Annotated in this window: 101 protein-coding genes and 1 riboswitch (1 of these 102 only partly in view); of the genes, 44 read left to right on the forward strand and 57 right to left on the reverse strand. The window is 68.8% G+C overall.

Features of this window, described 5'->3' with window-relative positions; all coding sequences use genetic code 11:
* Window positions 1-1,011: the 5' portion of an ABC transporter substrate-binding protein gene (locus tag ABEU20_RS21400; RefSeq protein ID WP_420166393.1), read on the reverse strand. The gene continues 183 nt to the left of window position 1, outside the view; the window shows 1,011 of its 1,194 coding nt (coding positions 1-1,011); the start codon lies at window positions 1,009-1,011; its stop codon lies off the left edge, out of view.
* Window positions 1,012-1,148: 137 nt separating this feature from the next.
* Entirely contained in the window at window positions 1,149-1,907 is a 759-nt protein-coding gene (locus ABEU20_RS21405; protein ID WP_420166394.1) for a TetR/AcrR family transcriptional regulator, read from the reverse strand.
* A gap of 169 nt (window positions 1,908-2,076) precedes the next feature.
* Between ABEU20_RS21405 and ABEU20_RS21410 the strand changes: the two genes are divergently transcribed.
* The 4 genes from ABEU20_RS21410 to ABEU20_RS21425 all read left to right on the forward strand — a co-directional run bounded on the left by ABEU20_RS21410 (window position 2,077) and on the right by ABEU20_RS21425 (window position 6,030).
* Window positions 2,077-2,961 (forward strand): SDR family NAD(P)-dependent oxidoreductase, encoded by an 885-nt coding sequence (locus tag ABEU20_RS21410; RefSeq protein ID WP_420166395.1) that lies wholly within the window; start codon window positions 2,077-2,079, stop codon window positions 2,959-2,961.
* Complete coding sequence (locus tag ABEU20_RS21415; RefSeq protein ID WP_420166396.1) at window positions 2,958-3,527, forward strand: carboxymuconolactone decarboxylase family protein; 570 nt, start codon at window positions 2,958-2,960, stop codon at window positions 3,525-3,527. Before ABEU20_RS21410 ends, ABEU20_RS21415 begins: the two co-directional genes overlap by 4 nt.
* 26 nt (window positions 3,528-3,553) lie before the next feature.
* Entirely contained in the window at window positions 3,554-4,255 is a 702-nt protein-coding gene (locus ABEU20_RS21420) for a GTP pyrophosphokinase (RefSeq protein WP_420166397.1), read from the forward strand.
* A gap of 167 nt (window positions 4,256-4,422) precedes the next feature.
* Window positions 4,423-6,030, forward strand: coding sequence for an MFS transporter (locus tag ABEU20_RS21425; protein WP_420166398.1), 1,608 nt, complete (start codon window positions 4,423-4,425; stop codon window positions 6,028-6,030).
* A 91-nt stretch (window positions 6,031-6,121) separates the two neighbouring features.
* On the opposite strand, the gene ABEU20_RS21430 is transcribed toward ABEU20_RS21425, so the two are convergent.
* The gene (locus ABEU20_RS21430) at window positions 6,122-6,979 is read right to left on the reverse strand and encodes an SDR family oxidoreductase (protein ID WP_420166399.1); all 858 of its coding nucleotides are present in this window, start codon (window positions 6,977-6,979) and stop codon (window positions 6,122-6,124) included.
* A 118-nt stretch (window positions 6,980-7,097) separates the two neighbouring features.
* Here ABEU20_RS21430 and ABEU20_RS21435 point away from each other — a divergent pair, with 118 nt between their 5' ends.
* Entirely contained in the window at window positions 7,098-7,487 is a 390-nt protein-coding gene (locus tag ABEU20_RS21435; RefSeq protein ID WP_013417058.1) for a winged helix-turn-helix transcriptional regulator, read from the forward strand.
* Between the two features lie 24 nt (window positions 7,488-7,511).
* Window positions 7,512-8,396, forward strand: coding sequence for an alpha/beta hydrolase fold domain-containing protein (locus ABEU20_RS21440; RefSeq protein WP_420166400.1), 885 nt, complete (start codon window positions 7,512-7,514; stop codon window positions 8,394-8,396).
* Window positions 8,397-8,415: 19 nt separating this feature from the next.
* Here ABEU20_RS21440 and lpdA read toward each other — a convergent pair whose 3' ends face one another.
* The 5 genes from lpdA to ABEU20_RS21465 all read right to left on the reverse strand — a co-directional run bounded on the left by lpdA (window position 8,416) and on the right by ABEU20_RS21465 (window position 14,138).
* Complete coding sequence (gene lpdA / locus ABEU20_RS21445; protein ID WP_420166401.1) at window positions 8,416-9,819, reverse strand: dihydrolipoyl dehydrogenase; 1,404 nt, start codon at window positions 9,817-9,819, stop codon at window positions 8,416-8,418.
* Between the two features lie 143 nt (window positions 9,820-9,962).
* Window positions 9,963-10,115 carry a hypothetical protein gene (locus ABEU20_RS21450; RefSeq protein ID WP_005517973.1) on the reverse strand — a complete coding sequence of 51 codons (153 nt, stop codon included), beginning with the start codon at window positions 10,113-10,115 and terminating at the stop codon, window positions 9,963-9,965.
* Window positions 10,116-12,073: 1,958 nt separating this feature from the next.
* A complete protein-coding gene (locus ABEU20_RS21455; protein ID WP_005517967.1) occupies window positions 12,074-12,286 on the reverse strand; it encodes a hypothetical protein in 213 nt (70 codons plus the stop codon).
* A gap of 195 nt (window positions 12,287-12,481) precedes the next feature.
* The gene (locus ABEU20_RS21460) at window positions 12,482-12,613 is read right to left on the reverse strand and encodes a hypothetical protein (protein ID WP_260844743.1); all 132 of its coding nucleotides are present in this window, start codon (window positions 12,611-12,613) and stop codon (window positions 12,482-12,484) included.
* 781 nt (window positions 12,614-13,394) lie between these two features.
* Window positions 13,395-14,138 carry a hypothetical protein gene (locus ABEU20_RS21465; protein WP_420166402.1) on the reverse strand — a complete coding sequence of 248 codons (744 nt, stop codon included), beginning with the start codon at window positions 14,136-14,138 and terminating at the stop codon, window positions 13,395-13,397.
* Between the two features lie 762 nt (window positions 14,139-14,900).
* Here ABEU20_RS21465 and ABEU20_RS21470 point away from each other — a divergent pair.
* Genes ABEU20_RS21470 through ABEU20_RS21480 form a run of 3 tightly spaced genes read left to right on the forward strand, consistent with a single transcriptional unit; the run spans window position 14,901 to window position 18,917 of the window.
* The gene (locus ABEU20_RS21470; RefSeq protein WP_420166403.1) at window positions 14,901-15,911 is read left to right on the forward strand and encodes an Lrp/AsnC family transcriptional regulator; all 1,011 of its coding nucleotides are present in this window, start codon (window positions 14,901-14,903) and stop codon (window positions 15,909-15,911) included.
* On the forward strand, window positions 15,874-17,919 hold the full coding sequence (locus tag ABEU20_RS21475; protein WP_420166404.1) for a prolyl oligopeptidase family serine peptidase: 2,046 nt from the start codon (window positions 15,874-15,876) through the stop codon (window positions 17,917-17,919). The genes ABEU20_RS21470 and ABEU20_RS21475 overlap by 38 nt, the downstream gene beginning before the upstream one ends.
* Entirely contained in the window at window positions 17,916-18,917 is a 1,002-nt protein-coding gene (locus tag ABEU20_RS21480; protein WP_420166405.1) for an alpha/beta hydrolase, read from the forward strand. The genes ABEU20_RS21475 and ABEU20_RS21480 overlap by 4 nt, the downstream gene beginning before the upstream one ends.
* Before the next feature lie 68 nt (window positions 18,918-18,985).
* Here the strand turns inward: ABEU20_RS21480 and ABEU20_RS21485 are convergent, their stop codons facing one another.
* Both ABEU20_RS21485 and ABEU20_RS21490 read right to left on the reverse strand, forming a co-directional pair.
* Window positions 18,986-19,126, reverse strand: a complete 141-nt coding sequence (locus tag ABEU20_RS21485; protein WP_420166406.1) for a hypothetical protein — start codon at window positions 19,124-19,126, stop codon at window positions 18,986-18,988.
* A 125-nt stretch (window positions 19,127-19,251) separates the two neighbouring features.
* Window positions 19,252-20,085: an alpha/beta hydrolase family protein gene (locus ABEU20_RS21490; RefSeq protein WP_420166573.1), complete on the reverse strand. Its 834-nt coding sequence runs from the start codon at window positions 20,083-20,085 to the stop codon at window positions 19,252-19,254.
* Between the two features lie 97 nt (window positions 20,086-20,182).
* Between ABEU20_RS21490 and ABEU20_RS21495 the strand changes: the two genes are divergently transcribed.
* Window positions 20,183-20,383 carry a PspC domain-containing protein gene (locus ABEU20_RS21495; RefSeq protein ID WP_420166407.1) on the forward strand — a complete coding sequence of 67 codons (201 nt, stop codon included), beginning with the start codon at window positions 20,183-20,185 and terminating at the stop codon, window positions 20,381-20,383.
* 85 nt (window positions 20,384-20,468) lie between these two features.
* Here ABEU20_RS21495 and groL read toward each other — a convergent pair whose 3' ends face one another.
* The 3 genes from groL to ABEU20_RS21510 form a co-directional block, all read right to left on the reverse strand.
* Window positions 20,469-22,094, reverse strand: a complete 1,626-nt coding sequence (gene groL / locus ABEU20_RS21500) for a chaperonin GroEL (RefSeq protein WP_114718616.1) — start codon at window positions 22,092-22,094, stop codon at window positions 20,469-20,471.
* Between the two features lie 243 nt (window positions 22,095-22,337).
* On the reverse strand, window positions 22,338-22,862 hold the full coding sequence (locus ABEU20_RS21505; protein WP_420166408.1) for a DUF6764 family protein: 525 nt from the start codon (window positions 22,860-22,862) through the stop codon (window positions 22,338-22,340).
* Between the two features lie 110 nt (window positions 22,863-22,972).
* Complete coding sequence (locus ABEU20_RS21510) at window positions 22,973-23,752, reverse strand: HAD-IIA family hydrolase (RefSeq protein ID WP_420166409.1); 780 nt, start codon at window positions 23,750-23,752, stop codon at window positions 22,973-22,975.
* A 144-nt stretch (window positions 23,753-23,896) separates the two neighbouring features.
* On the opposite strand from ABEU20_RS21510, the gene ABEU20_RS21515 reads away from it, so the two are divergent.
* The 3 genes from ABEU20_RS21515 to pssA all read left to right on the forward strand — a co-directional run bounded on the left by ABEU20_RS21515 (window position 23,897) and on the right by pssA (window position 26,008).
* Window positions 23,897-24,364, forward strand: a complete 468-nt coding sequence (locus ABEU20_RS21515) for an SRPBCC family protein (protein ID WP_420166410.1) — start codon at window positions 23,897-23,899, stop codon at window positions 24,362-24,364.
* 94 nt (window positions 24,365-24,458) lie between these two features.
* Window positions 24,459-25,172 carry a phosphatidylserine decarboxylase gene (locus ABEU20_RS21520; protein ID WP_420166411.1) on the forward strand — a complete coding sequence of 238 codons (714 nt, stop codon included), beginning with the start codon at window positions 24,459-24,461 and terminating at the stop codon, window positions 25,170-25,172.
* A 47-nt stretch (window positions 25,173-25,219) separates the two neighbouring features.
* Window positions 25,220-26,008 carry a CDP-diacylglycerol--serine O-phosphatidyltransferase gene (pssA, locus tag ABEU20_RS21525; protein WP_420166412.1) on the forward strand — a complete coding sequence of 263 codons (789 nt, stop codon included), beginning with the start codon at window positions 25,220-25,222 and terminating at the stop codon, window positions 26,006-26,008.
* Window positions 26,009-26,126: 118 nt separating this feature from the next.
* Here the strand turns inward: pssA and ABEU20_RS21530 are convergent, their stop codons facing one another.
* The gene (locus tag ABEU20_RS21530) at window positions 26,127-27,014 is read right to left on the reverse strand and encodes an endonuclease domain-containing protein (protein ID WP_420166413.1); all 888 of its coding nucleotides are present in this window, start codon (window positions 27,012-27,014) and stop codon (window positions 26,127-26,129) included.
* 250 nt (window positions 27,015-27,264) lie between these two features.
* Between ABEU20_RS21530 and ABEU20_RS21535 the strand changes: the two genes are divergently transcribed.
* Window positions 27,265-29,442: an AAA family ATPase gene (locus tag ABEU20_RS21535; protein WP_420166414.1), complete on the forward strand. Its 2,178-nt coding sequence runs from the start codon at window positions 27,265-27,267 to the stop codon at window positions 29,440-29,442.
* A 12-nt stretch (window positions 29,443-29,454) separates the two neighbouring features.
* On the opposite strand, the gene ABEU20_RS21540 is transcribed toward ABEU20_RS21535, so the two are convergent.
* Together ABEU20_RS21540 and ABEU20_RS21545 are read right to left on the reverse strand one after the other, a co-directional pair.
* Window positions 29,455-30,207, reverse strand: coding sequence for an isocitrate lyase/PEP mutase family protein (locus ABEU20_RS21540; RefSeq protein ID WP_420166415.1), 753 nt, complete (start codon window positions 30,205-30,207; stop codon window positions 29,455-29,457).
* 100 nt (window positions 30,208-30,307) lie between these two features.
* Window positions 30,308-30,970: a TetR/AcrR family transcriptional regulator gene (locus ABEU20_RS21545; protein WP_420166416.1), complete on the reverse strand. Its 663-nt coding sequence runs from the start codon at window positions 30,968-30,970 to the stop codon at window positions 30,308-30,310.
* A gap of 168 nt (window positions 30,971-31,138) precedes the next feature.
* On the opposite strand from ABEU20_RS21545, the gene ABEU20_RS21550 reads away from it, so the two are divergent.
* Entirely contained in the window at window positions 31,139-32,641 is a 1,503-nt protein-coding gene (locus ABEU20_RS21550) for an MFS transporter (RefSeq protein WP_420166417.1), read from the forward strand.
* A gap of 84 nt (window positions 32,642-32,725) precedes the next feature.
* Entirely contained in the window at window positions 32,726-34,042 is a 1,317-nt protein-coding gene (locus tag ABEU20_RS21555; RefSeq protein ID WP_420166418.1) for a hypothetical protein, read from the forward strand.
* An 84-nt stretch (window positions 34,043-34,126) separates the two neighbouring features.
* Here ABEU20_RS21555 and ABEU20_RS21560 read toward each other — a convergent pair whose 3' ends face one another.
* Complete coding sequence (locus ABEU20_RS21560; protein WP_420166419.1) at window positions 34,127-34,549, reverse strand: NUDIX hydrolase; 423 nt, start codon at window positions 34,547-34,549, stop codon at window positions 34,127-34,129.
* Window positions 34,550-34,745: 196 nt separating this feature from the next.
* On the opposite strand from ABEU20_RS21560, the gene ABEU20_RS21565 reads away from it, so the two are divergent.
* From ABEU20_RS21565 to mnhG, 6 genes are read left to right on the forward strand one after another with little or no spacing between them, the layout of a single operon-like run.
* A complete protein-coding gene (locus ABEU20_RS21565; RefSeq protein ID WP_420166420.1) occupies window positions 34,746-37,583 on the forward strand; it encodes a Na+/H+ antiporter subunit A in 2,838 nt (945 codons plus the stop codon).
* A complete protein-coding gene (locus tag ABEU20_RS21570; protein WP_420166421.1) occupies window positions 37,580-38,149 on the forward strand; it encodes a Na(+)/H(+) antiporter subunit C in 570 nt (189 codons plus the stop codon). Before ABEU20_RS21565 ends, ABEU20_RS21570 begins: the two co-directional genes overlap by 4 nt.
* Window positions 38,146-39,747 (forward strand): Na+/H+ antiporter subunit D, encoded by a 1,602-nt coding sequence (locus ABEU20_RS21575; RefSeq protein ID WP_420166422.1) that lies wholly within the window; start codon window positions 38,146-38,148, stop codon window positions 39,745-39,747. The genes ABEU20_RS21570 and ABEU20_RS21575 overlap by 4 nt, the downstream gene beginning before the upstream one ends.
* On the forward strand, window positions 39,744-40,316 hold the full coding sequence (locus tag ABEU20_RS21580) for a Na+/H+ antiporter subunit E (RefSeq protein ID WP_420166423.1): 573 nt from the start codon (window positions 39,744-39,746) through the stop codon (window positions 40,314-40,316). The genes ABEU20_RS21575 and ABEU20_RS21580 overlap by 4 nt, the downstream gene beginning before the upstream one ends.
* Complete coding sequence (locus ABEU20_RS21585) at window positions 40,313-40,573, forward strand: monovalent cation/H+ antiporter complex subunit F (RefSeq protein ID WP_420166424.1); 261 nt, start codon at window positions 40,313-40,315, stop codon at window positions 40,571-40,573. The genes ABEU20_RS21580 and ABEU20_RS21585 overlap by 4 nt, the downstream gene beginning before the upstream one ends.
* On the forward strand, window positions 40,570-40,908 hold the full coding sequence (mnhG, locus tag ABEU20_RS21590) for a monovalent cation/H(+) antiporter subunit G (RefSeq protein ID WP_420166425.1): 339 nt from the start codon (window positions 40,570-40,572) through the stop codon (window positions 40,906-40,908). The genes ABEU20_RS21585 and mnhG overlap by 4 nt, the downstream gene beginning before the upstream one ends.
* A gap of 72 nt (window positions 40,909-40,980) precedes the next feature.
* Here the strand turns inward: mnhG and ABEU20_RS21595 are convergent, their stop codons facing one another.
* The 5 genes from ABEU20_RS21595 to ABEU20_RS21615 form a co-directional block, all read right to left on the reverse strand.
* A complete protein-coding gene (locus ABEU20_RS21595; RefSeq protein WP_420166426.1) occupies window positions 40,981-42,312 on the reverse strand; it encodes a phosphatase PAP2 family protein in 1,332 nt (443 codons plus the stop codon).
* A gap of 24 nt (window positions 42,313-42,336) precedes the next feature.
* Window positions 42,337-43,455 carry a glutamate--cysteine ligase gene (locus ABEU20_RS21600; RefSeq protein ID WP_420166427.1) on the reverse strand — a complete coding sequence of 373 codons (1,119 nt, stop codon included), beginning with the start codon at window positions 43,453-43,455 and terminating at the stop codon, window positions 42,337-42,339.
* Window positions 43,456-43,571: 116 nt separating this feature from the next.
* Window positions 43,572-44,282, reverse strand: coding sequence for a superoxide dismutase[Cu-Zn] (gene sodC, locus ABEU20_RS21605; protein ID WP_420166428.1), 711 nt, complete (start codon window positions 44,280-44,282; stop codon window positions 43,572-43,574).
* Between the two features lie 62 nt (window positions 44,283-44,344).
* On the reverse strand, window positions 44,345-44,920 hold the full coding sequence (locus ABEU20_RS21610) for a LytR C-terminal domain-containing protein (protein ID WP_420166429.1): 576 nt from the start codon (window positions 44,918-44,920) through the stop codon (window positions 44,345-44,347).
* A gap of 81 nt (window positions 44,921-45,001) precedes the next feature.
* Entirely contained in the window at window positions 45,002-45,328 is a 327-nt protein-coding gene (locus ABEU20_RS21615) for a DUF3263 domain-containing protein (RefSeq protein WP_005517908.1), read from the reverse strand.
* Window positions 45,329-45,565: 237 nt separating this feature from the next.
* Here ABEU20_RS21615 and ABEU20_RS21620 point away from each other — a divergent pair, with 237 nt between their 5' ends.
* Genes ABEU20_RS21620 through ABEU20_RS21630 form a run of 3 tightly spaced genes read left to right on the forward strand, consistent with a single transcriptional unit; the run spans window position 45,566 to window position 47,265 of the window.
* Window positions 45,566-46,183, forward strand: coding sequence for a peptide deformylase (locus ABEU20_RS21620; RefSeq protein WP_005517906.1), 618 nt, complete (start codon window positions 45,566-45,568; stop codon window positions 46,181-46,183).
* 11 nt (window positions 46,184-46,194) lie between these two features.
* Window positions 46,195-46,434 carry a putative acetyltransferase gene (locus ABEU20_RS21625; RefSeq protein ID WP_420166430.1) on the forward strand — a complete coding sequence of 80 codons (240 nt, stop codon included), beginning with the start codon at window positions 46,195-46,197 and terminating at the stop codon, window positions 46,432-46,434.
* A 30-nt stretch (window positions 46,435-46,464) separates the two neighbouring features.
* Window positions 46,465-47,265, forward strand: a complete 801-nt coding sequence (locus ABEU20_RS21630) for an exodeoxyribonuclease III (RefSeq protein ID WP_420166431.1) — start codon at window positions 46,465-46,467, stop codon at window positions 47,263-47,265.
* Here the strand turns inward: ABEU20_RS21630 and ABEU20_RS21635 are convergent, their stop codons facing one another.
* The 4 genes from ABEU20_RS21635 to ABEU20_RS21650 all read right to left on the reverse strand — a co-directional run bounded on the left by ABEU20_RS21635 (window position 47,266) and on the right by ABEU20_RS21650 (window position 49,941).
* On the reverse strand, window positions 47,266-47,610 hold the full coding sequence (locus ABEU20_RS21635) for a GNAT family N-acetyltransferase (protein ID WP_420166432.1): 345 nt from the start codon (window positions 47,608-47,610) through the stop codon (window positions 47,266-47,268).
* A 99-nt stretch (window positions 47,611-47,709) separates the two neighbouring features.
* Entirely contained in the window at window positions 47,710-48,069 is a 360-nt protein-coding gene (locus ABEU20_RS21640) for a GNAT family N-acetyltransferase (RefSeq protein ID WP_022597673.1), read from the reverse strand.
* Between the two features lie 390 nt (window positions 48,070-48,459).
* A complete protein-coding gene (locus ABEU20_RS21645; RefSeq protein WP_181319303.1) occupies window positions 48,460-49,062 on the reverse strand; it encodes a hypothetical protein in 603 nt (200 codons plus the stop codon).
* 84 nt (window positions 49,063-49,146) lie between these two features.
* Window positions 49,147-49,941 (reverse strand): hypothetical protein, encoded by a 795-nt coding sequence (locus ABEU20_RS21650; protein ID WP_237171114.1) that lies wholly within the window; start codon window positions 49,939-49,941, stop codon window positions 49,147-49,149.
* Window positions 49,942-50,791: 850 nt separating this feature from the next.
* On the opposite strand from ABEU20_RS21650, the gene ABEU20_RS21655 reads away from it, so the two are divergent.
* Both ABEU20_RS21655 and thiD read left to right on the forward strand, forming a co-directional pair.
* Entirely contained in the window at window positions 50,792-51,694 is a 903-nt protein-coding gene (locus ABEU20_RS21655) for a hypothetical protein (RefSeq protein ID WP_420166433.1), read from the forward strand.
* A 152-nt stretch (window positions 51,695-51,846) separates the two neighbouring features.
* Complete coding sequence (thiD, locus tag ABEU20_RS21660) at window positions 51,847-52,698, forward strand: bifunctional hydroxymethylpyrimidine kinase/phosphomethylpyrimidine kinase (RefSeq protein ID WP_420166434.1); 852 nt, start codon at window positions 51,847-51,849, stop codon at window positions 52,696-52,698.
* Here the strand turns inward: thiD and ABEU20_RS21665 are convergent, their stop codons facing one another.
* From ABEU20_RS21665 to thiO, 11 genes are all read right to left on the reverse strand, one after another.
* Entirely contained in the window at window positions 52,699-52,884 is a 186-nt protein-coding gene (locus tag ABEU20_RS21665) for a hypothetical protein (RefSeq protein WP_005517890.1), read from the reverse strand. It lies immediately after the preceding gene.
* Between the two features lie 74 nt (window positions 52,885-52,958).
* A complete protein-coding gene (locus tag ABEU20_RS21670) occupies window positions 52,959-53,825 on the reverse strand; it encodes an adenylate/guanylate cyclase domain-containing protein (RefSeq protein WP_420166435.1) in 867 nt (288 codons plus the stop codon).
* Between the two features lie 64 nt (window positions 53,826-53,889).
* The gene (locus tag ABEU20_RS21675; RefSeq protein WP_420166436.1) at window positions 53,890-55,347 is read right to left on the reverse strand and encodes a M28 family metallopeptidase; all 1,458 of its coding nucleotides are present in this window, start codon (window positions 55,345-55,347) and stop codon (window positions 53,890-53,892) included.
* A gap of 32 nt (window positions 55,348-55,379) precedes the next feature.
* A complete protein-coding gene (locus ABEU20_RS21680) occupies window positions 55,380-56,198 on the reverse strand; it encodes a dienelactone hydrolase family protein (protein WP_420166437.1) in 819 nt (272 codons plus the stop codon).
* Window positions 56,199-56,288: 90 nt separating this feature from the next.
* Window positions 56,289-57,281, reverse strand: coding sequence for a GlxA family transcriptional regulator (locus ABEU20_RS21685; RefSeq protein WP_420166438.1), 993 nt, complete (start codon window positions 57,279-57,281; stop codon window positions 56,289-56,291).
* Window positions 57,282-57,364: 83 nt separating this feature from the next.
* Entirely contained in the window at window positions 57,365-58,117 is a 753-nt protein-coding gene (locus ABEU20_RS21690; protein WP_420166439.1) for an ABC transporter permease, read from the reverse strand.
* The gene (locus ABEU20_RS21695) at window positions 58,114-59,073 is read right to left on the reverse strand and encodes an ABC transporter ATP-binding protein (protein ID WP_420166440.1); all 960 of its coding nucleotides are present in this window, start codon (window positions 59,071-59,073) and stop codon (window positions 58,114-58,116) included. Before ABEU20_RS21695 ends, ABEU20_RS21690 begins: the two co-directional genes overlap by 4 nt.
* 110 nt (window positions 59,074-59,183) lie before the next feature.
* A complete protein-coding gene (locus tag ABEU20_RS21700) occupies window positions 59,184-59,723 on the reverse strand; it encodes a pentapeptide repeat-containing protein (protein ID WP_420166441.1) in 540 nt (179 codons plus the stop codon).
* A 110-nt stretch (window positions 59,724-59,833) separates the two neighbouring features.
* A complete protein-coding gene (gene thiG, locus ABEU20_RS21705; RefSeq protein WP_420166442.1) occupies window positions 59,834-60,592 on the reverse strand; it encodes a thiazole synthase in 759 nt (252 codons plus the stop codon).
* Window positions 60,585-60,794, reverse strand: a complete 210-nt coding sequence (gene thiS, locus ABEU20_RS21710) for a sulfur carrier protein ThiS (RefSeq protein ID WP_127915423.1) — start codon at window positions 60,792-60,794, stop codon at window positions 60,585-60,587. Before thiS ends, thiG begins: the two co-directional genes overlap by 8 nt.
* Window positions 60,795-60,805: 11 nt before the next feature.
* Window positions 60,806-61,903: a glycine oxidase ThiO gene (thiO, locus tag ABEU20_RS21715; protein ID WP_420166443.1), complete on the reverse strand. Its 1,098-nt coding sequence runs from the start codon at window positions 61,901-61,903 to the stop codon at window positions 60,806-60,808.
* Window positions 61,872-61,983: riboswitch (TPP riboswitch) on the reverse strand. Its footprint overlaps the gene before it by 32 nt.
* Before the next feature lie 26 nt (window positions 61,984-62,009).
* Between thiO and thiE the strand changes: the two genes are divergently transcribed.
* A complete protein-coding gene (thiE, locus tag ABEU20_RS21720) occupies window positions 62,010-62,702 on the forward strand; it encodes a thiamine phosphate synthase (RefSeq protein WP_420166444.1) in 693 nt (230 codons plus the stop codon).
* Between the two features lie 6 nt (window positions 62,703-62,708).
* On the opposite strand, the gene ABEU20_RS21725 is transcribed toward thiE, so the two are convergent.
* Both ABEU20_RS21725 and ABEU20_RS21730 read right to left on the reverse strand, forming a co-directional pair.
* Window positions 62,709-63,143 carry a hypothetical protein gene (locus ABEU20_RS21725; RefSeq protein WP_420166445.1) on the reverse strand — a complete coding sequence of 145 codons (435 nt, stop codon included), beginning with the start codon at window positions 63,141-63,143 and terminating at the stop codon, window positions 62,709-62,711.
* Window positions 63,144-63,159: 16 nt separating this feature from the next.
* Window positions 63,160-64,422: a glycosyltransferase 87 family protein gene (locus tag ABEU20_RS21730; protein WP_420166446.1), complete on the reverse strand. Its 1,263-nt coding sequence runs from the start codon at window positions 64,420-64,422 to the stop codon at window positions 63,160-63,162.
* 272 nt (window positions 64,423-64,694) lie between these two features.
* Here ABEU20_RS21730 and ABEU20_RS21735 point away from each other — a divergent pair, with 272 nt between their 5' ends.
* The gene (locus ABEU20_RS21735; protein ID WP_420166447.1) at window positions 64,695-65,096 is read left to right on the forward strand and encodes a phage holin family protein; all 402 of its coding nucleotides are present in this window, start codon (window positions 64,695-64,697) and stop codon (window positions 65,094-65,096) included.
* Window positions 65,097-65,211: 115 nt separating this feature from the next.
* Here the strand turns inward: ABEU20_RS21735 and ABEU20_RS21740 are convergent, their stop codons facing one another.
* Window positions 65,212-65,724, reverse strand: coding sequence for a winged helix-turn-helix transcriptional regulator (locus ABEU20_RS21740; protein ID WP_420166448.1), 513 nt, complete (start codon window positions 65,722-65,724; stop codon window positions 65,212-65,214).
* A 57-nt stretch (window positions 65,725-65,781) separates the two neighbouring features.
* On the opposite strand from ABEU20_RS21740, the gene ABEU20_RS21745 reads away from it, so the two are divergent.
* Window positions 65,782-67,161, forward strand: coding sequence for an MFS transporter (locus tag ABEU20_RS21745; RefSeq protein WP_420166449.1), 1,380 nt, complete (start codon window positions 65,782-65,784; stop codon window positions 67,159-67,161).
* A 211-nt stretch (window positions 67,162-67,372) separates the two neighbouring features.
* On the forward strand, window positions 67,373-67,783 hold the full coding sequence (locus ABEU20_RS21750) for a pyridoxamine 5'-phosphate oxidase family protein (RefSeq protein ID WP_420166450.1): 411 nt from the start codon (window positions 67,373-67,375) through the stop codon (window positions 67,781-67,783).
* Between the two features lie 12 nt (window positions 67,784-67,795).
* Here ABEU20_RS21750 and ABEU20_RS21755 read toward each other — a convergent pair whose 3' ends face one another.
* Window positions 67,796-68,635 (reverse strand): NUDIX hydrolase, encoded by an 840-nt coding sequence (locus tag ABEU20_RS21755; RefSeq protein WP_420166451.1) that lies wholly within the window; start codon window positions 68,633-68,635, stop codon window positions 67,796-67,798.
* Between the two features lie 165 nt (window positions 68,636-68,800).
* On the opposite strand from ABEU20_RS21755, the gene ABEU20_RS21760 reads away from it, so the two are divergent.
* The 4 genes from ABEU20_RS21760 to ABEU20_RS21775 all read left to right on the forward strand — a co-directional run bounded on the left by ABEU20_RS21760 (window position 68,801) and on the right by ABEU20_RS21775 (window position 73,659).
* Window positions 68,801-70,159 carry a hypothetical protein gene (locus ABEU20_RS21760; protein WP_420166574.1) on the forward strand — a complete coding sequence of 453 codons (1,359 nt, stop codon included), beginning with the start codon at window positions 68,801-68,803 and terminating at the stop codon, window positions 70,157-70,159.
* Between the two features lie 5 nt (window positions 70,160-70,164).
* Window positions 70,165-71,136 carry a glutamate ABC transporter substrate-binding protein gene (locus tag ABEU20_RS21765; RefSeq protein WP_420166575.1) on the forward strand — a complete coding sequence of 324 codons (972 nt, stop codon included), beginning with the start codon at window positions 70,165-70,167 and terminating at the stop codon, window positions 71,134-71,136.
* Between the two features lie 22 nt (window positions 71,137-71,158).
* Window positions 71,159-73,408 (forward strand): serine/threonine-protein kinase, encoded by a 2,250-nt coding sequence (locus ABEU20_RS21770; RefSeq protein ID WP_420166452.1) that lies wholly within the window; start codon window positions 71,159-71,161, stop codon window positions 73,406-73,408.
* 122 nt (window positions 73,409-73,530) lie between these two features.
* Window positions 73,531-73,659 (forward strand): hypothetical protein, encoded by a 129-nt coding sequence (locus ABEU20_RS21775; protein ID WP_420166453.1) that lies wholly within the window; start codon window positions 73,531-73,533, stop codon window positions 73,657-73,659.
* On the opposite strand, the gene ctaD is transcribed toward ABEU20_RS21775, so the two are convergent.
* The 3 genes from ctaD to pta form a co-directional block, all read right to left on the reverse strand.
* Window positions 73,640-75,400 (reverse strand): aa3-type cytochrome oxidase subunit I, encoded by a 1,761-nt coding sequence (gene ctaD / locus ABEU20_RS21780; protein WP_420166454.1) that lies wholly within the window; start codon window positions 75,398-75,400, stop codon window positions 73,640-73,642. The two genes, ABEU20_RS21775 and ctaD, sit on opposite strands and share 20 nt — an antisense overlap.
* Window positions 75,401-75,526: 126 nt before the next feature.
* Window positions 75,527-76,720, reverse strand: coding sequence for an acetate kinase (locus tag ABEU20_RS21785; protein ID WP_420166455.1), 1,194 nt, complete (start codon window positions 76,718-76,720; stop codon window positions 75,527-75,529).
* Complete coding sequence (gene pta, locus ABEU20_RS21790) at window positions 76,717-78,798, reverse strand: phosphate acetyltransferase (protein ID WP_420166456.1); 2,082 nt, start codon at window positions 78,796-78,798, stop codon at window positions 76,717-76,719. Before pta ends, ABEU20_RS21785 begins: the two co-directional genes overlap by 4 nt.
* 38 nt (window positions 78,799-78,836) lie before the next feature.
* Between pta and ABEU20_RS21795 the strand changes: the two genes are divergently transcribed.
* Complete coding sequence (locus tag ABEU20_RS21795; protein WP_420166457.1) at window positions 78,837-79,346, forward strand: nitroreductase family deazaflavin-dependent oxidoreductase; 510 nt, start codon at window positions 78,837-78,839, stop codon at window positions 79,344-79,346.
* A 26-nt stretch (window positions 79,347-79,372) separates the two neighbouring features.
* Here the strand turns inward: ABEU20_RS21795 and ABEU20_RS21800 are convergent, their stop codons facing one another.
* The 4 genes from ABEU20_RS21800 to ABEU20_RS21815 form a co-directional block, all read right to left on the reverse strand.
* Complete coding sequence (locus ABEU20_RS21800; RefSeq protein ID WP_420166458.1) at window positions 79,373-79,975, reverse strand: suppressor of fused domain protein; 603 nt, start codon at window positions 79,973-79,975, stop codon at window positions 79,373-79,375.
* A gap of 38 nt (window positions 79,976-80,013) precedes the next feature.
* Window positions 80,014-81,027, reverse strand: coding sequence for a glucose-6-phosphate dehydrogenase (coenzyme-F420) (fgd, locus tag ABEU20_RS21805; protein ID WP_420166459.1), 1,014 nt, complete (start codon window positions 81,025-81,027; stop codon window positions 80,014-80,016).
* A gap of 75 nt (window positions 81,028-81,102) precedes the next feature.
* The gene (locus tag ABEU20_RS21810) at window positions 81,103-81,603 is read right to left on the reverse strand and encodes an RDD family protein (protein WP_420166460.1); all 501 of its coding nucleotides are present in this window, start codon (window positions 81,601-81,603) and stop codon (window positions 81,103-81,105) included.
* Entirely contained in the window at window positions 81,600-82,355 is a 756-nt protein-coding gene (locus tag ABEU20_RS21815; protein ID WP_420166461.1) for a hypothetical protein, read from the reverse strand. Before ABEU20_RS21815 ends, ABEU20_RS21810 begins: the two co-directional genes overlap by 4 nt.
* Before the next feature lie 152 nt (window positions 82,356-82,507).
* Here ABEU20_RS21815 and ABEU20_RS21820 point away from each other — a divergent pair, with 152 nt between their 5' ends.
* Together ABEU20_RS21820 and ABEU20_RS21825 are read left to right on the forward strand one after the other, a co-directional pair.
* Window positions 82,508-83,512: an alpha/beta hydrolase gene (locus tag ABEU20_RS21820; RefSeq protein ID WP_420166462.1), complete on the forward strand. Its 1,005-nt coding sequence runs from the start codon at window positions 82,508-82,510 to the stop codon at window positions 83,510-83,512.
* Between the two features lie 54 nt (window positions 83,513-83,566).
* The gene (locus ABEU20_RS21825; protein ID WP_420166576.1) at window positions 83,567-84,325 is read left to right on the forward strand and encodes an HAD-IIA family hydrolase; all 759 of its coding nucleotides are present in this window, start codon (window positions 83,567-83,569) and stop codon (window positions 84,323-84,325) included.
* A 10-nt stretch (window positions 84,326-84,335) separates the two neighbouring features.
* On the opposite strand, the gene ABEU20_RS21830 is transcribed toward ABEU20_RS21825, so the two are convergent.
* The 5 genes from ABEU20_RS21830 to ABEU20_RS21850 form a co-directional block, all read right to left on the reverse strand.
* Window positions 84,336-85,475 carry a serine hydrolase domain-containing protein gene (locus ABEU20_RS21830; RefSeq protein ID WP_420166463.1) on the reverse strand — a complete coding sequence of 380 codons (1,140 nt, stop codon included), beginning with the start codon at window positions 85,473-85,475 and terminating at the stop codon, window positions 84,336-84,338.
* 84 nt (window positions 85,476-85,559) lie between these two features.
* Window positions 85,560-86,912: a bifunctional adenosylcobinamide kinase/adenosylcobinamide-phosphate guanylyltransferase gene (locus ABEU20_RS21835; RefSeq protein ID WP_420166577.1), complete on the reverse strand. Its 1,353-nt coding sequence runs from the start codon at window positions 86,910-86,912 to the stop codon at window positions 85,560-85,562.
* A gap of 83 nt (window positions 86,913-86,995) precedes the next feature.
* Window positions 86,996-88,219, reverse strand: a complete 1,224-nt coding sequence (locus ABEU20_RS21840) for an O-succinylhomoserine sulfhydrylase (protein ID WP_420166464.1) — start codon at window positions 88,217-88,219, stop codon at window positions 86,996-86,998.
* The gene (locus tag ABEU20_RS21845; RefSeq protein ID WP_420166465.1) at window positions 88,216-88,662 is read right to left on the reverse strand and encodes a rhodanese-like domain-containing protein; all 447 of its coding nucleotides are present in this window, start codon (window positions 88,660-88,662) and stop codon (window positions 88,216-88,218) included. Before ABEU20_RS21845 ends, ABEU20_RS21840 begins: the two co-directional genes overlap by 4 nt.
* A gap of 78 nt (window positions 88,663-88,740) precedes the next feature.
* Window positions 88,741-89,163, reverse strand: coding sequence for an Rv0361 family membrane protein (locus ABEU20_RS21850; protein ID WP_420166466.1), 423 nt, complete (start codon window positions 89,161-89,163; stop codon window positions 88,741-88,743).
* A 310-nt stretch (window positions 89,164-89,473) separates the two neighbouring features.
* Here ABEU20_RS21850 and ABEU20_RS21855 point away from each other — a divergent pair, with 310 nt between their 5' ends.
* Window positions 89,474-90,838 (forward strand): FAD-dependent oxidoreductase, encoded by a 1,365-nt coding sequence (locus ABEU20_RS21855; RefSeq protein ID WP_420166467.1) that lies wholly within the window; start codon window positions 89,474-89,476, stop codon window positions 90,836-90,838.
* A gap of 86 nt (window positions 90,839-90,924) precedes the next feature.
* Window positions 90,925-91,668 (forward strand): amidohydrolase family protein, encoded by a 744-nt coding sequence (locus tag ABEU20_RS21860; RefSeq protein ID WP_420166468.1) that lies wholly within the window; start codon window positions 90,925-90,927, stop codon window positions 91,666-91,668.
* Window position 91,669: 1 nt separating this feature from the next.
* Here the strand turns inward: ABEU20_RS21860 and ABEU20_RS21865 are convergent, their stop codons facing one another.
* Both ABEU20_RS21865 and purT read right to left on the reverse strand, forming a co-directional pair.
* A complete protein-coding gene (locus tag ABEU20_RS21865; protein ID WP_420166469.1) occupies window positions 91,670-92,152 on the reverse strand; it encodes a DUF456 domain-containing protein in 483 nt (160 codons plus the stop codon).
* Window positions 92,153-92,162: 10 nt separating this feature from the next.
* Window positions 92,163-93,377 carry a formate-dependent phosphoribosylglycinamide formyltransferase gene (gene purT, locus ABEU20_RS21870; protein WP_420166470.1) on the reverse strand — a complete coding sequence of 405 codons (1,215 nt, stop codon included), beginning with the start codon at window positions 93,375-93,377 and terminating at the stop codon, window positions 92,163-92,165.
* Between the two features lie 41 nt (window positions 93,378-93,418).
* On the opposite strand from purT, the gene ABEU20_RS21875 reads away from it, so the two are divergent.
* On the forward strand, window positions 93,419-93,844 hold the full coding sequence (locus ABEU20_RS21875) for a hypothetical protein (protein WP_420166471.1): 426 nt from the start codon (window positions 93,419-93,421) through the stop codon (window positions 93,842-93,844).
* A gap of 3 nt (window positions 93,845-93,847) precedes the next feature.
* Here ABEU20_RS21875 and ABEU20_RS21880 read toward each other — a convergent pair whose 3' ends face one another.
* Both ABEU20_RS21880 and ABEU20_RS21885 read right to left on the reverse strand, forming a co-directional pair.
* Complete coding sequence (locus ABEU20_RS21880; protein ID WP_420166472.1) at window positions 93,848-94,564, reverse strand: alpha/beta fold hydrolase; 717 nt, start codon at window positions 94,562-94,564, stop codon at window positions 93,848-93,850.
* A gap of 3 nt (window positions 94,565-94,567) precedes the next feature.
* Window positions 94,568-94,948: a VOC family protein gene (locus tag ABEU20_RS21885; protein ID WP_420166473.1), complete on the reverse strand. Its 381-nt coding sequence runs from the start codon at window positions 94,946-94,948 to the stop codon at window positions 94,568-94,570.
* A gap of 127 nt (window positions 94,949-95,075) precedes the next feature.
* Between ABEU20_RS21885 and ABEU20_RS21890 the strand changes: the two genes are divergently transcribed.
* The 3 genes from ABEU20_RS21890 to ABEU20_RS21900 all read left to right on the forward strand — a co-directional run bounded on the left by ABEU20_RS21890 (window position 95,076) and on the right by ABEU20_RS21900 (window position 99,205).
* Entirely contained in the window at window positions 95,076-96,176 is a 1,101-nt protein-coding gene (locus tag ABEU20_RS21890; RefSeq protein ID WP_420166474.1) for a CaiB/BaiF CoA transferase family protein, read from the forward strand.
* A 403-nt stretch (window positions 96,177-96,579) separates the two neighbouring features.
* Window positions 96,580-97,989: an Ig-like domain-containing protein gene (locus ABEU20_RS21895; protein ID WP_420166475.1), complete on the forward strand. Its 1,410-nt coding sequence runs from the start codon at window positions 96,580-96,582 to the stop codon at window positions 97,987-97,989.
* A gap of 46 nt (window positions 97,990-98,035) precedes the next feature.
* Window positions 98,036-99,205 (forward strand): Ig-like domain-containing protein, encoded by a 1,170-nt coding sequence (locus ABEU20_RS21900; RefSeq protein ID WP_420166476.1) that lies wholly within the window; start codon window positions 98,036-98,038, stop codon window positions 99,203-99,205.
* The last annotated feature ends 74 nt before the right edge of the window (window positions 99,206-99,279 follow it).

The following is a 99,279-nucleotide window of genomic DNA, read 5'->3' on the forward strand; positions in this document are numbered from 1 at the left end:
AACCTTCGTGCGGTCGGTGTGGTCGCCGGCGATCTCGAACGCGCGCTCGAGCATCATCACGGCGTCGTAGGCCTGGGCGTCGTAGGCGGTGAGCTGGTAGTCGGCGCCCTTGACGGCGCGAATCTTCTCGGTCAGCTCGGCGGTGCGCGGATTGTTCGCGCTGAGGCTGCCCATGTAGACCATGCCGGTGAGCGCGCCGGGGTCGGCCAGCGCCCACGACTTGGGCTGGTTGCCGATCGAGGCGAGCGAGAAGCGCTGCGCGGCCGGGTAGATCTTCGCGAGCGTGTTGTGCGCGAGGATCTCGAAGTGGCCGCCGATGCTGGCGACGAGGATGGCATCCGGCTCGGTGCCGGTGACGCGCGACGCCTGCGCGGTGAGGTCGGCGGCGTCGACCGGTGCCTTCTCGACCGCCGTCACGGTCGCGCACTTCTCGAGCGCGGGCCGCAGGGTCTTGATGATGCCGTCGATCGACGCGCTCGCGTCGCCGAGGATGCCGAGCGTCTTGTAGCCCATCTTCTCGAACGCGCCGCAGTACACCTCGGCGTACTGCTTGAGGGAGTTCGGGATCATGAACGAGTAGCCGTTGTCCGGCTTGTTCGCGAACGCGTCGGACAGCACGACGGGCGCGATGGCGGGGATCTCGGACTGCTGGAGCACCGACTTCGCCTGGATCACCGACCCGGATCCGGTGGCGAGCAGGACCGCGCTCGCGCCGTGGTCGACCAGTTTGCGGATGATCGACGGCGTCTTGGTGGGACTGGACTCGTCGTTCTCGACGACCAGGCGCACCGGCTTGCCGTTGATTCCGCCGTCCGCGTTGACCAGATCGACCGCGAGGCGGACGGTGCTGCCGGCGATGGTGCTGTACGACGCACCGGGACCGGTCGAGTCCTCGTCGAGGCCGATCACGATCTCGTCGGGCGACATCTCACCGGCGGACCCGCACCCCGCCACACCGAGGGTTCCCACCGCAGCGGCCACCGCCGCAGCGACGACCCTTCCGATTCTCACAACCGACTCCCGTCTGACGCCGACCTTCAAGCGTTTGGTCGATCAAGCAAGTGCTTGATTGACTATGCGCGACAGGAGTATGCCCTGCGTCACATCGCGAAGTCAACGCGGTGAGAAATCAGTTCTGGGACGAGGTTTCAGTTCCCGCGCAGCAGACGCAGCTCGCGGATCGCTTCCTTGAGCTCACGGACGTCGCGGCGCAGGTCGTCGTACTCGGGATCCGTCGCCGCCGGGGCACTCACGGCGACCGCGACACGGCCCGTCACCTCGGACTGTCGCACGGGCCCGGGCGCCGCCTTGGCCGACGCCGATCCCGCCGGCCCGCCCGCCGCGAACCCGTCGAGGAACACCGCGATGAGGTCGTGCCTCAGACGCTCGGCATCCTGCGCCAGCGAGGCACGGTTGAACCGCACCGTCGACCAGACGGATTCGCGGAGCATGCGATGGAAGTGCTGCTGATCGATGTCGAGACGGAACTCGCCCGACTCGACACCGCGGGCGATGGCGTCGGCCCAGTAGTTGTGGGCGCGGCGCACCGCCACGGAGATCGGGCTGTCCTCCGGCTGCGACGACAGCGCGCTCTCGTTCTGATAGATCTCGGTCGCGAACGGGTGATCGGCGGCGGCCTCGAACGAGACGGCCACCATGTGGTCCAACCGCTCCCTGCCGGTTTCGCCGGGCACCTGGGCCGCCTCGTAGCGCTCGTTGAGGTCGTCGACGAAAGCGATGACGATCTCGAAGACGATCGCGTCCTTGGAACCGAAGTAGTGGTACAGGCTGCCGGAGAGGATGCCCACCTCGTCGGCGATGTCCCGCACGGTGGTGCCCGCGACGCCGCGCTCGCTGAACAGCTTCGCCGCGTGGAATAGAATTTCTTCTCGCCGGGTCGATCCCACCTGACGACTCCCCCTCAACGGTGCCGGACGCAGTGCCGCGCGGTCCCGATCGAACGCTTGCTTGACACCCGCCGATGTTACACGGCCCCGCCGACCTGCCCGGCATATCCGACCTGCGGTGCTAGCGTTTCCTTACCGTGCGGTAACCGAGGGGCGGGTGGGAGTCGCGATGGCACGAACGGGGCGGAGACAGGCACTCGAGGAGCGCCTGGAAGGCCGGCGTGTGCTCATCACCGGGGCGGCCCGCGGCATCGGCGCGTCCCTGGCCCGACGCCTGCATGCCCGCGGCGCCCACGTCGCCCTGCTCGGCCTCGAACCCGAACTACTCGAACAGGTCGCGACCATGTGCGGCGGCGCCCCGTGGCGGGTGTGCGACGTCCGCGACGGCGAGGCGGTGCAGCGGGCCGTCGACGGCCTCGCCGACGAACTCGGCGGACTGGACGTCGTGGTGGCCAACGCCGGTGTCGCGGCCCAACTTCCGCTGCTCGGCGGCGACCCCGACGTCATGTCGCGCACCGTCGAGGTGAACCTGCTCGGGACGTACCACACCGTGCGTGCGGCCGGACCGCTCGTCGCACATCCCGGCGGGTACGTGCTGCTGGTGGCGTCGGCCGCGGCAGGGGTGCAGCTGCCGCTCATGGGCGCGTACGCCGCCAGCAAGGCAGCGGTGGAGGCGCTCGGCAACACGCTGCGCCTCGAAACCCGGCACCTCGGACTGCGAGTGGGCGTCGCGTACCTCGCCGAGGTCGACACCGACATGACCGCGATCGGCTTCGGAACCGAGGCCGCCGCCCAGATCAAGGGGCTCGGACCGTTCACCCGGGTCGCCCCACGCTCGGTGGGGGTGGACGCGTTCGAGAAGGCCATCGCCGCGCGGGCCCGCCGCGTCTACGCGCCCCGCTGGGTGGCGCCGACGATGCGGCTGCGCATGCTCGTGCAGCGGACCGTCGAACTGCGCCCGCAGCCGCGGATGGCCGCGGCCCTCGACGCCGCCCGCGCCGAGCACGCCCACCTCACCACGCCACTGCCGGACCGACCCGGGGAGACCGAGTGACCGCGTACGACGAGAAGACCGGCAACCACACCACGCCACGCGTCCCGCCGGGCAGGTTCAAGCAGCTCGGGCCGGTGAACTGGGCCACGTGGCGGGTGCTGTCGCTCGGATCGCGCACCAAGGACGCGAAGCTGTTCAGCACGCTCGGCCGCACCGGCGGCCTGTTCCGCGGCTGGCTGCACTACTCGGGCGTCCTGATGCTGTTGCCGGGCACCAAGCTGTCCCGCTTCGAGATCGAGCTGGTGGTCCTGCGGGTGGCCCACCTGCGCGGATCCCGCTACGAGTGGCAGCATCACGTGCGGCTCGGCCGCCGCGCCGGCATCACCCCGCAGATCCTCGAGCGCATCCTCACCGGGCCCACCGACCCCGACTGGTCGCCGCGGTATCGGGCGATGCTGGCGGCCGCCGACCAGATGGTCGCCACCAAGAACGTCGACGACGCGACGTGGGCCACGCTCGCCGGCCACCTCGACGAGCGGCGGCTCGTCGAGTTCTGCCTTCTGGTGACGCAGTACGACGGTTTGGCCACCGCGATCGACACCCTGCGAATCCAGCCCGACTTCTGATTCGCGGGCGGTGGCACACTGGTGGCGTGGATCCTGAGCAACTCCGAACCGATTTCTCCCGATTCATGATGACGTACCGCTTCGCCATCACTCAGTTGTTGACGAAGGTGAACATCCTCAAGGACGAGTTCACGCACATCAATCTCTACAGCCCCATCGAGCACGTGACCTCGCGGCTGAAGACGCCCGAGAGCATCGTCCGCAAGGCGAACCGCATCGGCTGCCCGCTCACCCTCGACGACGTCCGCGAGCAGATCCTCGACATCGCCGGGGTGCGGATCACGTGCAGCTTCATCGCCGATACCTACCGCATCGCCGACATGATCACGAGTCAGCCCGACATCGAGGTCCGCGAGGTCGAGGACTACATCGCCGACCCCAAGCCGAACGGGTACAAGAGCCTCCATCTGATCGTCGAGGTGCCGGTGTACCTGAGCGACCGGGTGCAGCAGGTGCCCATCGAGCTCCAGATCCGCACCATCGCAATGGATTTCTGGGCCAGCCTCGAGCACAAGATCTACTACAAGTTCAACCGGGAGGTGCCGCCCGAGTTGCTGGCCGAGCTCACCGAGGCCGCGGAGACGGCGCACCGACTGGACGTGAAGATGGAACGCCTCAACGAGGAGTTCGCGAAGCTCAGGGCGCAGGCGGGCGTCGCCGACGAGGCCCCCGCGTTGGAACTGCCGCCACAGCTGCTCGACGCGTTGCGGGTGCGCCTCTCCGAGTGAGTCACCGGCCGTTGTTCACAGTTACGCGGCCGTTTCAAGTCCCCGGACCGACATGTGACCATCCCGACGATGCGGCGGTATTCGATTGCCGCCGTTCCCGGTTCACCGGTAGCGTCTCCCCGTTCGGCCGCGACAGTCGTCCGTGCCACCGATCCGGTAGGAACTGCATGTCCCAAGACGTCCAGGCGACCTCGCGTCCCGACGCCCCCGTACACGACAATCCCAATCACGACCGCCGCTGGCTGGTGCTGTGCATCGTCGCGCTGGCCCAGCTCACCGTCGTCCTCGACGGGACCATCGTGAGTATCGCGCTGCCCGACGCCCAGAAGGAACTGGGCATCAGCAACCTGGACCGGCAGTGGGTGGTGACCGCCTACGCGCTGGCGTTCGGTGCGCTGCTGCTGCTCGGCGGTCGCATCGCCGACTTCTGGGGCCGCAAGCGCTCGTTCATGGTCGGCATGGCCGGCTTCGCGGTGGCGTCGGCCGTCGGCGGCTTCGCGCAGACCGGGATGCAGCTGTTCGCCGCCCGGGCCGGGCAGGGCGTGTTCGCGGCGCTGCTCGCGCCGGCCGCGCTCGCGATCCTCACCACGACGTTCGTCGGCGAGAAGGAACGCGCCAAGGCGTTCGCGGTGTTCGGTGCGATCTCCGGCGGCGGCGCCGCGATCGGCCTGCTGCTCGGTGGCGTGCTGACGCAGTACGTCGACTGGCGCTGGTGCCTGCTGGTGAACATCCCCGTCGCGATCTTCGCGATCGCGGTGACGCTGCCGATCGTCAAGGAGACCAAGGCTCACGGCGACACCAGCTACGACCTGCCCGGCACCGTGCTGGTCGCGATCGGCCTCGGCTCGCTGGTGTACGGCTTCACCAAGGCCGAGCACGGCTGGCTCGAGACGCAGACGCTGCTGTTCATCGGCATCGGCCTGGTTGCGCTCGTCGCGTTCGTCCTCGTGGAGAAGAAGTCCGCGAACCCGCTTCTCCCGCTCAGCGTCCCGTGGCACCGTGACCGCGGCGCGGCGTTCATCGGCTCGGCGCTGGTCGGCGCGGCGCTGCTCGGCGGCACGCTGTACCTGACGTTCTACCTGCAGATCGTGATGGGCCTGAGCCCGGTGATGTCGGGTGTCGGCTCGCTGCCGATGGCGTTCTTCATCGTCATCGCGTCCACCATCGCGGCGCAGCTCACCACCCGCATCGGCCCCAAGCCGCTCATGGTCGTCGGACCGATCTTCGCGGCCGTCGGCCTGTTCCTGCTCACCCAGATCGAGGTGGACACCTCCTACTGGACGCACGTGTTCCCCGGCCTGGCGATCTTCGGTTTCGGCCTGGGTCTGCTGATGGTGCCGATGCAGAACCTGGCGCTGCTGGGCGTGCCCAACCACGACGCCGGTGCCGCCAGCGCCCTCGCGAACGCGACGCTTCAGGTCGGCGGCGCGCTGGGCACGGCGCTGTTCACCACCGTGTACGCGTCGGCCAAGAGCGCGTTCCAGGCCGACAACCCGGCGCCCACACCCCCGCCCGGCTTCCCCGCCGACGCGATCCCCACCGACCTCGCGAACGCCACGCCGCTCACGGCCGAGCAGATCGCGGCCATGCCCGCGCCCGCGCAGGACTTCGTCGGCAAGGTCATGGACTGGGTCTTCGGCACCGAGGTGTCCGGCTACGCGCACGCGTTCGGCTGGGCAGGTGCGCTCATCCTCGTCATCAGCCCGATCGTGATGATCCTGGTTCGTGCCAAGAAGGGCGACATGCCCGCCGAAGGCGCCGTCGGGATGCACTGATCTCTCTCCTCCCCCATTCCCCCTCGGGAAGCTGAAGGGTCCCTTCGCGCGCTGCCGGCGCATGAAGGGACCCTTCAGCTGTTTGCGGGGGTCAGAGCGCGGCGCGCAGGACGTTCTCGAGCGGGGTGGACGGCCGTCCGATGAGCCGCTGCAGGTCGCCGCTGGTGACGTCGAGGACACCGGTCGCGATACCGGCGTCGGCGTCGGCGAGGACCGCGGCGACGGGCGCGGGCAGGCCGACCGACTCGAGGATGCCCTGGTACTCCGCGACGGGCACGTTCCGGTACTCGACGGGCTTGCCGGTGACGGTCGAGATGGCCTGGGCCAGTTCGGGGTACGCCACGTGCTCGTCACCGCCGAGCTCGTACACCTTGCCGGCCTGGTTCTCGTCGGAGGTCAGCACGACGGCGGCGGCCTCGGCGTAGTCGGCGCGGGCCGCACCCGCGACCCGGCCGTCTCCGGCGCTGCCGACGAGGACGCCGCGCTCGGCGGTCCCGGCCAGGTCGTTGGTGTAGTTCTCCCAGTACCAGCCGTTGCGGAGCAGCGCGTGGTCGATGCCGGAGTCGGCGAGCAGCCGCTCGGTCACCTGATGTTCCCGCGCGAGCTGGAGGGTGTTGTTCGGCGCGTCCGTGATGGACGTGTACGCGACGAAGCCGACGCCCGCGACTTTCGCGGCGTCGATGATGTTGGTGTGCTGCGGCACCCGCGCCCCCACCTCGCTGCCGGAGACGAGCAGCAGCTTGTCAATGCCCGCCAGTGCGGTCTCGAGCGCGGCGCGGTCGGCGTAGTCGGCGGTGCGCACCTGGACGCCCTGGGCCGCGAGGTCGGCGGCCTTCTCCGGGTTGCGGACGACGGCGACGACGTCGGATGCGGGGACACCGCGCCGCAGCAGGGCGTCGACGGCGAGGCGGCCGAGGTGCCCGGTGGCACCGGTGACGGCGATGGTCATGAGAACTCCCAAGGTTGAACCTTCAATGCTTCGTTCGCCCTCCATGATGAACTTATTTTTCGTAAGTGCAACTGTTTGAGTCAGCACTGATTGTTTGACAGGTAGTAACCTGAAGTACGTGAGCAGCGACGACCAGCACTTCGACGACCCGACCCTCGAGGCCGACGTCTTCGCGCGCGACTGCCATTCCCGGGGCGCGCTGCTCAACGTCACCGGACGCTGGGGCACGCTCGCCCTGGCTGCACTCGCCGAGGGCCCGTACCGGTTCGGCGCGCTGCGCCGCCGGGTGGACGGGGTGAGCGAGCGGATGCTGGCGCAGACGTTGCAGCAACTCGAGCGCGACGGCCTGGTGCACCGCGAGGTCCGCGAGACGATCCCGCCGAACGTCGAGTACAGCCTCACCCCACTCGGCGAGGAGATTGCCGAGCGTCTCACCGGCCTGATCGATCTGCTCGAATCGCACATGCCGGACATCTATGCGGCCCAGAATCGGTACGACGCACGCTGACCGAGACGACGACGGGGGGTGGCCATGCCGAGCCTGACCAGCAGGGCCATGCCGTTGGCCATCGCGATGCTGGGACGACGCCGACCGAGCGCCGACGACATCCGCCGGGAGATCGCCGCGCTGCAGGTGAAGCCGAAGCCGTTCGCCCCGCCGCCATCGCTGGGACGCACCCTCGACGTCGCCGCGTCCACCTCGGCGGCGGGGTGGCCGGTGTTCACCGTGACCCCGCGCGGGGTGGCCCCGTCGTCGCGCGTGCTGTACCTGCACGGCGGCGCGTACATCCGGGAGATCACCCGACACCACTGGAAAATGGTGGGACAGTTGGCCTCCGCGGGCGCGTCGGTGACGGTGCCGATCTATCCGGTGGCGCCGCGCGGGACGGCGTCACACGTGGTGACGGCGTCGACCGACCTGGCGGAGCAGTTGGCGAAGCACGACGAGCCGCTGGTGATCGCGGGCGATTCGGCGGGCGGCGGACTCGCGCTGGCGGTGGCGCTCGCGCTGCGCGACCGCGGCGCCGCCTCCCCCGCCCACACCGCGCTGATCTCTCCGTGGCTGGACGCGACCGGGTCGCATCCGGAGATCCGCGAGATCGCCCCGCGCGATCCGTGGCTGCACCCGGACGGCCTCACGGTGGCCGCCGACGCCTACCGCGGCGAGCTGGATCGGGAGCATCCGTGGGTGAGCCCGCTGAACGGAGACCCCACCGGCCTCGGCCCGCTCACTCTCTTCACCGGCACCCGCGACATCCTCAACGTCGACGCCCGCCGCTTCCGGCCGCTGGCGTCCGACGCTGGGATCTCGCTCGACTTCCACGAGGCGCGGGAGATGATCCACGTCTACCCGCTGCTCCCGATCCCGGAAGGCAAGAAAGCCCGCACAATCCTGTGCGGGCTTCTCGCGGACTAGCTCTTCGGGCGGCGAACCGTCAGAAGTTGATCATGTGGCCGGCGAGGCCGTGGATGGCCTCCTGCAGCGCCTCGCTGAGCGTGGGGTGCGTGTGCACGTTGCGGGCCAGCTCGTTGACCGTGAGGTCCCACTTCTGGGCCAGGGTCAGCTCGGGCAGCAGCTCCGAAACGTCGGGGCCGATGAGGTGGCCGCCGAGCAGCTCGCCGTACTTCTTGTCGGCGATCAGCTTGACGAAGCCGTTGGGGTCGCCCAGGCCGTGGGCCTTGCCGTTCGCGGTGAACGGGAAGGTAGCGACCTTGATGTCGTAGCCCTCGGCCTTGGCCTGCGCCTCGGTGAGACCGAAGCTGGCGACCTGCGGCTGGCAGAACGTGGCGCGCGGCATCATCCGGTAGTCGCCCAGCTCCATCGTCTCGGCGCCGCCGATGGTCTCGGCCGCGACGACGCCCTGCGCCTCGGCGACGTGCGCGAGCTGCAGCTTGGCGGTGACGTCACCGATGGCGTAGATGCCGGTGACGTTGGTGCGCATGCGCTCGTCGATCGCGATGGCGCCGCGGTCGGTGAGCGCGACGCCGGCGTTCTCGAGGCCGTAGCCCTCGACGCGTGGTGCGAAGCCGACCGACTGCATGACCTTGTCGACGGTGACGGTCTCGATCTCCCCGGACTTGTTGTCCTTGATGGAGACCGTAACGTCGGAGCCGTTGTCGACGATCGACTGGACGGCCGCACCGGTCTTGATCTTGACGCCGAGCTTCTTGTAGTGCTTGGCGATCTCCTTGGAGATGTCCTCGTCCTCGTTGGGGAGGGCGCGGTCCAGGAACTCGACGATGGTGACGTCGACACCGTAGTTGGAGAGGACGTAGCCGAACTCCATGCCGATGGCGCCGGCGCCGACGATGACGATCGACTTCGGCAGGTCGCGGGTGAGGATCTGCTCCTCGTAGGTGACGACGTTCTCGCTCAGCGAGGTGCCCGGCAGCAGCTTGGTCACCGAACCGGTGGCGATGATGACGTTGTCGAAGGTCACCGTCTCGGTGGCGCCCGAACTGAGGGCGACCGAGATGGTCTTGGCATCGACGAACGTGCCACGACCGTCGAACTCGTCGATCTTGTTCTTCTTCATCAGGAAGTGCACGCCCTTGACGCGGCCGTCCGCCACCTTGCGGCTGCGGTCGAACGCGGCGCCGAAGTCGAAGGACACGTCTCCCGAGATGCCGAACACCTTGGCTTCCTTGTGGAAGAGGTGCGCCAGTTCGGCATTGCGGAGAAGAGCCTTGGAGGGGATGCAGCCCACGTTCAGGCAGACACCGCCCCAGTACTTCTCTTCGATGATGGCGGTCTTGAGGCCCAGCTGTGCCGCGCGGATAGCAGCGACGTACCCACCGGGACCGGCTCCGAGGACAACGACGTCATAGTGTGAGGTCACGAGGCCCTAGCGTAGCCCCGCTGCGATTCGATGTCCCGGGTTGGTGCTTACTCGCGAGTAAGGTCCACTCAGCGGTCGTGACTGCGCACACACACCTGCGACCCCAGCCGCCTGTGGCGACTGGGGTCGGAGGTGCGAATGCGTCAGCTGAACGAGATGGCGCTCCCGAGGTCCCCGACGGTGCTACCGCCGAAGACGCTTCCCCGGCTGAGGCTGAGGAAGATGTCGAGCAGACCCGACATGGAGCCCGTGACCGCCCCGGAGAACGAACCGAGGTCGATGGCGTCCAGATTCATAGCAATCGCCTTTCTTACTGCGCTGGGTGATTCGGATCAGGAGAGCTCGGTGACCGAACCGAAGTTCACGATGTTGCCGATGATGAGCTGGATGAGGCCCAGGAGGTCAGCGTTCATTGTTACTCCTACTTTCGTGGTGGTGGGTACTGTTCGTGATTGCTGCGTGATCTCTCCCGCAGCGGGTCGGGAGCTCGCCGGCCAGGGGACCCCGCTACCCCGGATTCGTCTACTCCCTGCTCATCCCGCCCGTTCGGCACCAACTGCGGCGTGACCGTGGTGTGCCATCCGCCTGCCTCCCTGTCGGGACGACGATCGGGTTTATTCGACCGTGATCGAAAGATAAACCAGTTCACATCGCCGTGTCCTCGTTTTCGTTACCCCAACTGGGCAGCTGTCCAGGATGCCGGGAAATTCACCCGTTCCCTCACCCTCGGGGCCGCCGGGGCGAGACGATCACGCCGTGGCCTCCGGCCGCACACCGCGGTTCTCGACCCGGCCGGCACCCCGCGCGCGACCTGCCGCGTCCAGCCTGTTTGCATCGCTTCGGGATCAGTGAAGCCGGTCAAAGTGGGGGGTTGTGCCCCGAGAACCGCGGCCCCACGGGCACCGCTGAAGGTGAAGCCCTCGACGGTCAGCGGGATGTTACTCACCATCGCGTGAATGACGCGGGACATGTCGCGTTCGTATCGGATCCGCCTGTAGATCCAGGACGACTTCGATCGGGCCCCAATAGACCAGCGAGCCGTCCTGTTGCTCGTCGTGCTCTCGCAGATACAGGGTCGAGCGCATCGGCCGTTGCAGCGAGGACGACATCGTCGACGGCCACGCATGGTGCGCCCGTCTTGATGCAGGCAATCTGCTTGGAGGACAGTGTGGTCGAGCGAATGGATGCCCGCCCGCTAGTCACGGCATTGAACGGGTCGCCGGGTACGATTTCCCGCCGCGAAGGCCACCACGGCAGCTCGCGCCGAAGCGTGGTGCCCGGGAACAGACATGATGTTCGTAGTTGGCGGGGCGTGCGCCAATCGGATTCCATGGAATCCCTACTCTGGGAGGCTGGGTCGCGACGCACCGAGGGGCCGGCGCCGTGGAGTGTCGGAGGACAATGACGGGGCCGGATCCATGACCGCGAGCCCGTCGACCGCGCCATGATAGACCTCGCCTCGAGCCCCACCGCTGCCACCGGTCGCTCGTGAATGTCGAAACCGGTAACCCCTGTGAAGACGTGCAGTTCCCACGACAGTCCGAACAGATCGATGTGGGGAGGCGAGCGCCTCTTCGAGAATCGAACCGATTCCGTTCCAGCCCGGTTGCGAGGACTCGCGAACACGGACGCGGTTACGTAGGTCGCCATCTTTCGCGGGCCGCCCATGCAGAGTTACGATTCCGGGTGGCGATCGTGCGTTCGCAGAGGCAAACGTACGATGGTTGCGCAGCCCGGCTCGCATCCGTTTGCAATTTTATGCGTCGGTGACTAGAGCGGCAGGTACAGAGCCCGCGTCGAACAGGTGTATGACGACGAGATGCTTGAGGCTTCCATCACACTCATTTTCGACGGACTACACGTCCCGAGAAGCTCCATCCGTTCGATCCATGACTCGAATCCCGCGTCACCGGCCACTGCATTTCGTCCACGCTCCCCTCCCCGCGAGCCCCGCAAAGAAACGCCGAGACCGCAGGCCCTCGAGGGCGCCTACGGTCTCGGCGTTTCAGCCTGCGCTCACTTGTTTTCGAGCGCCAGGCTTCCAAGCGCCGTAAGGCCGAACAGACCACCGGCCCAGTTGAGCATCTGATTGACGTACTTCTGCAACATCGCGGTTCCCCTTTAGACAGGCAGCGGAGCTGCGAGGGACAGAGCATTGAGGTAGGAAGCGATCACTCCCACCAGGTCGATCGAGCCGAAGCCGATCAGTTCGGAGCTGTAGGTCAACGACAGGTCCATTCCATTCTCCTTTGAATTACGCGCCGCTGACAGATCCGATGGCGTCCTGCAAGCTGCCGTCCACGACGGCCGAGCCTGCGGGCCAGAGCGCGATGACGTTGCCGACGAAGTCGAAGAACGAATCGGCGAGGGCCTGCACAGGCCCGTCGAAGGTCGGGCCGACGCTGAACAAATAGAGCGGGTTGAGGTCGACGCTCGTGAGGAGATCGACGAGGCTACCGGTATTCACAGTACTTCCTCTCCTTGAAGGTTAAGTTGTCAGAGCGGGGGGATTTCCCAGGTTCCATCCACCGAGTAGGCGAACGGCGCGAAAAGAAGACCCGCCACGAGCGGGCCGAGCCCCCCGAGAAGGGGCGACAGCGAACCGAGCGTCATTTCATACTCCTAACTGATGCGTCAATGACCGGATTTTGGCGCCGCGGGGTCAACTACCGCTGACGACATCGTCCAACGAGCCAAACAACCCGACGAACCCTGGTGTCACGGAACCTGTAAAAACGGCATCGACCAGGTTCTGAAGCAATGCAGTCGTCGCCTGCAGGAACGAAACGCTCATGCTTTAACTCCCCTCTCCTTGGTTGTTCACACGATTTCGAGGGTGCCCTCGAAATCGAATCTCCCACTCCAGCCACGACACCCACGTCGCTTAGCGTTGAAGTGCCGACAAAGCATAACTAGCCGAAACGTACATTGACCACTATTCGGAGAAACTTTCCTATCGCAGATCCTGGCAGTAGAACATACCTCAGGAGCAAAAACGGAAGCCCCCATTGGGCAACCGAAATCGGATCTGAATTGTCGACGGACCAGCCGGAAACATGGTGGTAGTTCCGGTCCGGCCGATTGTCCAAGCAAACAACGCGCGGGGCTCTCACTCCAACGCATCCGCCGCCAGTTCCCTACTCCCTGCTCGTTCCCACTCGGACTCCGGCACACCGTCGCCGATCGCCGGAACCGACCCCCATGTTGCGATGCAAATGCGACCGCACCAGTACGAGTTTCAACCCATCGAATCCTCACACTCAGGACACGAATCTATGTGGAGGTGGTCACACTTGGATAGCGTTTCGCAAAGATCGAACAAACTCACATGAAACACACCTCCACTGGAGAATCGTCCACGGGAACGTATGTCCGACGATGACGTCCAAGTGCGCTGCCCGCCGATCGGCTCGCCAAGGCCTCCCACACACGGCGGTCACCGGCCCAGGATTCCGACACTCACATTGGAGGGCGTCGCAAAATCGTTGAGCGAGACACGGACGGGGTGCGGGCGCGGATCTGCGCCGCACCCGCACCCCGTCATGCCCACCCGCTAGGGATCAGCCCGCGCCGGCTCAGGAGTGCAGGACTCCCGCACCGGCATTCAGAACCGGGAACGCCCCGGCCCCGGAGGTGGACGGGAACTGGACATCGGTCGGCAGGCAGCTCGTGGGTGCGGTGACCGTTCCGTAGATCGGCACACCGGTGACAGTGGAGTCGAAGGCGTAGAAGTTGCCCGCGTCGTCGCCGTACTTCCCCTCGTTCTGGGTTGCGGCAGTGCCGTTTCCTCCGTTGCCAGTGGAGAACTTGGGAGCAACCGTAGATCCCTGGATGACGGTCAAGGTCGGCGGCGTGAAGACTGCGCCCGCGGCAACATTGGGAATGGCGATCTCGATGATGGCGTTCCCCGTCGGCGTGCTCGTCTTCTTGGTTGCGGTCGCCGTACCCGTGTAGCCCGATCCGCCCGACAGAGAGTGCGAAACATACGTGCTGCCGTCGACCTGGACGCGAATCTTCATGTTGGAAAGACCAGTCACTGTGTAACCGAAGGCCGACGTGGGGACCGTTTGCGAGGCGATAGAGACTGCAAACGACTGGTTCGCACCTGACAGCTGATGGTTGACCGTCACGCCATACGACTGGGCCTGATCCTGCGAGATGTACGGGAAGGTGGTCTGGGTCCCATTGCAGGACATAGAGAAGTTGGTCGTGGTCGACCCAATCGTTGCCGAAGCTGCAGGAGCGACGCTCAGAGCGATTCCGGCGGATGCCGCCACGGCGCAGAGTGCGATAGGCAGCTTCCGGTTGATCTTGGACATGCGATCTCCTTCGTTCTGGGTTGGTGATCGATCCTTGATGTCGCCGACTTCCGGAGGGTCAAACTTCTGGTCGCCTTCGGCTGAGTCAGCGATTCCTCCACTCGAGGTTGGGTGTTCGGTCGATCATTGACTGGGTCACGGATTCGACCAAAACTGTTCTTCGAGAGACTGTTTCGTGATCTCCAGGTGGAGTGCGACAGACGCTAGACGCCTGGAGCCCACTAACCCAGCGATCGTTTCGAAAATGACAAGGATTCACGCCGTACGCGTCGCAGACGAGAGTTCGTCTACACCGAACCCGCAGGTATGACAGATCGTCCACCCCTCGTCGGCCGGATCGGATGGTCACGGAAACAGCGCACACCGCTAGACCCATCACGGATCGTCATCGGCGACAGCCAGGCGATCTCACACACGTCACGGCGTGGTTCTTCGCCCATACCGGCCGGAAGGATCGTTGGTCATCGACCCCGAGCACGCCTTGAGCCACTCGTCCGTCTCCGCTCACCGAGCCTGGAGCTGTCCGCGCGGGCTCGATCAGAAAAGACAAGCACCGCATGGAATCCGGTCGAGGAGGCATTCCCCGGGCCGCCACCTCCCAGTGACGCCCTTCTAGCTGGCCAAACGCAAACAGCCGGTCCGGTACGTATCTGGAACGTCGTCGTGTGAGTCGCTTTGTCGCGAATAATCGGACGTCCAACCAGATGACAAATCTGATCAAACACCCGAACACACGCAGCCAGTCGGCCTACCGTATGCGCCATGGGGAGAACATCGGGTGTCTCGTCGTCGCACGGAGAGCCACTGAACGCCGTGGATCGCTTCTTGATCGATGCCCTCGTGCAGAACGGCCGTGTCCCCTTCACCACCCTCGCAGCCCAGGTCGGCGTCTCGGGCACCACCGTGTGCCGGCGCCTCGCGGCGCTCGAACAGCGCGGCGTGATCCGCGGCTACACCGTGGTGGTCGATTCCGGGGCCCTCGGAGAGCCCACCACCGCCCTGTTCAGCATCAAACCGCGGGCGCAGGCACCCGCGGGGCGATCGATTGCCGACAGGCTGCGCCGGTTGCCGCAGATCACTGCGAGTTTCATCATGTCTGGCGATCGGCCGAACATTGCGGTCGGCCGGTTTACGAGTCCGGAGGCGGCGGAGTCCCTGGCCGCCCGACTCCGGGACGATCTGTGTGCCCGGGTGAACATCGACTTCGTCCTGAAGACCCGATTCGGCGACGCCGTCTGGTCACCCGATTCGTCGGCTGCCCCGGCGCTGCGGGACACCGATCGGACCCTGATCGACCTCCTCATGGTGGACGGGCGCGCGTCACTCGATTCTCTGGCCAAGAAGACGCACCTCTCCAAGTCCACGGTGCACAAACGCCTCCAAGTGCTCCAGGAACGCGGGGTAATCCGCGGCTACACCACGCTGGTCGATTCCGGAGCACTCGGGTTGCCCGTCACCGCCGTCTTCGCCATCAAGTCGAACGCCGCGACGGCCGTCGAACCGTCGAAGTTCGGCAAGCTGCACGGCTTCCCCGAGATAGGGACCTGCTACACACTGTCCGGCCGCAGATCGTCCGTGGCCGTCGGCACGTATCGGGACATCGCCGCCGCCCGCACCGCGGCCGACCGGCTCGGCGAGCAACTGCACACCGTCGTGAACGTCGACTTCGTGCTGGCCACCGACTTCGATCGGCACCAGTGGCCCCGACGCAGCGGCGGCGGGCAACAATGTCCCTATGACGAAGCACCCGGTCACCTCCAGCCCGTCCGATGATCCCCACCTCTGGCTCGAGGACGTCACCGGCGGCGACGCGCTCGCCTGGGTCCGCGAGCACAACGACAAGACCGTGGCCGACTTCGCCGGCACCACCGCGTTCGAGCAGCTCGAGTCGAAGGTTCGCGCCATCCTCGACACCGACGCGCGCATCCCGTACTCGCGCCGCCGCGGCGAGTACCTCTACAACTTCTGGCGCGACGCCGACCACGTGCGTGGGCTGTGGCGGCGGACCACGATGGACCAGTTCCGCCGCGACACCCCCGAGTGGGAGATCCTCGTCGACGTCGACGAGCTCGCCGACCGCGAGGGCGAGAACTGGGTGTGGTCGGGTGCGCAGGTGCTGCGGCCCGAACAGCACCTGGCGCTGATCAGCCTGTCCCGCGGCGGCGCCGATGCCGTCGTGGTGCGCGAATTCGATCTCGAGTCATTGACATTCAAGGACGCCGCCGACGGCTTCCGCATCGAGGAGGCCAAGACCGACATCGGCTGGATCGACTCCGAGAGCGTCTTCGTCGGAACCGATTTCGGCGACGGCACGCTCACCGACTCCGGCTACCCGCGTCTGGCGAAGCGGTGGCGCCGCGGCACACCGCTGGCCGACGCCGTCACGGTGTTCGAGGGTGAGCAGACCGACGTCGCGATCTCCGCGTGGCACGACAGCACCCCCGGGTTCGAGCGCAGCTTCGTCGAACGGGCCGTCGACTTCTACACGTCGCAGCGCTTCCAACTGCTCGACGACGGTTCACTGGTGCGCATCGACACCCCCGAGGACGCCCGCGTCTCCGCGTACCGGGAGTGGCTACTGGTGCGCCCGCGCTCGCCGTGGACCGTCGGCGACGCCACCTACCCGGCCGGGTCGCTGCTGGCCGCGAAGTACGACGACTTCCTCGCCGGCTCTCGCGAGCTCACCGTGCTGTTCGAGCCCGACGAGCACACGTCGCTCGAGCAGTACTCGTGGACCCGCAACCACCTGCTGATGGTGACGCTCTCCGACGTCCAGTCCCACGTCCACGTCCTCACCCCGGGCGAGAACGGCTGGGAGACAACACCGCTGGAGGGCCTCCCGGAGCTGACGTCGACGGAGATCATCGACACCGATCCGCGCGAGAGCGACGACTTCTTCCTCAACTCCAGCGGATACCTCACCCCCGCGACGCTGTTCTCCGGCACCGTCGGCGGACCGCTCGAGGCGCTCAAGTCGGCACCGGCGTTCTTCGATACCACCGGACTGGCCGTCGCCCAGCACTTCGCCGAGTCCGACGACGGCACCCGCATCCCCTACTTCGTGGTGCGGCGCGAGGGCGCGCCCGCGGGTCCGACGCTGCTGTACGGCTACGGCGGTTTCGAGAACTCGATGACGCCCGGCTACAGCGGCATCAACGGCACCGCGTGGCTGCAGCGCGGCGGCACCTACGTGGTGGCGAACATTCGCGGCGGCGGCGAGTACGGGCCGCAGTGGCACACGCAGGCGGTGCGCGAGGGTCGGCACAAGGTCTACGAGGACTTCGCCGCGGTGGCCCGCGATCTCGTCGACTGCGGCATCACCACGCCGCAGCAACTCGGCGCGCAGGGCGGCAGCAACGGTGGCCTGCTGATGGGCGTCATGCTCACCAAGTACCCGGAGCTGTTCGGCGCCATCGTGTGCCAGGTGCCGCTGCTCGACATGAAGCGCTACCACCTGCTGCTCGCGGGCGCGTCGTGGATGGCCGAGTACGGCGACCCCGACAACGCCGACGACTGGGCGTTCATCTCCGAATACTCGCCGTACCAGAACACCAGCGCCACAGCGGTATACCCGCCGATCCTCATCGCCACGTCCACCCGCGACGACCGCGTCCACCCCGGGCACGCCCGGAAGATGGCCGCGCGGCTCGAGGAGGAGGGCCACGACGTCCACTACTACGAGAACATCGAGGGCGGGCACGGCGGCGCTGCAGATAATGCGCAGGCCGCGTTCAAGTCGGCGCTCACCTACACGTTCCTGTGGGACAAGCTCGCCCGATGAGCTCCCGACGTCGCATCGGCGCGGTCGCGGTACTCGCCGCCGCCGTACTGCTCGGTCTCACGCCGACCGCCTGGGCGGGCGGCATCCCGAACTCGGCTGCCCTGCAACCGGCGTCGGGCGCGCACATCACCCGGGTCGAGAACATCACCGACCGCTGGGTGCGGGTGTTCGTGGACTCGCCCGCGATGCAGTCGGAGCAGGAGGTGCAGGTGCTGCTGCCGCGCGACACCTCCGTGCCGCGGCCGAGCCTGTACCTGCTCGACGGCCGGTCCGCCGAACCCGGCCTGAGCACGTGGACCACGCACGGCGGTGCGGTGCAGTTCTTCGAGGACAAGCCGGTGAACGTCGTCATGACCACCGGCGGGCGCGCCGGGTACTACACCGACTGGGACCGGCCCGACCCCGTCCTCGGCACCAACCAGTGGGAGACGTTCCTGACCCGGGAGCTGCCCCCGCTGATCGACGACCGGTTCGGCGGCAACGGCATCCGTTCGATCGCCGGGCTGTCGATGGGCGCGCAGTCCGCGATGATGCTGGCGATGCGCTCGCCCGGCCTGTATCGCGGTGTCGCCGCCTACAGCGGCTGCTACGAATCCGCCACCACCCTGGGCCAGGCGCAGATGGCGTCGACCGTGACCATCGAGCGCGGCGGCATCGAGAACATGTGGGGCCGGTTCGACGACCCGAAGTGGGCCGAGCACGACGTCCTCCTGGGAGCCGAGAAGCTGCGCGGCACCACGCTGTACGTCTCCACCGGCACCGGTGTGCCCGGACCGCACGAGACCCTCGACAACCCCGACCTGGTTGCGCACGTGGTGCGCGGCGGACCGGTGGAGGCCGGCAGTAACTTCTGCACCCGCCGGCTCGACGACCGCCTACGCGCACTCGGCATCCCGGCCACGATCGTCTACCACCCCGTGGGTGTGCACGCGTGGACGTACTGGCGCGACGAACTGGCCAGGTCGTGGCCGACACTCGGGGCCTCCCTGGACATCTGAACCCCGACAGAGGAAGGCAGCCCCGGCGCGATTGCGCCGGGGCTGCCTTTCGAAGCTCAGGGTGGAGACTAGCTCAGCGAGCTCAGCGAGCCGGTGTCCAGCGAGCCGGAGGCTGCGCCGCCGCCGGTGCTGCCCGAGCTGAGGCTGTTGAGCGCGGACACGAGGGACTTGACCGCATCGAGGATGGCGATGATCTCAGACGAACCCATGGGGACTCCTGCAATTGCTGTGTGGTGGTACGCCCCTGATCGAAGCGCTGCGGTCAATATAACGGTGCGGATACAGGAATGCACCGGATTGACGCATTAACACGGGATGAAAATCCAGGGTGATGTCAGCAGTGGTCACGGATCCATTCGGTGATGCGGTCCACGGTGGTATCGGGGGTGCTGATCCACCCGTTGTGCCCCAACGGTTCGGGCTGGTGCCACACGGTCACCTCGGAACCCGACAATTTGTCCAAAAGATTGGCGGACGCGCTGCGCGGCGCCAAGTCGTCGCCCTCGATCGAAATGGACAGCACCGGGAGTTTCAGGCGTCCGATCCGCTCCTCGTAATCGATGTCCGCGCCCGTCGGTTCGATGCGCCCACTGCGCGCGAACCGCGACCAGTCCGAGATCAACACCCTCGACTGCCGACCGAAGCCGCCCACGTCCAGCCGGTCCCCCGGCCAGAAGCCGGCGACGCTCGCGGTGATCGACATGGCTGCCGAGCCCAGCAGCACACCCGGAGAACGGGTTCCGGGAAATCCTCGGTAATAGGGCGAACCGGACGCAACCAGGATCAGCCCGCCCAGCCTCCCGCGGATCCGGGACGCGTACATCACCCCGAGTTGCCCACCCATGCTGTGCCCCAGCAGGAACGGTGTACTGGAGTCGAACCGCTCCCGGACCGCCTCGAACATCGCCGGCAGGTCCACCGACACCAACTCCTGGTAGCCGAACGTGCTCGACGCGCTCGGCCGCGGCCGACTGTCCCCCTGCCCGCGCAGTTCGCACGTGGCCGCACAGAAGCCGTGATCGACAATCGAATTGGCGAACCTGTCGTAGAAGGCGGCGGGGATTCCCAGCCCCGGGACGATCACGACGACGGGCGCACCCTCGGGTCCGGGGAACAACCGGACCGGCGTCGTCGTCCCGTCGGGCATCTGGATCGGCACGGTCTCCACCACGAGTTCGAGCCTATGCCCCGAGACGAAAGATCAGGGTGCAGATCGGGGGGAATCCCGATGGTGACGCGGCCCGCCGCGCACCAGACTCGATGCCATGACCACCAGCGAATCGCCCCGCCCGTTCGTCCGCTCCAGCAGCCAGCGCATGCTCTCCGGCGTGTGCGGCGGCATCGCCGAATACTTCGGCATCGACGCCAACCTCGTCCGCGTGGCCGCCGTCCTCGGTGCGTTCCTCTCGTTCGGTACCGTCGCGCTGATCTACCTCGCGGCCTGGATGATCATGCCCAGCGAGTGATGCAGAAATGCGAGAAGCCCGGGACACCGTGAAGGTGTCCCGGGCTTCTTCGTGCTACCTGAGCTCAGGCGTTCCGATCGTCAGATCAGAAGTCCATGCCGCCCATGCCACCGGTCGGGTCGCCCATCGGAGCAGCGGCCTTCTCCGGCTTGTCGGCGACGACAGCCTCGGTGGTCAGGAACAGAGCCGCGATGGACGCAGCGTTCTGCAGCGCCGAGCGGGTGACCTTGACCGGGTCGTTGATGCCCGCAGCGAGCAGGTCCTCGTACTCACCGGTGGCGGCGTTCAGGCCGCTGCCGGCGGGCAGGTTGCGAACCTTCTCCGCGACGACGCCGGGCTCGAGGCCGGCGTTGAACGCGATCTGCTTGAGCGGAGCCTCGAGGGCAACCTTGACGATGTTGGCACCGGTGGCCTCGTCGCCCTCGAGCTTCAGGTCGTCCAGGACCGGAGCGGACTGCAGCAGAGCCACGCCACCACCGGCGACGATGCCCTCCTCGACGGCAGCCTTCGCGTTGCGGACGGCGTCCTCGATGCGGTGCTTGCGCTCCTTGAGCTCCACCTCGGTGGCAGCGCCGGCCTTGATGACGGCAACGCCACCGGCCAGCTTGGCCAGGCGCTCCTGCAGCTTCTCGCGGTCGTAGTCCGAATCCGACGCCTCGATCTCGGCGCGGATCTGGTTGACGCGACCGGCGATGGCGTCGGCGTCGCCGGCACCCTCGACGATGGTGGTCTCGTCCTTGGTGACGACGACCTTGCGGGCGCGGCCCAGCAGCTCGATGCCGGCGGTCTCGAGGGACAGGCCGACCTCTTCGCTGACGACCTCGCCACCGGTGAGGATGGCGATGTCGGCGAGCTGCGCCTTGCGGCGGTCACCGAAGCCCGGAGCCTTGACGGCGACGGACTTGAAGGTGCCACGGATCTTGTTGACGACCAGGGTCGACAGGGCCTCGCCCTCGACGTCCTCGGCGATGATCAGCAGCGGCTTACCGGCCTGGATGACCTTCTCCAGCAGCGGCAGCAGGTCCTTGACCGTCGAGATCTTGGAGCTGACGAGCAGGATGTACGGATCCTCGAGGACCGCTTCCTGACGCTCGGCGTCGGTCGCGAAGTACAGCGAGATGTAGCCCTTGTCGAAGCGCATACCCTCGGTGAGCTCGAGCTGCAGGCCGAAGGAGTTGGACTCCTCGACGGTGATGACGCCTTCCTTGCCGACCTTGTCCATCGCCTCGGCGATGAGCTCGCCGATCGTGGAGTCGCCCGCCGAGATACCGGCGGTGGCAGCGATCTGCTCCTTGGTCTCGACCTCCTTGGCGGTGTCGAGCAGCTTGGCGGTGACGGCCTCGACGGCCTTCTCGATGCCGCGCTTCAGACCCAGCGGGTTGGCGCCGGCAGCGACGTTGCGCAGGCCCTCGCGGACGAGCGCCTGAGCCAGGACCGTAGCCGTCGTGGTGCCGTCACCAGCGACGTCGTCGGTCTTCTTGGCGACCTCCTTGACCAGCTCGGCGCCGATCTTCTCGTAGGGGTCCTCGAGCTCGATCTCCTTGGCGATGGAAACACCGTCGTTGGTGATCGTGGGGGCGCCCCACTTCTTCTCCAGCACGACGTTGCGACCCTTGGGTCCCAGCGTCACCTTGACGGCGTCAGCGAGGCTGTTCAGGCCACGCTCGAGGCCGCGACGTGCCTCTTCGTCGAACGCGATGATCTTGGCCATTGCGAAGTGATCCTCCGGATTGGGGGTGACACACGGAGGCGATCGCTCGTCGGATCGCCCCATTTACGCTTCCGGCCAGGCTCGGTGCCCGCGACGGACGACCAGGGGTGTCTAGGTACCCGGTCTCACCGTCCCGACCTGGCACTCACGTGTCGCGAGTGCCAAGTGCCTTTTTAGCACTCGCCGGGGGTGAGTGCAACGTCCGGGAGGGGCCTTCGCGGTCACGAATGGGGCGCCCGATCGTTACCGACCGAGGCAGGTCTGCCCGGTCTTCAGATTCCACGCGAACGACAACGGACCCATGCAGTCGACGCCGCTCTGCTCGGCCGTCGCACCCGAGCCCCAACCGGCGATCGCGAACGTCGCGTAACCGTCGTCGGCCCACGAGTGCGCGATACCGCCACCGATCGCCAGCGCGAGCGACTGACCGTTGCCACGCGACGCACTCAGCGCGGTGCCGAAACCGGTCGCGAGGCTGTTGGACGAGCCCAGGTCCTGCGCGACGGAGACGGCGGTGCCGCTGTCCATCGCGGCGGAGCGGGCCACGCCCTGCTCGAAGGCCTGCGCGCCGCAGCTCGCGAACTCCGAGACCTGGATGTCGTTGGGCGCCATCGGCGAGGTGCACACGACGGGAGCAGCCGACGCGGAACCCGCACCGATCAGCGAAATACCCGCTGCCAGACCGATTCCCGCGACAGCGGCGGCCGCCGTCCGAGTCATCCGTCGACCGAGGTTCGAGATCGCACCGAAGCGGGAAATGGTCGACATGCAGACTCCTTCACGAGCGGGAAAGCAGAGAGCTGAGCGTGCCCGGAACAGTACCCGCCGGAGCCCGGGATGCCCGGGATTTCGATAGCAGGCCGAAGAAGCTCGGCGCGTCACCCCAGCCGATCCAGCAGCCCCGGCAGATCCGCCACCGAATCGAGGATGTGGTCGGGCCGATCCACCGCCAGATCGAGGACCGGCTGACGGAACTTTCCGGTGCGCACCAGCACACCGGCCATACCGACCCGTTGCGCCGGCAGCACGTCGCTGCGGAAGTCGTCGCCCACCATCACCGTCGACGCCGGATCCGCCCCCATCAGTTCGGCCGCGGTGAGGAACCCCGCGAGCGACGGTTTGCCCACCGACACGATGCGCGACCCCGACGCGTCCTCGAGCCCGGGCAGGTAGGCGCCGGTGTCGAGCCGCAGCCCGTCCGACTCGGACCACATCAGTGCGCGATGCATCGCGACGACCGGCACCCCGGACACCATCAGGTCCAGTACCCGGCTGAGCGCCTCGTGGGTGAACTCCGGGCCCGCGCCGCCGATCACGACCACCTGTGGATCGACGTCGTCGAACTCGACGTCCGGCATGTCCGCGCGGATGTCACCGTGGTTGAGCAGCAGCACCCGCGCTCCGGGATACGTGGACCTCAGATACTCGGTGGTGAGCCGGGCGGCCGTCACGATCTCCTCGGGCCGGACGTCGAAGCCGGCCGCACCCAGCGTCGACGCGATCTCGTCGCAGGTCCGGGACGTCGTGTTGGTGAGGAACGCGCGCACGCCGCCGCGTCGGCGCACCTCCGCGAGCGCCTCCACGGCGCCCGGCACCGGTTTCCAGGAGGTGACGAGCACCCCGTCGATGTCGAACAGCACGCCCTCGACCCCGGTCATGATTCCGAGGGTAACCAGCGCGACCGGTCCGTGCCGCCCACCGCGGTCAGCCGCCGGAAAAGTGACCTGCTGCACAGCGGACGCTACGATCACCTGGTACGCGTGACCTCCTGTACCACCTAATCCGAAACCGGAGAGCCGACCGTGACGAACACCCTCGAAGCCAGCATCGAGATCGCCGCCACCCCGCAGGACGTGTGGACGATCGTGTCCGACCTCAAGCGGATGGGCGAGTGGAGCCCGCAGTGCCGGAAGATGCGCGTGTCCGGCGATGTCCGCGAGGGCACCAAGACGTTCAACATCAACCGCAAGGGCTTCCTCGTGTGGCCGACGACGTCCAAGGTCGTCCGCTTCGAGCCCAACAAGGCCATCGCGTTCCGGGTCAACGAGAACCGGACCATCTGGTCGTACACGCTCGAGGCCACCGAGACCGGCACCCGCGTCGTCGAACGCCGCGAAGCGCCCACCGGCACCAGCCAGGTCTCGCAGTTCCTGATCAAGACCGTGCTCGGGGGCGCCGAATCCTTCGAAGCCGACATGATCGTCGGGATGAACGCCACCCTCGCGCGCATCAAGAACGAGGCCGAGGCTCTCGCCGTCGGCTCCCGGTAGCACATCGCGACCCACCGGTTCTCGGTGGTCACGTAACCTGGGTCAGCACGCGCGGCACCCGCCGCCGTCATATCCGAACAGGTAAGAGGAGCCCGTGGCACGTCGACCGACACCCCCTGGTACCCCCCAGCCCACCGGCGTCGGCCACGTCATCGGCCTCGTCAAGGCGGCCGTCCCGCCGCTGCATCCGGCGGGTCTGCCGTTCGTGCTGACACCCCTCGCGGTCGCCGCGGTGGGACGCAACCGCAAGTGGGTGCGCCGCGCCGGGCTCGCCTCCGCGGCCGCGTGCGCCACGTTCTTCCGGCACCCGCACCGCGTTCCGCCGAACCGTCCCGGCGTCGTCGTGGCGCCGGCCGACGGTGAGGTGGCGCTCGTCGACACCGCCGTCCCCCCGGCCGAACTCGGCATGGGCGATCAGCCGCTGCCGCGGGTGAGCATCTTCCTGTCGGTGCTCGACGTGCACGTCCAGCGCACCCCCGTCGCCGGACTGGTGAAGAAGGTCGTGCACCAGCCCGGCCAGTTCCTGTCCGCCGACCTGGCCGACGCCAGCGAGGTCAACGAGCGCAACAGCATGCTGATCGAGACGCCCGACGGCCACGACGTCGCCGTCGTGCAGATCGCCGGCCTGCTCGCCCGCCGCATCGTGTGCGAGGCCAAGGAGGGCGACAAGCTCACCATCGGCGACACGTACGGACTTATCCGGTTCGGCTCCCGCGTCGACACGTACTTCCCCGCCGACACCACGCTGCTCGTCGAGCGTGGCCAGCGCACCGTGGGCGCCGAGACCGTCCTCGCGCAGCTGTCGTGAGACCGGGCCGCCCCAGCGGACGGAACGCCGTCCGATTACTGCCGAGCATGATCACGATCCTCGCGCTGTGCAGCGGGCTGTCGGCGGTGAAGTTCGCACTCGACGGTGAGCTGGGGACCGCGCTTGCGATGATCGGCGCGGCGGCCGTCCTCGATTCGCTCGACGGCCGCATCGCCCGCATGCTCGACGCCACCAGCAAGCTCGGCGCGGAACTCGATTCGCTGGCCGACGCCATCTCGTTCGGCGTCGCGCCCGCGCTCGTGCTGTACGTGACGCTGCTCGACGGCAACAACTTCGGCTGGATCATCGCGCTGCTGTTCGCCGTCAGCATCGTGCTGCGCCTGGCCCGGTTCAACACGCTGCTCGACGACGACACGGTGCCCGCCTACACGAAGGACTTCTTCGTCGGCGTGCCCGCGCCGGCCGGCGCCCTCATCGCGCTCACACCACTGGCCGTCTACATCCAGTGGGGCGACGGCTGGTGGTCGTCGATCGGCGTCGTCACCGTGTGGACGCTGCTGTCGGCGGCGCTCATCGTCAGCCGCATCCCCACCCTCGCGATGAAGTCGGTGTCGGTGCCCGGCCACATGGCCGCCGCACTGCTGGTGCTCGTCGCACTCGCCGCCGCCGCGCTCGTCACGTACCCGTACATCCTGCTGATGGTGCTCGTCGGCGTGTACCTCGTGCACATCCCCTTCGCGATCCGCTCGAAGCGGTGGGTCGCCGCCCGCCCCGAGACCTGGGACTTCAAGCCGTCCGAGCGTCGTGCCATCCGCCGCTCCCCCAACGGCAACCGCCGCTCCGCCACCCGCCTGGGCCTGCGCCGCCCGCGCTGAGCCCTCGCGTTTTGCGCACTTATCGCGGGAATCCCGGCCCCGCCCTCGCGTTGTGCGCACTTACCGCGAGGGGGTGGGGCCGGGTTTTCGCGTTGTGCGCACTTGACGCGGGAGGCGATCAGAGGTGTCGAGGCCTGGCACTTCGGGCGCGCAGCACGGCGCCGTGGATCTGATCGATCACGGCGTTCGGGTTCGCCATCATCTCCTTGGTGACGAAGTGGATCTGCCAACCGGCCTGCCGGAGCTTGTTCTGCCGGATCCGGTCCCGCGCCAGCGCCGAACCCAGCCCGTGCCACTCCCCGTCGTACTCGACGACCAGGCGCTCCTCCTCGAACCCGAAGTCGACACGCGCGACGAACTCCCCGTCGGCGTAGATGTGCAGTTGCGGTTCCGGGTGCAGGTCCGCCAGGTACATGCGCACACGCAGTTCGGACTCCGGCGGCGATTCCGCCCGCGGATCGGCCATCGCCAACGCCTCCCGCGCGCGCACGATGCCGTGATCGTGACGCCCCTCGAGATACGACGCCATGCGGGCCTCGGTCGTCAGCTTCGCCCGCAGGATCCGGTCGACGTCGGCGACGGCACGGATCAGCGGCCCCGTCGAGAGCACGTCGAACGTCATGCGTTCGGGCCGGGCGATCGCGATCTGTTCCCACGGCTCGTGGTCGCCGGGGTCGATGGCAACCCGTCGAACATTCAATCCCGGACGCCGGTTGACCCGACATCCGGGTAGCGCGATCACGTCCACCGGATCCGACGCCGACGCCAGATCGACGCCCCGTACCACCGCCGCCGATCGACCGGTGAGCACCAGCGTCCCCTCGCCGGTGAGCGCGGCCGCCCGGCACCGCAGTTCGTGGCTGACGCGCACGCCGGTCGGGCAGTAGACGCCGCGGAACAGTCGACGCACGCGTGGCCCACGAAGGTCCGACGATGTGAGTGCCCCCTCACGAATGGCATCGCGTCCGACGAACACCTCGGGCAGTTCGGGTCTCTTCCTCCTCATGACGGATCACGGTGCCCCACCGCGCCCACCACTCCTTCTCCGAAACCCGCCCGAACCCCGAGTTATCCACAGCCTCCACACTTCTCCACAGCCCGTTTCCCCCTCGCGTTGTGCGCACTTATCGCGAGAAATCCCGCCCCCGGCCCCGCGATAAGTGCGCGAAACGCGGGAGGGAGGGGCGCGCGGGCGCGATAAGTGCGCAAAACGCGGGGAGACAGGGGACGCGACGGGCCGCACTAGGCTGGACGGCGTGACCTCACCCGAACTGACGCTCACGGTCCGACTCAACACGTCCGCGGCGGACGCCCGACGCGGGGTGGTGCGCCTGCACCCGGAGGCGCTCGCGGCGCTCGGGCTGCGGGAGTGGGACGCGATCTCACTGATCGGGGCGCGCCGGACGGCGGCGGTCGCCGGCATCGCGCCGACCGGAACCCCCACCGGGACGGCACTGCTCGACGACGTCACGCTCTCGAACGCCGGTCTGCGCGAGGACGCGACCGTGGTCGTGGCGCCGGTCGCGGTGTACGGCGCCCGCACCGTCACGGTGAGCGGATCGGCGATGGCGCAGCAGTCCATCTCCGACACGACGCTGCGGCAGGCACTGCTCGGCAAGGTCCTCACCGTCGGCGACGCCGTGTCGCTGCTGCCCCGCGACCTGGGTCCCGGCACCAGCACGGCGTCGGCCGCGCAGGCCCTGTCGCGCACCTTCGGCGTCACGTGGACGTCGGAGCTGCTGACCGTCACGGGCGTCGACCCGTCGGGCGGACCGGTGAGCGTGCAACCGAACTCGGCCGTGCGCTGGGGTGCGGGTGTCACGCACGCCACGCCCGCACCGACGACGTCGGCCGCACCGACGGTGGTCGAGCCGCGGGAGGCCGACGTCGTGCCGGTCGAGGACCTCGTCGGCGCGCACGCGCAGGCCGCGAAGCTGTCCGAGTGGCTGACGCTCGCCCTCGACGAGCCGGAACTGCTGCAGAAACTCGGCGCGTCACCGCATCTCGGGGTGCTCGTCACCGGGCCGGCCGGCGTCGGTAAGTCGACGCTCGCGCGCTCGGTGCTCGCCAAGCGCCGCGTGGTCGAACTCGACGGTCCGGGAGTCGGTGCGTCCGAGGCACAGTCGCGGCTCGAGCGGGTCACCGCGGCCGTGGACGCCGTCCGCTCCGGTGGCGTGCTGCTCGTCACCGACATCGACGCGCTGCTGCCGGCCACCCGCGAACCCGTCTCGACGCTGATCCTCGACCAACTGCGCCGCGCCGTGGACACCGAGTCGGTGGCGTTCGTCGCCACCACCGCGCATCCCGAGGACCTCGACGACCGACTGCGCGCGCAGGACCTGTGCGACCGCGAGCTGTCGCTGTCGTTGCCCGACGGCGCCGGACGTCGCCAGTTCCTCGAACTGCTGCTCCGCAAGGTGCCGACCGCCGACCTGGATCTGCCCGCGATCGCGTCGCGGACACCGGGTTTCGTCGTCGCCGACCTGGCCGCACTGTGCCGGGAGGCGGCACTGCGCGCCGCGTCCCGCGCGAGCAGCGACAAGGCGGAGCCGAAGCTGACGCAGGACGACCTGGTGGGCGCGCTCGAGGTGATCCGCCCGCTGTCGCGTTCGGGCACCGAGGAACTCGCGATCGGCAGCGTCACCCTCGACGACGTCGGCGACATGGTCGAGACCAAACAGGCGCTCACCGAGGCGGTGCTGTGGCCGCTGCAGCACCCCGACTCGTTCGCGCGCCTCGGCGTCGACCCGCCGCGGGGCGTCCTGCTGTACGGTCCGCCCGGTTGCGGCAAGACGTATCTCGTTCGCGCCCTTGCCAGTTCGGGTCAGCTCAGCGTGCACGCCGTCAAGGGTGCCGAACTCATGGACAAGTGGGTGGGCTCCTCCGAGAAGGCGGTGCGCGAGCTGTTCCAGCGGGCCCGCGACTCGGCCCCGTCGCTGATCTTCCTCGACGAGGTGGACGCCCTCGCCCCGCGCCGCGGCCAGAGCTCCGACTCCGGCGTCTCCGACCGCGTCGTGGCCGCACTGCTCACCGAACTCGACGGCGTCGAACCCCTGCGCGACGTCGTGGTCCTCGGCGCCACCAACCGGCCGGACCTCATCGACCCCGCGCTGCTGCGGCCCGGACGGCTCGAGCGCCTGGTGTTCGTGCCGCCGCCGGACGCGGACGCGCGCAGGGAGATTTTGCGGACGTCGGGCAAGTCGGTGCCGCTCGCCGACGACGTGGACCTGGACGCCCTGGCTCAGGATCTCGACGGCTACTCCGCCGCGGACTGCTCGGCGCTGCTGCGCGAGGCCGCGCTCGCGGCGATGCGGCGTGACGTCGACGCCGCCGACGTCACGGCCGCCGACGTCGCCGCGGCCCGCGAGAAGGTGCGCCCCTCGCTCGATCCCGACCAGGTGGCGCACCTCAAGGCGTACGCCGAGAACCGCTGACGCACAGCCGCCCTACTGCCAGCGGGCGAGCAGTTCGTTCGCCCGCACGGCCAGGGCGGCCTGCAGCAGCGGACCGAAGCTGACCCGGCCGACGCCGAGGGCCGCGAAGTCGGCCTTGCCGCCGCGCACCGGATCGGCAATTGCGTTGACGGGCAACGGCAGTGCCGACGTGAGCTGCCGGTACACGTCGTCGCTGTGGAAGCCGACCGGGTACAGCACGTCGGCCCCGGCCTCGGCCGCCAGGGTGAGCCGGGCGATCGCCCGCTCGACGCGATCCGCCTCGTCTCCGACCTGCTTCAGGAACAGGTCGGTGCGCGCGTTGACCACCACGTGCACGCCCGCCGCGTCCGCGGCAGCGCGCAGGCCACCGACGAAGTCCGCGTGTTCCTGCGCCTCGCGCAACCGGCCGCCCTCGCTGTGCACGGTGTCCTCGATGTTGAGGCCCACCGCGCCGACCTCGACCAGACCGTCGATCAGCTGCTGCGGCTGCAGGCCGTAGCCCGCCTCGATGTCGACGGACACCGGCAGATCCACCGCCGCGGTGATCTGCGCGACGCGCGTCGTCAGCTCCGTGAACGTCATACCCTCGTTGTCGGGCCGGCCCACCGAGTCGGCGACCGGATGGCTTCCGACGGTCAGCGCCGCGAATCCCGCCTCGGCGGCGAGGTTCGCGGACCAGGCGTCCCACACCGTCGGAAGGATCACGGGGTTCCCCGGCTGGTGCAGTGCAAGCAGATCGCTCGCCTTCTGGGTGATCGCAGTCATGTGCAGTCCTCGCGTCGCGGAGTGGGAAGACCATCGTGGCACGCCGGCGGGCGTCGACCACTCCTTCCGCTCACCCTCTCCGGACGCGAGCCCGGAGGGACTACCGCCTGCAGGACGCCTTCGCCTGCTCGACCTGATCGTCGGTCAGCGACGGCGCCGGCAGCGGCGTGCGCTCCGCTCCCTCCGCCCGCAGACCGTCGAGCACCAGCGCGAGGTAGCGGCGCCAGGCCTCGGGCGCGACCGGTCGGACGAAGTCGATGACGGACTCGACCATCCGGCTGACCGCGAAGAGATCGTTGACGGTGACGTCGGGTCGCAGCGCACCGGCGTCACGGGCTCGGGCGATCAGGGCATCGACCACCGGCGTCACCCGCTCGCGCGCGCAGGCGACCTGCTCCCGGCCCTCGTCGCCGGTGAAGAAGACGTCGGCCATGCCACGGTTGAGCGCCATCTTCTCGCAGGTGAGAGCGACGAAGTCGGCCAACCCCTCCCACGGATCCACGCATTCGAGGGCGGCGCTCGCACTGTCGGCGAGGTCGTCCATGTGCTGCTGGAACACGCCGTCGACGAGTTCCTGTTTGCACGTGAAGCGGCGGTAGACGGTGCCGACGCCGACCTCTGCGTGCCGCGCGACGTCGTCGAGGGTGATGTCGATGCCGCGGGTGGCGAACAGTTCCGCCGCCGCGTCGAGAATCTTGCGGCGATTGCGCTCAGCGTCGGCGCGTAGCCGGCGACCTCCTGTGACGGTGCTCACGATTTTCATTCTGCCATCCCCGAAATCACGACATACCCGGACAAACCGCTCCGCGGGAGAAAATCAAGTGGAGATATCTCCTCCACTTAGGCGTACGGTGACCTAAGTGGAGCTTACTCCTCCGCTTCAATCCATCTCGGTGACTCGCACCACGACCCACGTCCAGAGGGGTTCCTCATGAGCAGCACCACAATCGATCCGCCGGAGACCGCGCCGGGAGAGCAGACGCGGGAACACCGTCTTCGCTGGCTGGTCCTGGCCGTCATCGGACTGGCCCAACTGATGGTCGTACTCGACGCGACCATCGTGAACATCGCGCTACCCGCCGCCCAGAAATCACTCGAGTTCTCCGACGCCGACCGCCAATGGGTGGTCACCGCCTACGCGCTGGCCTTCGGCAGCCTGCTGCTGCTCGGCGGGCGCTTGAGCGACCTGTTCGGCCGCCGCAACACCTTCGTCATCGGCCTCGTCGGCTTCGCCGCGATGTCTGCAGTCGGCGGCGCTGCAGTGAACTTCCCGATGCTGGTCGCTGCGCGCGCCGGCCAGGGCGTCTTCGGCGCACTGCTCGCCCCCGCCGCGCTGTCCCTGCTCTCGGTCACCTTCACCAAGCCCGACGAGCGCGCCAAGGCCTTCGGCATCTTCGGCGCGGTCGCGGGCGCAGGCGGCGCCGTGGGACTGCTGCTCGGCGGCGTACTCACCGAGTGGGCCTCGTGGCGGTGGAGCCTGTACGTCAACCTGGTCTTCGCGGCCGTCGCACTCGTCGGCGCGGTACTGATGATGGCTCCGCACAAGGCCGAGCACCGGCCCCGACTCGACATCCCCGGCACGGTCTCGGTGTCCGCCGGACTGTTCAGCATCGTCTACGGCTTCTCCCACGCCGAGTCGCACGGCTGGTCCAACGGCGCCACCATCGCGTGGCTCCTGGTGGGCGCGGTCCTGCTGGCGATCTTCGTCGTCATCGAGACCCGCGTCGCGCATCCGCTGCTGCCGCTGAGGGTGGTGCTCGACCGCACCCGCGGAGGGGCCTACCTGGCCATGTTCATCGCCGGCACCGGCATGTTCGCGGTGTTCCTGTTCCTGACCTACTACATGCAGACGGTCCTGCAGTACAGCCCGGTCATCACCGGGGTGGCCTACCTGCCGATGGTCGCGGGCATGGTCATCTCGGCAACCACCTCCACCAGCGTGCTGCTGCCCCGGTTCGGTCCACGGCCGCTGATGACCACCGGCCTCGCTCTGGTGGCGGCCGGCATGGTCCTGCTCGCCCAGTTGACCGTCACCAGTACCTACGCACCGCACATCCTGCCCGGCCTGGTGCTGCTCGGCGTCGGCATGGGCATGGTGTTCGCACCCGGCATGCAGGGCGCGGTCACCGGCGTCCGCCCCGAGGACGCCGGTGTGGCCTCCGCGACGGTGAACACCATGCAGCAGGTCGGCGGCTCGATCGGCACCGCACTGCTCAGCACGATCGCCGCGACCGCCGCGACGAGCTACCTGTCCGACGCCGTCCCCACCCCGCAGAGCCAGGCGCTCGCGGCAGTGCACGGTTACACCACCACGTTCTGGTGGTCGGCCGCGATCTTCGCTGCGGGAGCGGTGATCTCGGCGTTCCTGCTACCCGGCGGCAAGCTGCCCGCAGCGGCGGACGCGCCCGAGGGACAGCTGGTGATGGCGCACTGACATCATCCGTGCGCCTGGACGGCGGCGATCACGCAGTGCGTGGTCGCCGCCGGAACGCGTTGCGCGCCAGGTAGCGTCGGGTCGGTGACTCCGACCGTCCGCGTGTCCCTGTCCGCCGTCGCCGCCCTCTTCGCCGGGGTGCTGGCCACGTTCGTGCTCGTCAATCCGACCCAGTGGCAGGCGAACTTCGCCGCGACCGAGAGCCAGCTGAGCCGCTGGAACGACACCCAGTCCACCGGTGTCGCCGTCGGCTGCGTCCTCGTCGTCGTGGCATGCGCGGTGCTGCTGCGGGCGTCGTCGACGCGCCCCGCATGGATCACCGCGGTCGTCGCGACGGCCGTGCTGATCGCGGCCCGGCTGACGGTGTCGGGCGTCAGCGACCTCGACCAGCTGACGCTCCTGTACTACGCCAAGTGCCTTGCCGGCGGCGTCCTGTTGGGCGCGGCGGTCGCGGCGGTGTGGTCGCGTCCGATCCCGCAACTCACGCTCGTCGGCGCGGTGGGTGCGACGTTCGTCGTCGCGCACACCGCCCATGTGGGCTGGCACCCGAGCACCTCGATCCTCGGCGAACCGTTCTGGTGGATCCTGATTCCGGCGCTCGTGCTCGCCGCGGTGTGCGTGGTGCTCGACGACGCCGTACCCGAGCGCATCGACCGGGAGACCGCGTTCGGCGCGCTGGCCGCCGTGGTGACCCTCGCCCTCGCACACCGACTGCTCGGCGAGTGGATCGACCGGCAGACCGGGTCGCAGTTCCGGCAGTGGGTCGTCATCGCGCTGTGCCTGGTGCTGGTCGTCGCGCTCACCGAGTTCTGGGCACGACGCCTCGACGCGCCGTTCCTGCTCGCGGCCACTGCGGTGGCGGCGGTGACGCCGTTCGTCGCGACGGTGCTCGGCCAGGACTACCTCTGGCTCCGGCCCTGGGTGCCGGCAGTCGTCGGCGTCGTGGCCGTCGCGGTCGGTGTCGCCGTCAGCAAGTGGCTTCGGGTGCCCATCATCGCTGTCGCGGTCCTCGCGCTCGTTCCGCTGTCGGTCCTGATCGCACCGGCGGCCACCGACAACCGAGCGTGGGTGCTCGTCCAGCTCGCGGTCCTCGGTGTCGGCATCGGGCTGGCGCTGGCGTCGACCCTGCCCGACAGCAGAGCCGTCGCAGCGCTGGGCCTGGTCGTGCCACTGCTGTCGGTGGTGTTCACTGCGGTGGTGGGTGCGACCACGTCGTTCGTGATCTACAGCGGGGCCTACGAACCGCTGCCCGGCGTGCCGCTGTCCACGGGCTGGACCGCGATCTCGCCGTCCACCACCTTCGACCGCACCGCCGCCGTCGCGATGCTGCTCGTCGTCGTGTTCTGCGCGCTCGCGATCCGCGGGCAGCGAAGGCAGCAGTCCGCCCCGCTCCCGGATTGACCTCCGGCGGACGCGATCGCGTCCGCGCGGGGTCAGTTCGGGAGCGGCGTCAGGCGTCAGGCGTCGGACGTCCGTCACAAATCGTCAGTCGACGAGATCCAACTCTCGCAACCGTGCGAAGACGAGCCGGGAGCCGGGAGCCGTCTCGGGCATCGCGGCGTACTCGGCCTCGGTGAAATAGCGGATCTCGGCGACCTCACTGGTGGCGCGGGGCTCGTCGGTGAGGTCGGCGAGGAAGCACGTCATGTGCAGGTGAGTTCCGGGGCGGTGTCCGAAGGCGGGTGCTTCGAAAACACCCAATTCGACGACGGTGCCGTCCACGATCCCGGCGTCGAGCTCCTCGCGAACCTCCCGATGCAGGGCCTGCTCGGGCGTCTCACCTGGGTCGATCTTACCGCCGGCCATGTAGAACGCGGTCTTGCCGACCGAGCGCGCCTGCAGCATCCGGCGGTCGCGGATGTGGGCGAGGGCGGCGGTACGGATGACGGTGGGGTTCTCTTCGGACACCCGTTGGAACGTACTCCCGTCCGAGCCGCTCCGCCCCGAGGAACCCTTTTGTCCGTTTATCCCGATTGAGGCGTCAACTCGAGCACTTAGTAGGATGGACTTCGTAGTCCACTTTGCTAGCTAGCGAACGGTCTGCCCGACTCTCGGTTCACGCCGATTCGTCACCCCGCCGCCCCACAACCCGACGGAGTGCCATTTGCTTGTCATATTGATCGCCCACGCGATAGCCGCCGTTCTGGCTCCGCTCGTCGTGCGATCAATAGGACGCAACGCGTTCTTCCCGCTCGCACTGGTACCGCTCGCGAGCCTCGGCTGGGTCATCGCGAACTGGGGCACCGAGCAGAGCCTGAGCATCCAGTGGGTGCCCGGCCTGGCGATGAACATCGACATGCGGTTCGACTCCCTCGCCGCGATCATGTCGGTGCTGGTCCTGGGCGTCGGCGCGCTGATCCTGGTGTACTGCGCCCGCTACTTCACGGACGACGAACCGCGCCTCGGCATCTTCGCCGCCGAGATGGTCGCATTCGCGGGCGCCATGTTCGGCCTGGTGACCAGCGACAACATGCTGATCCTCTACACGTTCTGGGAACTGACGACGGTCCTGTCGTTCCTGCTCGTCGGCCACTACGCCGAACGCGCCACCAGTCGACGTGCCGCCACGCAGGCGCTCCTGGTGACCACGGCGGGCGGTCTCGCGATGCTCGTCGGCATCATCATGCTCGGCCAGCAGGTGGGCAGCTACAACCTGTCCGACGTCATCGCGAACCCGGCGAGCGGCTGGCTCGCGAGCGTCGCGATCGTGCTCGTCCTGATCGGTGCGCTGTCGAAGTCGGCGATCGTGCCGCTGCACTTCTGGTTGCCCGGCGCGATGGCCGCGCCCACCCCGGTCTCCGGCTATCTGCACGCCGCGGCAATGGTCAAAGCCGGCATCTACCTGGTGGCGCGGCTCGCGCCCGGGTACGCCGACTCGCCACCGTGGCGGGTCACCATCATCGTGCTCGGACTGGCGTCGATGCTGCTCGCCGGCTGGCGCGCGCTCAGATCGTTCGACCTCAAGCTGGTGCTCGCGTTCGGCACTGTCAGCCAACTCGGCTTCCTGATGGTGCTGGTGGGTGTCGGCTCCCGCGATGCCGCGCTGGCCGGCATGACGATGGTCGTCGCGCACGCGATGTTCAAGGCCGCGCTGTTCATGGTGGTCGGCATCATCGACCACACCACCGGCACCCGCGACATCCGCAAACTCGCGCGCCTCGGTGCCGAGGCGCCATGGCTGGCCGTCGTCGCGGCGCTCGCGGCGGCGTCGATGGCCGGTCTGCCACCGTTCCTCGGGTTCGTCGGCAAGGAGGCCGCGCTCGAATCGATCCTGCAGACGGACGTGCTCGAGCCGTGGGCACGCACCACCGTCGTCGCGGCGATCGCGCTGGGCTCGATCCTCACCGTCGCCTACAGCATCCGATTCGTGTGGGGCGCGTTCGGCCGCAAGCGGCTGCGCCAGCCGAGCGCCCCGGTCGCGAACATGCACGCCCCCAGCGTCCTGTTCCTCGCGCCGCCCGCCCTGCTCGCAGTCGCCGGACTGGTCGCCGGACCGCTGTCGTCGCAGCTCGAGAAGCTGCTCACGCCATACTCGACGACGCTGCCCGCGGGCCCGCACGCCGACTACCACCTGGCGCTGTGGCACGGCGTCAACACCCCGCTGCTGCTCACCGTCGCGATCGTCGTGCTCGGCACGGTGCTGTTCGTCGCGCATCGCTGGGCCGTCCAGCGGCTGCGGTTCCAGCATCCGCCGCTCGGCAACGCCGACCGGGTGTACGACGCGACGCTGCGCGGCATGGACACCCTGTCGATGCGGCTCACCGGTTTCACGCAGCGTGGTTCGCTGCCGCTGACCCAGTCGACGATCCTCGCGACGCTGGTGCTGCTGCCGGTGATCCTGCTGGCGCTGCGCACCGACGTGTGGGCGGAGATCCGGCTGTGGGAGTCGCCGCTGCAGCTCACCGTCGGACTGATGATGATCGCCGCCGCGCTGGCCGCGACCGTCCTGCGCAACCGTCTGGCCGCAGTGATCCTCGTCGGACTCAGCGGCTACGGCTGCGGCGTGATCTTCGCGCTGCACGGCGCGCCCGACCTGGCGCTCACCCAGTTCCTGGTCGAGACGCTGACGCTGGTGATCTTCGTGCTGGTGCTGCGCAAGCTGCCCGCCGAGATCGACGAGCGGCAGGCCATCGGCTTCAAGCTCCCGCGGGCGCTACTCGCGCTCGGCGTCGGCGCCGCGGTCACCACGATCGCCGCGTACGCGATGAACGCCCGCAGCTCGACACCCATCCACCTCCAGTTGCCCGAGGCCGCGTACGCGCTCGGCAACGGCCGCAACGTGGTGAACGTGCTGCTCGTCGACATCCGCGCGTGGGACACCCTCGGCGAGATCTCGGTGCTGCTGGTCGCCGCGACCGGCGTCGCGAGCCTCGTGTTCCGGCACCGCCGGTTCGGCGTCGCACCGCGCGTGTCCGACGCCCCGTCCGTCGTGCTCGATGCGGCGTCGTCGAGCACGGAGACGACGTGGCTGCGCGGCGGCGACCTGATCGACCCGCGGCATCGCTCGCTGGTGCTCGAGGTGACCACGCGCCTGATCTTCCCGACGATCATGGTGCTGTCGATCTACTTCTTCTTCTCGGGCCACAACGCCCCCGGCGGCGGCTTCGCGGGCGGTCTGACCGCGGGCCTGGCACTGGTGTTGCGCTACCTCGCGGGCGGCCGCTACGAACTCGGCGAGACGGTGCCGATCGACGCCGGCAAGATCCTCGGCCTCGGCCTCGCCCTCGCCGCGGGCACCGCGCTGACGTCGCTCTTCCTCGGTGCGCCGCCGCTGTCGTCGGCGGTGTTCGAGGTGACGCTGCCGCTGCTCGGCCACATCAAACTCGTCACCGCGCTGTTCTTCGACCTGGGGGTGTACCTGATCGTGGTCGGCCTGGTGCTCGACGTGCTCCGCAGTCTCGGGGCCCGCCTCGACGCCAAGGAGGAGGTGAACGCCCGATGAACGCCGACCTCGCGTCCCTGATCGTCATCGGTGTCCTCACCTCCGCCGGCGTGTACCTGCTGATCGAGCGCAGCATCACCCGCATGCTGCTGGGCCTGCTGCTGGTCGGCAACGCCGTCAACCTGCTGATCCTCACGGTCGGCGGACGCTCCGGAAATCCTCCGATCGTGGGCCGGGAATCGGTGCACGAGGAGATGGCCGACCCGCTGGCACAGGCGATGATCCTCACCGCGATCGTCATCACGATGGGCATCGCGGCGTTCGTACTGGCCCTCGCCTACCGATCGTTCAAGATCAATACGGCGGACCGGGTCGAGGACGATCCCGAGGACACCAAGGTCTCCAAGCGGCGCACGCCGGCCGAGGCGCCGGACCGCGACCGCTCCGACGACCCGCTCACCGGTGCCCCGTCCAAGAGCGGCGACGCCTTCGACGCCGAGGGCAATCCCATTCCCGTGGACCAACTCGAGGATCCCGAGGACTACTCGGCCTACGAGTCCCTGCAGGACGGGGACGACGACGAACTGGAATCAGGAATGTCAGGGACCCCGGGAGGTAAGCGATGACGCTCTCCCCCGAACTCATCGGCACGCTGGCACCGCTGCCCGTCCTGATCCCGATGATCGCCGCGGCGATCACGCTGATCGTGGGCCGACGGCCCACTGCGCAGCGCTGGATCACCCTCGCCGCGCTCATCGGCGTCACCGGCGTCTCGGCGATGCTGCTGTACCTCGCGGACCGGCACGGCACCACCGCGATCCAAGTGGGTGGCTGGGACACCCCGATCGGCATCACGCTGGTCGTCGACCGCCTGTCGGCGCTGATGCTGCTGGTCTCGTCGATCGTGCTGCTCGCCGTCATGATCTATTCGATCGGCCAGGGCATCCGCGACGGCCACGAGCACCAACCGGTGTCGATCTTCCTGCCCACGTACCTGGTGTTGACCGCGGGCGTGTGCAACGCGTTCCTCGCCGGCGACATGTTCAACCTGTACGTCGGGTTCGAGGTGCTGCTCGCCGCGAGCTTCGTGCTGCTCACCCTGGGGGCGAGCGCCGATCGTGTCCGGGCCGGCGTCTCGTACGTCATGGTGTCGATGGTGTCGTCGCTGATCTTCCTGTGCGGCATCGCGTTCGCGTACGCCGCCACGGGCACCCTCAACCTCGCGCAGATGGCGCTGCGGTTCGACGACATCCCCGTCGGCACCCGCATGGCGATCTTCGGTGTGCTGCTGGTGGCGTTCGGCATCAAGGCCGCGGTGTTCCCGCTGTCGACGTGGCTGCCCGACTCCTACCCCACCGCCCCGGCCCCGGTCACCGCGGTGTTCGCGGGCCTGCTCACCAAGGTCGGCGTGTACGCGATCATCCGCGCGCACACGCTGCTGTTCCCGCAGGGCGAGCTCGACAACGTGCTGATGGTGTGCGGCCTGCTGACGATGATCGTGGGCATCCTCGGTGCCATCGCGCAGACCGACATCAAACGTCTGCTGTCGTTCACCCTGGTCAGCCACATCGGCTACATGATCTTCGGTGTCGCGCTGTCGACACAGTCGGGCCTGTCCGGCGCCGTCTACTACGTGGCGCACCACATCGTCGTGCAGACCACGCTGTTCCTGGTGGTGGGCCTCATCGAACGGCAGGCCGGGTCGTCGTCGCTGCGCCGCCTCGGCGGCCTCGCCGCGGCCAGCCCGGTGCTGGCGATCGTGTTCCTGATCCCGGCGCTCAACCTCGGCGGCATCCCGCCGTTCTCCGGATTCATCGGCAAGATCGCGCTGCTGCAGGCCGGTGTGGCGCACCCGAGCGCCCTGTCCTGGATGCTGGTGGCCGGCGGCACCGTCACCAGCCTGTTGACGCTGTACGTCGTGGCCCGCGTGTGGACCAAGGCATTCTGGCGGGCCCGCGCCGAGGCTCCCGAGGGCGACCTCGCGGACGTCAGCCCGTCGGCCCTGATCGACGAGTCCGAGGAGGACATCGCGTTCGTCGATCGCGAGGACGTCGGACGGATGCCGGTGTTCATGCTGCTGCCGACCATCGGACTGGTCGGTGTCGGCCTCGCGCTCACGCTGTTCGCCGGTCCGATGATCGGCATCAGTGACCGGGCGGCGCACGACCTGCAGAATCGAGACGTCTACATCACGGCCGTCCTCGGCGAGGGAGGTGACCGATGACCCGCGAACGCGTACTCCGCGTCGGCATCCTCGCGTGGCTGACGGTGGTGTGGATCCTGCTGTGGGGCACCTTCAGCGTCGCGAACCTGCTCGGCGGCATCGTCGTCGGCCTGCTGATCATGTGGCTCCTGCCGCTGCCGCGGGTCCCCGTCGAGGGCCGCGTGCACGTGCTGTCGATGGTCAAGCTCGTGGGAATGATCATCTTCTACGCCGCCCAGTCGAGTGCACAGGTGGCGTGGTTGGCCGTCCGGCCCGGTCCGCCGCCGGTCACCGGGGTGCTGCGCTGCAAGCTCGGCATCAAGTCCGACCTGGTGCTGACGCTGTGCGTCGACGTGCTCAACCTGATCCCCGGCACGATGGTGCTCGAGGTGGACCAGGCGCGACGCGCGGTGTACGTGCACGTCCTCGACGTCGGGACCACCAAGGCCGTCGACCAGTTCTACCGGACCACACGACAGCTCGAGCGGCTGTTCATCGCGGCGTTCGAGCGCGACTCGGAGTGGCAGCCGGCGCCGTGGCATCTGCGCGACTACGAGTACCACGAAGAGGGCAGGGAGGACCGAGCATGACGGTCGTGATGATCATCGCCGGAGTGATGCTGGTGGTGGCGGCGCTGCTCACCACCTACCGGCTGCTGGCGGGGCCGGGCAGCCTCGACCGTCTGGTCGCGATGGACACCCTCATCGCCACCGCGATCTGCGGACTGTCGGTGTGGGCGGCGTACAGCGGCGACACCACGATCGTGCCCGCCATCGTCGCGCTCGCCCTGGTCGGCTTCGTCGGCTCGGTGAGTGTGGCCCGATTCCGGGTGAGTGACGATTCGTGAACACCTTCCTCGACGTCCTGGCCGCGATCTGCATCCTCGTCGGATCACTACTGGCGCTGACCGCGGCGATCGGCATCGTCCGCTTCCCCGACACCCTGTCCCGCATGCACGCGGCCACCAAACCGCAGGTCGTCGGCCTGGTGTTGGTGCTGGTCGGCGCGGTGATCCGACTGCACGGCAACGTCGACATCTGGATGCTCGTGCTCATCGGACTGTTCACGCTGCTGACCGCGCCGGTGATCGCGCACAGTGTCGGCCGCGTCGCCTACCGCGAGCAGCGCGGGCGCGACGGCCTACTCATGAACCACGACGACGATCCGGGCACCTTCCGCTGACCTGCGTTCCACTCCCCCGCGTTGTGCGCACTTAACGCGCCGACGCGGCCCCCACGCCCGCGTTTCGCGCACTCAGCGCGCGGTCGGGGCGTCCTCCGGGAGCGATAAGTGCGCAAAACGCGAGGAGGCGGGGGCACGGTAGAAGGTGCGCCAGTAGCCGTAGGCGAAGAGGGCGGGGACTCCGAGAAGCAGCGGCGCGGAGACGATCGGATACTCGGCGATCTCCACGGCCAGGAACCGGTAACTCAGCAGCAGCGCGGCCAGCAGCACGGCACCACCGGCGACGAGACGCACCCGGAACCAGCCCCACCCGCGCTCGGGGGCGCGCAGCGCGGATTCGAGCGTCAGCGTCAGGACGGCGCCGGCGATGAGGTCGACGCCGTAGTGGTAGCCGAAGCCGAGGGTCGCGCTGAGCGTGCAGACCAGCCAGAACGTGCCGCCCCAGCGCAGCCAGCGCGGCCCTTGCCGTGAGTGCAGGAACAGCGCGAGCGCCCACGCCGTGTGCAGGCTGGGCATGCAGTTGCGGGGGGTGGCGTCGTCGAACGGCATGGGCGACGGCGTCAGGTCGAACGGGACCACGGACGGCCAGAAGTCGCCCACCTGGAAGCCGTTGCCGTCGGCGCCGAACGCGAAGATCGGGCCCACCACCGGGAACAGGATGTAGAACACCGGCCCGATCAGCCCGATCAGCAGGAACGTGCGGACCAGGTGGTGCGACGGCCAGCCCTTGCGCAGCTGGTACAGCGCCACGACGATCGCGGCCACGGGCAGCTCGATGTACACCCAGTGCAGGACGGCATAGCCGACGGACCCGGTGGCGTCGACGATGTTGCCCATCACCCACGACGGGTTGCCGAGCGCGTGATCGGCGAGCTGGACGTACTGGTCGAGAACCTGCGGACCGGCGAGAACGGTGATGTGCAGCCACACGTCGCCGAACTTGGTGGCGACGATCAGCAGCGCGCCGAGGCCGACGCCCATGAGTGCGTTGCGGCGCTGCTCGCCGGACCATTTCCAACCGGCCCAGACGCCGATCGCGGTCAGCACGATCACCGCGCCGTTGCCGACGGTGAGCGATCCGCCCGCGAGGTAGCGGATCCCGGCGACGACGACATCGATGACCAGCGCGCTCGACAGCGCCAGCACCCGTTGCCGGTTGGTGAGCCCCACCATCGCGAGCGCGAGCCCGGCCCACGGCACGGACGCCGACTTCGGGGTCCCGACGAAATCGTTGAGCAGACTCGTCAGTGGTCCCTCGAAACCCCGCGCCGACGCGAAGATCTGCAGCGCGATCAAGATCACGATGCCGGCGGCGATGACGCCACCGATCAGGTAATTACGGGTCCGGTCGGAGAGCCGCACCGGCTCCGTTCGCGCACCACCGTCCACCAACACGCCGTTCATAGTAAACGGCGGGTGAATTCGCGCTTACGTGTCCAGTTCGTCGACGAGGGAGCCGACCACCGCGCGTAGGTCGCCGCCGGTCGCGGCGGCCACCTTGCGCTGACGCTGATACGACGCACCGCGGCGCGGGATGTCAGCGACGCGGGCGAGTTCGTCGGCGCAGCCGAGCCGCACAGCGGTGGGGGTGAGCTTCTCGAGGAGGTCGTCGAGGTCGTCGGTGACGAGCCGCTCGCGGTTGTCGGCGCCCAGGATCACCTCGGCGTCGACGCCGTAGCGGGCGGCGCGCCACTTGTTCTCCTGCACGTGCCACGGCGGCATCGACGGCAGCGTCTCCCCCGCGTCGAGGCGTTCGTCGAGGTGCACGACGAGACAGTGGATGAGGGCGACGAGCGCGGACAGTTCGGTCTTGGAGGAGATCCCGTCGCACACCCGCACCTCGATGGTGCCCCACCGCGGAGCCGGCCGGATGTCCCAGTGCAGTCCGCCGAGGTTCTCGATGACCCCGGTGGTGAGCTGGTCGTCGACGTAGCCCTCGAACTGCGTCCAGTTCTCGAACTGGAACGGCAGCCCCGCGGTGGGCAACTGTTGGAACATCAGCGCCCGGTTGCTGGCATAGCCGGTGTCGACGCCGGTCCACATCGGAGAAGACGCCGAAAGGGCAAGCAGATGAGGATATTTCAGCAGCAGGGCGTTGAGGATCGGGAAGACTCGCTCCTTCGAGGAGATCCCGACGTGTACGTGCACGCCCCAGATCAGCATCTGCCGCCCCCACCACTGGGTGCGCTCGATGAGCTCGTCGTAGTGCGGAGTGCGGGTGATCAACTGGGTGGACCACTGCGCGAACGGGTGGGTGCCGGCGCACATGAGGTCGACGCCGAGCGGATCGGCGGCCCGGCGCACCAGCGACATGGTCTCCGACAGGTCGTCCATGGCCTCGCCGACGTTGTCACAGATCCCCGTCACCAGTTCGACGGTGTTGCGCAGCAACTCCTTGGTCACTCGGGGTTTGTCGGCCAGACCGCCGACGGCGTCGAACACTTCGGCGGCGGTGTTGGACAGATCGCGAGTGGTCCTGTCGACCAGCGCGATCTCCCACTCCACCCCGATGGTCGGACGCGGCGAACCTTCGAAGGGAACTCCCACAGGACCGATCCAACCACAGCGATCTGGTGCCTGCACGGCTCCGCAAAAGGGGTGCCGGACGCAAAACGGCGGGGCCGTGATGGCCCCGCCGTTGCGGTGATGTCCGTGGTGTGGCGTCAGCCGCCGATGACACCGCAGGCGACGCGTCCGCCCGCGTCACCGGTGGTCAGCGTCTGCTGGTCCGGCACGGCCGCGTTGTCGGGCAGCGTGTAGCGGGTGGGGATGTTGCCGAAGTTGTCGGCGTCCGCGTGGATCATCAGCGCGGTGCCCTTGCCACCGTTCTTCAGGTCCTCGAGGGTGAAGGCGTCGGTGGTGGTGACCAGGTAGCCCTTGCCGTCCTCGCGCACCTCGAGCGAGGTGAGGTCGCCGCTGGCCGGATGGCCGGTGTGGCCCTCGACCTGGAAGTGGCCGCCGGCGGAGAGGAAGTTGCCGGGCTCGCCGCCGGTGGGGGCGACGGAGTTGGGCTCGCACTTGCCGACCGAGTGCACGTGCAGGCCGTGGAAGCCGGGCGTGAGGCCCTGCGCGTCGACGGTGACCTGGACGAAGCCACCGTTCTCCGCGAGGGTCGCGGTGCCGACCTGGGAGCCCTTGGCATCCTTCAGCGTCACCGAGACGTTGTCGGCGGAACCGGTGGTGGTGGCGTGCTCGGAGCCGCTCTCACCGTGCTCGCCTGCGGGAGCGGGGGCGCCGGTCCACACCGGCGGGGTGGTGCCGGGAACGTCGGTGGGCTCCTCGTTGTTCGAGCACGCGGTCAAGCCCAGCGCGGCGATCGCGACCAACGGGGTCACGACACGCCAGGACTTGCTACGGGAGAATTGCGAGGCCATCGAACCGCTCCTTCGAGGTGGTTGAAATCTGCGGATGATCATAACCAGCGGGTGGTACCGGACTACCCGGAGGTGACGATCACGATCACGCCGGGCGACGCGCTCTGGATTCCGTCGAAACGGGGTTCGGCCTTGACGCCGAGTTCGGCGGCGATGGCCTGCGCGGCGGCCTTCTCGGATGCGCTACTGCCGTAGTAGACCGTGGTGGTCTGGATCTGCCCGTAGCTGTAGTTGCCTGTCTCGGAGACGTTCCAGCCGCCCGACGTCAGCTCGTCGGCGGTCTGCGCGGCCAGGCCCGAGACCGTGCTGTTGTTGAACACACGGACGGGGACGGACTTGTCGACCCGTGCGGAGGTGGTGGCCGCGGAGCTCGTAGTCGAGGTCGAGGTCGCGGTGCTGGTGGCGGTGGTGGGCTCGGCCGCGGTCGTGGTGGGAGCAGCCGTCGTGGTGCGCGCAGCGGCCGGCGCCGCAGCGGCGGACGTCGTCGTGGTCGACGAGGCCTCGGTGGCGGTCTCGTCGGAATCGGAGCCACCCAGGGAGGCCGCGCCGAGGCCGGCGAACAGGATCGCGAGGGCGATCAGCACCATCGCGATCGCGCGCAACGGGGGGCCTGACGACTCTGGATTCGGGGTGGTCACTGTTCCGACCTTAATCGGCCCGTCGGACGCTTCCCGTAACGAGGTGACGACGGCCGCGAGTTGGCGACTGCTGGGAGAGGGCTACGTGCTGAGATCGAAGCCCAGACGACGGGCCGCGCGGGCCTTCTGACGGCTGGCGCGCAGGCGGCGCAGGCGCTTGACCAGCATGGGGTCGGCGGCCAGCGCCTCGGGGCGATCGACGAGCGCGTTGAGGACCTGGTAGTAGCGCGTGGCCGACATAGCGAAGAGTTCCTTGATGGCCTCTTCCTTGGCCCCGGCGTACTTCCACCACTGCCGCTCGAAGGACAGGATGTCGTGCTCACGGCGAGTCAGACCGTCCTCGCCCACTTCGTTCCCCGACGTGCTGTCGGGCCGCTCAGATTGGTTCCGCGCTGCTGCGCCGTCCATCTCACTCCTCGACTGCTCGATGACTTCCGGTTCCGCCCGACGTCAGCGCACCCTCCGCGCCCCGTTGGACCCGGCAGGATCAGGCCGAGCGGCGTGCCCGGACACTGAGACATCGCTCGGAACCGGTCACGAATTACATCTGTGTTCTTCCTGGTCAATTGAACCACGGTGGCGGCGAGGGTGACGGGGTTCCAGGGGGACGCGCCGCGAATATCACGCGCACTATCCTTGGTGACCATGGCAATTCTTCCGATCCGCATCGTCGGCGATCCCGTCCTGCACGAGCCGACAAAGCCCGTGACCGAGTCGCCCGCCGAACTCGCCGATCTGATCCGCGACATGTACGAGACGATGGACGCCGCGAACGGTGTGGGTCTGGCCGCGAACCAGGTGGGCGTCGCCAAGCGCCTGTTCGTGTACGACTGCCCCGACTACGCCGCCGGCAAGGACGCGTCCGGCAAGCCCGTGATGCGCCGCGGCTGCGTGGTCAACCCGGTGCTCGAGACGTCGGAGATCCCGGAGACCATGCCGGACGAGGACGACGACGTCGAAGGCTGCCTGTCGGTTCCCGGTGAGCAGTTCCCCACCGGCCGCGCCGACTGGGCCAAGGTCACCGGCACCGACGAGCACGGCAACCCGGTCGAGATCGAGGGCCACGGCTTCTTCGCGCGGATGCTGCAGCACGAGACCGGTCACCTGGACGGCTTCCTGTACGTGGACGTGCTGATCGGCCGCAACAAGCGCGCGGCGAAGAAGACGATCAAGCGTGAGGGTTGGGGCGTGCCGGGCCTGAGCTGGACGCCGGGCACGGTCGACGACCCGTTCGGTCACGACGAGGACTCCGAGGAAGACTGAGTCGAGGACCCGTGACGAGTCGCGAGCCGGGTCCGCCGGTGATCGGCGGCCGGGTGGTGGTGCGGTATCGCCTGCCACCCGGGGGCTCGCATCCGCTCACCGACGTGATCGGGACGCTCGAGCAATTGGAGCCGACGGTGGTGATTCGCACCGCCGACGACCGCGTGGTCGAGATCGAGCGCGCCGACGTGGTGCGGCTCAAGGCGCTGGGCCCCAAGCCGGTGCGCCGGCCCGACGGCCGGGTTCGGTGACTGTCGGGATAGCTGACTACCCTCTCCGGTGTGCGTATCGCGACGTGGAATGTGAACTCGGTCCGTGCCCGAACCGACCGGATCGTGGACTGGCTGGCCCGCACCGACACCGATGTTTTGGCGATGCAGGAAACCAAGTGCAAGGACGAGCAGTTCCCGTACGAGCGGTTCACCGAGGCCGGCTACGAGGTGGCACACGTCGGATTGAGCCAGTGGAACGGCGTGGCGATCGCGTCGCGCATCGGGCTCGAGGACGTGCAGGTCGGGTTCGCGGACCAGCCCGGGTTCAACAAGGATCCGGAGGCGGAGGCCACGCGGGAGGCCCGCGCGATCGGTGCGACGGTGGGCGGGGTGCGGGTGTGGAGCCTGTACGTGCCCAACGGCCGTGAGCTGACGGATCCGCACTACGTCTACAAGCTGGAGTGGCTCGCGAAGCTGCGTGCGGACGCGGAGGGCTGGCTGGCCGGCAACCCGGACGCGCAGATCGCGCTGGTGGGCGACTGGAACGTGGCCCCCACCGACGAGGACGTGTGGGATCCGGCGTTCTTCGAGGGCAAGACGCACACGTCGCAGCCGGAGCGCGACGCGTTCGATGCGTTCGCCGAGGCCGGTTTCGCCGATGTGGTGCGCCCGCACGCGCCCGGCCCCGGCGTCTACACCTACTGGGACTACACGCAGCTGCGGTTCCCCAAGCGGCAGGGCATGCGCATCGACTACGTGCTGGGCTCCCCCGCGTTCGCGGCGCGGGTCACCGGCGCGCACATCGACCGGGACGAGCGCAAGGGCAAGGGCGCGAGCGATCACGCGCCGGTCGTGGTGGATCTGACCTGATCAGGCCGGCTGCTCGTCGAGCAGATCCAGGTACTCGGTGTGGGTGCCGAGGAACCGCGTGACGTAGGTGCACACGGGGCGGATCCGGGCGCCCTCGCTGCGGGCTCGGTCGAGCACGGCCCGCACCAGCACTGCGGCCCAGCCGCGGCCGCTTCGGTCCTCGCGGACGACGGTGTGCAGCAGGGTGAGCACGTCACCGGACGGCCCGGCGCTGTCGCGGCGGTAGCCGAGGATACCGACGAGGTCGTCGCGCACCCACAGTTCGTAGCGTTCGTGTGGCGGGCTGTCGACGATGCGGACGGCGTCGGCGACGGCACCCGCTGTTCGTGGGGATTCGCTGTTCACGCCCCCATGAAACCGGCCGAACCGCCGGCACCGGGTCCGTTTCGGGACGGGTGGGGCGGTTCGATGCCGATCCTTGACCGCGGCGTGGCCGCGCGTCGATCAGTTCAGCGAGATCGCGTCGGACGCCTCGGGCGGCGCCATCAGATCCAGGTACTCCGGGTTGGCCTCCACGAACCGCTGCACGTATGTGCACACCGGGCGCACGCGCCAGCCGTAGTCGCGGGCGCGGTCCAGGGAGCGCCGCACCATGACGGCGGCGAGCCCGCGGTGACCGAAGTCCTCGACGACGACGGTGTGCATGAACGAGACGACCGGAGTGGGTTTCCGCGCGCCGCGGCGACGGGCCGGTGAGGTGTCGTAGTAGCCGACGATTCCCACCAGGTCTCCGTTGAGCCGCAACTCGAAGCGGTTCTGGTCGGTATTGTCGGTCACGTCGGCACTGGGCGAATCGGCGAACACGACACCTCCTCGGGACGCTTTCGATGCAACAATGTGATCCACGCCACTATTAGTACAGCCGTTCAGGGCAACCTGTCAGGCATTTGACCGAATCCGTTCGACTCCGATTCCGAGCCCTCCAAATCGCAGGCGCAAAGCACCGAAAGACGCATCCCGAATGCAGCAGAGGAATCGATACCACCCGACCGGTTCCTCTTGCTGTCGACACAATCGATTCACCCGGCCATCCGATACAGATTGGCAATCACACAAGAGCCACCCGGCCGATCCCCTGCACCACCGTACAGTCGCTTCTCGAAAAGCCTTCAGCTGAATACTTTTCGATCCGATCCGTCGACCGTCCCGGTACACACCCACGTGGATACCGGGACGGTCTAGGTCAGATCAACGTCACGGCGTGACGTCGACTCCCGGCGAGAACGTCAGCTTGCCTGTCAGGGCGGCCGTACCGGGACCTGCCGGCGGGCACACTCCGCCACCGGTGGAGTTGAAGTTGACCGTCCCGGAGTTCGAGGCGGTCACCGACGGCTTCGCGTACGGCAGCGGCCCGATGGTGCTCGCCCCCACCGTGATCGAGCAACCACTCGACGGCACCGTGACCACCGCGCCGCCTGCGGGAATGATCAGTGAACCCTGTGGAGATGCACCGTCATGGTCGACCTTCAGCTTCCACGTCCCGCTGGCAGCGACCGTCACCGGCTGGCCGTTGAGCGTGCAACTCGACAGACTCACACTGCTGATGTTGATGTCGATCCCGCCAGTGGACGGGTTGACGTTGCCGGGCGCAGCCGGGGTCGTTCCGGTGCCTGACACATTCGTGCAGCGCATGGTGTATCCCGGGGTGAGAATCCGGAGATCGCTGCTGGTTGCGGTGACCGGCGTGTTCGCGGGAGTGATCGTTGTCGACGCGTACGCCATCCCCGCTGCCGTCAACGTCGCGACCGCGGCGACGGCCAGAACCGCACTACCCCGGTTGAGAACTTTCGTTGCCATTCGTTTCTCCTTCGTGTGAGGTGGAGCCCCGTTCGGATGAACGGTCGAGTGGAAAGGCTTCGATGAATCGATTCGATCGCGGCGCTACAGCAGCTCCCATCCGGCGGCGTTGTAGACGGAGCTGGTGGTGGAGAGGGAATTGCCCGAACCACCTGACGGCAGGTTGGCACGTTGGTTGACGGCCCAGTTGAGCGAGCCGAAGAGACCGCATCCGGTGGCGCCGGGCACCGCAAAGTTGGTGGCCTTGTGCGTCGCCTGGGGCCAGACCCCGCCCGGGACCCCGGGAACCGTGTCCGAAATCCACTGCGCAGCACCAGCATCTTGGAGCGCCAACGAAAGCCGGATCGGATTGGAGGCAGAACCGATGTAGCAGTTGTTCCCCAGGAGCGGGTTGGTCAACTTCAACCGAACCGGAAGCTCGACACCGAGGGTGTACGGCTGCACCGACGGCAAGGCCACGGCTTCGACCGTCGCCTGGATGGCCGTCGGGCCGAAGTCCTCGGACGAACCCGTTCCGAGTGCGCCACCGGGGACACTGATCGACTTCGAGTACACACCGAACTTGCCATCATTGGCGGCGGGAACGAAGACCTGATTGGTCGGGTGGGTCGGATCCGGCTGACTGACGCCGCCGGCAATCATCAGGCTTCCATCCGCAATCTGGACGTTGAGGCTGCCGACACGCATAGTGCCGTCCCTGACCACAACCGTCATGCAGGTGCCCAGGTCGGTGGCAGGGTCGTAGACCTTGTCCAGCTGGCAGGTGTCCCAATTCTTGAAGTCGTACTTCGCCCCCGATACCGGGGCGGCTGCGTCCGCCACACCACCCCCGACCAGAGCCAAAGCTGTTGCCGCACCCAGGATCACGGAGCGGGTCATGAGTTTTCTCACGTTGAACCCCCATTCGGGTACACACCCGGCCAGATTCGATTCGAGCAAGACTCGACATCGCTGATCGAGTGCATTTCTCACGGAAGAGCATCGGCTCGATATGCACTGCACCTCGAGCACGATGCATGACGTTGGGGTGAGTCGGGTGCGCTGCTGGCGTAAGTCCGGAACGAGCGGGGTTGTGCCCGTTCCTGATCTCCCCCGAGATTCCCCATCCTGAGCCGGACCTGATGTCGGCCCGACTGCGTGCGCGTAACAGATCGTCACACACACGACGCCTTCGCGTGACAGTTTCGACAATTACCCCGGCCGCTGCCAAGCAGGCCCTCAGCTGGACGGGCGTTCAATAAATGTTGCGCCCCTTGTCATTTCCGAGATCCACGCAGGTCGACAGTCCGAGATACCGGTCGGCCGATATTCGCCTGGGCGCACGACTTCCAGCAAGGGGCCGGCCCTGGCCGTGACGACACCCGACCTTTCAGGTCGCCTTTTCGGTCAATGCCAAAGTTTGTACTGCAGTACAGTTTCGGTGTACCGCAGATAGATTTCGCCGATCCTCCCGAAACCGGCACATGACATCCGCTGTGTGTGTGACGATCTGTTACACGCTCGCAGTCGGACTGCAACAAGGTCCGGCTCTGGACGGGGAACATCGGGGGATTCGGATGAGCGCATCTGCGCCCCATCTCGATCCGGGGCACGCCCGACTCACCTCGACGCCAGGCGTCGCCAAGGCCCCTGCCAGGGCGGCGCCAACCTGTCAGTAGTGCACTCGGGCAGTCACAGCTGGGTTCGACCGAACCTCCTGGCCGAGTCGACATCCGTATGGGGGAAGTACATGCGAAAGAACACCACCCGCTCCGCCGTGCTGGCGGCCACCGCCGCGCTGGCCCTGGTCGGCGGCGGCGTCGCGAACGCCGCCGGATCGGCCGAAGGCAGCTCCGGTAGCAGCGGCAGCCTGTCCAGTTCCGAAGGCAGCAGCGGCTCGTCCGGCAGCAGTGGCTCCTCGACCGGATCGTCGGCCGCACCCGGCACGCCATACGAATTCGAGAACTGGGACACCTGCCGGCTCGATCTGGTCTACAACCCCGTCACCGACCTGGGCACCTGTATGACGGTCGTGGTCAGGGACGGCACCATGCGCATCGGCAACCTCGACGTCGCGGTCCCCGACGGCAGCCTGATGATCGCTGGCGGCGTCTCCCAGGACGCCGACGACCCCACAATCCAAACCTTCGTCCCGGCCGCCGACGACGGCAAGTTCGGCGTGTACGCCAACCCGATCACCGTTCCCGGCGGAGCATTCGGCGCCGCCTCGGCCGAGACGTTCGGCCCCACCGCCATCCAGGCAACCGTCGAGGCCGTCGCCCTGCCCGACGTACAGCCCTACACCCTCGCCATGCAACTTCCGGTGCGGCTCAAGCTTTCCAATCCGCTCCTCGGCGACAACTGCTACATCGGCTCCGCCGCCACCCCGATCAACCTGTCCCTCGCACTCGTGGGCAGCGCCGGACAGGCCGAATGGATCTCGGACAACGGCCCCGACGTGCCCGGCGGCGTCTGGCCGCAGGCACCCCACACCGCCACCGACTTCGCCGTCCCCGGTGCCTCCGGTTGCGGCCCGCTCGGCTCGCTGAACTGGGCGGTCAACCTGCGGGCGGGCCTGCCCTCCGCGGGCGCCGGTAACTCCCTGTCCACCACCAGCGCCGTCTACAACGTCGGCGGATGGGAATTGCTCTAGTCCTGATCCGCCCGCATCCCCTGATCCACCGCTGACCTCGTCCCGGTGCCGGTATCCCGCCGGCACCGGGACGACTCACGTCGTAGATGTCCCAGCCGCACGACTCACACCACCGTCCGTCGCACCCGCCTCGCCTGGGTAGGCTCGAGGCCGTGAACTACCTGCCCCTGACGCCGACCGGCCAGACCCCGATCCGCGCCCTCACCATCGCCGGCACCGACTCCGGCGGCGGTGCCGGCATCCAGGCCGATTCGCGCACCATGGCGATGTGCGGGGTGCACGCGTGCGTCGCGGTCGCCGCGGTGACGGTGCAGAACTCGGTGGGCGTCAGCGGTTTTCACGAGATCCCGCCGGAGACGGTCGCCGCGCAGGTGCGCTGCGTCGTCGAGGACATCGGCGTCTCGGCCGCCAAGACCGGCATGCTCGCGTCCACCGCGATCATCGAGGCCGTCGCGCAGGTGTGCACCGAGGTGGGCATCGGCCGCGACGGCTCCATCCCGCTGGTGGTGGACCCGGTGTGCGCGTCCATGCACGGCGATCCGCTGCTGCACGCCGAGGCACTCGACGCCGTCCGGAACACGCTCATCCCGATCGCGTCGCTGGTGACGCCGAACCTCGACGAGGTCCGCCTCATCACCGGTATCGAGGTGGTCGACGACGCCACCGCCCGCCGCGCCGCCGAGGCCCTGCACGCACTGGGCGCGCAGTGGTCGATGGTCAAGGGCGGGCACCTGCGCTCGTCGACGTCGAGCACCGACCTGCTGTTCGACGGCGACGCCTTCCACGAGTTCACCAGCCCGCGGATCGACACCGGCAACGATCACGGCGGCGGCGACACCCTGGCCGCGGCGGTGACGTGCGCGCTCGCCAACGGCTACGCGATGCCCGACGCGGTCGCGTTCGGCAAGGAATGGGTCACCAAGTGCCTCGAGGCGTCGTACGACCTGGGCGCCGGGCACGGTCCGGTGTCGCCGCTGTGGCGACTGGATCCGAAAAACGCCTGATCAGCGCGAATAGTCGCGCAGGGTCATGACGAAACCGACCGCCACCACCGGCACCGCGAGAATGTAGACGGTGATCCGGAACCACGTGGGCCCGTAGTAGCTCACCGCGATCGCGGCCGCCAGCGCCGCGATGATCATCAACACCCCGTAGAAGGGTGTGCGCTGCGGATGCCCGGACTCGGTCACGTTCCCCAGTGTGCGCGCCGGGCGTCGGGGGCGGCAACGGTTTCCCGAAGTCGTCCGAATGGTCCGCTAGGCCGTCACCGCGGTGCGGGCACCGGGCGCAGCACGTAGACCCGCAGGTCCTCGGGCACACCACGCTGCGGCGCCGCCAGCAGCCCGCGCCGGTAGCGCCGCGCGACCAAGCCCAGCTGGGCGAGGCGCTCCTCGCCGATCGCGTCGTGCGTGTTGCCGGAGACGACGACGTTGCCGTTCCCGCCGAGCTCCATCATGCGGGCGGCCACATTGACGTCGACGCCGAACCAGTCCGCGCCGATGGGCTGTGGGGCGCCGGTGTGCAATCCGACGCGCATGCGGGGTCGGTAGCCGGTGTGGTCGAGGGTCGCGAGCGCCGCGCGCGCCGCGAACACCGCCTCGACGGCCCGGTCGGGGTGGTCGAACACCACCATCAGCCCGTCGCCCAGACGTTTGACCACCTGGCCACCGCGCGCGATCATCGGCGGCTCGATGGTGGCCGCCACCTCCCGCAGCAGCGACAGCGTCGCGCCGTCGCCCACCTGCAGCGACCAGCTGGAGAAGCCGACCAGGTCGGTGAACACGATGGTGACCTCGCCGTCCGCGGGGCTGCCCCACGTCTTCTCGAGCACCGCCTGCAGCACCTGCAGCGCCGCCATACTCACCTCGCGCGACGCCCCTGCCCCGGTGTCGATCATGCGGGCCGCAGCCCGGGCGCCGCCGGGACCAGCCGTCGAGAGGGGGTCGCCGAATGCGGGATCACCGGGCAGTGAGCGCCTGATCCGGCGCACGGCGTCGACCAACTGGGGTTGCCGGTCCGCGTCGCGTACCCACTTCGCCACCGAACCGGTGACCTTGGCGTAGCCGCCCTCCGTGCCGGAATCCGTGGGGGCCGGTTCCGGTGTGGCGTCGCCCTCCGGGTCGTCACTCACCCCGGCAAGAGTAATCGTGGCCGGGTCGTCTCGCAGAACTGCCGCGTGACGCCGGTTTCGGCGCCTACTTCCCCACATCGGCCCGCGCCGCGCTCCGGGCGTCGCCCGCCGGCGGCACCCCGTTCACGCCGTCGGTCGACTGCGCGTAATGCCCGATGCCGTACCCGATCGCTTGCGCATTGAGCGCCAGCGCGGTGCGGTCGATGTTGCCGACGGTGTCCTGCGCGGTGTGGTAATTCGGGTCCAGCATCGCGTCGGCCTCACCACCCCACTGCTGCGCCTGAGCTGGTGTCTTCTTCTCCTCGGCGCCGGTGAACAGGCCGCCCGCCGGGATGCCGGCCGCGATGAACGGGCCGTAGTCCGACCGCCCGTCGAAGTCCGTTCCGCCCGGCGTCACCCCCAGCTGCAACACGATCGCCGCGAACGTGCGCTCGATCCCGGCCGATCCCTCCGGCCCGGGGCCTTCGCCGACGTTGTCGGAGTTGTCGCCGTCGTACACGAAGTAGCCGGCGTTGTGCGAGCCCACCATGTCGAAGTTGAGGTACAGCGCGATGTCGGCGCGCGCCGCGTCGTCGAGACCGTCGACGTACGCCGTCGATCCGTTGAGCCCCTCCTCCTCGGCACCCCAGAAGGCGAACCGCACCGCGTTCGCCGTGTTCGGCTTCGCGCCGAGCTGCCGGGCCGTCTCGAGCAGCGACGCGACACCCGAGCCGTCGTCGTTGATGCCGGGGCCGTCCGGCACCGAGTCCAGATGTGCGCCCGCCATCACCACGTTGCCGGAATCGCCGGTCTTGGTCTGCGCGATCACGTTGCGGGACTTGACCGTTTCGACCGTGGTGTCGAGTGTGAGGGTCACGGCGTCGCCCTGCCGCAGGGCGACGCCGTCGGCCTTGCTGACGCCGCCCGTGGGGATCCGCGCGTCCGCCTTCGCCCCCAACGTGCCGCCGGGTAGGCCTTCGTCCTCGTTGTCGGCGACGAGCACGGCCACCGCGCCCCGGTCGGCCGCGACCTGCTGCTTCTGCGCGAAGGGGCAGACGCCGCGATCCACCAGCACCACCGCGCCCGTGACATCCAGGCCGTCGTAGTCGGTGGCCTCGCAGCCCGGGGTCTCGTCCGGCGGCGCCGGCACCAGCCGGGCGGTGAGCCCGCCCTGCGGTGTCGCCGGCGAATACGTGAGAGCCTCGACCGGCACGTCGCGGCCGGCGAACGCCAGCGTCTGGGTGTGCGCGTCGAATCGGTCGACGTCGAATTCCGGTGTCTCGACGTCGAATCCGGTGCCCTCGAGCTGTCCGACGACGTAGTCGACGCTGGCGTCGTAGCCGGGGGTGCCGACCGAGCGGTTGCCGCCGTTCTCGTCCGCGATCCGCTGCAATTGCTCGAGATCGCCCATCACCGCGTCCGCGTCGATCGCCGCGGCCAGGCCCGGACCGTCCACGGGTGGGCCGCCCTCGTCGGGATCGCTGCATCCCGCGAGCAGCAGCGCACCGGACAGCCCCGCGACCAACCCCACCCTCACCCGCATGCGGGCAGAGTACCCCGATCGGACCCGGCTCCTCAGTCCCTCAGCCGCATGGCGAGGAAGGTGAGGATCTCGTCCCGCGCCGCGACGGTGGGCTGGCCGGCCTCGTCGATCAGGTGCGCCGTGACGACGCTGTGCGGGCTCGCGATCACGTGCTCGAAGAACGGCGACGTCTCCGGATTGGCGGCGCTGTCGGGCAGCACCCGCGCCTCGAACCGGTCGCCGAGGGCCCGCTCGTACGCCGCGAACCGCTGTGCGCGGCAGAATTTGTCGCCCTGGAACCGATAGGCCAGCACCGTCAGGTCGTCCTTCTCGAGACGTTTGCGCACCGACGCGAGTTCCTCCGGGCCGCTGTCGATTCCGTCCGGATCGTCGAGCGGCAGCGACGGCTGCGAGAGCACCGGCGCCAGCATCGCGGGCTCGAGCATCATCGACAGCGCGAAGTTGCCCGTGAAACACATGCCGATCGCCCCGACGCCCGGTCCGCCGCACTCCCTGTGTGCGCGGCGGGCGAGCACGCGCAGCCACGCGACGGCCGGGGTGGTGCCGTCGGCGCCGAGCGCCCGGAACTCCGCGCTCACACACGCCCGGCGGAGCACCGCCACCCCCTCCTCGACGCCGGGGACGGCGCCGTCCCGGCCGAACAGCGACGGCAGGTACACGGTGAAGCCGGCGTCACGCACCCACCGCCCGAACCGGGCGACGTGCGGGCTGATCCCCGGCATCTCCGGCATGACGATCACCGCCGGGCCGGTGCCCGCGACGTACACGGTCTTGGTGACGCCGTTCTCCTCGATGCTGCGCCGCTCGAAGTCGTCGAGCGGATCGTCCTCGTGCAGGCTGCGTTGGGGCACCGGTGTCCTCCGTGACCGATCGATGGTGGTCCGGTCAGTCTGTCCGGGCCCCGGCACGACGGGGAGAGGCGACATCGCCACCATCGGTGGCTACATCGCCACGGAGCTTGCGTCGCCATGGAACTTCCGGCGGTAGTCGGCCGGATTCATCCCCACCTGCTCGACGAACAGGCGTCGGAACGTGCCGGCGTCGCGGTACCCGACGCGTTCGATGACACGGGCCAGCGGCAGATCCGTGGTCTCGAGCAGGTTCCGCGCCGCCCGCACCCGGGCCCGGCGGAGGAACTCGAGCGGCGACTCCCCCGTCTCGGCTCGGAAGCGCCGCAGCAGCGTCCGGGTGCTCACGTGGAACGCGTCGGCGAGGCGGCCCAGGTCGTAGGGTTCGGCCAGGTGCTCCACCAGCCACGCCGCCACCTCGTCCGCGAACGGTCCGCGCACCGACGGCAGCATCGAGTCGACGATGTACGGCGCCTGGCTCGTTCGGTTCTCGGCCACCAGAGTGATCCGCGCGGTCGCGCGGGCGATATCGTCGCCGAGGTGTTCCCGGACCAGTGCGGTCGCAAGGTCCAGCGCGGCGCTGAACGCCGCGGTGGTGGTGACCGTCCCGTCGGTGACGATCAGCGCCTCGGGGCACACGGTCGCCCGCGGATAGCGTCGGCCCAGGCGAGACGCGAACAGCCACGACGTGGTCGCCCGCCGCCCGTCGAGCAGGCCGGCCTCGCCCAGCAGGAACGCGCCGACGCACACCGACGCGACGCGGGTTCCCCGGTCCGCCGACACCCGTAGGAACGTCGTCTCCCGCTGCAGAGAGTGCAGGCGCGCCGCGACATCCTCGGACGGCACGAGTTCGAAGCCGGGGACGATCACCCGATCGAACCGGTGGTGCCAGCGCCTGACGCCGATCGGAAAGCCGCCCGCCGCGGAAACGGGTTCGGCGGACGCCGCGATCACCGACACCCGGAACGGATCCTCGGTCGCCGCGCCCGTCTCCCGCGCAACACGATTGGCGATGCGCAGCAGATCCGTGAACACGAAGATCTCCGCCGCCAGACAGCCCTCGTAGGCCAGCACCCCGATCCGCATCGCGTCACCCTCCCGTCGTCCGGGCCGAACATAGCCGAAGCGCCCGGCCGAAAGACTTCGACCGGGCGCTTCGAGAGCGGTACTCAGGCGTCGCGCTTGTTCACCACGAACAGGCTCGCACCGAACACGATCGCGACGAAGGCCGCGAAGTAGAGTAGGCCGCCCCACGGACCCCAGTGGAAGTCGAACGCGCCACCGTTGCCGAGGAAGTAGTTCACGTTGTTGAACGGACCGAACTCGCCGACATACTTGCCCACCTTGGGGATGATCGTCGCGAGGCTCTCGATCACCAGCGGCCACAGCAGCAGCAGCGAGATGGCACCCGCCGACTGACGGATCAGTGTGCCGACGCCCACCGCCAGCACGGCCAGGAGTGCGTAGTAGATCGGGATACCGAACAGTTCCCGGGCATTGTCACCGCTGCCCATCGACAGCGTCTCACCCGACGTCGCCTGCGCCACGAAGAACGACGCCAGGGCGATGACCAGACCGAGGACCGCCGCGATCGCCGCCAGCAGCGCTGCCTTCCCGCCGATCACCTGGGTGCGGCGCGGGATGGCCTGGAACGTGGTGCGGATGACGCCGAACCGGTACTCGGTGGTGACCGCCAGCGCCGACATGATCATCACGAGCATGGCGCCGAACTGAGCGGCACCCGCCTGCGTGTAGGCGACGGTGAACTCGCCCATCGAGTTGTCGCCCGACGACACCAGCGACTTGTAGGCCACGCCCATGATCGCCGCGAACCCGACGCTGACCACAACGGCGATGAGGCTGCACCACATCGGCGACTTGGTGGACGTGAGCTTGATGCGCTCCGCATTCAACACGCTCATCGGAGCGCACCTCCCATGTTCTGCGCGGCCGGCTGACCGGCGATCTGCGCGTGGTACTGCACGTCGTCACCGGTGAGCTTCATGAACGCGTCCTCGAGCGAGCCCTGCTTCGACGCCAGCTCGTGCAGCACGATGCCGTTGGCTCCGGCGAGGGCGCCGACGTCGTCGGTCCGCGCTCCGGCCACCAGCAGCGCCGGCTGGTGATCGGCGCCCGGGTCCTCGTGGACGGCGAAGCCCTGCGCGGTGAGGAGACCGCGGAGCGCGTCGAGCTGGGGGCTGCGCACGCGCACCGACGAATCCGAGGCGCGGTCGACGAAGTCCTTGACGCTGACGTCGGCGATGAGGCGGCCGCGTCCGATCACGATGAGGTGCTCCGCGGTGAGCGACATCTCCGACAGCAGGTGGCTCGACACCAGCACGGTGCGGCCCTCCGCGGCCAGGCTCTGCATGAACTTGCGGATCCAGACGATGCCCTCGGGATCGAGGCCGTTGACCGGTTCGTCGAACAGCAGCACCTTCGGATCGCCGAGCAGCGCGCCCGCGAGGCCCAACCGCTGCGACATGCCGAGCGAGAACCCGCCGGCCTTCTTCCCCGCCACCTCGCTGAGGCCCACGAGGCGCAGCACCTCGTCGACGCGCGACATCGGCAGCGAGTTGGCCGCGGCCATCCACTGCAGGTGTGCCTTCGCCGAACGGTTGGGATGCACCCACTTGGCGTCGAGCAGCGCGCCGACCGTCCGCAACGGCTGCTTGAGCTGGTGGTACGGAACCCCCTCGACCAGCGCAGTACCCGACGTCGGCGTGTCGAGGCCGAGGATCATGCGCATGGTCGTCGACTTGCCGGCACCGTTCGGGCCGAGGAAGCCGGTGACGATTCCCGGCTTCACGGAGAACGTGAGATCGTCCACCGCTTTCGTCGACCCGTAGGTCTTCGTCAGTCCCCTCACTTCAATCATGCGCACCACTCTGCCCGAAACGCCCCTACCTGCGCATCGGTCTCGGGTCTACGCGCGTGTCATACCCAGGGATGACTTGTACCCCGAGGCGGGTGGGGGATCACCCCGAGTCAGTCCCGGACGGCACCGTCGGGCATCGTCACGTCGGTCAGATCCGCGCCGCTGACGTCGGCGGTGGAGATCCGCGCCCCGGTCAGGTCGGCGTGCGCCAGGTACGCGCCGGTGAGCCGGGCCCCGGTCAGATCGGCATCCTCGAGATGCGCGCCCGTCATGTACGCCCCCGACAGGTCTGCGCCGGTCAGGTTGGCGTGCGCGAGGTACGTCGACGTCAGGAACGACAGCGTGAGCACGGCGCCGTTGAGCTTCGCGTTGGTCAGGTACGCCTTGCTGAAGTCGGCGTCCGCGGCGACGGCCCCCGAAAGGTTGGCGCCGTTGAGGTTCGCGCCGCCGAGCTCCGCGAACGTCAGGTCCGCCCCGGAGAGATCCGTGCCCTCCATGTTGGCGCCTGTGAGATTGGCCCCAGCGAGGTCCGCACCGGAGAGATCGAGGCCGTGCAGATCCGGCGCGTCGGGCAGTTGGTCCCGTCGGGCGTTCCACGCCACGACGTCCGAGCGGAGCAAATCCAGAAGGTCGGTACTCAACGTCGTCATGGCATGCCCTCCAGGCACTCGAACCAACGGAGCAAGTTGCCGTCGAGCCTAGCCTGAATCCGCGCCGGGCCTGGGATTTCGATCAATCCGTGATCCGCGGCGCGCCACACTTACATCGGCGACGACGCCTGCGCCCAGAACCGCTTGGGGATGCGTCCGGCATGCCGGGCCTCGTAGCCGGCGACGACCGCGCCACGCATCGCCGACGCCATGAGCGCCGGATCCTTCGCGCGGGTGACGGCCGTCGCGAGCAGCACCGCGTCGCAGCCGAGTTCCATCGCGAGGGTTGCATCGCTCGCGGTGCCGATACCGGCATCGAGAATGACGGGGACGTTCGCGGCATCGACGATCATCTCGATGTTGTGGGGATTCGAGATGCCCAGACCGGTGCCGATCGGTGAACCCAGCGGCATCACCGCGGCGCACCCGACGTCCTCGAGGCGCTTCGCGAGCACCGGGTCATCGGTCGTGTACGGCAGGACGATGAAGCCGTCGTCCACCAACTGTTCTGCAGCGCTGACCAATTCGATCGCGTCGGGCAGCAGGGTGCGTTCGTCGGCGATCACCTCGAGCTTCACCCAGTCGGTCTCGAGCGCCTCCCGCGCGAGCTGCGCGGTGAGCACGGCCTCGGCGGCGCCGCGGCAACCGGCGGTGTTCGGCAGCGGCGCGATGTCGAGCCGGCGCAGCAGGTCCAGCACGCCGGTGCCGCCCGCGGCGTCGACGCGGCGCATCGCGACGGTGGTCAGTTCGGTGCCCGACGCGACCAGCGCCTCCTCCAGTACCGCGAGGTTCGCCGCGCCGCCGGTGCCCATGACGAGGCGCGAGCCGAAGGTGCGATCGGCGATCGTCAGCTTGCCCACGTCAGCCACCCTGCACCGCCGTGAGGATCTCGATCTCCCAGCCGCGGCCCACCGATTCGGTCCACCGGCCGCGCGGGAACACCGCGCCGTCCACCGCGACGGCGATGCCGCGCTGCGGCAGGTCGAGGCGCTCCAGCAACTCCGTCACCGTCAGGGGGCCGTCGAACTCACGGTCCTCCCCGTTGACGGTGATTCCGATCAACTCACTCATTCGAACCTCACTCATGCCTTCGCGGGTGAAAATCGTTCGGCGGTGGCACTTTCCGCCTCCGCCAGGGGCCTGCCGTCGAGGATCGCGACCGTCGCGTCCGCCGTCACCGGGGTCATCAGGATGCCGTTGCGGCCGTGCCCGGTCGCCAGCACCACGCGGTCCGACACGCGTCCGATGATCGGCAGGTTGTCCGGACTCATCGGGCGCAGACCGGCTTTCGCCTCGTACAGCTCGTACTCGCCGATCGCCGGCATCAGCGCCTCGGCGTCGGCGATGAGATCACGTACACCGGCGACGGTGACCTGGGTGTCGTGTCCCGACTCGTACTGCGTGGCGCCGACGACGATCCCGTCGGCGCGCGGAACCAGGTAGGACGGGCGTCCGTGCACACTGCCGCGGATGGTGCGCAGCGGCGCGGGCGTCACGCCCGGCCGGGCCCGCAGCCGCAGGATCTCGCCCTTGACCGGGCGCACCGGCAGGTCGGGCCACAGCTGCGCCGAGTGCGAGCCCGCCGCCAGCACCACCTGGTCGGTGACGAGCTCGTCGAGATCGGTCACCGCACGTTCGACCAGTTCGACCCCGGCCGCGATCGCCGCGGTCCGCAGCGCACGCACCAACAGCCGGTTGTCGACGGCCAGTTCGGTGGGTGCCTGCAGTGCCAGCCGGATCCCGCGCCCCAGCGACGGTTCGAGTTCGCGAATCTGCGCCCGGTTCAGGATGCGCAGCTCGTGGCCCTGCTCGGCTACCCAGTCGGCGATCGTGTGCAGGTCGGCGGCGTCGGCCGCGTCGAGCGCGACGGTGAGCGAATCGTCGGACGTGAACAGTTCCAGGTCCGCGATCCGCTCGAGTTCGGCGCCGAAGTCCGGCCACCGCTGCAACGACGCCGCGCCCAGCGCGAGTGCCTTCTCCTCGCCGGGCCAGCCCTCCGACAGCGGCGCCAGCATTCCGCCGGCCACCCACGACGCTCCGCTACCGGGCGCCGGGTCGTACAGCGTCACCGCCCAGCCGCGCTGCGCGGCACGCCACGCGACGGACAGACCGATGACACCGCCTCCGACGACGGAAACCGATCGGGTCAATTCTCTCCACCTCACTCCCTGCGCCGGCATGATCCGGGTCAGGTATGACGGTCGGGGCCGGCAGGCCCCCTCTCAGCCCCGTATCCCTCGGGACTCCCGTGTTGATTCGTCCGCACTAGAGACTACCGTTCGAGGTGTGCATGCTTCCCAGTCCGTCAAGCACCTCACACCGCGCGAACGTCTCGCCGACGCGCGCCTGTACCTGTGCACCGACGCCCGCCGCGACAAGGGCGATCTCGCCCAGTTCGTCGACGCCGCCCTCGCCGGTGGTGTCGACATCGTCCAGCTCCGCGACAAGGGCTCGACCGGCGAGCGCGAGCTGGGGCCGATGGAGGTCAAGGAAGAGCTGGCCGCGCTCGCGGTGATCGGTGCAGCAGCCCGCCGCCACGGCGCGCTGCTCGCCGTCAACGACCGCGCCGACCTCGCGCTGGCTGCGGGCGCCGACGTCCTGCACCTGGGCCAGAACGACCTGCCGGTGCACTATGCGCGGCAGATCGTCGGACCCGACGTCGTGATCGGCCGCTCCACGAACAACCGCGCGCAGGCCAGCCTGGCGGCGATCGAAGAGGACGTCGACTACTTCTGCACCGGTCCGGTGTGGGCCACCCCCACCAAGCCGGGCCGGGCCGCGTCGGGGCTCGAACTGGTCCGCAGCACCGCCGAGGCGCAGCCCGCCCGGCCGTGGTTCGCGATCGGCGGCGTCGATCAGGAGCGGCTGCCGGAGATCCTCGAGGCCGGGGCCACCCGCATCGTCGTGGTCCGCGCCATCACTGCGGCCGACGACCCGGAAGCCGCCGCGCGGGCGCTGTCCGACGCCCTGCGCGGCTGAGACCGGTCAGCAGTTCCCGGAGATCCCGGACTGCACCGACTGCTCGATGAGGTCGCGGGCCTCGGCCGGCACGTCGTCCCACGTCGCGGTCGCCGGGTCGAGCGTCGGCTGACCGGCCGCCACGGCCTGCTGGTTGTACGCCGCGACGACGGTTCCGCCGTTCGCCTTCAACATGTCGAGGAACTCGGCGCCCTTCGCCTCCCGGTCGAACGGCTGGCCGGTGGTCTCGGCCTGCTGCTCGGTGGCGTCGAGGTAGGCGACCACCTGCGCGCACATCACCGAGACCGCGGTGTCCTGCGCGTCGGCGCCGGCGTCGGCGGTGACGGTCGTCCGGCCCGCATCGTTCGTGGTGTCCTTCGAGTCGGAGTCGCCACCGTCGCTGCAGCCGGTGAGAACCAGCAGGGCGACGGGGACGGCGGCGATCAGATGTCGAATGCGCATGCCCCGAATGGTGGCATCACACCGCTTCGGGCTCGCGCACGGGTGTCCGGTTCTCGGCGACGGGATCGGGATCGCCGCGGAACGCGATCACCGCGGCACCGACGAGAACAGCCAGGTAGACGAGCAGATAGACGTTCATGAGGACGTCTGCGACGGTCCACCACGGCGGGAACAGGAACAGGCCCACCACCACGTTGTCCTCTTCCCACCGGTACGGCCACGCGCCCGCCGCGGCGTACACGACGACGGCCGCGGTCCACCACCAGCGGTTGGTCAACGTCCGGTGCACGACGTAGACGAGCAGCGGGACGAACCACACCCAGTGGTGGCTCCACGAGAACGGCGACACCGCGGCGGCGGTCAACCCCGCAACGGTGACCGCGAGGAGCGACTCGCCCCGCCGGTGCAGTCGCACCACGATCCACATGCTCGCCGCGACCACACCGATCGCGAGGACGAGCCACAGCGCGACGGGTGCGGGCTTGCCGGTGAGGTGCGCGATCACACCGCGGATCGACTGATTGGACGGATGCGTGTCCTCCGCGATGCGCGTCGATTCGAAGAAGGTGTCCGTCCAGTACTGCTTCGAATCGTTCGGCAACACCAGCCAGCTGATGCTGACCGTGGCCACGATGGTCGCGACCGCCACGGCGGCAGCACGCCACTTCCGCAGCGCGAGGTAGTAGAGGACGAAGTAGCCGGGCGTGAGTTTGATGCCCGCCGCGACGCCGACGCCGATGCCCTTGAGCCTGCTCGCGTCTGCGCGCGACGCGTCCCACAGGACCAGCGCCATCAGCACCAAATTGATCTGTCCGTAGAACAGCGTGGTCCGGACCGGCTCGAGGAAGGTGCACGACGCGGCCAGCAGCACCGACGCCGACACCACGTACGGCGTGATCCGGTATCCCAGCATCCGCCAGCAGCCCACCACGATGGCGATCAGCAGGGCGACGTTGGCCGCCATCCAGAGATACTTGTCGTAGCCGCCGGGGAGCAGGCCGAACGGGAGGAACATCAGCGTCGAGAACGGCGTGTACGTGTAGAGCAATCCGTGGATCACCGGTTCGGTGTAGAGCGGGAGATCCTCCATGACGTGACGGGCGCCGTCGCGGTAGACGTCGAGGTCCGCGCCGCCGGCGAGCAACCCGATCTTCGGCATCCACGGCCGCACCGTCGTGAACAGCAACACCACCGAGGCCAGGGCCCACAGTCCGAGGATCACCAAAAGACCTGCCCGACGCGGCATCTCGCGTCCGTCGACAAGAATCTTCCTCAGCACGGCCTGCCCTCCCGATCGTGGTCCCACCCCAGAACCCGCAGCCTCGGTACCAAGACTAAGCATTATCGCCGATCCGGACGAACCCAGCACCCGCTCACCGGGACCCCCACAGGTGGTGTCGTCGACGCACGGCTTGCCCGTTACCCGCACACCCGCAACACGGCCGGAACCGATCTTGCACGTTCGGCGGCGCCGAGCTGGTTAGACTCCGCCGAGGTCGACGATCCGACTTCTCGAGATCGCGCCACCGCGGTCGACGAAAGGGCCCGAACATGATTCGTTTCCTCATCCGGACCGCGATCTTCCTCGGATCGGCTGCGATCGGAATCCTGGCCGCCGTCTGGTTGCTGCCGGACGTGCACGTCACCGGGACCGGGTTCGTACTCGCGGCCATCGTCTTCGCGGTCGCGCAAAGCCTGCTGTCGCCGTTCATCACGAAGGTCGCGGCCCGCAATGCCCCGGCCTTCCTCGGCGGCATCGGCCTGGTGTCGACGTTCGTCGCGCTCGTGATCGCCTCGCTCGTCACGGGGCTGTCGATCAGTGGGTGGCGCACCTGGATTCTCGCGACGCTCGTCGTGTGGCTCGTGACCGCCCTCGCCACCGTGCTCCTGCCGATGTTCCTCCTCAAGGACGAGATCGCGGAGCGCAAGGCGAAGAAGAACTCCGGCGCCTGACGCCCTGCCTTCCCCCCCCCCCCCTCCCCGTCCCCCTCCCGTCCCTCGCGTTTTGCGCACTTATCGCGGAACTCGGCGCCTCCCGATCGCGATAAGTGCGCAAAACGCGGGAGGGTCAGGCGCCTCGCATGGCCCGGCGGCCCTGCTCCTCGGTGAAGTGCGGGACGACGCGGATCTCCTCCAGCGGCACCTGACGTCCCGATGCGCTGCGCACCTCGACGCGGACGGGTTCACCGTTCGTATCGTCGGCGAGGTCGAGCGGGCCGCCCCGCTCCCCCTGCAGATACCGATCGCCCCACTGCATCAGCGCGAGCACCGCGGGCAGCAGGTCGCGCCCCTTGTCGGTGAGCACGTACTCGTGGCGGGTGCGCTGACCCGGCTCCTTGTAGGGCCGGCGCTCGAACAGCCCTTCGGCGGTCAGCTCTCGTAGCCGCGCGGCCGCGACCGCCTCGGTGATCCCGACGCGCTCCGCGAAGTGGTCGAAACGGGTGGTCCCGTAGTACGCCTCGCGCAGGATCAGCATCGCCGACCGCGTCCCCACCACGTCCATCGCCTTGCCGATCGAGCACTGCGTGGGACGCCACGCGTCCCGGTCCGCGAGAAACCCGTCGAGTCGTGCTGCCTCCATGTCCCCAGGCTACGCGCTGACTTGTCAAATCCATAGCCAGGGTCCACACTCCTGGCTATGCAAAAGCAAAGTCAGAGATTCGGGGCGGTGCTCGCCGTCCTCGCCGGGGCGCCGTTCGTCGCCAACCTCGACCTCTTCGTCGTCAACGTCGCCCTCGACGACATCGCCGCCGACTACTCGGGGACGCCGCTCTCCCAGCTCAGCTGGGTACTGAGCGGCTATGCGATCGTCTATGCGGCCCTGTTGATTCCGGCCGGACGATGGGCCGACCGGGTGGGACGACGTCGCGCCTTCCTCGTCGGACTCGCGCTGTTCACCGTCGCGAGCGCGGCGTGCGCGCTCGCACCGTCACTGTGGACGCTGGTCGCGTTCCGCCTCGTCCAGGCCGCAGGTGCCGCGATCCTGACGCCGGCCAGTCTCGGACTCGTCATCGCAGCGCTGCCCGCGGCGCGCCGCGCGCTCGGCGTCCGCCTGTGGGCCGCGACCGGTGCCGCCGCCGCTGCGCTGGGTCCGGTACTGGGCGGCCTGCTGGTGGCCGCGTCGTGGCGCTGGATCTTCCTGATCAACGTCCCGATCGGCGTGATCCTGCTGTGGACGGCCGCGCGTACCGTCCCCGAGTCGAGAGATCCGAACCCGGCACCGGTCGACGGACCGGGCGCGGTCCTGCTCGCATTCGGCGTCGGCGCGGTCTCGCTCGCGCTGGTCCAGGGCCCCGAATGGGGTTGGACCCACGCCGCCACGCTCGCCGCCGCGATCCTCGGCGTCCTCGCCCTCGCCTGGTTCGCCCGACGCACGATGCGCCACGACAGCCCGCTGCTCGATCCCGCGCTGCTGCGCGTGCGCCCGTTCGCATGGTCCAACGTCACCGCGATCGCGTTCAGCGCGTCGTTCGCCGCGGGACTGCTCGCGAACATCCTGTGGATGCAGAACCAGTGGGACTACTCGGCCCTGCGCACCGGTCTGGCCGTCGCGCCCGGGCCGATGCTGGTCCCGGTGTTCGCGGTGATCGGACAGCTGCTGAGCCGGCGAGTTCCGTCCGGGTCGGTGGCCGCGCTGGGCAGCGCGCTGTGGGGCGCCGGGATCGTCGTCGTTCTCGCCGGGGTCGACGCCACCCCCAACTACGCGACGGGGATGCTGCCGGGATGGATCATCGGGGGCGCCGGTGTCGGACTGGCGTTGCCGACCATCCTCGCGACGGCCGCCGCGACCCTGCCGCCCGCACTCGGCGCGACCGGAAGCGCCGTGGTCAACACCGGGCGCCAGCTCGGAAGTGTCCTCGGCATCGCAATTCTCGTCGCCCTCCTCGCCTCGTCCGGATTCACTGCGGCATGGTGGGCGATCGCGGCTCTCGCGGCCGTCGGCGCGGTCACCGCTCTCGGCATGTCACCCCGTGCCACCGAGCGACCGACCACCGCTCCCGCCGTTACGGCGCACTAGCTTTCGTTCCTCCCGCGTTTTGCGCACTTATCGCGAAAATCGGGGCCTCCCGAGCGCGATAAGTGCGCGAAACGCGAGGGGCGGGGAGGCAGGGGTGGGAGGCGGGCAGAGGTGAACGGCCGTGCAGCGCACGTCACACCACCGGTATCTGGCACGAGCGTCCGACCAGGAGCAGAGTCGGAGGTGACACTCACCGAGGATCGGAGGAGACATGCCGGAACGGACCGCTCCCGTCACGACGCTCACCGAACAGGAATGCCTGGACCTGCTGGCCACCGAGCGCCTCGGACGGCTGATCCTCGTCGCCGACGACCGCCCCGACATCTACCCCGTCAACTATGTGGTCCACGACGGCAGGATCTACTTCCGCACCGCCGAGGGCGACAAGCTCACCGAGCTCACCCTCAAGCCGATGACGACGTTCCAGGTGGACCACGCGGACGCGACGTCGGCATGGAGCGTCGTGATCCGCGGCATCGCGCGCACCCTCGTCCGGTTCGACGAGATCAACGCCGCCGAGGAACTGGATCTGCAGTCCTGGATTCCCACCGACAAGTACAACTTCGTCGAGATCCGGCCGACCGAGAGTCACGGTCGGCGGTTCGTCCTCGACCGCGGCTGACGACCCGGAAAGTCAGTCCAGCCAGGACAGCACGGTCGACGGCGACAGCGCCAGCACGGACGCCGGCAGCCGGCCGCGCAGTCCGCGGTCGGCGGTCACGACGGCGGTGAGCGTGTCGGCCGTGAACGCCAGGCGGGCCAGTTCGTCGTCGCCGCTGCCGGTGGCGGCATGCACCGGGACGCGCGCGTCGGCGTGGTCCACCGCGCGTGCCTGACCCTCGAGCACGGCTTCGACCCGTGGCAGCCAGCCGAAGCCGCCGTCGGGCAGTTCGACGGTGCGCGGCAGGACCTGGGCGATGCGGTCGAGCAACTCGCCCGTCGCGCCCGCGCGGTCGCGCCACCAACCGGTCGGTCGTGAACCGAGGACGTTGGCGGTGTCGAGGAGGACGCGGACCTCGGTCGTGCGCAGGCTGGGCCACGCGATCGCGAAACCCGGGTGAAGGGGCATGTGCTCGACGTCCGCCTCCGGTACCCAGCGCAGCTCGGTGCTCTCGCCGTTGGGCACCAGGGCCAGGGTCTTCTCGGCGTCGGCCACCACGGTCGTGTACGTCCAGCCGCCGTCGACGCTGGCGGTCACCAGTTCGGTCCGCACCCGCACCGCGCCGGTGTCGATGCCGGTTTCCTCCTGCGCCTCGCGGACCGCGGCGTGGATCGTCGTCTCGTGGCTGTCGCGCGCGCCGCCCGGCAGCGCCCACGTCCCGCCCTGGTGGCTCCACGCTGCCCGGTGCTGCAACAGGACTGCGGGCGAGCCGTCCTCGAGCGGGGCACGCAGGAGCAGGCCCGCCGCGCCGTGGCGGCCCCAATGCCGCACCCCGTCGGGCGTCGTCGCCCAGCCGTCTCCGTCACCGCGCATGGAGTACCTCTCACCTGCCCTGTCCGCCGAGCCGCTCACCTGTCCCCACAGTATTCCCCGCGGCATCCGAAAACGGCGGAACATCCCCGCGGTGCTGCTTATATGCTCGAAACTGCGGAACGGCGAACGAGTCCGGACGGCGAACCGAGGTACCAGCCCGTGGCAATGTCGGAAACGACAACGGCAAACGAAGGCGAGGCGACGCCCACCACCACCGCTCGCAGGATCTGGAGCGGCCTGGCGACCAACGGCGCCGGTACTCGGCCGCGTCAGATGACCGGTCACGACCTGCTGCGTTCCACCCCGGCCCGGCTGCTCGCGATCGGGGTGGCGCTGCTGCTCGGCACGCTGGCGGTCGGGATGATCGCGTCGATGGCGGCGGGTAACCGCAAGCAGGACATCGACACCCTGCTGTCGACCACCGAACCGCTGGCCCGGTCGTCCCAGAACCTGTACGCGTCGCTGTCGGTCGCCGACGCCGCCGCTGCCACCGCGTTCCTGTCCGGTGGCGTCGAACCCAGCGAGGCCCGCGACCGGTACGCGCAGGCGATCGGGACGGCGTCGGCCGAGATGGTCGCGACGTCGGACGGGCTGCCCGGCGACGACCCGAGCCGACGCCTGCTCACCGAGGTCGCGACGAAACTGCCCGTCTACACGGGGCTGGTCGAGACTGCGCGCACCAACAACCGGGTCGGCAATCCGGTCGGTACGGCCTATCTGGCCGAGGCGTCGGCGCTGATGCAGACGGACATCCTCCCGGCCGCGCAGGCACTGCACACCGAGCGGGCCGCGGCCGCCCTCGCGCCGCAGTCGGGTTTCGGCCGGCCGCCGTGGCTCGCGATCGGACTGCTCGTCGCGCTGCTCGTGGCGTTGGCCGCCACGCAGGTGGTGCTCGCGAGACGAACTCGGCGAACACTGAACCCCGGTCTGCTGTTCACGACGGCCGCGATGACGGCGCTCCTGGTGTGGATGCTGGTCGCCGGAGTCATCTCCGCCACGAGTGCACACCGCGCGATCCGCGACGGGTCGGAGCCACTGTCGACGTTCGCGACCGCGCGGATTCTCGCCCAGCAGGCCCGCACGCAGGAGATCCTCCAGTTGGTGCGGCGCGAGGAGAAGGAAGAGCACGCTCGGCTGTATCAGGACGACGCAGCCGAACTGCGGCAACTGCTGAGCAGCTACCCGGGTGGGGTGGGCAGCGACGACGTCGACCGGGCGTCGCGGGCGATGGACAACTGGACCACGGCGCACCAGCGGATGCTCGATTCGCTGGCGACCGGCGACTGGACGGCGGCCGCGATGACGACCGTCGGATCCGACCCGGACGGGTCCGCCGCCCAGTTCGAGACGGTCGACACCGCGCTGGCCGCTGGGGCGGACACCGCGCGGACCGAACTGCGGGACGACGTCGCGCAGTCGTCCCGCGTGCTGTCCGCACTGGGCCCCGGAGCGGCCGTTCTCACCGCGCTGGCGGCCGCGGGCATCCCGGTCGGGCTGTGGCCTCGGCTACGGGAGTACCAGTGACCACGGTGCGGACGCTCAGGACTGCGGTCGCGGCGGTCGGCGTCGCGGCGGCTGCTGTCGCCGGATGCTCGGCACCGCCGGAGCCGTACACCGCGGCACCGACCGAGACGTACAGCCTTGCTCCGCTCCCCGAGGGCGCGACGTACGTCGCGGCCACCCCGCTGCCCGAACCGGTCGAGTGCGGCGATCCCACCGCGAGCCTGCGGCCCTTTCCCCCCGGGCAGATTCCCGACAGCGCCTCGCTGGAGGCGATCCGGCAACGCGGGCGGCTCGTCGTCGGTCTCGACACCGGCAGCAATCTGCTGAGCTTCCGCAATCCGACGAACGGCGAGATCGAGGGGTTCGACGTCGACATCGCGAGGGAGGTCGCGCGGGATCTGCTCGGCAGCCCGGACAAGGTGGAGTTCCGGGTGCTCAACTACGACGAGCGCGAGCAGGCCCTCGAGGACGGTCGGGTCGACATCGTCGCGAAGACGATGGCGGTCACGTGCGAGCGGCGGCAGCGGATCGACTTCTCGACGGTGTACTACGACGCGTACCAGCGGATCCTGGTGATGGCCGGCTCGCCGGTCCGCGACGTCGCGGACCTCGCGGGCCGCCGTGTCTGCGTCGGCGAGGGCACGACGTCGCTCGAGCGGGTCGAACGTCAGCAGCCGGACGCCGTGGTGGTGACGGTACCCATGTGGTCCGACTGCCTGGTGATGCTGCAACAGAACCAGGTCGACGCCATCAGCACGGACGACACCCTGCTGCTGGGGCTGGCCACGCAGGACCCCCACTCGAGACTCGTCGGGCCGAGCATGGGCGACGAGCGGTACGGCATCGGGATCGCACAGGGCAACGACGACCTGGTCCGGTTCGTGAACGGCACGCTGGAAAGGATCCGCCGGGACGGCACGTGGGAGAGGATCTACAGCAGATGGCTCTCCGAATTGGGTCCGCCGCCGGGCCCTCCCCCGGCCACCTACCGGGACTGACGCGGCAGAAGAACGGAGGATCATGGCGGGAGAGGTTGCGGGAGACGGCAATAGGGAGGATACCGGCGAGGTTGCCCCGACTCGTGCAACGCCGCCGCCCGACGACGAACCGATGCCGACACGCGAGAGTCTGCCCACGACGGGCCGACGCGCGCGGACGCAACGCACCCGCACCCTGTCCCGGCGGCGCCTGGCGGACGGGCTCGTGGAGGTTCCCCCGGTCCCCAAGCGTGACCCGCAGGACGCGGTCCTCACCGATCCTCATGTACCCGAACGCAAACGGTTCTGCTGGAAGTGCAGCAGGCCCGTGGGCCGCACCACCGAGGCGGGACCGGGCGCCCCGTCCGGCATCTGTCCGCACTGCGGCGCCCCGTACGAATTCTCCCCGCTGCTCTCGCCCGGCCAGGTGGTGGCCGGTCAGTACGAGGTCCAGGGTTGCATCGCGCACGGCGGGCTGGGCTGGATCTACCTCGCGATCGACCGCAACGTCGACAATCGCTGGGTGGTGTTGAAAGGGCTGCTCCAACTGGGCGACGCCGAGGCACAGGCCGTCGCAGCCGCCGAGCGCCAGTTCCTCGCCGAGGTGGAGCATCCGAGCATCGTGCGGATCTACAATTTCGTCGAGTACCGGCAGGAGGGTCACCCCCCGGCCGGCTATCTCGTGATGGAGTACGTCGGCGGCAATTCGCTGCGCGACATCCTCAAGACGTGTCGCCCCGACCGCCTGCCCCTCGAGCAGGCCATCGCGTACATCCTCGAGATCCTGCCCGCGCTGGAGTACCTCCACTCCTTCGGACTGGCGTACAACGACCTCAAGCCTGACAACGTCATGGTCACCGACGAGCAGGTCAAACTCATCGACCTCGGCGCCGTCGCACCGCTGGAAAGCTACGGATACCTGTACGGCACACCCGGTTTCCAGGCACCCGAGATCACCGAGACCGGACCCACCGTCGCGTCGGACATCTACACCGTCGGACGCACCCTCGCGGCCCTGACGCTCGATCTCCCGTCGGAGAACGGCCGCTACGTCGACGGGCTTCCCACCCCCGAACAGGCCCCGTTGCTCGCCGAGAACGAGTCGTATCGGCGACTGTTGCTGAGGGCCATCGAGCCCGACCCGGATCGCCGCTTCCGGTCCGCGGCGCAACTCGCGGCACAGCTGACCGGGGTGCTGCACGAGATCGTGTCCCGGGAATCGGCGCGCGAACACCCGTACCTGTCCACCGTGTTCGGGCGCCAGCGTGCAACGTTCGGCGCCGACGAGTTCGTCGAGCAGACCGACGTGTTCGCGGACGGCGTCGAGCGCGAACGGAAACTCAATTCGCGCAGCGTCGCGCAGTCGCTCGCCGTCCCGCTCGTCGATGTCGACGATCCGGGCGCCGCCCTCGTCAACGCCACCGCGCACAGTGATCCGCAACTCATGCTCGATGTCCTCGAACGTGCCCGGGACAGTCCCGAGCACGATGCTCCCGACTCACTCGAGGTGAGACTCGCGGAGATTCGCGCGCACCTGGATCTCGGCGACGCGAAGCAGGGGCGGCAACTGCTGCGGGCCGTCGCGGCGGCGCACCCCTTCGAGTGGCGGGTCGACTGGTACCGCGGCATCGCCGCGCTGCTGTCCGACGAACTCACCACCGCGTACGCGTCGTTCGATGCGGTCTATTCGGCGATGCCCGGCGAGGTCTCCCCCAAACTGGCGCTCGCCGCCACCGCCGAACTTCTGCTCGAGCACCTCAGCGAGAGCGGCACCGATCGCTGGAGGTTGCCGGCCCGCGAGTACTACCGGACGGTGTGGCGGATCGACCGCAACGTCGTGAGTGCGGCGTTCGGACTCGCCCGCCGGCTGGCCGCGGACGGTGACGTGAACGCGGCCGTCGCCTCCCTCGACCAGGTTCCGGCCGGCTCGCGAAGCTACAGCGCCGCACGGATGACCGCGGTCCTGACGTACCTGTCGGTGCGCCCCATCGGAGCGATCGACGAGGCCACCCTCCGCGAGTCGGCCCGCCGCGTCGAAGCACTGCCCCGCACCGAGATTCGCGGACCACAGATGCGGACCGTCGTTCTCGGCACCGCGCTCGAATGGGTCCTCTCGGGTAACACCCCCACCACCGCACGCGAGCCGCTGCTCGGCGTGCCGTTCACCGAGCGTGGCCTGCGCGCGGGTACCGAATCCTCCCTACGGGCGATGGCACGGAGCGCGCCTACGCCCGCTCACCGCTATACGCTCGTCGATCTGGCGAACGCGGTGCGTCCGCAGAGCCTGTTCTGAGCGTCCCGCCGGTCCGGCGAGTACCGCTGCCGCCCTCCTGGATTCGCGAGCCGAACCAGGCCAGGGCGGCGAGGATCAGGACGACGGCGACGGGCACCGGCAACACCAGCGGGGTGGCCAGCGTGAACGCCACCGTCAGCAACGGCGCCAGCAGCCGTCGCGGCTCGGGCCGCAGTTCCGGCGCCGCCGGGTCGGCCATCCAGTTCCGGGACCTCGTGCCGTCGTCCATCGTCAGGCTCTCGTCTCGGTGAGTTCGGCAGCCTTGCCCTTGTCCTTGCCGTGGCCGAGTCCGACGTGCGCCTCGTCGCGCATGCGCTCGACCATGTGCGGGTAGTGCAGCTCGAATGCCGGACGCTCCGACCGGATGCGCGGCAGTTCGGTGAAGTTGTGCCGCGGCGGCGGGCAGCTGGTGGCCCACTCGAGCGAGTTGCCGTAGCCCCACGGATCGTCGACGGTGACCACCTGTCCGTAGCGGTAGCTCTTGAAGACGTTCCACAGGAACGGCAGCGTCGAGGCACCGAGGATGAACGAACCGACCGTGGAGATCGTGTTCAGCGTGGTGAAACCGTCGGTGGGCAGGTAGTCGGCGTAGCGGCGCGGCATACCCGAGGCGCCGAGCCAGTGTTGGACCAGGAAGGTGGTGTGGAAACCGATCAGCGTGGTCCAGAAGTGCCACTTCCCGAGGCGCTCGTCCATCATCCGGCCCGTCATCTTCGGGAACCAGAAGTAGATGCCCGCGTAGGTGGCGAACACGATGGTGCCGAAGAGCACGTAGTGGAAGTGCGCCACCACGAAATAGGTGTCGGTGACGTGGAAGTCGAGCGGCGGGCTCGCGAGCAGGACGCCCGACAGGCCACCGAAGAGGAAGGTCACGAGGAAGCCGACCGAGAACAGCATCGGCGACTCGAACGTCAGCTGTCCGCGCCACAGCGTGCCGATCCAGTTGAAGAACTTCACACCGGTGGGGACCGCGATGAGGAACGTCATGAACGAGAAGAACGGCAGCAGCACCGCTCCCGTCGCGTACATGTGGTGCGCCCACACCGCGATCGACAGTGCCGCGATGCCCATCGTGGCGTACACCAGACCGCTGTAGCCGAAGATCGGCTTACGGGAGAAGACCGGGAAGATCTCCGAGACGATACCGAAGAACGGCAGCGCGATGACGTACACCTCGGGATGGCCGAAGAACCAGAACAGGTGCTGCCACAACATCACTCCGCCGGTCGCGGGGTCGAACAGGTGCGCACCGAGGTTGCGGTCCACCCACAGGCCGATCAGCGCGGCGGCGAGCAGCGGGAACACCAGCAGGATCAGCAGCGACGTGATGAAGATGTTCCACACGAAGATCGGCATCCGGAACATGGTCATGCCGGGCGCCCGCAGGCACACGATGGTGGTGATGAAGTTGACCGCGCCGAGGATCGTGCCGACGCCGCCGAGCGCCAAGCCGATGATCCACAGGTCCGCGCCGACGCCGGGGCTGTGCACACCGTTCGACAGCGGCACGTACGCCGTCCAGCCGAAGTCCGCGGCGCCGCCGGGAGTGATGAAGCCGGCCGTGGCGATCAGACCGCCGAACAGGTAGAACCAGTAGCTCAGCGCGTTGAGGCGCGGGAAGCTCACGTCCGGCGCGCCGATCTGCAGCGGGACGATGTAGTTCGCGAAGCCGAACACGACCGGGGTCGCGTACAGCAGCAACATGATCGTGCCGTGCATGGTGAACAGCTGGTTGAACTGCTCGTTCGACAGGAACTGCAGGCCGGGGATCGCCAACTCGGCACGCATCAGCAGCGCCATGAGGCCGCCGATGAGGAAGAACGCGAACGCCGTGACCAGGTACATGATCCCGAGCACCTTGGGATCGGTGGTCGTGATCATCTTGTAGATGAACGACCCCTTGGACCCGACCGTGCCGCCGCGGGCAGGGGCCGGCCGCGACACTGTCGGCGTTCGTGGTGGAGCTAGATCGATCTCGGGGTTGGCAACCATACCGACATGGTCGGACGTCCGAGGGTTCTGTCACGAGGGCCTAAGGTCCCGACAGTTCCCGCCGACGGGCACCAATTCTCCCGATCACGGCGAGTGCCGGGTTCCGGTGTGCTTGCCGCGGGACGGCTATCCGGCCAGTGCCACCGCCTTGCGGGCTATCGCGAGTTCCTCGTTGGTGGGGACGACGAGCACCTCGACCGCGGAATCGTCCGCGCTGATGCGGCGCTCGCTCCGCTCGGGCGACCGGTTGCGGGTGTCGTCGACCACGATACCGAGACCGTCCAGTCCCGCGAGGGCATCGCGCCGGACGTCGACGTTGTTCTCCCCGACCCCGCCGGTGAACGTGACGACGTCGACGCCACCGAGTTCGACGAGATACGCACCGATGTAACGGCGCAACCGGTGCACGTACACGTCGTACGCGAGTTTCGCGTCCGGGTTTCCGTCCGCGATCATTCCCAGAACCGACCGGAAGTCGTTCTCTCCGCACAGCCCCTTGAGCCCGGAGTGCCGGTTGAGGAGGTCGTCGATCTCGTCCACGCTCATGCCCGAATTCCGGTGCAGGTACAGCAGGATTCCCGGGTCCAGGTCACCGCTGCGGGTGCCCATCACCAGCCCCTCGAGCGGTGTCATGCCCATCGACGTGTCCACCGCGCGCCCGCCGCGGATCGCCGACGCCGACGCCCCGTTGCCCAGGTGCAGCACGATCTGGTTCAGGTCCCCGAGGTCGCGGCCGAGGAACGCGGCGGCCCGGCCGCTCACGTACTCGTGCGACGTTCCGTGGAAACCGTAGCGGCGCACCCGATTCGCGCGCGCCACCTCGGCATCGATCGCGTACGTCGCCGCGGCCTCGGGCAACGTGTGGAAGAACGCCGTGTCGAACACCGCGACGTGCGGGATGTCGGGCAGCTGGGCCATCGCCACCTCGATACCCACGACGTTCGGCGGGTTGTGCAGCGGCGCCAGCGTCGACAGTCGGCGCAGTTCGCGCAGTACGTCGTCGTCGATGATCGTCGGTTCGTGGAACACCGCGCCGCCGTGGACCACGCGGTGCCCGACGGCCACGATGCCGCGCTCGCGCAGCGGCGGGCCGGTCTCGGCGATGACGTCCTCGGCGGCGTGCAGCCCGGCGGTGTGATCGGCGATGTGCAGTTCGCGGTCGATCTCCCCGCCCGGGTAGCGGTACACGATGCGCCCGGTGCGCTCGCCGATCCGTTCCACCAGACCGGTGCCCACCGACTCGCCCGCGACGGGGTGCACCAGCTGGAACTTGATCGACGACGAGCCCGAGTTGATCACCAGCACTACGGGTTCGGTCACGGAAGCTCCTCCTGCGCCTGGATCGCGGTGATCGCGACGGTGTTGACGATGTCCTGGGCCAGCGCCCCGCGCGACAGGTCGTTCACCGGCTTGTTCAGGCCCTGCAGCACCGGCCCGACCGCGACGGCGCCAGCGCTGCGCTGTACGGCCTTGTACGTGTTGTTGCCGGTGTTGAGGTCCGGGAACACGAACACCGTGGCCCGGCCGGCCACCTCGGAACCGGGCAGTTTCGCGTCCGCCACCGACGGCTCCACTGCCGCGTCGTACTGGATCGGCCCCTCCACCAACAGGTCCGGGCGTCGATCGCGGACCAGCGCCGTCGCGGTACGGACCTTGTCGACGTCGGCGCCCGAGCCCGAATCACCCGTCGAGTACGACAGCATCGCCACGCGCGGCTCGATCCCGAAACGCGCCGCCGTCTCCGCCGAGGAGATCGCGATGTCCGCCAGTTGTTCCGCCGTCGGGTCGGGCACGACCGCGCAGTCGCCGTACGCGAGCACCCGATCGGACAGGCACATCAGGAAGATGCTCGACACCGTCGACACCCCCGGCCGAGTCTTGATGATCTCGAGCGACGGCCGAATGGTGTGCGCCGTGGTGTGCGCGGCGCCGGACACCATTCCGTCGGCAATCCCCCTGTGCACCATCATGGTTCCGAAGTACGAGATGTCGGTCATGATCTCCTGGGCCCGGTCGACGGTCATGCCCCTGTGCGCCCGCAGCGTCGCGTACTCGACGGCGAACTCCGTGACGTAGTCGGAGCGGCGCGGATCGAGTACCACCGCCGTGGACAGGTCCACACCCAGTTCCGCGGCCCGGGCACGCACCTTGGCCTCGTCGCCGAGGATCGTCAGGTCCACCACCCTGCGGCGGAGTAGGCGTCCGGCCGCGCGCAGGATGCGATCGTCCTCACCCTCCGGCAGCACGATGTGCTTGCGGTCCGCGCGGGCACGGTCGATCAGCTGATACTCGAACATCTGCGGCGTCGTGACCGACGGGATCTGCAGGCGCAGGCGTTCGATCAGCGTCGGGGCGTCCACCCGGCGTTCCACCAGGCTCAGCGCGGTGTCGACCTTGCGCAGCGAGCCCACCGCGACCCGGCCGCGGGTCTGCGCCGCCGTGTGCGCGGTGTCGAAGGTGCCCATCTCGGTGGTGAGAATCGGCAGCCGCGGGTTCAGTCCCGCCATGAGCTTCGCGATCGCCGGATGCGGCGCGATCCCACCGTTCATGATGATGCCCGCCAGCGACGGGAATCCCTGCGCCTCATGTGCGCTCACCATCGCGAGCAGGACGTCGGAGCGGTCACCCGGCACGATGACGACGGTGCCCTCGACGAGCCGTTCGAGGATGTGCTCGGCGGTCATGCCGCCCACCATCACCTTCAGCGCCTCGCGCTGCAGCAACGCCGAGTCCCCGCTGTAGAGCTCACCGTCGACGGCCACCAGCAGTTCGGCCATCGTCGGCGCCACCAGGAGCGGAATCTCCGGCAGGCTCCACGCCGGCACCCCCAGCGGTTCGAGGGCCGCGGCGTACTCGTCGAGCATCTCCGGCGCGCACCGGTTCGCGACGATCGCGACCAGGTGCGCGTGCTGCGACGCCAGTTCCACTGCGCACATCTGTGCCAGCTGCCGCACCTCGTCGGGGCTGCGGTGCTGGCCGCGCAGGGTCAACAGCACCGGCGCCTCGAGGTTCGCGGCGATGCGGGCGTTGTAGCCGAGTTCACTGGGACTGGCGACGTCGGTGTAGTCGCTGCCGACGATCACCACGGCGTCGCACTCCGCGGCCACCTCGTGGTAGCGGGAGACGATGTCGCTCAGGGCGCCGTCGGGATCGGCGTGCACCTGCTCGTACGTCACGCCCAGGCACTGCTCGTAGCTCAGGTCGGCCGTCGTGTGATCGATGAGGAGTTCGAGGATGTGGTCGGTCTCGTCGTCGGCGCGGGCGATGGGACGGAACACACCCACCCGCGCCGTCGACGCGCACAGCATCTGCAGCACCCCCAGCGCCACCGTCGATTTCCCGGTGTCCCCCTCGGGGGAGGCGATGTAGACGCTCGACACCGTGCTCGAAACAGCCATGAGCGACAGCCTAGTGACGATCGCGCATAATCGGCGCCATGACCGATACGGCATTCCCGGACGTCCGGTGGGGCTCGGACACCAGCATCCTGCGCCGCCCCGCGACGGCATTCGCCGCCACCCGGCTCGGCTCGTGGACCATCCGCTCGCTCGCCGGGGTGGACCGGAGACTGCTCACCCGGAGCAAGGGCCGTTTCACCGTCCTCGGGCCGATCGGTGCGCCTACCGTGCTGCTGAACACCGTCGGGCGCAGGTCCGGACAGCGCCGCACCAGCCCGCTGCTCTACATCCGCGACGGCGACCGTCTGGTGGTGGTCGGCAGCAACTTCGGTCAGGCCCACCACCCGGCGTGGACGTCGAACCTGCTGGCACAGCCGGAGGCGAGCGTGACGATGGCCGGACACGACATCCCGGTGCTCGCCACACAGGTCACCGGCGACGAGAAGGACCGGCTGTACCGGCAGTTCGTCGAACTGGCCGGCGCGTACGCCGTCTATCAGGGCCGCACCGACCGCGACCTCCGGATGTTCGTGCTCACCCGCCGCTGACCGTTCCCTCTTGATGGCAGACGGGGTCAGACCACCGACGCGCGGTCGATGTCGGACACGTCGGCGCCCGCCGATTCGAGTCGCTCGAACAGTGCGTCGGTGCCGTTCTTCGACGCGAACTGCAGCTCGGAGTCGGTGATCGGCACCGCCTGCAGCCACGTCGTGACGTCCTCTTCCCGGTCGACGAGGATCTCGAGGGTGGCCCAGATGAACGGGACGACGAGCAGCACGTGCCGCGTGGAGCGGCCCGGGTCGGCCGCGTGAACCGCGTTGGGAACGATCGTGTTCGGGGTGACGTGCAGCGATCCGGACGCCGCCTGGAACGCGCATTGCGCCAGGACGTCGGAGAGCAGGCGGTAGTCGGCGCGGCCGACGGTGATCAGTTCGGTGCGGATCGGGCGGCCGTCCTCGGTGGTGACGTTCGTCGGGAAGCGCACCATGTCGAGGGTCGCGTAGGACGCGTAGCCGGGGCCGGGGCAGCCGTCGCCGACCGCGATCGACACCTCTTCCGGGTCCTCCCCGTCACCGTCCGGATCGACCGGTGCCCGGAACCGCAACACCTGTGGCGACACACCGAAGACCTCGCCGACTCGGTGTGCCGCCGCCCGGACTTCTTCACTCGCTTCCATGGGAACGAGCCTAGAGCCCGGTTCCCGGTGAACGGGCGTCAGGCCAGCGCGCGCAGGCGCGGTGCAAGGTCGCGCTCGAACAGGTCGAGGAACCGCTTCTGGTCGTGTCCCGGCGCGTGGAACACCAGGTGGTTGAGCCCGGCGTCGAGGTACGGCTTGATCATCGCGACGGCCTCGTCCGGGTCGGACGAGACGATCCACCGCTTGGCGACCTGCTCGATCGGCAGGGCGTCGGCGGCTGCCTCCATCTCGATCGGGTCGTCGATGCTGTGCTTCTGCTCCGCCGTCAGCGACAGCGGTGCCCAGAACCGGGTGTTCTCCAGCGCGGCGTCGGGGTCGGTGTCGTACGAGATCTTGATCTCGATCATCCGATCGATGTCCGCGAAGTTGCGGGCCGCCTTCTCGGCACCCTCCTTCACCGCGGGGACGAGCTTCTCGGTGTACAGGTCCATGCCCTTGCCGGACGTGCAGATGAAGCCCTCGCCCGCGCGGCCCGCGTAGCGCGCGACGACGGGACCGCCGGCCGCGATGTAGACCGGGATGCCGCCCTCGGGGACGTCGTAGATCGATGCGCCCTTGGTGCTGTAGTACTCGCCCTCGAAGTCGACGCGGTCGCCGGTCCACAGGTCGCGCATCAGCTGCACCGACTCACGCAGACGCGCGAAACGCTCCTTGAACTCGGGCCATTCGCCCTTGAAGCCGGTCGCGATCTCGTTGAGCGCCTCCCCCGTGCCGACACCGAGCATGACGCGCCCCGGGTACAGACAGCCCATCGTCGCGAACGCCTGCGCCACGACAGCCGGGTTGTAGCGGAACGTCGGAGTCATCACCGACGTGCCCAACTGCAGCCGCTGGGTGCGCTCACCGACCGCCGTCATCCACGCGATCGAGAACGGCGCGTGGCCACCGTTGTGCCGCCAGGGCTGGAAGTGATCGCTGACGGTGACGCTGTCGAGGCCGTGTTCCTCGGCCATCACACCCAGCTCGACCAGATCGCGCGGCCCGAACTGCTCCGCGGACGCCTTCAACCCCAACTTCAATCCCTGTGCCACCGGTTCTCCGATCGTCTACCCGATTCGATTCGGTTTCGAGTATGCCCCGCGTCACTCTCGCGCTGCAGCCCTGTCTCACCCGTCGAGGTCACCGGGATGCCCGAGATCGTGTTCGACGAGGTCCGGGGACGGCGTCCAGTCGTACACGACCGCCGTCCGCAGCAGGATGTCCTGCAGCGAGCGCCGACGGGCGTCGAACGCCACCCAGAACAGCCCGAACCCGAACAGCACGCACAGGACGGCCCGGGCCGCACACCGCGGGAACCGGACGAGACGGCCGTTGCGGCTGACGAGACGCAGCCCCATCGCGACCGCCCCGACGGTGCGGCCGCTGGTGGACCAGCACACCGTGAGGTACAGGACGGACAGCGCGACGAACGTCGTCGCGGACAACAGGAACTGCGCCTGCGGGAACCGAAACTCCTGCGGCGAGAACAACAACCGGGTGAACATCAACCCCAGGTAGATCATGCCCATCAGGAACAGCACGACGCCGATGTCGATGAGGGCGGACAGACCGCGAGTGACGATGCCCGCCGGGCGATGCTCGGGATCCGCGCGCCGAAGCTCGGTCATGCCTCACTGCCTTCGTGGTCTTCGCGACCTTCACGACCTTCGCGGCCGAACAGACGCCCGACGAAGCCGGCGACGGCGTCGTCGGCCGCCATGCCCTGGGACCGGGCGCCCCGCACCGCCTCCGTGGACATCGTGCTCGTCGATTCCCTGATGATTCTGGGCAGATCGACCCCCTCGATGACCTCGTTGGACAGCCCGACCAGGTCGACGCGCCCGATCACGGCGTCCACGTCCACCCCGGCGGCGATCCTGTCCACGTCCACCTTCGCGGCGATCGCGTTGACATCCACCTTCGCGGCGATCGCGTCGACGTCCACGCGCTCGATGATCCGGTCGACGTCCACGCGGGCGGCGACCTCGTCGACATCCACCCGGTCCAGGATCGGCGCGATGTCCACCCGTGCCGCGATCGCATCCACGTCGACCCGGTCGATGATCCGCTCGATGTCGATGCCCTCGGCGATGGTGTCGAGGTCGACGTGATCGCGGACCACGGCGGTGACGTCCACTTCCGCGAGCGCGGCGGCGACGATCCGACGCACGACGGCTCGCAGCACTCGGTCCGCGAGGGCGTCCGCCGACCGCAGGGTCTCGGCCCCACGCGACTCGAGGACGGCCAGACCGGTGTCGACCCCGGGTGCCCGGCGCGCGAGATCGAGCGCCGGGCCCGCCGCGAAGCGCAATGCGTCGCCGAGGAATGCGACGGATCCGGCCACGACGCGCGCCGGATCGGGGGTTCTGTTGCCGTCCATACCGAACATCCAAGACCGAACGGGCGCAAAATGCACGCTCCTGGTCCCAGCGGTGTCCGGAAGCCCCACCCCCGCACCACATCCGCGGATATGCTGGCGTGAGCTTCATTCAGCCAGAAAGCAATTCAGGCCTTTTCGGCCGGAGGTGCGCGATGCGAAGCTCTGGGGCGACGGACGGTGCCCGGCACCGGATCCTCCACTCACTCACGCTCGTCGGGGTACTGGTGGCCTCGCTGCTCGGTGCCTCACTCACCGCGCGGGCCGCCCCGTCGAACGTCGCGTACGTGGCCGGGACGGTCCAGGTGAGTGACCGGGTCACCCGGATCTCGGTGTACTCGCCGTCGATGGACCGCGTGGTGACCAGCGACGTCATCCATCCCACCGGCGGCGGACCGGCGCCCACGTTCTACCTGCTCACCGGCATCACGGGCGGCGAGGACGGCGTCTCCTGGTACAACAACACCGACGTGACGAACTTCTTCGCGGACAAGCACGTCAACGTGGTGCTGCCGGTGGGCGGCAAGTACTCGATGTACACCGACTGGGACAACGACGACCCGGTCCTCGGCCGCAACAAGTGGCAGACGTTCCTGACGAGGGAACTGCCGCCGGTGATCGATCGTCAGTTCGGGACCACCGGCGTCAACGCGCTCGGCGGCGTGTCGATGGCGGCCGGCCCGGTGCTCGACCTCGCGATCCAGGCTCCCGACGTCTACCGCGCCGTCGGCTCGTACAGCGGGTGCGCGGGCACCAGCGACTTCAACGGTCAGGCGATGGTCCGCTCGATGGTCGAGGTACGCGGCGGCGGCAACGTCAACAACATGTGGGGCCCGGGCGGCGGGCCGCAGTGGATCGAACACGACCCGGTGGTACAGGCAGAACGGTTGCGCGGCAAGGTGTTGTTCCTGTCCGCCGCGACCGGTATGCCCGGAGCCATCGATCGGCTCGATCCGCTGATCGCGATCCCGCAGGGCATCGTGGGTGGTCTGCTGGAGTCGATCACGATGCGCTGCACCGCGGTGATGGACGCCCGCCTGCAATCGCTCGGAATCCCCGCGACCGTCGTCTACCGCGACGTCGGCAGCCACACGTGGGGCGTGTTCGAGGCCGAGATGCGCGATTCGTGGGCGGTGCTCGGCCCGGCGATCGGGGCATGACGGATACTGGACCCTGTGAGCACCGAAGAGCGGAACCCCGGCTGGACGTACCTCATGGACATGGACGGGGTTCTCGTCCACGAAGAACACATCATTCCCGGCGCCGACGCCTTCCTCGCCGAACTGCAGGAAGCCGGCACCCCCTTCATCGTGCTGACCAACAACTCGATCCGCACACCCCGCGATCTGCGGGCGCGCCTGCTGCGTAGCGGCCTCGACATCCCGGAGAAGTCGATCTGGACCTCCGCGCTCGCGACGGCGACGTTCCTGAAGAACCAGCGCCCCGGCGGAAGCGCCTACGTGGTGGGCGAATCCGGGCTCACCACGGCGCTGCACGAGATCGGCTACGTGCTCACCGACAACGACCCCGACTACGTCGTGCTCGGCGAGACGCGCACCTACTCGTTCGAGGCGATCACCACCGCGATCCGGCTCGTCGAGCGGGGTGCCCGGTTCATCGCGACCAATCCGGACGCCACCGGACCTTCTCGCGAAGGTTCGCTTCCCGCAACGGGTTCGGTGGCCGCGCTCATCACGCGTGCGACGGGCCGGGAACCGTACTACGTGGGCAAGCCGAACCCGCTGATGATGCGCTCGGCGCTGCGCGCGATCGGGGCGCACTCGGAGAACACGCTGATGATCGGCGACCGGATGGACACCGACGTCGTGTCGGGTCTCGAGGCCGGCCTGCAGACCATCCTGGTGCTCTCCGGCATCTCCACCCGCCAGACCGTCGAGACGTTCCCGTACCGCCCGACGCTGGTGCTCGATTCGGTCGCCGACCTCGTGGGCCGCGCCGCGAACCCGTTCTGAACCGGACGTCTCACGCGATCGCCGCGTAGGCGGCCTGGACGAGCCGGTGCGCGCGACGGTCGCCGGCGAAGTAGTCGCGCTTGAGATTCGGGACGAACGCGATCGCGAGGCCGCTGTCGGGATCCGCCAGCCCGACAGCGCCGCCCGCACCCGGGTGTCCGAACGCGCCCGCGGCCACGTCGGGAAGTTCGAAACTCTGTGCGGGACGCATGAACCCGAGCCCGTACGCGCTGTCGGTGAGGAGTACCCGGTCTCGGCCGCGGACCCGCACCCGGATCGCGTCGTCCAGTGTTCGATGACTCAGGGTCACCCCGTGCACGAGATCCCGGTAGAAGCGGGCCAGGGCGCGGGCCGTGGTCACCATTCCCGCGGCGGGCCAGCCGCCACCGAGCAGGGCGGGATCGTTGTACGACGCGGCGGGGTTCGCGGTGGCACGGAAGATGAGCGAACCGGGCTCCGCGTACGCCGCGCCGATCCGGGTCTGCGTCGCGATGTCGATCAGTGCCGACTTCGGTTCCCCGCGTTTCGGGACGCTGATCCGCGCGGCCCGCGCGATCGTCCCCGCCGGGGCGCCGATCCACAGGTCCGAACCGAACTCGGTGTGCACGAACTCCCCCACCGGTGCCCCGGTGTGCCGGCGCACCAGTTCGCCGATCAGCCACCCGAACGTGAGGGCGTGGTAGCCGAAACCGCTGCCGGGTTCCCACTCCGGCCGCTGCCGGGCCAGCCGGTCCGCCATCGCGACCGGGTCGGCGGCCTGCGCCACCGTCACATGCCCGTCGAAGGCCGGCAACCCCGCCTGGTGGGTCAGCAGATGTTCGACGGTGACGCCACCCTTGCCGTTCACCCCGAATTCGGGCCACCACTCGGCGACGGCGTCGTCGAGGGCCACGTAGCCGCGGTCGACCAACAGCAGCGCCGCCGCCGACGTCACCGCCTTGGTGCACGAGAACACCACGCACGGGGTGTCCCACGACCACGCCCGGCCGGTTCGCCGATCGGCGACCCCACCCCACAGGTCCACGACGGGCCGGCCGTCGGCGTACACGGCCACGGCAGCGCCCAGGTTCTGCCCGTCCGCGAAGCTCGCCTCGAACACCTCGCGAACACCATCGAACGCCGAATCACATTGACCCTGAACAGATGCCATGAACACCTCGAATCGGGCGTCTCCCGGGAGCGGGCCCCGATGCCAGGCTATTGCGCACCGTCCGGCCGCGCATCCAGTTCGGTGTCAGAACGAGCGCAACGGCGTCGCCACGCCTGCAACCATCAGCACCACCGCTTCGGACTCCGCGGCGACCGCCGAGTTCACCCTGCCGAGCAGATCCCGGAAGCGCCGGCCCGCCGGCGTCGGCGGCACCACGCCGCTGCCCACCTCGTTGCTGACCGCGACCACGGGCCCCGCCGCCCGGCGCAGCGCACCCAGCAGGTCCGTGACGTCGGCGTCGACGGCCGCCCAGTCGCCGCCGGTCCACACGCCGTGGTGGTCGAGTCGTGCGGTGAGCCACGTGCCGAGGCAGTCCAGCAGCACCGGCTCGCGGACGTCCCGCAGCACCGCGGCCACCTCCGACGTCTCGACGGTCGTCCACCCCGACGGACGCCGGGCCCGGTGCAGCGCAACCCGCTCCGCCCACTCCCGATCGCCCTCCCGGACGCCCCCGGTCGCCAGGTAGGTGACCCGCGGTTCGGCGGCCAGCAGCGCCTCGGCGTACGTCGACTTACCGGCTCGGGCGCCGCCGAGGACGAGCGTGCGCGACGCCTGTCCGGACCGCACGAGGGGTTCACCGATCTGCACGGCGGTTCCGTCGTCCACGACCCGAGCACCCCACGGCGCCAGGTGTTCCGACAGTTCGGACGTCGGCGGGTTGTAGTGGCTCAGGTGTACCGCGACGACGTCGGTGGTCGCGGTGACAGCGCCCGCCTCACGAAGCGCGGCGAGGGTGCGCGGGAACGTCGTCAGATCGTGGTGTCCGGCACCGAGATCGGAACGGGTACCGAAGGTCTCCTCGAGGAACACCGCGTCGTAGCGGGCATCGTGGACGGCGCCGAGTGTCGACGACGGCAGAGGCCCGGTGTCGGTGGCCCACAGCAGGCGCCCACCCTCCGGGCCGGCGACGTCGTAGAGCACGCTGTCGCCGTCACGGAACACCCGGTGCGCGGCCTCGAGAACCCGAACCTCGTACCCGTTCAGCACAATTCGTTCACCGGGAACGACGGGGACGAACCGCACCGGATCGTCGGGCCCCACCCAGTCGCGGCACAGGTCGAGCGCGTCGGCCGGACCGACGACGTCGAGGGGCCGGTCGCGGCGCACCCACGACCGGAACAGCAGCGCCGCCGGATTCAGGTGGTCCGGGTGGGCGTGGGTGAGCAGGAGGTGCCGCACACCGGCCAGCGAACGTCCGGCCCGCACGGCCGCGCGCGGGACGTCCGGGCCGCAGTCGAGCAGGATCGCGTCGTCGATCAGGGCCGCGGTCTGACCGCGGATCTCGCCGCGCTCGGCGGCGATGCGACACGACGCGCACACGCAGAAGGGGTTGGGCCACCCGTCGGCACTGCCGGTGCCCAGCAGTACGACCTCGATGGCCCAACCCCTTCCGTGCGTGCCGACCGAATGTCAGATGCGTTCAGTCCACCCGAACGTGTGACATTCGGCCACAGCGAACGTCAGCGCAGCGCCTGCGCCAGATCCTCCAGCAGATCCTCGGGATCCTCGAGACCCACCGACAACCGCACGACGCCGTCGGACAGCCCGATCGCGGCACGCCCCTCCGGTCCCATCGCGCGGTGCGTGGTGGTGGCCGGGTGCGTGATGAGCGACTTGGAGTCACCGAGGTTGTTCGAGATGTCGACGACCTGCAGCTTGTTCAGTAGTTCGAAGGCACGCTTCTTGCCCTCACCGTCCGCCGAGTCCAGCTCGAACGTGACGACCGTGCCGCCACCACTCATCTGCGACGTCGCGAGTTCGTGCTGCGGATGCGATTCGAGGTACGGGTACTTGACCCAGCGCACCGACGGATCGGACTCCAGGAACTGCGCGATGCGCAGCGCACTGTCCGTCGAGTGACGCACGCGCAACGGCATCGTCTCGAGACCCTTGAGCAGGGTGTGCGCGTTGAACGGGCTCAGCGCCGGGCCGGTGTGGCGGATCAGCTGCTGCACCGGGCCGTCGATGTAGTCCTTCGGTCCCAGGATCGCCCCGCCGAGGACGCGGCCCTGGCCGTCGATGTGCTTGGTGCCCGAGTACACGATGACGTCGGCACCGAGGTCGAGGCTGCGCTGCAACAGCGGGGTGGCGAAGACGTTGTCGAGGACCACCTTCGCGCCCGCCGCGTGCGCCATCTCGGACACCTTGCGGACGTCGACGAGGGTCTGCATCGGGTTGGACGGCGTCTCGAAGAACACGGCCGTGGTCGGCACCGACAGCGCCTGCTCCCACTGGTCGAGGTCCTCGCCGTCGACGAAGACGGTCTCGACGCCCCAGCGCGGCAGGATCTCGTTGCACACCACGAAGCATGAACCGAACAGGCTGCGGGCGGCGACCAGGCGGTCGCCCTTGCCGAGCAGCGCGGCCAGCGCGGTGAAGACCGCCGACATGCCCGACGCGGTCGCGTAGCAGCCTTCGGCGCCGTCGAGCAGCCGCAGCCGCTCCTCGAACATCTTGACGGTGGGGTTGCCGTAGCGGGAGTAGACGAAGTGGTCGACCTCGCCGGTGAACGCCTGTTCGGCCGCCTCGGCCGACTCGTAGACGAAGCCGGAGTTGAGGTAGATCGCCTCGGACGTCTCCTCGAAACCGGAACGCAGCGTGCCGCCGCGGACGCCCAGCGTGGCCGGGCGGACCGACGCGGGAAGCTGCTTGCGGAAGGACCCGCCCTGCGGGATCGCGCTCACGACTGCGTCCAGGGCAGACCCGCGGCCCGCCACCCCGACGTGCCGCGGCGGCGGTCGCCGCCCAGACCGCCCTCGAAGCCGTCGAGCACGTTGTAGGACGGTCCGATGCCCGCGGCGGTCGCGGCCTCGGCCGCCCCGATCGAGCGCTGGCCGGAGCGACACAGGAAGATCACCGGTCGCGCGTCGGCGGTGCCGACAGTTCCATCCTGGGCGCCACCGACGATCCCGGCCTCGACGAGCTGGTCGACGAAGGACTCGTTGCGTGCACCCGTGGGATAGCTCACCCATTCGATGAGCACGGTCCGGCGGTCGATGGTCGACGTGTCGGGCACCCCGACGTATCGCCATTCCGCGTCGGTCCGCACATCCACGAGCACGGCTTCCGGATGCTCGCGCAGCAGCTCCCAGGCTTGCTGCGGCGTTATGTCACCTGCGTAGCTCACCGCACCAGCTTTCCACAGAGTCGGATCGGGCGTAGCACGCGGATGGCGCGATACGCGAGAACCTCGGCGGCTGGCGCGTCAGTTGCAGACGAGCCAGCGGTCGTCGCCCTGCACGAACGTCCACGTCGACGTCGTCGCGCCCTTGTCGTCGTCGGCTGCGATCCGGACGTCGGCGGTCGCGCGGTTGCCGTTCACGACGGCGTTGTCGAGCGCCTCGACGCGGACCTCACCCTCGCGTCCGGCGATCGGCGAGCGGTCCTCGGCGAACCCGTCGCACACCATCCGATCGAGGGCTTCGGCGTCGTCGTTGTTGCTCGCACGGACGAAGTCGGTGGCGGAGGCGTTCAACCGGTCCGCGTCGGACCGGCTCTCGTCGGCGGGCCGCAGCAGCGCCGAGACGACAATTCCGATCATCAGGATCGCAACTATTGACACCGCGAGGATGAACGGCTTGGCCGTGGTCCGCGAGGGGTCGTCGACAGGGGCGTGCTCGTCGCTCATACCTGCAAGTTTCGCGTGCCCGCACCCGCAGCGTCCACCCGGGTCCCACACAACGCGGGCCACAAATCTCGTTTGTGCCCCCTCAACCTCGAGCGCAGTACCCGGGATGTCCAGACCCCCCGAGCATGAGGTGCGCGCAGCCTTCGGGTTCTAGCATGAAGGCGGGGACACCGTGAACTCCCGGGAATTCACACCCGCCCCCGCTCCGCGACACCCCAAGTAAGGCGGGGCTCAGTTTAAGCTGGAGCCTCACGCATTCGTGTCGCAAGCACACGTACGTCCGTCCAATCGAAAAGGTAGTTCGCCTCAGATGACTGACCAGACTCGTCCACTGCGCGTGGCCATCGTCGGTGCCGGCCCCGCCGGGATCTATGCCGCCGATGCGCTCATGAAGTCCGACACCGAGGTGAGCATCGACCTGTTCGAGCGGATGCCGGCCCCGTTCGGTCTCATCCGGTACGGCGTCGCGCCCGACCATCCGCGGATCAAGGGCATCATCACCGCCCTCCACAAGGTGCTCGACAAGGACGCGGTCCGCCTGCTCGGCAACATCGACTACGGCACCGACATCACCCTCGAGGACCTGCGCCGCTTCTACGACGCGGTGATCTTCTCGACCGGCGCCAACGCCGACCGGGCACTGAACATCCCGGGCATCGACCTGGACGGCTCGTACGGCGCCGCGGACTTCGTGTCCTGGTACGACGGCCACCCGGACGTCCCGCGCACGTGGCCCCTCGAGGCCGAGAAGGTCGCCGTGCTGGGCGTCGGCAACGTCGCGCTCGACATCGCCCGCGTGCTCGCCAAGACCGGTGACGAGCTGCTGCCGACCGAGATCCCCGCGAACGTCTACGAGGGCCTGAAGAACAACAAGGCCGTCGAGGTCCACGTGTTCGGCCGCCGCGGCCCCGCCCAGGCCAAGTTCACGCCGCTCGAGCTGCGCGAACTGGACCACTCCCCCACCATCGAGGTCATCGTCGACCCCGAGGACATCGACTACGACGAGGGCTCCGAGATCGCTCGCCGCAGCTCCAAGCAGGTCGACATGGTCGCCAACACCCTGCAGGACTGGGCCATCCGCGACCAGGGCGACCGCCCGCACAAGCTGTTCCTGCACTTCTTCGAGTCGCCCACCGAGATCCTCGGCGAGGACGGCAAGGTGGTCGGCCTGCGCACCGAGCGCACCGAGCTCGACGGCACCGGCAACGTCCGCGGCACCGGCAAGTTCAACGACTGGGACGTCCAGGCCGTCTACCGCGCCGTCGGCTACCTGTCGCAGAACATCGCGCAGCTGCCGTTCGACGACCAGGCGGGCACCGTCCCCAACGAGGCCGGACGCGTCCTCGACGACGAGGGCAAGCACATGGACGCCACCTACGTCACGGGCTGGATCAAGCGCGGCCCCGTCGGCCTGATCGGCCACACCAAGGGCGACGCCAACGAGACCATCGCGTGCTTGCTCGAGGACGCCCCGAACTTCGCGGGTGCGGACGAGCCGGGCGCGGACGCGGTCATCTCGTTCCTCGAGGGCAAGGGTGTTCCGTACACGACGTGGCAGGGCTGGTACCGCCTCGACGCCCACGAGCGTTCCCTCGGCGAGCCCGAGGGCCGCGAGCGCATCAAGGTCGTCGAGCGCGAGGACATGCTCCGCGCCAGCGAGCCGCACAAGGCCTGATTCTCGGGCTCCCAGCTGAAGGGTCCCTGCGTGCGCTGTCAGCGTACGAAGGGACCCTTCAGCTTTTCGCGGGGCATGATGAACGGGTGTTTGACGCGCACGTGCACATCATCGACCCGCGGTTCCCGCTGGTGGAGAACAACGGGTACCTGCCCGATCCGTTCACGATCGACGACTACCGCGCCCGCATGGCCGGGTTCGGGGTGGACGGCGGGGCGGTGGTGACGGCGTCGTACCAGGGCACGCTCGGCGGCCCGCAGCTGCTGGCGGCGCTGCGCGAGCTCGGCGACGGCTGGGTGGGCGTCACCCATCTCGATCCCGATGCCACCGACGAGGACATCCTCGAACTGGACCGGGCCGGGGTGCGCGGCATCCGGTTCAACCTTCGGCGCAGCGCCACCGACGTGCAGGTCCTGACGACGCAGGCCCTGCGGGCCTACGAACTGGCCGGCTGGCACGCCGAGTTCTACGTGGATGCGACGCTGCTGCTGTCGCTCGAACCGGTGTTCGCGAAGCTGCCGGCCGTCAGCATCGACCATCTGGGGATGTCGACGCGCGGGCTGCGCTACCTGCTCAATCTCGTCGACCGCGGCGCCAAGGTGAAGGCCACCGGTTTCGGGCGCACCTCCATCGACGACGTCGGCGACGTCCTGCGGCAGATCCACGCCGTCAACCCGAAGGCGCTGATGTTCGGCACCGACCTGCCCGGCACCCGCGCGCGCCGCGCGTTCGAGGCCGCGGACGTCGACATCATCGCCGACGCCGTCGGGGACGATCTCGAGGCCGTCCTCGGCGGCAACGCGCGCGAGTGGTACCGCTGCCCGGCCTGAGTCAGAACGCGAGCACCGCGGCCAGCCACAGCCCGACGGCGAGCAGCGCCCCGAACAGTTCGACGAGGATCGACAGCCCCACGGCCTTGGTGGCGTGCACGGTCGAGATCCACGCGTCGCGGTGGGTACGGTGCCGGGCGGCCTCGGCGACGTACGTGCCGAGCAGGAAACCGAGCAGCAGTCCGACGACGGGGACGACGAAGAACCCGACGATTCCCACCAGACCGCCGAACACCACCGACCGGTTGGGGACACCGGCGTCGCGCATCCGACGCCCCGGCCACGTGTACTTGACGACGCCCGACGCCACGAGCAGCAGCGCCGCGACCGCGAACACGCCCCACCCGGCGGCGGTGGCGTCGAGGATCGCCCACACCAGCAGCGCCCCGGCGATCAGCAGCGTGCCGGGCAGGATCGGCACGACGATGCCGACCAGCCCGACCAGCATCACCAGACCGAGCAGGACCTCGACGCCGGTACTCATGCCGGCCAGCTCACTCCGGTACGACGACGCGCACGCGGGACGCCGCCTCGCGGGCACGCTCACGCGCGGTCGAGGTGTCGGGTCCGGTGGACACCGCGACACCCATACGACGACGGGCGAACGCCTCGGGCTTGCCGAACAGGCGCAGATCGGTCTCGGGCACCGACAGCGCGGCGGCGACACCCTCGAACGCGACACCGGCCGCCTCGACACCGCCGTAGATCACCGCGGACGCGCCCGGCGCTGCGAGCGTGGTGTCGACGGGCAGGCCGAGGATCGCGCGGGCGTGCAGTTCGAACTCGGAGAACCGCTGCGAGCGCAGCGTCACCAGGCCGGTGTCGTGCGGACGGGGGCTCACCTCGGAGAAGTAGACGTCGTCACCCTTGACGAACAGTTCGACGCCGAAGATGCCGCGGCCACCGAGCGCGGTGGTGACCTTCTCGGCGACGTCGCGGGACGCGGCGAGCGCCGCCGGGCTCATGGCCTGCGGCTGCCAGGACTCGATGTAGTCGCCGGAGTCCTGCAGGTGCCCGATCGGCTCGCAGAAGTGGGTGCCGTCGACGGCGCGCACGGTGAGCAGGGTGATCTCGTAGTCGAAGTCGACGAAGCCCTCGACGATGACCCGCCCCTTGTTCACCCGGCCACCGGAAAGCGCGTACTCCCAGGACTTTTCGAGGTCGTCGGCGCTGCGGGCCACGGACTGTCCCTTGCCGGACGACGACATCACCGGTTTGATCACGCACGGGAAGCCGATCCGCTCGGTGGCGGCGCGCACCTCGTCGAGGGAATCGGCGAACGCGTACGGCGACGTCGGCAGTCCCAGCTCTTCCGCGGCGAGTCGGCGAATGCCCTCACGGTTCATCGTCAGCTGCGTGGCGCGGGCGGTCGGGATGACGACCGCGGCGCCCTTCGCCTCGACCTCGGCGAGTGCCTCGGTCGCGATGGCCTCGATCTCCGGCACCACGAAGTGCGGCCGCTCGGCCTCGATGACCCGCAGCAGTTCGGCGGCGTCGCCCATGTCGATCGTGTGCGCGCGGTGCGCCACCTGGTGCCCGGGGGCGTCGGCGTAGCGGTCGACGGCGATCACCTCGACGCCGAGACGCTGCAGCGCGATGATCACCTCCTTGCCCAGCTCGCCGGAACCGAGCAGCATCACGCGGGTGGCGTTCGGGCTCAGCGGCGTGCCGATGCGGGCGGGGACGTCTGCGGGAGTGTCGGGGCGCATGAATCGGACTATATGCGGTCGACACTGGCCATACTGTCGCGATGACCCTGGGACTCGACACCCGCCTGACCCTGCTCGCGGCGGGCCTGATCTTCCTGCTTGCCCTGCTCCTCGGGGTGTGGAAGTACCGGCAGATGGCGACGGCGCCCGATCATCTCGCGCACCCGTACGTCGACATCGCACACCGCTCGGCGCTGATGTATTCGTTTGCGACACTGTTGGTGTCGGTGTTCGTCGAGCTCAGCGACTGGCCGACGGCCGTGAACGCGACGTGCGCGGGCATCCTGGTGTTCTTCTTCGTCGCGGCCATCGGCAGCTACATCGTGCACGGCGCGCGCCGCGACACCACCAACCAGTTCGCACGCCCCGACGCCGCGCTGCGTGTGGCGATGATCGCACTGATCGTCGGCGAGGTGGGCGCGTTCGCGGTGCTGCTCGCGGGCTTCGCGGCCGCGCAACTGCTGTAGCGCTCAGTCGTGCGCCTCGACGTGTGCCAGGAAGTCGAGGACTGCCGCGTTGAACGCGTCGGGCCGCTGCTCGGCGCACGCGTGCCCGGCATCGGGCACGAACATCAGCTCGGCGTCGGGGATCGATCGCGCGATCAGCTCGGTGTGCCGGCGCGGTATGGCGTCGCGCTCCCCGACGATGACGAGCGTCGGGACGGTGATCGAGGCCAGGTCCGCGGCCGGGATGTGCGGGTGCCGGACCATCAGTTCGAGCAGTTCGTGTTGTCGTCGCACCCTCGCCGACAGCGGCGCGACGAGCCCGCCCACGAGCCACGCGAGCGTCGCGGGCACCCGGAACCGGGCACCGAGCCCGTGCGGATCGAGATTGGCGCCGTTGACGATCAGCGACCGCACCCGCACAGGGTCGCGCAACGCCAGGGTGAGCGCGGTGTTGCCGCCGTCGCTGTAGCCCAGCACGTGCGCGCTCTCGACGCCGACGGCGTCGAGCACCGCGCACACGTCGTCGGACAGGCGCTCGAAGTCGAGCGGCCCGTCACCGCGGGTCGAGTCGCCGTGCGCGCGGGTGTCGAGCGCGAGCACCCGGTAGTGCTCGGCGAAGACGGGCACCTGCGCCGCGAAGTATCCGAGGTTCTCGCTGTTGCCGTGCAGGAGCACCAGCGGTTCCCCGTCGCCGTGCTCCTGGAAGTGCAGCCGCGCACCGGCGGCGTCGACGAATCCCACGGATCAGCTCGGCGGCTGATGGATCGAGAGCACGTTGCCGTGCGGATCGTGGAACCACGCGACCCGGGTGCCGTCCGGCGCCGTCCACGCGGCGTGATCGTCCTGATCCATGCCCTGGTAGCGCAGGAAGTCGACGCCCTTGTCCCGTAGCTCGTCGACCGTCGCGGACAGGTCGGCCGTCCGCCACCCCAGCACGGTGTAGCCGGTGTCGGCCTTCGACTGCACCAGCGTGATGCGCAGTTCCGTCCCGCCACCCCCGTCCACGACGAGCGCGAACGGGGTTCGCTCGGTGACCGTCAGACCCAGCGTGTCGACGTAGAACATCGACGACACGTCCAGGTCGGTACTGGCCAGGAACGCGACGAGTTCTCCGGGGAAGGCCATGGCGTCAACTGTGCGCCTCGACCACCGTCGGCGACAAGTCGTCGCAGCTCCGTGACCCGGACCACATCCGGCGTACGGGACGGGTTACCGTCACAGGAACGGAGGTTCGACCATCAGGAGGAAGTACGTGACTACTGCAGGAGCCGAGCGGAAGGGCCCGCTGACGGGCATCCGCGTCGTCGAATTCGCCGGAATCGGGCCGGGCCCGCACGCCGCGACGCTGCTCGCCGACCTCGGCGCCGACGTGGTGCGCGTCCAGCGCGCGGGGATGCTTCCGGCGGAGGGCCGGGTGGGTGACCAGACCGCGCGCAACCGTCGCGTCGTCGAGGCCGATCTGAAGAACCCCGACGACGTCGAGAAGGTCCTCGACCTGCTGGGGCGCGCCGACATCCTGATCGAGGGCTTCCGCCCCGGCGTCATGGAGCGCATGGGGCTGGGCCCCGACGTCGTCCAGGAACGCTGCCCGCGCCTGGTGTACGGCCGCATGACGGGCTGGGGCCAGGACGGACCGCTCGCACAGTCGGCGGGCCACGACCTCAACTACATCTCCCTGACCGGTGTGCTGCACGCGATCGGACGCCAGGGCGAGCGCCCGGTGCCACCACTGAACATGGTCGGCGATTTCGGCGGCGGCTCGATGTTCCTGCTCTTCGGTCTCCTCGCGGCGCTCGTCGAGCGTCAGACGTCGGGCAAGGGCCAGGTCATCGACGCGGCGATGGTCGACGGCACCCTCGCGTTGTCGCACATCATCTGGAACTTCCGGCGCATCGGCATGTGGTCCGACGAGCGCGGCGTGAACTTCCTCGACGGCGGCGCCCCCTACTACGACACCTACGAGACCTCCGACGGCAAGTACATGGCCGTCGGTGCGATCGAGCCCCAGTTCTACGCCGAGCTGTTGAAGGGCCTCGAACTCGATCCGGCGGAACTGCCCGGCCAGCAGGACGGGAGCCGCTGGCCCGAACTGCGCCAGATCCTCACGGACCGCTTCCTCAGCAAGACGCGTGACGAGTGGACCAAGGTCTTCGACGGGACGGACGCCTGCACGACGCCGGTCCTCACGTTCTCCGAGGCCCCGAGCGATCCGCACATCGCGGCGCGCGGCGGCATCATCGAACTCGAGGGCGTGCCCCAGCACGCACCGGCGCCGCGCTTCTCGCGCACGCCGACGACGATGCCACAGCCGCCCGCTCGGGTAGCCACGGATGTCGACAGCCTCTGGCGCTGAGCACTTTTCACCACCCGAAGCCGTCACAGCGGGCCGGACACCTGGAGGTGTCCGGCCCGTCGGCTTTTCTTCGACCGCGCTGCCGGATCTCCGCACGCACGCCGCACCCGCGCCGTCGACGGGTCGCCCACCCCCAGTTCTGAAACAGGTTATCGCGACCGACAGCAGGGAAACGCGCGGCCCATCCGGCCCCGAACAGCCCTTCGCGCACTGACTTTCCACGCTCGAGTCCTGTACCTGCACAGTAGATTTCACTTCAAAACAAGCCGGACGGTCGTTCAGTTTGGCTCTTGATCGATCAAGCGTCAAATTCGCTTATGCCGGGTTTCGAATGCGTGTTAGGTGAAACACGTTCCACTCCAAAGTCGAGAACGTTCGCATTCCGAATCCAGGAGTTTCCTCAATGACGAACCGATGGCGCCGAACAGCGCTCACGACGGTGGCCGCGGCCGCCGGCACCCTGCTCTTCTTCACGGGCAGCGCCACAGCAGAACCCGCGCAGAGTGTTCCGAACGGCTCGCCGGCCCTACTCGCCGACGAGCCCGGACCCTCCGAGTTCGCGACCCGTGTCGACCTGACGATGCCGACGCAGATCAAGACCGGTATCGAGATCGACCTCAAGTCACAGACATTCGCCGTCGACGCCAACAAGGGCGTCAACGGCGGCATGGTCCAGTTCCTCGTCGACGGCGCCCCGACCGGCGCGCAGATCAAGGCCGGCAGCACCGGACTCGCCACCCTCAAGCACACTTTCACGACGGCCGGACCGCATACGGTTGCCGTCCAGTACCTCGGCGGCGGCAAGATCACGGGCGTCACCGACACCGCCGCGGCGAGCACCACCCAGGGGACCATCACGGTCGTCGACCAGGACGTGGCCACGGTCGTGGAGGTTCTGCCCAACGACGCGCCCGTCGAGACCGGCGTCCAGGCCACCCTCAAGGCCAAGGTGTCCCTGCAGTCCGGTGGGGTCCTGCCGATCCGCACCAACGGCAAGGTGGCCTTCTACGACGGCGCCGACCTGCTGGGCACCGCCACGTCGATCCTGACGGACGGCACGGCGAGCATCAAGGCGACCTTCCTGCACGCCGGCACCCGCACGGTCACCGCACAGTTCTCCGGCAACACCGGTTTCGCCCCGTCCACCTCCGCGGATACCGCACTCGAGGTGCAGCACAAGGATCTGGCGACCAGTACCACCCTCCTGGCACCCAACAGCGGCCGGGCCGGTCAACCGGTCACGCTCACCGCGACCGTCACGGCACAGCTGCCGGCCGACGGATCCGTCCAGTTCCTCTCGGGCTCCACCCCGCTCGGCGCGCCGGCCCCGGTCGTCGACGGCGTGGCCACGGCCGCACATATCTTCGAGGAGCCCGGCGAGCACTCGATCACCGCGGTGTTCACGGGCACCGGGTTCGTCGGCTCGACGTCCGCGCCGGCGCCGCTGAACATCGCGGCGGCGCAGCCCGGCGACACCACGACCACCGTCGCCGCACCGGCAGCCACGATTCCCGGCATTCCGGTGACGCTCACCGCGACCGTCGCACCGGCGCCCTACGGCGGCACCGTGCAGTTCTACGTGGGTGACACCCCCGTCGGCGCTCCGGTTCCGGTCGTGAACGGCTTCGCTTCGGTCGGCCATGCCTTCACGGAGGCGGGCACGTTCCAGGTCACCGCGCGCTACAGCGGCCACATCGCAGCCAACCCGTCGACGTCGGCGGCCGCCGCCGTCACGGTCGTCGGGCCCGGCGACGGGACCGGCTCCGTGGAACTGCCGGCGTTCGGCTCACTGACGCTGCCGTTCGGCTCCTGACCGGACGCTGCTCCCCTCCCCTACTTCGAATGCCAAGGAATGCACCATGACTGAAAATTCCGCCAGGCGATATCTCACGCCCTTGTGCGCAACCGGCATCGCCGCCGGGCTCGTGCTGTCGGGGTCCCCGGCATCGGCCGCGACCACGACCACCCCGTTCAACGCGCAGTGCCGGGCCGCGGCGATCCTCACCGTCGACAAGGTCGCACCGCACGTGTTCACCGTCGACGGCCCCACCCGCGTCGACCCGGGCGAGACGTTCACCTACCGCGTCCAGCCGGCGCCGTCGGCCTTCCCCGACAAGGAGAGCATCGCCACCACCACGAACGTCTCCCGGATGAAGATGGACTACCAGCTCCCGGACAACGCCACGTTCGTCGGCGCGGAGGTCGTCCCCGGCAGCGGCATCGGCATCTCCGGAACCCCCGCGAACGTGCTGCGGGTCAACGAGAACGGCGAACCCGACCCGGCCGGTACGATCCTGCGCCTGTCCGGCGACAACGAGGTGATCGGCAACAGCCCCAAGGCCGACAAGAAGAGCCAGGCCGGCATCGTCGCCGACAAGACCAAGAACTATCTGGACGGCACCCCCAGCTCCGACGGCTCGACGTGGTTCCAGCTGCCGGCGATCGACGTCACGCTCACCGCGGGCGCCGGCGGCGAGATCACGCCGAAGCTGCGCACCGGCGGCACCGCATCGAACCTGGGCGACGAGGGCAACTACAACACCTTCCTCGCTCTCGCGGTGGCCCTGGGCGGCAACCAGTGGGCGCCCACCCGCTGTGTCCCCAAGGACGCCAAGGAGGACTCGGCGCCGCTCAACCGTGGTGGCGGCCCGCTCGCCACGATCGCGATCGGTGAACAGACCGGTAACGTCACGACCACCGCGATCACGGTCCCCGAGACGGCGAACGCCGGTGACACGGTGCAGCTTTCGGCCACCGTTGCGCCCGACCCGAACGGCGGCAACGTCGCCTTCCTCGTCGACAGTGTCGTGGTCGGCGAGGCACCGGTGATCGACGGCACGGCCACCCTCTCGCACGTCTTCACGGGCGGCTCCCACAACGTGTCCGCGCGGTACGTCGGCAACGGCACGTTCCGGCCGTCGGCGTCCGAGGACGCCACGATCGTGGTGGCCGGCGGCGGGTCCGGTAGCGCGATCGGCTCCCTGGAACTGCCGTCGCTGGGCTCGCTGACGGCGCCGCTCGGTTCCTGACCGACGGTCCCGGTCGGTGGTGGGGGGGGGCCCGCGCCCCACCCACCACCCCGCAAACACCACCCCGGCCGGGT

Source organism: Rhodococcus parequi, assembly GCF_046042785.1.
Lineage (GTDB): Bacteria > Actinomycetota > Actinomycetes > Mycobacteriales > Mycobacteriaceae > Prescottella > Prescottella parequi.

What these genes read in the sequence shown, in the direction of transcription:
- ABEU20_RS21410 (WP_420166395.1), top strand. Translation starts at nt 2,077, where the DNA reads ATGGCACGAACGGGGCGGAGACAGGCACTCGAGGAGCGCCTGGAAGGC.
- ABEU20_RS21425 (WP_420166398.1), top strand. Translation starts at nt 4,423, where the DNA reads ATGTCCCAAGACGTCCAGGCGACCTCGCGTCCCGACGCCCCCGTACAC.
- ABEU20_RS21430 (WP_420166399.1), bottom strand. Translation starts at nt 6,979, where the DNA reads ATGACCATCGCCGTCACCGGTGCCACCGGGCACCTCGGCCGCCTCGCC.
- ABEU20_RS21440 (WP_420166400.1), top strand. Translation starts at nt 7,512, where the DNA reads ATGCCGAGCCTGACCAGCAGGGCCATGCCGTTGGCCATCGCGATGCTG.
- ABEU20_RS21450 (WP_005517973.1), bottom strand. Translation starts at nt 10,115, where the DNA reads ATGAATCTGGACGCCATCGACCTCGGTTCGTTCTCCGGGGCGGTCACG.
- ABEU20_RS21460 (WP_260844743.1), bottom strand. Translation starts at nt 12,613, where the DNA reads ATGAGCGTTTCGTTCCTGCAGGCGACGACTGCATTGCTTCAGAACCTG.
- ABEU20_RS21465 (WP_420166402.1), bottom strand. Translation starts at nt 14,138, where the DNA reads ATGTCCAAGATCAACCGGAAGCTGCCTATCGCACTCTGCGCCGTGGCG.
- ABEU20_RS21470 (WP_420166403.1), top strand. Translation starts at nt 14,901, where the DNA reads ATGGGGAGAACATCGGGTGTCTCGTCGTCGCACGGAGAGCCACTGAAC.
- ABEU20_RS21475 (WP_420166404.1), top strand. Translation starts at nt 15,874, where the DNA reads ATGACGAAGCACCCGGTCACCTCCAGCCCGTCCGATGATCCCCACCTC.
- ABEU20_RS21480 (WP_420166405.1), top strand. Translation starts at nt 17,916, where the DNA reads ATGAGCTCCCGACGTCGCATCGGCGCGGTCGCGGTACTCGCCGCCGCC.
- ABEU20_RS21485 (WP_420166406.1), bottom strand. Translation starts at nt 19,126, where the DNA reads ATGGGTTCGTCTGAGATCATCGCCATCCTCGATGCGGTCAAGTCCCTC.
- ABEU20_RS21495 (WP_420166407.1), top strand. Translation starts at nt 20,183, where the DNA reads ATGACCACCAGCGAATCGCCCCGCCCGTTCGTCCGCTCCAGCAGCCAG.
- groL (WP_114718616.1), bottom strand. Translation starts at nt 22,094, where the DNA reads ATGGCCAAGATCATCGCGTTCGACGAAGAGGCACGTCGCGGCCTCGAG.
- ABEU20_RS21505 (WP_420166408.1), bottom strand. Translation starts at nt 22,862, where the DNA reads ATGTCGACCATTTCCCGCTTCGGTGCGATCTCGAACCTCGGTCGACGG.
- ABEU20_RS21510 (WP_420166409.1), bottom strand. Translation starts at nt 23,752, where the DNA reads ATGACCGGGGTCGAGGGCGTGCTGTTCGACATCGACGGGGTGCTCGTC.
- pssA (WP_420166412.1), top strand. Translation starts at nt 25,220, where the DNA reads ATGATCACGATCCTCGCGCTGTGCAGCGGGCTGTCGGCGGTGAAGTTC.
- ABEU20_RS21530 (WP_420166413.1), bottom strand. Translation starts at nt 27,014, where the DNA reads ATGAGGAGGAAGAGACCCGAACTGCCCGAGGTGTTCGTCGGACGCGAT.
- ABEU20_RS21540 (WP_420166415.1), bottom strand. Translation starts at nt 30,207, where the DNA reads ATGACTGCGATCACCCAGAAGGCGAGCGATCTGCTTGCACTGCACCAG.
- ABEU20_RS21545 (WP_420166416.1), bottom strand. Translation starts at nt 30,970, where the DNA reads ATGAAAATCGTGAGCACCGTCACAGGAGGTCGCCGGCTACGCGCCGAC.
- ABEU20_RS21550 (WP_420166417.1), top strand. Translation starts at nt 31,139, where the DNA reads ATGAGCAGCACCACAATCGATCCGCCGGAGACCGCGCCGGGAGAGCAG.
- ABEU20_RS21570 (WP_420166421.1), top strand. Translation starts at nt 37,580, where the DNA reads ATGAACGCCGACCTCGCGTCCCTGATCGTCATCGGTGTCCTCACCTCC.
- ABEU20_RS21575 (WP_420166422.1), top strand. Translation starts at nt 38,146, where the DNA reads ATGACGCTCTCCCCCGAACTCATCGGCACGCTGGCACCGCTGCCCGTC.
- ABEU20_RS21580 (WP_420166423.1), top strand. Translation starts at nt 39,744, where the DNA reads ATGACCCGCGAACGCGTACTCCGCGTCGGCATCCTCGCGTGGCTGACG.
- ABEU20_RS21585 (WP_420166424.1), top strand. Translation starts at nt 40,313, where the DNA reads ATGACGGTCGTGATGATCATCGCCGGAGTGATGCTGGTGGTGGCGGCG.
- ABEU20_RS21595 (WP_420166426.1), bottom strand. Translation starts at nt 42,312, where the DNA reads ATGAACGGCGTGTTGGTGGACGGTGGTGCGCGAACGGAGCCGGTGCGG.
- sodC (WP_420166428.1), bottom strand. Translation starts at nt 44,282, where the DNA reads ATGGCCTCGCAATTCTCCCGTAGCAAGTCCTGGCGTGTCGTGACCCCG.
- ABEU20_RS21615 (WP_005517908.1), bottom strand. Translation starts at nt 45,328, where the DNA reads ATGGACGGCGCAGCAGCGCGGAACCAATCTGAGCGGCCCGACAGCACG.
- ABEU20_RS21620 (WP_005517906.1), top strand. Translation starts at nt 45,566, where the DNA reads ATGGCAATTCTTCCGATCCGCATCGTCGGCGATCCCGTCCTGCACGAG.
- ABEU20_RS21645 (WP_181319303.1), bottom strand. Translation starts at nt 49,062, where the DNA reads ATGGCAACGAAAGTTCTCAACCGGGGTAGTGCGGTTCTGGCCGTCGCC.
- ABEU20_RS21650 (WP_237171114.1), bottom strand. Translation starts at nt 49,941, where the DNA reads ATGACCCGCTCCGTGATCCTGGGTGCGGCAACAGCTTTGGCTCTGGTC.
- ABEU20_RS21655 (WP_420166433.1), top strand. Translation starts at nt 50,792, where the DNA reads ATGCGAAAGAACACCACCCGCTCCGCCGTGCTGGCGGCCACCGCCGCG.
- ABEU20_RS21675 (WP_420166436.1), bottom strand. Translation starts at nt 55,347, where the DNA reads ATGCGGGTGAGGGTGGGGTTGGTCGCGGGGCTGTCCGGTGCGCTGCTG.
- ABEU20_RS21685 (WP_420166438.1), bottom strand. Translation starts at nt 57,281, where the DNA reads ATGCGGATCGGGGTGCTGGCCTACGAGGGCTGTCTGGCGGCGGAGATC.
- ABEU20_RS21690 (WP_420166439.1), bottom strand. Translation starts at nt 58,117, where the DNA reads ATGAGCGTGTTGAATGCGGAGCGCATCAAGCTCACGTCCACCAAGTCG.
- ABEU20_RS21695 (WP_420166440.1), bottom strand. Translation starts at nt 59,073, where the DNA reads ATGATTGAAGTGAGGGGACTGACGAAGACCTACGGGTCGACGAAAGCG.
- ABEU20_RS21700 (WP_420166441.1), bottom strand. Translation starts at nt 59,723, where the DNA reads ATGACGACGTTGAGTACCGACCTTCTGGATTTGCTCCGCTCGGACGTC.
- thiS (WP_127915423.1), bottom strand. Translation starts at nt 60,794, where the DNA reads ATGAGTGAGTTGATCGGAATCACCGTCAACGGGGAGGACCGTGAGTTC.
- thiO (WP_420166443.1), bottom strand. Translation starts at nt 61,903, where the DNA reads ATGCCGGCGCAGGGAGTGAGGTGGAGAGAATTGACCCGATCGGTTTCC.
- ABEU20_RS21725 (WP_420166445.1), bottom strand. Translation starts at nt 63,143, where the DNA reads ATGCGCATTCGACATCTGATCGCCGCCGTCCCCGTCGCCCTGCTGGTT.
- ABEU20_RS21735 (WP_420166447.1), top strand. Translation starts at nt 64,695, where the DNA reads ATGATTCGTTTCCTCATCCGGACCGCGATCTTCCTCGGATCGGCTGCG.
- ABEU20_RS21740 (WP_420166448.1), bottom strand. Translation starts at nt 65,724, where the DNA reads ATGGAGGCAGCACGACTCGACGGGTTTCTCGCGGACCGGGACGCGTGG.
- ABEU20_RS21745 (WP_420166449.1), top strand. Translation starts at nt 65,782, where the DNA reads ATGCAAAAGCAAAGTCAGAGATTCGGGGCGGTGCTCGCCGTCCTCGCC.
- ABEU20_RS21750 (WP_420166450.1), top strand. Translation starts at nt 67,373, where the DNA reads ATGCCGGAACGGACCGCTCCCGTCACGACGCTCACCGAACAGGAATGC.
- ABEU20_RS21755 (WP_420166451.1), bottom strand. Translation starts at nt 68,635, where the DNA reads ATGCGCGGTGACGGAGACGGCTGGGCGACGACGCCCGACGGGGTGCGG.
- ABEU20_RS21760 (WP_420166574.1), top strand. Translation starts at nt 68,801, where the DNA reads ATGTCGGAAACGACAACGGCAAACGAAGGCGAGGCGACGCCCACCACC.
- ABEU20_RS21770 (WP_420166452.1), top strand. Translation starts at nt 71,159, where the DNA reads ATGGCGGGAGAGGTTGCGGGAGACGGCAATAGGGAGGATACCGGCGAG.
- ctaD (WP_420166454.1), bottom strand. Translation starts at nt 75,400, where the DNA reads ATGGTTGCCAACCCCGAGATCGATCTAGCTCCACCACGAACGCCGACA.
- pta (WP_420166456.1), bottom strand. Translation starts at nt 78,798, where the DNA reads ATGGCTGTTTCGAGCACGGTGTCGAGCGTCTACATCGCCTCCCCCGAG.
- ABEU20_RS21795 (WP_420166457.1), top strand. Translation starts at nt 78,837, where the DNA reads ATGACCGATACGGCATTCCCGGACGTCCGGTGGGGCTCGGACACCAGC.
- ABEU20_RS21800 (WP_420166458.1), bottom strand. Translation starts at nt 79,975, where the DNA reads ATGGAAGCGAGTGAAGAAGTCCGGGCGGCGGCACACCGAGTCGGCGAG.
- ABEU20_RS21810 (WP_420166460.1), bottom strand. Translation starts at nt 81,603, where the DNA reads ATGACCGAGCTTCGGCGCGCGGATCCCGAGCATCGCCCGGCGGGCATC.
- ABEU20_RS21815 (WP_420166461.1), bottom strand. Translation starts at nt 82,355, where the DNA reads ATGGACGGCAACAGAACCCCCGATCCGGCGCGCGTCGTGGCCGGATCC.
- ABEU20_RS21820 (WP_420166462.1), top strand. Translation starts at nt 82,508, where the DNA reads ATGCGAAGCTCTGGGGCGACGGACGGTGCCCGGCACCGGATCCTCCAC.
- ABEU20_RS21825 (WP_420166576.1), top strand. Translation starts at nt 83,567, where the DNA reads ATGGACATGGACGGGGTTCTCGTCCACGAAGAACACATCATTCCCGGC.
- ABEU20_RS21830 (WP_420166463.1), bottom strand. Translation starts at nt 85,475, where the DNA reads ATGGCATCTGTTCAGGGTCAATGTGATTCGGCGTTCGATGGTGTTCGC.
- ABEU20_RS21850 (WP_420166466.1), bottom strand. Translation starts at nt 89,163, where the DNA reads ATGAGCGACGAGCACGCCCCTGTCGACGACCCCTCGCGGACCACGGCC.
- ABEU20_RS21855 (WP_420166467.1), top strand. Translation starts at nt 89,474, where the DNA reads ATGACTGACCAGACTCGTCCACTGCGCGTGGCCATCGTCGGTGCCGGC.
- ABEU20_RS21865 (WP_420166469.1), bottom strand. Translation starts at nt 92,152, where the DNA reads ATGAGTACCGGCGTCGAGGTCCTGCTCGGTCTGGTGATGCTGGTCGGG.
- purT (WP_420166470.1), bottom strand. Translation starts at nt 93,377, where the DNA reads ATGCGCCCCGACACTCCCGCAGACGTCCCCGCCCGCATCGGCACGCCG.
- ABEU20_RS21875 (WP_420166471.1), top strand. Translation starts at nt 93,419, where the DNA reads ATGACCCTGGGACTCGACACCCGCCTGACCCTGCTCGCGGCGGGCCTG.
- ABEU20_RS21885 (WP_420166473.1), bottom strand. Translation starts at nt 94,948, where the DNA reads ATGGCCTTCCCCGGAGAACTCGTCGCGTTCCTGGCCAGTACCGACCTG.
- ABEU20_RS21895 (WP_420166475.1), top strand. Translation starts at nt 96,580, where the DNA reads ATGACGAACCGATGGCGCCGAACAGCGCTCACGACGGTGGCCGCGGCC.
- ABEU20_RS21900 (WP_420166476.1), top strand. Translation starts at nt 98,036, where the DNA reads ATGACTGAAAATTCCGCCAGGCGATATCTCACGCCCTTGTGCGCAACC.